At 65.5% G+C, this 109,757-nt stretch carries 116 protein-coding genes, 3 tRNA genes and 1 pseudogene (1 of these 120 running past the window's edge); 77 read left to right on the top strand and 43 right to left on the bottom strand.

Annotation, left to right across the window (positions count from 1 at the left end; translation table 11 throughout):
* Together ku and AC5RT4_RS13465 are read left to right on the top strand one after the other, a co-directional pair.
* A protein-coding gene (ku, locus tag AC5RT4_RS13470; protein WP_494106053.1) for a non-homologous end joining protein Ku crosses the window boundary here: on the top strand, positions 1-446 show its 3' portion. 730 nt of this gene lie to the left of the window's left edge; the window shows 446 of its 1,176 coding nt (coding positions 731-1,176); its start codon lies off the left edge, out of view; the stop codon is at positions 444-446.
* Positions 447-706: 260 nt separating this feature from the next.
* Positions 707-1,561 (top strand): class I SAM-dependent methyltransferase, encoded by an 855-nt coding sequence (locus AC5RT4_RS13465; protein WP_494040526.1) that lies wholly within the window; start codon positions 707-709, stop codon positions 1,559-1,561.
* 98 nt (positions 1,562-1,659) lie between these two features.
* Here the strand turns inward: AC5RT4_RS13465 and AC5RT4_RS13460 are convergent, their stop codons facing one another.
* From AC5RT4_RS13460 to AC5RT4_RS13445, 4 genes are all read right to left on the bottom strand, one after another.
* Positions 1,660-1,938 carry an HPr family phosphocarrier protein gene (locus AC5RT4_RS13460; protein WP_079598623.1) on the bottom strand — a complete coding sequence of 93 codons (279 nt, stop codon included), beginning with the start codon at positions 1,936-1,938 and terminating at the stop codon, positions 1,660-1,662.
* A gap of 62 nt (positions 1,939-2,000) precedes the next feature.
* Positions 2,001-4,118 (bottom strand): PTS fructose transporter subunit IIABC, encoded by a 2,118-nt coding sequence (locus tag AC5RT4_RS13455; RefSeq protein WP_494106052.1) that lies wholly within the window; start codon positions 4,116-4,118, stop codon positions 2,001-2,003.
* 2 nt (positions 4,119-4,120) lie between these two features.
* Positions 4,121-5,116 carry a 1-phosphofructokinase family hexose kinase gene (locus tag AC5RT4_RS13450; protein WP_494106051.1) on the bottom strand — a complete coding sequence of 332 codons (996 nt, stop codon included), beginning with the start codon at positions 5,114-5,116 and terminating at the stop codon, positions 4,121-4,123.
* Positions 5,113-5,919 (bottom strand): DeoR/GlpR family DNA-binding transcription regulator, encoded by an 807-nt coding sequence (locus AC5RT4_RS13445; protein WP_494106078.1) that lies wholly within the window; start codon positions 5,917-5,919, stop codon positions 5,113-5,115. Before AC5RT4_RS13445 ends, AC5RT4_RS13450 begins: the two co-directional genes overlap by 4 nt.
* A gap of 280 nt (positions 5,920-6,199) precedes the next feature.
* Here AC5RT4_RS13445 and AC5RT4_RS13440 point away from each other — a divergent pair, with 280 nt between their 5' ends.
* From AC5RT4_RS13440 to AC5RT4_RS13425, 4 genes are all read left to right on the top strand, one after another.
* Positions 6,200-7,240: an AAA family ATPase gene (locus AC5RT4_RS13440; RefSeq protein ID WP_494040529.1), complete on the top strand. Its 1,041-nt coding sequence runs from the start codon at positions 6,200-6,202 to the stop codon at positions 7,238-7,240.
* Positions 7,241-7,318: 78 nt separating this feature from the next.
* The gene (locus AC5RT4_RS13435; protein ID WP_494106050.1) at positions 7,319-7,957 is read left to right on the top strand and encodes an alpha/beta hydrolase; all 639 of its coding nucleotides are present in this window, start codon (positions 7,319-7,321) and stop codon (positions 7,955-7,957) included.
* A 399-nt stretch (positions 7,958-8,356) separates the two neighbouring features.
* Positions 8,357-9,106: an HAD family hydrolase gene (locus tag AC5RT4_RS13430; protein WP_494106049.1), complete on the top strand. Its 750-nt coding sequence runs from the start codon at positions 8,357-8,359 to the stop codon at positions 9,104-9,106.
* Between the two features lie 142 nt (positions 9,107-9,248).
* Entirely contained in the window at positions 9,249-11,591 is a 2,343-nt protein-coding gene (locus tag AC5RT4_RS13425) for a glycoside hydrolase family 65 protein (RefSeq protein WP_494106048.1), read from the top strand.
* Between the two features lie 36 nt (positions 11,592-11,627).
* Here the strand turns inward: AC5RT4_RS13425 and AC5RT4_RS13420 are convergent, their stop codons facing one another.
* Entirely contained in the window at positions 11,628-12,944 is a 1,317-nt protein-coding gene (locus AC5RT4_RS13420; protein WP_494106047.1) for an MFS transporter, read from the bottom strand.
* A 152-nt stretch (positions 12,945-13,096) separates the two neighbouring features.
* On the opposite strand from AC5RT4_RS13420, the gene AC5RT4_RS13415 reads away from it, so the two are divergent.
* Positions 13,097-13,897 (top strand): hypothetical protein, encoded by an 801-nt coding sequence (locus tag AC5RT4_RS13415; protein WP_494106046.1) that lies wholly within the window; start codon positions 13,097-13,099, stop codon positions 13,895-13,897.
* Positions 13,881-14,630 (top strand): LamB/YcsF family protein, encoded by a 750-nt coding sequence (locus AC5RT4_RS13410; protein WP_494040535.1) that lies wholly within the window; start codon positions 13,881-13,883, stop codon positions 14,628-14,630. The genes AC5RT4_RS13415 and AC5RT4_RS13410 overlap by 17 nt, the downstream gene beginning before the upstream one ends.
* A gap of 100 nt (positions 14,631-14,730) precedes the next feature.
* Here the strand turns inward: AC5RT4_RS13410 and AC5RT4_RS13405 are convergent, their stop codons facing one another.
* Positions 14,731-16,086: a DUF445 domain-containing protein gene (locus AC5RT4_RS13405; protein WP_494106045.1), complete on the bottom strand. Its 1,356-nt coding sequence runs from the start codon at positions 16,084-16,086 to the stop codon at positions 14,731-14,733.
* Between the two features lie 49 nt (positions 16,087-16,135).
* Between AC5RT4_RS13405 and AC5RT4_RS13400 the strand changes: the two genes are divergently transcribed.
* The 5 genes from AC5RT4_RS13400 (at position 16,136) to AC5RT4_RS13380 (ending at position 19,134) form a co-directional block, all read left to right on the top strand.
* Positions 16,136-17,035, top strand: coding sequence for a glycerophosphodiester phosphodiesterase (locus AC5RT4_RS13400; RefSeq protein WP_494106044.1), 900 nt, complete (start codon positions 16,136-16,138; stop codon positions 17,033-17,035).
* A 67-nt stretch (positions 17,036-17,102) separates the two neighbouring features.
* Positions 17,103-17,636, top strand: a complete 534-nt coding sequence (locus AC5RT4_RS13395; RefSeq protein ID WP_494106043.1) for a DoxX family protein — start codon at positions 17,103-17,105, stop codon at positions 17,634-17,636.
* A complete protein-coding gene (locus AC5RT4_RS13390; protein WP_494106077.1) occupies positions 17,633-18,460 on the top strand; it encodes an AzlC family ABC transporter permease in 828 nt (275 codons plus the stop codon). The genes AC5RT4_RS13395 and AC5RT4_RS13390 overlap by 4 nt, the downstream gene beginning before the upstream one ends.
* Positions 18,457-18,768: an AzlD domain-containing protein gene (locus tag AC5RT4_RS13385; RefSeq protein ID WP_494106042.1), complete on the top strand. Its 312-nt coding sequence runs from the start codon at positions 18,457-18,459 to the stop codon at positions 18,766-18,768. Before AC5RT4_RS13390 ends, AC5RT4_RS13385 begins: the two co-directional genes overlap by 4 nt.
* Before the next feature lie 105 nt (positions 18,769-18,873).
* Positions 18,874-19,134 (top strand): hypothetical protein, encoded by a 261-nt coding sequence (locus tag AC5RT4_RS13380; protein ID WP_494106041.1) that lies wholly within the window; start codon positions 18,874-18,876, stop codon positions 19,132-19,134.
* 117 nt (positions 19,135-19,251) lie between these two features.
* Here the strand turns inward: AC5RT4_RS13380 and AC5RT4_RS13375 are convergent, their stop codons facing one another.
* Both AC5RT4_RS13375 and AC5RT4_RS13370 read right to left on the bottom strand, forming a co-directional pair.
* Complete coding sequence (locus AC5RT4_RS13375; protein ID WP_494040539.1) at positions 19,252-19,476, bottom strand: hypothetical protein; 225 nt, start codon at positions 19,474-19,476, stop codon at positions 19,252-19,254.
* Between the two features lie 142 nt (positions 19,477-19,618).
* Positions 19,619-20,269 carry a TetR/AcrR family transcriptional regulator gene (locus AC5RT4_RS13370; protein WP_494040540.1) on the bottom strand — a complete coding sequence of 217 codons (651 nt, stop codon included), beginning with the start codon at positions 20,267-20,269 and terminating at the stop codon, positions 19,619-19,621.
* Positions 20,270-20,390: 121 nt separating this feature from the next.
* Here AC5RT4_RS13370 and AC5RT4_RS13365 point away from each other — a divergent pair, with 121 nt between their 5' ends.
* The 3 genes from AC5RT4_RS13365 to AC5RT4_RS13355 all read left to right on the top strand — a co-directional run bounded on the left by AC5RT4_RS13365 (position 20,391) and on the right by AC5RT4_RS13355 (position 22,049).
* A complete protein-coding gene (locus AC5RT4_RS13365; RefSeq protein WP_494106040.1) occupies positions 20,391-20,714 on the top strand; it encodes a thiamine-binding protein in 324 nt (107 codons plus the stop codon).
* A gap of 73 nt (positions 20,715-20,787) precedes the next feature.
* The gene (locus tag AC5RT4_RS13360; RefSeq protein WP_494040542.1) at positions 20,788-21,465 is read left to right on the top strand and encodes an O-methyltransferase; all 678 of its coding nucleotides are present in this window, start codon (positions 20,788-20,790) and stop codon (positions 21,463-21,465) included.
* Between the two features lie 110 nt (positions 21,466-21,575).
* A complete protein-coding gene (locus AC5RT4_RS13355) occupies positions 21,576-22,049 on the top strand; it encodes a Dps family protein (RefSeq protein ID WP_494106039.1) in 474 nt (157 codons plus the stop codon).
* 99 nt (positions 22,050-22,148) lie between these two features.
* Here AC5RT4_RS13355 and AC5RT4_RS13350 read toward each other — a convergent pair whose 3' ends face one another.
* From AC5RT4_RS13350 to AC5RT4_RS13325, 6 genes are all read right to left on the bottom strand, one after another.
* Complete coding sequence (locus AC5RT4_RS13350) at positions 22,149-22,325, bottom strand: CsbD family protein (RefSeq protein ID WP_494106038.1); 177 nt, start codon at positions 22,323-22,325, stop codon at positions 22,149-22,151.
* A gap of 99 nt (positions 22,326-22,424) precedes the next feature.
* The gene (locus AC5RT4_RS13345; protein WP_494106037.1) at positions 22,425-22,682 is read right to left on the bottom strand and encodes a hypothetical protein; all 258 of its coding nucleotides are present in this window, start codon (positions 22,680-22,682) and stop codon (positions 22,425-22,427) included.
* A 350-nt stretch (positions 22,683-23,032) separates the two neighbouring features.
* The gene (locus AC5RT4_RS13340) at positions 23,033-24,217 is read right to left on the bottom strand and encodes a YihY/virulence factor BrkB family protein (protein WP_494106036.1); all 1,185 of its coding nucleotides are present in this window, start codon (positions 24,215-24,217) and stop codon (positions 23,033-23,035) included.
* Positions 24,218-24,326: 109 nt separating this feature from the next.
* On the bottom strand, positions 24,327-25,067 hold the full coding sequence (locus tag AC5RT4_RS13335) for a DUF3618 domain-containing protein (RefSeq protein WP_494106035.1): 741 nt from the start codon (positions 25,065-25,067) through the stop codon (positions 24,327-24,329).
* Positions 25,064-25,495, bottom strand: coding sequence for a phage holin family protein (locus tag AC5RT4_RS13330; RefSeq protein WP_494041666.1), 432 nt, complete (start codon positions 25,493-25,495; stop codon positions 25,064-25,066). Before AC5RT4_RS13330 ends, AC5RT4_RS13335 begins: the two co-directional genes overlap by 4 nt.
* Positions 25,495-26,463, bottom strand: a complete 969-nt coding sequence (locus AC5RT4_RS13325) for a hypothetical protein (RefSeq protein ID WP_494106034.1) — start codon at positions 26,461-26,463, stop codon at positions 25,495-25,497. Before AC5RT4_RS13325 ends, AC5RT4_RS13330 begins: the two co-directional genes overlap by 1 nt.
* A 178-nt stretch (positions 26,464-26,641) precedes the next feature.
* Between AC5RT4_RS13325 and AC5RT4_RS13320 the strand changes: the two genes are divergently transcribed.
* On the top strand, positions 26,642-27,157 hold the full coding sequence (locus AC5RT4_RS13320) for a hypothetical protein (RefSeq protein WP_494106033.1): 516 nt from the start codon (positions 26,642-26,644) through the stop codon (positions 27,155-27,157).
* A gap of 37 nt (positions 27,158-27,194) precedes the next feature.
* Here the strand turns inward: AC5RT4_RS13320 and AC5RT4_RS13315 are convergent, their stop codons facing one another.
* Positions 27,195-28,253: an NAD-dependent epimerase/dehydratase family protein gene (locus tag AC5RT4_RS13315; protein WP_494106032.1), complete on the bottom strand. Its 1,059-nt coding sequence runs from the start codon at positions 28,251-28,253 to the stop codon at positions 27,195-27,197.
* Positions 28,254-28,399: 146 nt separating this feature from the next.
* Here AC5RT4_RS13315 and AC5RT4_RS13310 point away from each other — a divergent pair, with 146 nt between their 5' ends.
* From AC5RT4_RS13310 to AC5RT4_RS13260, 11 genes are all read left to right on the top strand, one after another.
* A complete protein-coding gene (locus AC5RT4_RS13310; RefSeq protein WP_494106031.1) occupies positions 28,400-29,326 on the top strand; it encodes a sigma-70 family RNA polymerase sigma factor in 927 nt (308 codons plus the stop codon).
* A 165-nt stretch (positions 29,327-29,491) separates the two neighbouring features.
* The gene (locus tag AC5RT4_RS13305) at positions 29,492-30,028 is read left to right on the top strand and encodes a D-glycero-alpha-D-manno-heptose-1,7-bisphosphate 7-phosphatase (protein ID WP_494040553.1); all 537 of its coding nucleotides are present in this window, start codon (positions 29,492-29,494) and stop codon (positions 30,026-30,028) included.
* Complete coding sequence (locus AC5RT4_RS13300; protein ID WP_494106030.1) at positions 30,028-31,116, top strand: glycosyltransferase family 9 protein; 1,089 nt, start codon at positions 30,028-30,030, stop codon at positions 31,114-31,116. Before AC5RT4_RS13305 ends, AC5RT4_RS13300 begins: the two co-directional genes overlap by 1 nt.
* Positions 31,113-32,147: a glycosyltransferase gene (locus AC5RT4_RS13295; protein WP_494106029.1), complete on the top strand. Its 1,035-nt coding sequence runs from the start codon at positions 31,113-31,115 to the stop codon at positions 32,145-32,147. Before AC5RT4_RS13300 ends, AC5RT4_RS13295 begins: the two co-directional genes overlap by 4 nt.
* Positions 32,144-33,397, top strand: coding sequence for a glycosyltransferase (locus tag AC5RT4_RS13290; protein WP_494106028.1), 1,254 nt, complete (start codon positions 32,144-32,146; stop codon positions 33,395-33,397). Before AC5RT4_RS13295 ends, AC5RT4_RS13290 begins: the two co-directional genes overlap by 4 nt.
* Entirely contained in the window at positions 33,394-34,122 is a 729-nt protein-coding gene (locus AC5RT4_RS13285; RefSeq protein WP_494106027.1) for a D-sedoheptulose-7-phosphate isomerase, read from the top strand. Before AC5RT4_RS13290 ends, AC5RT4_RS13285 begins: the two co-directional genes overlap by 4 nt.
* Positions 34,119-35,528 carry a PfkB family carbohydrate kinase gene (locus AC5RT4_RS13280; RefSeq protein WP_494106026.1) on the top strand — a complete coding sequence of 470 codons (1,410 nt, stop codon included), beginning with the start codon at positions 34,119-34,121 and terminating at the stop codon, positions 35,526-35,528. Before AC5RT4_RS13285 ends, AC5RT4_RS13280 begins: the two co-directional genes overlap by 4 nt.
* A 90-nt stretch (positions 35,529-35,618) precedes the next feature.
* The gene (locus tag AC5RT4_RS13275) at positions 35,619-36,320 is read left to right on the top strand and encodes an SDR family oxidoreductase (RefSeq protein ID WP_494040559.1); all 702 of its coding nucleotides are present in this window, start codon (positions 35,619-35,621) and stop codon (positions 36,318-36,320) included.
* A gap of 40 nt (positions 36,321-36,360) precedes the next feature.
* Entirely contained in the window at positions 36,361-37,833 is a 1,473-nt protein-coding gene (locus tag AC5RT4_RS13270; RefSeq protein WP_494106025.1) for an aldehyde dehydrogenase family protein, read from the top strand.
* A complete protein-coding gene (gene rfaE2, locus AC5RT4_RS13265; protein WP_494106024.1) occupies positions 37,830-39,425 on the top strand; it encodes a D-glycero-beta-D-manno-heptose 1-phosphate adenylyltransferase in 1,596 nt (531 codons plus the stop codon). Before AC5RT4_RS13270 ends, rfaE2 begins: the two co-directional genes overlap by 4 nt.
* Positions 39,426-39,490: 65 nt before the next feature.
* Entirely contained in the window at positions 39,491-40,399 is a 909-nt protein-coding gene (locus AC5RT4_RS13260; RefSeq protein WP_494106023.1) for a spermidine synthase, read from the top strand.
* A 1-nt stretch (position 40,400) separates the two neighbouring features.
* Here AC5RT4_RS13260 and AC5RT4_RS13255 read toward each other — a convergent pair whose 3' ends face one another.
* On the bottom strand, positions 40,401-41,306 hold the full coding sequence (locus AC5RT4_RS13255) for a LysR family transcriptional regulator (RefSeq protein WP_494040563.1): 906 nt from the start codon (positions 41,304-41,306) through the stop codon (positions 40,401-40,403).
* Between the two features lie 153 nt (positions 41,307-41,459).
* Here AC5RT4_RS13255 and AC5RT4_RS13250 point away from each other — a divergent pair, with 153 nt between their 5' ends.
* Positions 41,460-42,209, top strand: coding sequence for a 3-hydroxybutyrate dehydrogenase (locus AC5RT4_RS13250; protein ID WP_494106022.1), 750 nt, complete (start codon positions 41,460-41,462; stop codon positions 42,207-42,209).
* Positions 42,210-42,247: 38 nt separating this feature from the next.
* Here AC5RT4_RS13250 and AC5RT4_RS13245 read toward each other — a convergent pair whose 3' ends face one another.
* Both AC5RT4_RS13245 and AC5RT4_RS13240 read right to left on the bottom strand, forming a co-directional pair.
* A complete protein-coding gene (locus AC5RT4_RS13245) occupies positions 42,248-42,511 on the bottom strand; it encodes a hypothetical protein (protein WP_494040565.1) in 264 nt (87 codons plus the stop codon).
* Positions 42,512-42,750: 239 nt separating this feature from the next.
* Positions 42,751-42,870, bottom strand: coding sequence for a winged helix-turn-helix transcriptional regulator (locus AC5RT4_RS13240; RefSeq protein ID WP_494106076.1), 120 nt, complete (start codon positions 42,868-42,870; stop codon positions 42,751-42,753).
* Positions 42,871-42,960: 90 nt separating this feature from the next.
* Between AC5RT4_RS13240 and AC5RT4_RS13235 the strand changes: the two genes are divergently transcribed.
* The gene (locus tag AC5RT4_RS13235; protein ID WP_494106021.1) at positions 42,961-43,824 is read left to right on the top strand and encodes an SDR family oxidoreductase; all 864 of its coding nucleotides are present in this window, start codon (positions 42,961-42,963) and stop codon (positions 43,822-43,824) included.
* A gap of 96 nt (positions 43,825-43,920) precedes the next feature.
* Here AC5RT4_RS13235 and AC5RT4_RS13230 read toward each other — a convergent pair.
* Positions 43,921-44,556 (bottom strand): annotated as a pseudogene (locus AC5RT4_RS13230) (LysE family translocator).
* Between the two features lie 253 nt (positions 44,557-44,809).
* Between AC5RT4_RS13230 and AC5RT4_RS13225 the strand changes: the two are divergent.
* The 7 genes from AC5RT4_RS13225 to AC5RT4_RS13195 all read left to right on the top strand — a co-directional run bounded on the left by AC5RT4_RS13225 (position 44,810) and on the right by AC5RT4_RS13195 (position 51,726).
* A complete protein-coding gene (locus AC5RT4_RS13225) occupies positions 44,810-45,127 on the top strand; it encodes an alcohol dehydrogenase catalytic domain-containing protein (RefSeq protein WP_494106020.1) in 318 nt (105 codons plus the stop codon).
* Positions 45,106-45,669 carry an NAD(P)-dependent alcohol dehydrogenase gene (locus AC5RT4_RS13220; RefSeq protein WP_494106019.1) on the top strand — a complete coding sequence of 188 codons (564 nt, stop codon included), beginning with the start codon at positions 45,106-45,108 and terminating at the stop codon, positions 45,667-45,669. The genes AC5RT4_RS13225 and AC5RT4_RS13220 overlap by 22 nt, the downstream gene beginning before the upstream one ends.
* A 176-nt stretch (positions 45,670-45,845) precedes the next feature.
* Entirely contained in the window at positions 45,846-46,679 is an 834-nt protein-coding gene (locus AC5RT4_RS13215; protein ID WP_494106018.1) for an IclR family transcriptional regulator, read from the top strand.
* Positions 46,680-46,870: 191 nt separating this feature from the next.
* Positions 46,871-48,568, top strand: a complete 1,698-nt coding sequence (hutU, locus tag AC5RT4_RS13210; protein ID WP_494106017.1) for a urocanate hydratase — start codon at positions 46,871-46,873, stop codon at positions 48,566-48,568.
* 3 nt (positions 48,569-48,571) lie between these two features.
* Positions 48,572-50,164 carry a histidine ammonia-lyase gene (hutH, locus tag AC5RT4_RS13205; RefSeq protein WP_494106016.1) on the top strand — a complete coding sequence of 531 codons (1,593 nt, stop codon included), beginning with the start codon at positions 48,572-48,574 and terminating at the stop codon, positions 50,162-50,164.
* Between the two features lie 160 nt (positions 50,165-50,324).
* Positions 50,325-50,561: a hypothetical protein gene (locus tag AC5RT4_RS13200; RefSeq protein ID WP_494040572.1), complete on the top strand. Its 237-nt coding sequence runs from the start codon at positions 50,325-50,327 to the stop codon at positions 50,559-50,561.
* A 301-nt stretch (positions 50,562-50,862) separates the two neighbouring features.
* Positions 50,863-51,726, top strand: a complete 864-nt coding sequence (locus AC5RT4_RS13195) for a fumarylacetoacetate hydrolase family protein (RefSeq protein WP_494040573.1) — start codon at positions 50,863-50,865, stop codon at positions 51,724-51,726.
* Between the two features lie 11 nt (positions 51,727-51,737).
* Here the strand turns inward: AC5RT4_RS13195 and AC5RT4_RS13190 are convergent, their stop codons facing one another.
* From AC5RT4_RS13190 to AC5RT4_RS13175, 4 genes are all read right to left on the bottom strand, one after another.
* Entirely contained in the window at positions 51,738-52,130 is a 393-nt protein-coding gene (locus AC5RT4_RS13190) for a universal stress protein (protein WP_494040574.1), read from the bottom strand.
* Between the two features lie 74 nt (positions 52,131-52,204).
* Positions 52,205-53,758 carry a tripartite tricarboxylate transporter permease gene (locus AC5RT4_RS13185; protein WP_494106015.1) on the bottom strand — a complete coding sequence of 518 codons (1,554 nt, stop codon included), beginning with the start codon at positions 53,756-53,758 and terminating at the stop codon, positions 52,205-52,207.
* Positions 53,758-54,261 (bottom strand): tripartite tricarboxylate transporter TctB family protein, encoded by a 504-nt coding sequence (locus AC5RT4_RS13180; protein WP_494106014.1) that lies wholly within the window; start codon positions 54,259-54,261, stop codon positions 53,758-53,760. The genes AC5RT4_RS13185 and AC5RT4_RS13180 overlap by 1 nt, the downstream gene beginning before the upstream one ends.
* Positions 54,258-55,268, bottom strand: coding sequence for a Bug family tripartite tricarboxylate transporter substrate binding protein (locus AC5RT4_RS13175; RefSeq protein WP_494040577.1), 1,011 nt, complete (start codon positions 55,266-55,268; stop codon positions 54,258-54,260). Before AC5RT4_RS13175 ends, AC5RT4_RS13180 begins: the two co-directional genes overlap by 4 nt.
* 332 nt (positions 55,269-55,600) lie before the next feature.
* Between AC5RT4_RS13175 and AC5RT4_RS13170 the strand changes: the two genes are divergently transcribed.
* Positions 55,601-57,196 (top strand): sensor histidine kinase, encoded by a 1,596-nt coding sequence (locus tag AC5RT4_RS13170; RefSeq protein ID WP_494106075.1) that lies wholly within the window; start codon positions 55,601-55,603, stop codon positions 57,194-57,196.
* Positions 57,193-57,873, top strand: coding sequence for a response regulator (locus tag AC5RT4_RS13165; protein WP_494040578.1), 681 nt, complete (start codon positions 57,193-57,195; stop codon positions 57,871-57,873). The genes AC5RT4_RS13170 and AC5RT4_RS13165 overlap by 4 nt, the downstream gene beginning before the upstream one ends.
* A 36-nt stretch (positions 57,874-57,909) precedes the next feature.
* Here AC5RT4_RS13165 and hutG read toward each other — a convergent pair whose 3' ends face one another.
* Complete coding sequence (gene hutG / locus AC5RT4_RS13160; RefSeq protein WP_494040579.1) at positions 57,910-58,860, bottom strand: formimidoylglutamase; 951 nt, start codon at positions 58,858-58,860, stop codon at positions 57,910-57,912.
* A gap of 178 nt (positions 58,861-59,038) precedes the next feature.
* On the opposite strand from hutG, the gene AC5RT4_RS13155 reads away from it, so the two are divergent.
* On the top strand, positions 59,039-60,343 hold the full coding sequence (locus tag AC5RT4_RS13155) for a cation:proton antiporter (protein WP_494040580.1): 1,305 nt from the start codon (positions 59,039-59,041) through the stop codon (positions 60,341-60,343).
* A gap of 17 nt (positions 60,344-60,360) precedes the next feature.
* Here AC5RT4_RS13155 and AC5RT4_RS13150 read toward each other — a convergent pair whose 3' ends face one another.
* Entirely contained in the window at positions 60,361-61,803 is a 1,443-nt protein-coding gene (locus AC5RT4_RS13150; protein ID WP_494040581.1) for an NCS2 family permease, read from the bottom strand.
* A 113-nt stretch (positions 61,804-61,916) separates the two neighbouring features.
* On the opposite strand from AC5RT4_RS13150, the gene AC5RT4_RS13145 reads away from it, so the two are divergent.
* The gene (locus AC5RT4_RS13145) at positions 61,917-62,522 is read left to right on the top strand and encodes a copper resistance CopC family protein (RefSeq protein ID WP_494040582.1); all 606 of its coding nucleotides are present in this window, start codon (positions 61,917-61,919) and stop codon (positions 62,520-62,522) included.
* A 6-nt stretch (positions 62,523-62,528) separates the two neighbouring features.
* Here the strand turns inward: AC5RT4_RS13145 and AC5RT4_RS13140 are convergent, their stop codons facing one another.
* Entirely contained in the window at positions 62,529-63,155 is a 627-nt protein-coding gene (locus AC5RT4_RS13140; protein ID WP_494106074.1) for an NAD(P)-binding protein, read from the bottom strand.
* A 422-nt stretch (positions 63,156-63,577) separates the two neighbouring features.
* On the opposite strand from AC5RT4_RS13140, the gene AC5RT4_RS13135 reads away from it, so the two are divergent.
* From AC5RT4_RS13135 to AC5RT4_RS13115, 5 genes are all read left to right on the top strand, one after another.
* Entirely contained in the window at positions 63,578-64,615 is a 1,038-nt protein-coding gene (locus tag AC5RT4_RS13135; RefSeq protein ID WP_494040583.1) for a universal stress protein, read from the top strand.
* 129 nt (positions 64,616-64,744) lie between these two features.
* Positions 64,745-67,417 carry a PEP/pyruvate-binding domain-containing protein gene (locus AC5RT4_RS13130; protein WP_494106073.1) on the top strand — a complete coding sequence of 891 codons (2,673 nt, stop codon included), beginning with the start codon at positions 64,745-64,747 and terminating at the stop codon, positions 67,415-67,417.
* 58 nt (positions 67,418-67,475) lie between these two features.
* Positions 67,476-68,759 (top strand): LolA family protein, encoded by a 1,284-nt coding sequence (locus tag AC5RT4_RS13125; protein WP_494040584.1) that lies wholly within the window; start codon positions 67,476-67,478, stop codon positions 68,757-68,759.
* Complete coding sequence (locus tag AC5RT4_RS13120) at positions 68,756-69,802, top strand: ABC transporter ATP-binding protein (protein ID WP_494040585.1); 1,047 nt, start codon at positions 68,756-68,758, stop codon at positions 69,800-69,802. The genes AC5RT4_RS13125 and AC5RT4_RS13120 overlap by 4 nt, the downstream gene beginning before the upstream one ends.
* Positions 69,789-70,673, top strand: coding sequence for an ABC transporter permease (locus AC5RT4_RS13115; protein WP_494106013.1), 885 nt, complete (start codon positions 69,789-69,791; stop codon positions 70,671-70,673). Before AC5RT4_RS13120 ends, AC5RT4_RS13115 begins: the two co-directional genes overlap by 14 nt.
* A gap of 6 nt (positions 70,674-70,679) precedes the next feature.
* On the opposite strand, the gene AC5RT4_RS13110 is transcribed toward AC5RT4_RS13115, so the two are convergent.
* Genes AC5RT4_RS13110 through AC5RT4_RS13100 form a run of 3 tightly spaced genes read right to left on the bottom strand, consistent with a single transcriptional unit; the run spans position 70,680 to position 73,044 of the window.
* Positions 70,680-71,600, bottom strand: coding sequence for a cation diffusion facilitator family transporter (locus tag AC5RT4_RS13110; protein ID WP_494106012.1), 921 nt, complete (start codon positions 71,598-71,600; stop codon positions 70,680-70,682).
* 10 nt (positions 71,601-71,610) lie between these two features.
* Positions 71,611-72,057, bottom strand: coding sequence for a metallopeptidase family protein (locus tag AC5RT4_RS13105; RefSeq protein WP_494040588.1), 447 nt, complete (start codon positions 72,055-72,057; stop codon positions 71,611-71,613).
* A gap of 9 nt (positions 72,058-72,066) precedes the next feature.
* Entirely contained in the window at positions 72,067-73,044 is a 978-nt protein-coding gene (locus AC5RT4_RS13100; protein ID WP_494040589.1) for a DMT family transporter, read from the bottom strand.
* Positions 73,045-73,169: 125 nt separating this feature from the next.
* Here AC5RT4_RS13100 and AC5RT4_RS13095 point away from each other — a divergent pair, with 125 nt between their 5' ends.
* Positions 73,170-73,853, top strand: coding sequence for a DsbA family protein (locus tag AC5RT4_RS13095; protein WP_494040590.1), 684 nt, complete (start codon positions 73,170-73,172; stop codon positions 73,851-73,853).
* On the opposite strand, the gene AC5RT4_RS13090 is transcribed toward AC5RT4_RS13095, so the two are convergent.
* Positions 73,850-74,899 carry a PHP domain-containing protein gene (locus AC5RT4_RS13090; RefSeq protein WP_494040591.1) on the bottom strand — a complete coding sequence of 350 codons (1,050 nt, stop codon included), beginning with the start codon at positions 74,897-74,899 and terminating at the stop codon, positions 73,850-73,852. The two genes, AC5RT4_RS13095 and AC5RT4_RS13090, sit on opposite strands and share 4 nt — an antisense overlap.
* A 165-nt stretch (positions 74,900-75,064) precedes the next feature.
* Between AC5RT4_RS13090 and AC5RT4_RS13085 the strand changes: the two genes are divergently transcribed.
* The 8 genes from AC5RT4_RS13085 (at position 75,065) to AC5RT4_RS13050 (ending at position 77,834) form a co-directional block, all read left to right on the top strand.
* Positions 75,065-75,137, top strand: a tRNA-Glu gene (locus tag AC5RT4_RS13085).
* A 90-nt stretch (positions 75,138-75,227) separates the two neighbouring features.
* A tRNA-Asp gene (locus AC5RT4_RS13080) sits at positions 75,228-75,301 on the top strand.
* Between the two features lie 48 nt (positions 75,302-75,349).
* Positions 75,350-75,425 (top strand) — tRNA-Phe (locus AC5RT4_RS13075).
* Positions 75,426-75,603: 178 nt separating this feature from the next.
* Complete coding sequence (locus tag AC5RT4_RS13070) at positions 75,604-76,059, top strand: Asp23/Gls24 family envelope stress response protein (protein ID WP_494040592.1); 456 nt, start codon at positions 75,604-75,606, stop codon at positions 76,057-76,059.
* Positions 76,056-76,247 carry a hypothetical protein gene (locus tag AC5RT4_RS13065; protein WP_494040593.1) on the top strand — a complete coding sequence of 64 codons (192 nt, stop codon included), beginning with the start codon at positions 76,056-76,058 and terminating at the stop codon, positions 76,245-76,247. The genes AC5RT4_RS13070 and AC5RT4_RS13065 overlap by 4 nt, the downstream gene beginning before the upstream one ends.
* Entirely contained in the window at positions 76,244-76,624 is a 381-nt protein-coding gene (locus AC5RT4_RS13060) for a hypothetical protein (protein ID WP_494040594.1), read from the top strand. The genes AC5RT4_RS13065 and AC5RT4_RS13060 overlap by 4 nt, the downstream gene beginning before the upstream one ends.
* A complete protein-coding gene (locus tag AC5RT4_RS13055) occupies positions 76,621-77,226 on the top strand; it encodes a hypothetical protein (RefSeq protein WP_494040595.1) in 606 nt (201 codons plus the stop codon). The genes AC5RT4_RS13060 and AC5RT4_RS13055 overlap by 4 nt, the downstream gene beginning before the upstream one ends.
* On the top strand, positions 77,223-77,834 hold the full coding sequence (locus AC5RT4_RS13050) for a hypothetical protein (RefSeq protein ID WP_494040596.1): 612 nt from the start codon (positions 77,223-77,225) through the stop codon (positions 77,832-77,834). Before AC5RT4_RS13055 ends, AC5RT4_RS13050 begins: the two co-directional genes overlap by 4 nt.
* Positions 77,835-77,846: 12 nt before the next feature.
* On the opposite strand, the gene AC5RT4_RS13045 is transcribed toward AC5RT4_RS13050, so the two are convergent.
* Entirely contained in the window at positions 77,847-79,655 is a 1,809-nt protein-coding gene (locus tag AC5RT4_RS13045) for a glycoside hydrolase family 13 protein (protein ID WP_494040597.1), read from the bottom strand.
* Positions 79,656-79,794: 139 nt separating this feature from the next.
* On the opposite strand from AC5RT4_RS13045, the gene AC5RT4_RS13040 reads away from it, so the two are divergent.
* The 5 genes from AC5RT4_RS13040 (at position 79,795) to AC5RT4_RS13020 (ending at position 84,482) form a co-directional block, all read left to right on the top strand.
* On the top strand, positions 79,795-81,093 hold the full coding sequence (locus AC5RT4_RS13040; RefSeq protein WP_494040598.1) for an ABC transporter substrate-binding protein: 1,299 nt from the start codon (positions 79,795-79,797) through the stop codon (positions 81,091-81,093).
* Positions 81,094-81,099: 6 nt separating this feature from the next.
* Entirely contained in the window at positions 81,100-82,137 is a 1,038-nt protein-coding gene (locus AC5RT4_RS13035; RefSeq protein WP_494040599.1) for a carbohydrate ABC transporter permease, read from the top strand.
* Entirely contained in the window at positions 82,134-83,030 is an 897-nt protein-coding gene (locus AC5RT4_RS13030) for a carbohydrate ABC transporter permease (RefSeq protein ID WP_494040600.1), read from the top strand. Before AC5RT4_RS13035 ends, AC5RT4_RS13030 begins: the two co-directional genes overlap by 4 nt.
* Entirely contained in the window at positions 83,027-83,275 is a 249-nt protein-coding gene (locus AC5RT4_RS13025) for a hypothetical protein (RefSeq protein ID WP_494106011.1), read from the top strand. The genes AC5RT4_RS13030 and AC5RT4_RS13025 overlap by 4 nt, the downstream gene beginning before the upstream one ends.
* Before the next feature lie 154 nt (positions 83,276-83,429).
* Positions 83,430-84,482, top strand: coding sequence for a LacI family DNA-binding transcriptional regulator (locus tag AC5RT4_RS13020; protein WP_494040602.1), 1,053 nt, complete (start codon positions 83,430-83,432; stop codon positions 84,480-84,482).
* A gap of 29 nt (positions 84,483-84,511) precedes the next feature.
* Here AC5RT4_RS13020 and AC5RT4_RS13015 read toward each other — a convergent pair whose 3' ends face one another.
* Together AC5RT4_RS13015 and AC5RT4_RS13010 are read right to left on the bottom strand one after the other, a co-directional pair.
* Complete coding sequence (locus AC5RT4_RS13015; protein WP_494106010.1) at positions 84,512-85,396, bottom strand: DUF8083 family protein; 885 nt, start codon at positions 85,394-85,396, stop codon at positions 84,512-84,514.
* 34 nt (positions 85,397-85,430) lie between these two features.
* On the bottom strand, positions 85,431-86,237 hold the full coding sequence (locus AC5RT4_RS13010) for an exodeoxyribonuclease III (RefSeq protein WP_494040604.1): 807 nt from the start codon (positions 86,235-86,237) through the stop codon (positions 85,431-85,433).
* A 139-nt stretch (positions 86,238-86,376) separates the two neighbouring features.
* Between AC5RT4_RS13010 and AC5RT4_RS13005 the strand changes: the two genes are divergently transcribed.
* From AC5RT4_RS13005 to AC5RT4_RS12985, 5 genes are all read left to right on the top strand, one after another.
* Positions 86,377-87,876 carry a CoA-acylating methylmalonate-semialdehyde dehydrogenase gene (locus tag AC5RT4_RS13005; protein ID WP_494106009.1) on the top strand — a complete coding sequence of 500 codons (1,500 nt, stop codon included), beginning with the start codon at positions 86,377-86,379 and terminating at the stop codon, positions 87,874-87,876.
* Positions 87,876-88,949, top strand: a complete 1,074-nt coding sequence (locus AC5RT4_RS13000; protein WP_494106008.1) for an enoyl-CoA hydratase/isomerase family protein — start codon at positions 87,876-87,878, stop codon at positions 88,947-88,949. Before AC5RT4_RS13005 ends, AC5RT4_RS13000 begins: the two co-directional genes overlap by 1 nt.
* Complete coding sequence (mmsB, locus tag AC5RT4_RS12995) at positions 88,942-89,958, top strand: 3-hydroxyisobutyrate dehydrogenase (RefSeq protein ID WP_494106007.1); 1,017 nt, start codon at positions 88,942-88,944, stop codon at positions 89,956-89,958. Before AC5RT4_RS13000 ends, mmsB begins: the two co-directional genes overlap by 8 nt.
* The gene (locus tag AC5RT4_RS12990; RefSeq protein ID WP_494106006.1) at positions 89,955-90,731 is read left to right on the top strand and encodes an enoyl-CoA hydratase; all 777 of its coding nucleotides are present in this window, start codon (positions 89,955-89,957) and stop codon (positions 90,729-90,731) included. The genes mmsB and AC5RT4_RS12990 overlap by 4 nt, the downstream gene beginning before the upstream one ends.
* Before the next feature lie 123 nt (positions 90,732-90,854).
* Positions 90,855-91,508: a DedA family protein gene (locus tag AC5RT4_RS12985; protein WP_494040608.1), complete on the top strand. Its 654-nt coding sequence runs from the start codon at positions 90,855-90,857 to the stop codon at positions 91,506-91,508.
* A 51-nt stretch (positions 91,509-91,559) separates the two neighbouring features.
* On the opposite strand, the gene AC5RT4_RS12980 is transcribed toward AC5RT4_RS12985, so the two are convergent.
* A complete protein-coding gene (locus tag AC5RT4_RS12980; RefSeq protein ID WP_494106005.1) occupies positions 91,560-92,069 on the bottom strand; it encodes a MarR family winged helix-turn-helix transcriptional regulator in 510 nt (169 codons plus the stop codon).
* Between the two features lie 109 nt (positions 92,070-92,178).
* On the opposite strand from AC5RT4_RS12980, the gene AC5RT4_RS12975 reads away from it, so the two are divergent.
* Together AC5RT4_RS12975 and AC5RT4_RS12970 are read left to right on the top strand one after the other, a co-directional pair.
* Positions 92,179-93,366 carry an acyl-CoA dehydrogenase family protein gene (locus tag AC5RT4_RS12975; protein ID WP_494106004.1) on the top strand — a complete coding sequence of 396 codons (1,188 nt, stop codon included), beginning with the start codon at positions 92,179-92,181 and terminating at the stop codon, positions 93,364-93,366.
* A gap of 125 nt (positions 93,367-93,491) precedes the next feature.
* The gene (locus AC5RT4_RS12970; RefSeq protein WP_494106003.1) at positions 93,492-94,469 is read left to right on the top strand and encodes an SDR family oxidoreductase; all 978 of its coding nucleotides are present in this window, start codon (positions 93,492-93,494) and stop codon (positions 94,467-94,469) included.
* 59 nt (positions 94,470-94,528) lie between these two features.
* Here AC5RT4_RS12970 and AC5RT4_RS12965 read toward each other — a convergent pair whose 3' ends face one another.
* The 5 genes from AC5RT4_RS12965 to AC5RT4_RS12945 all read right to left on the bottom strand — a co-directional run bounded on the left by AC5RT4_RS12965 (position 94,529) and on the right by AC5RT4_RS12945 (position 98,143).
* Positions 94,529-95,302, bottom strand: coding sequence for a MerR family transcriptional regulator (locus tag AC5RT4_RS12965; RefSeq protein ID WP_494106002.1), 774 nt, complete (start codon positions 95,300-95,302; stop codon positions 94,529-94,531).
* 33 nt (positions 95,303-95,335) lie between these two features.
* Positions 95,336-95,719 carry a hypothetical protein gene (locus tag AC5RT4_RS12960; protein WP_494040612.1) on the bottom strand — a complete coding sequence of 128 codons (384 nt, stop codon included), beginning with the start codon at positions 95,717-95,719 and terminating at the stop codon, positions 95,336-95,338.
* 172 nt (positions 95,720-95,891) lie between these two features.
* Positions 95,892-96,095: a cold-shock protein gene (locus AC5RT4_RS12955; RefSeq protein ID WP_013599688.1), complete on the bottom strand. Its 204-nt coding sequence runs from the start codon at positions 96,093-96,095 to the stop codon at positions 95,892-95,894.
* Between the two features lie 132 nt (positions 96,096-96,227).
* Entirely contained in the window at positions 96,228-96,854 is a 627-nt protein-coding gene (locus tag AC5RT4_RS12950; RefSeq protein WP_494106001.1) for a response regulator, read from the bottom strand.
* Positions 96,851-98,143: a sensor histidine kinase gene (locus tag AC5RT4_RS12945; RefSeq protein ID WP_494106000.1), complete on the bottom strand. Its 1,293-nt coding sequence runs from the start codon at positions 98,141-98,143 to the stop codon at positions 96,851-96,853. Before AC5RT4_RS12945 ends, AC5RT4_RS12950 begins: the two co-directional genes overlap by 4 nt.
* Positions 98,144-98,348: 205 nt before the next feature.
* On the opposite strand from AC5RT4_RS12945, the gene AC5RT4_RS12940 reads away from it, so the two are divergent.
* Positions 98,349-98,912, top strand: a complete 564-nt coding sequence (locus tag AC5RT4_RS12940) for a GlcG/HbpS family heme-binding protein (RefSeq protein ID WP_494105999.1) — start codon at positions 98,349-98,351, stop codon at positions 98,910-98,912.
* A 9-nt stretch (positions 98,913-98,921) separates the two neighbouring features.
* Entirely contained in the window at positions 98,922-99,641 is a 720-nt protein-coding gene (locus AC5RT4_RS12935) for an ankyrin repeat domain-containing protein (protein WP_494105998.1), read from the top strand.
* A 108-nt stretch (positions 99,642-99,749) separates the two neighbouring features.
* On the opposite strand, the gene AC5RT4_RS12930 is transcribed toward AC5RT4_RS12935, so the two are convergent.
* A complete protein-coding gene (locus tag AC5RT4_RS12930; RefSeq protein WP_494105997.1) occupies positions 99,750-100,454 on the bottom strand; it encodes a 3-oxoacid CoA-transferase subunit B in 705 nt (234 codons plus the stop codon).
* 25 nt (positions 100,455-100,479) lie between these two features.
* Positions 100,480-101,208 (bottom strand): CoA transferase subunit A, encoded by a 729-nt coding sequence (locus AC5RT4_RS12925; RefSeq protein WP_494105996.1) that lies wholly within the window; start codon positions 101,206-101,208, stop codon positions 100,480-100,482.
* Between the two features lie 181 nt (positions 101,209-101,389).
* On the opposite strand from AC5RT4_RS12925, the gene AC5RT4_RS12920 reads away from it, so the two are divergent.
* Entirely contained in the window at positions 101,390-102,184 is a 795-nt protein-coding gene (locus tag AC5RT4_RS12920) for an IclR family transcriptional regulator (RefSeq protein WP_494105995.1), read from the top strand.
* Positions 102,185-102,298: 114 nt separating this feature from the next.
* On the opposite strand, the gene nadE is transcribed toward AC5RT4_RS12920, so the two are convergent.
* A complete protein-coding gene (gene nadE, locus AC5RT4_RS12915; protein ID WP_494040620.1) occupies positions 102,299-103,153 on the bottom strand; it encodes an NAD(+) synthase in 855 nt (284 codons plus the stop codon).
* A gap of 74 nt (positions 103,154-103,227) precedes the next feature.
* On the opposite strand from nadE, the gene pyrE reads away from it, so the two are divergent.
* From pyrE to AC5RT4_RS12895, 4 genes are all read left to right on the top strand, one after another.
* Positions 103,228-103,812 carry an orotate phosphoribosyltransferase gene (gene pyrE / locus AC5RT4_RS12910; RefSeq protein ID WP_494040621.1) on the top strand — a complete coding sequence of 195 codons (585 nt, stop codon included), beginning with the start codon at positions 103,228-103,230 and terminating at the stop codon, positions 103,810-103,812.
* A 133-nt stretch (positions 103,813-103,945) separates the two neighbouring features.
* Positions 103,946-104,713: a GAF and ANTAR domain-containing protein gene (locus AC5RT4_RS12905; protein ID WP_494040622.1), complete on the top strand. Its 768-nt coding sequence runs from the start codon at positions 103,946-103,948 to the stop codon at positions 104,711-104,713.
* Positions 104,714-104,797: 84 nt separating this feature from the next.
* Positions 104,798-105,439, top strand: a complete 642-nt coding sequence (locus AC5RT4_RS12900) for a hypothetical protein (RefSeq protein ID WP_494105994.1) — start codon at positions 104,798-104,800, stop codon at positions 105,437-105,439.
* Positions 105,440-105,508: 69 nt separating this feature from the next.
* Positions 105,509-106,549, top strand: coding sequence for an alpha/beta fold hydrolase (locus tag AC5RT4_RS12895; RefSeq protein ID WP_494105993.1), 1,041 nt, complete (start codon positions 105,509-105,511; stop codon positions 106,547-106,549).
* Between the two features lie 6 nt (positions 106,550-106,555).
* Here AC5RT4_RS12895 and AC5RT4_RS12890 read toward each other — a convergent pair whose 3' ends face one another.
* Positions 106,556-107,386 (bottom strand): HAD-IIA family hydrolase, encoded by an 831-nt coding sequence (locus tag AC5RT4_RS12890; protein ID WP_494105992.1) that lies wholly within the window; start codon positions 107,384-107,386, stop codon positions 106,556-106,558.
* Positions 107,387-107,457: 71 nt separating this feature from the next.
* Here AC5RT4_RS12890 and AC5RT4_RS12885 point away from each other — a divergent pair, with 71 nt between their 5' ends.
* From AC5RT4_RS12885 to AC5RT4_RS12875, 3 genes are all read left to right on the top strand, one after another.
* Positions 107,458-108,138, top strand: coding sequence for a TrmH family RNA methyltransferase (locus AC5RT4_RS12885; protein WP_494105991.1), 681 nt, complete (start codon positions 107,458-107,460; stop codon positions 108,136-108,138).
* A 129-nt stretch (positions 108,139-108,267) separates the two neighbouring features.
* The gene (fbaA, locus tag AC5RT4_RS12880; RefSeq protein ID WP_494105990.1) at positions 108,268-109,287 is read left to right on the top strand and encodes a class II fructose-bisphosphate aldolase; all 1,020 of its coding nucleotides are present in this window, start codon (positions 108,268-108,270) and stop codon (positions 109,285-109,287) included.
* A gap of 2 nt (positions 109,288-109,289) precedes the next feature.
* Positions 109,290-109,712: a DUF3151 domain-containing protein gene (locus AC5RT4_RS12875; RefSeq protein ID WP_494105989.1), complete on the top strand. Its 423-nt coding sequence runs from the start codon at positions 109,290-109,292 to the stop codon at positions 109,710-109,712.
* The last annotated feature ends 45 nt before the right edge of the window (positions 109,713-109,757 follow it).

Here is a 109,757-nt window from a genome sequence, read left to right as displayed (position 1 = left end):
GTGAGGTCATTGACCTGATGGAAGCACTGAAACGGAGCCTGGACCGGAAACGCGGGAGCGGGTCCGATGCTGCCGGCTCCGGCGCTGAGGACCCGGAGGCTGAGGACGCGGACGCTGAGGACCCGGAGGCTGAGGACGCGGACGCTGAGGCTGGAGGCGACGGCGGAGAAAGCGCCAAGCCGGCGCCCAAGAGGGCCCCGGCGGGCAAGTCCGCGGACACGAAAACCACTGCATCCAGGTCCACTGCCAGCAAGTCCACGGCCAGTAAGACCGCCGCGGCGAAGTCGACGGACGGTAAGTCCAGCACGGCGAAGACCGGTACGGAAAAGTCCACCGCCGCCAAATCCACTGCCACAAAGTCGACGGGCAGTAAGACCACTGCCAAACCTGCGGCCAAGAGCACCACCAGTAAGGCAACCGGCACCAGGGCGCGCAAGCCGGCCTGATGGTGCGCTTGCGGTGCCTGTTCCCTGGATTAGTGCCATGAGTATGAAACTACTAAGCCTGCTTGCTTTCCGGTAGTCGCCGCCTCGTAGCGGGGCTGCCGGCAGCAGGTCCGGCCGTCGTGGTGCTTCGAGCCGTTCCCTTTGAAGCCGTCTCTTTACAGCGGAGTTCGGCGAGTTCACAATGAGTCGCATCGCAGCCTCCGCTGTGCCCGCAGCGTGCTGCCACTCACTGACGAACCACCGTAGAGGAAGGCACAGTCATGACAGATCAAGCAGATGTCTCGGAGGCGGACCGGGCGCTCAAGCAGAAGCACCGCGCTATGTGGGCATCAGGAGACTATCCCGCGCTGGCCAGTGAGCTGCTCCCCGAACTGGGAGCCATCCTGGTGGAAGCATGCGGCATCAATTCACGGCATAGGGTCCTGGACGTCGCCGCCGGGGCAGGCAACGCTGCCATCCCAGCCGCGATGATGGGTGCGAAGGTGGTGGCGAGCGACCTCACGCCGGAACTGTTCGACGCCGGCCGCCACCAGGCAGCGGACCGCGGGGTGGAGCTGGAATGGATGGAGGGGGACGCGGAGGCGCTGCCCTTTGGCGATAACGGGTTCGACACCGTAATGTCCTGCCTCGGCGTGATGTTTGCACCCCACCACCAACCGGCAGCCGACGAGCTCCTGCGGGTGTGCAAACCGGGCGGCACCATCGGGCTCCTCAGCTGGACACCTGAAGGATTCATCGGCAGGATGTTCGCCGCCATGAAACCGTTCGCCCCGCCACCCCCGCCCGGTGCACAGCCGGCTCCGCTGTGGGGGAGCGAGGAACACGTGCGTGAACTCTTCGGTGACAGGATCACCGACATCCAGGCCCGCAAAAAAACGCTCGGGGTCAGCAGTTTCCACCAGCCGGAGGACTTCGTCCGCTACTTCAAGTCCCACTACGGCCCCACCATCTCGGTCTATAAATTCATCGCGGAGGACGGGGAGAAGGTCAAGGACCTGGACAAGGCACTGACAGAACTGGCCGAGTCGTTCGGCGACGCCCACGGCGATGTTCCGTTCCACATGGAGTGGGAGTACCTGCTGTTTACCGCCAGGAAGGCCAAGGGGGCCGGCTGAGCGCCCGTAACGCAGGCGGCCGCCGTCGGGCGTTCCCCTTGATAGGGAGCCCGACGGCGGCCGCCGTTGTCCTGCCTTAGCGGCAGTTGCCGGTGCTGCTACTCGGCGTCGTGGTCAGTTTCCAGGATCTGGACCAGCCGGTCCAGCGCAGTGTCAGCCCCGTCGCCTTCGGCGCGGAGCACCACAACGTCACCGTGTGAGGCGCCCAGGCTCATGAGGGACAGGATGCTCGCAGCGTCCATGGCCTCATCTGCCGGCTCACCTTCACGGGCAATGGTGATGTCCAGGTCGAACTCGCCGGCTGCCTCGGCGAAAATGGCGGCAGGGCGGGCGTGCAGGCCTACGCGGCTGGCGACGGTTGCGGTGCGTTCTGGCATTTTTGCTCCTTATGTCTATCGGAACTGGGCTTCAGTGCCGGACAGGTAGTAGGTGAGGCGGGTCAGACCGTTGCTGGGACGGTTTCCACCGTAGCAGTGGTCTTGGGGGCTGCCCAGCGCTTGAGTGCTACAACAGCAAGCGCGCTCACAATCGTTCCGGCGATGATCGAGACCGCGAACATCAACAGGTTGCCGATGGCGAAGAAGACGAAGAAACCGCCGTGCGGTGCCTGTGATGTGACGTTGAACGCCATGCACAGTGCACCCGTCAGGGCACCGCCCATCATGCTGGCAGGGATGACGCGCAGCGGATCGGCAGCGGCGAACGGGATGGCGCCCTCCGAAATGAAGGACGCACCCAGCAGCCAGGCGGCCTTGCCGTTTTCTCGCTCGGCCAGGCTGAAGAGCTTCTTATCCAGGACAGTAGCCAGAGCCATGGCCAGCGGGGGCACCATGCCGGCCGCCATCACGGTGGCCATGATCTGCCATGGCGCCTGATTGGAGGCACTGCCGGCACCGAGACCTGCCACGGCGAAGGCATAGGCCACCTTGTTCACGGGGCCGCCCAGGTCGAAGCACATCATGAGGCCCAGGATGATTCCCAGGATCACAGCGGACGCACCGGTCATGCTGGACAGCCAGCCGTTAAGGGCGGTGGTGAGGCCTGCGATGGGGCCGCCAAGGAACAGGAACATTGCGCCGGAGGCAACAATGGATGCAAGCAGGGGGATGATGACCACGGGCATCAGGCCCCGCAGCCAGCGGGCGACCTGCCAGGTGCCGATCAGGTGTGCGATGTAGCCGGCCAGCAGGCCGCCCACGATGCCGCCGAGGAAGCCGGCCCCCATGAATCCGGCTACGGCGCCTGCAACGAAGCCCGGGGCGATGCCGGGCCGGTCGGCAATGGCGTAGGCGATGTACCCGGCCAGCGCCGGGACCAGGAAGCCCATGGACAAGGCACCGATTTTGAAGAATACGGTGCCCAGATAGAGGGCCAGGTTCCCGTCAGGGAGGTTGAAAAGGGTGTTGTTGGCCAAAATGTCATTGGCCTTCGTGCCAAGGGCGATGTCGAAACCCGCCAGCAGGAAGCCCAGGGCGATGAGCAGGCCGCCGCCGGCAACGAAGGGAATCATGTAGCTGACGCCGGTCAGGAGCGCGCGCTTCAGTTTCTGGCCGATGTGCTCGCCCTTCTCGCTGGCTTCCCGTTCTGCCTGCTCCTCGGCACCGAAGTGGGGGACGCGGCGTGCGTGCGGGTCTGATGCCGCGGCGAGGGCTTCCTGGACCATTTTGGCGGGCTCGTCAATGCCGCGCTTCACCGGGGCGTTGATGACTGGCTTGCCGGCAAAGCGTTCCTTGCCGCGCACGTCCACGTCCACCGCGAAGATCACGGCGTCGGCGGCGGCGATAACCGCCGGGTCCAGCGGCTTGGCGCCGGAGGAACCCTGGGTTTCCACCTGCAGGTCAACGCCGGCTTCCTGGGCTGCGGCCACCAGGGAATCAGCGGCCATGTAGGTGTGGGCGATGCCGGTGGGGCACGCGGTCACTGCCACGAGCCGCTTGGGCCCCCCACCATTGGTTGAGCTTGCCGGTGCCGCGTCTGCAGGGCCGGCAGCCGCAACCGCGGACGCACCCGACTGGCCGCTGGCATTCAGCGTCCCGGTGGTCGAGCCTGCTGAAACCGCGCCTGCCGGCACTGCATCAGCGGGGGAAGCGGCTGCATGGGCGGGCTTGTCCGCTAGTGCGCCGTCCACCAGTTCCACGATTTCTTCCCGGGATGCGGCATTGCGCAGGGCTGCGGTGAAGTCCTTTTTGATCAGGGACCTCGCGAGCTTGGACAGCAGCTTCAAATGTTGCTGGTCCGCGCCGTCCGGGGCTGCGATGAAGAAAATCAGGTCGGCCGGGCCGTCCTTGGCACCGAAGTCCACCTTGGGGTTGAGGCGGGCCATGGCCAGGGTCGGTTCCGTGACTGCTGCGGAGCGGCAGTGGGGAATGGCGATGCCGCCGGGGATGCCCGTGGCGGTCTTCTGTTCGCGGGCAAAGGCATCCGCAAAGAGGCCTTCGACTTCCGAGGCGCGTCCGGTGGCGGCCACTTTGCTTGCCAGGTGCCGGATCACGGCCTCGGGGGTACTGCCCAGGTTCTGGTCGAGGTCGACCAGTTCCGTGGTGATGAGCTGGGTCACTGTCAATCCTTTCGAAGGGCCGTGATGGTTACGGCATCCGGTGTGGTTTGGTGGACTGCCGGGACAGTGGAACCCGGCAGGGAAGCGGCGGCGGCACCGTGGGCCACCGCCTGGCGAAGGCAGTCGGCCGGGGCGGCGCCCTGGCCGTGGGCGAGCAGGTAGCCGGCGAGGGCAGAGTCGCCCGCGCCGACAGTGCTGACCGCGGCGACCGGCGGGTGCGTGGCCAGCCACGCGCCGTCGGCCGTTACCAGGACAGCTCCCTTGGATCCGAGAGTTGCCAGCACAGCACCCACACCGGAACGTACGACGGCGGCGGCTGCTGCTGCGGCTGCAGCCGGGTCCGCTTCAAGTTCGTCAGCGGTGGCCGGGGAGGCGAAGCCGGCTGAGGCAGCCAGCTCCGCCAGTTCTTCGGCATTGGGTTTGAGGAGGTCCGGCTTTCCCGAACCATCGCCTGCCTCGCCGCTGGAAACAGCGGCGGCAAGAGGGGCGCCGGAGGAGTCCACAGCGATCCGCGGGGCATTTCCGTTAGCCTCGGAGCGGAGTCGGCGGGCCACGGTGGCGTAGTAGTCGGCGGGGAATCCCGGGGGAAGCGATCCGGCAAGGACCACCCAGCTGGCGCCGCGGGAGCTCTCGAGCAGCAGCTTCATCAGGGCTTCCTGCTGGTCCGCGTCGAGCAGCGGCCCGGGCTCATTGATCTTGGTGGTGACCCCGCCAGGCTCAGTGAGCGCAACGTTGGTGCGGAGCGGCTCGCTGATGGGGAGGGACACGAAGGGCACTTCGCTCTCGCGCAGGCCGGCCAGCACGGGATCGCTGTCCGCGCCGGGAAGGACCGCTACCGACTCCAGGCCGGAGGCCACCAGGGCGCGTGAGACGTTGACGCCCTTGCCACCGGATTCCTGGCTGACGGAGACGGCGCGCTGCACTTCGCCGCGTTCCAGCGGGCCGGGGAGCGCCACGGTCCGGTCCAGGCTCGGGTTGGCTGTGAAGGTGACAATCATGCGATCACCACATCTACGCCGGCTTCTTCGAGGGCGGCTGCAAGTTCCGGTCCGGGTTCGCTGTCTGTAATCAAAGTGTCCAGATCTTTCAGGGAGGCGAACTGGACCAGGGTTTCCGTGTCCAGTTTGGTGGAATCGGCCAACACCACAATGCGGCGGGCCGAACGGACGAAAGCTGCCTTGACGGCGGCTTCTTCAGGATCGGGAGTGCTCAGGCCAAAGGTTGCGTGGATGCCGTTGGTACCGATGAAGGCGATGTCCGGCCGAAACCTGCTGGCAGAGTCCACAGTTGCCTGGCCTACGGCAACCTGGGTAATTCCGCGGACCCGGCCGCCGAGGACCTCCAGGGCAATCCCGGGGATGCTGGAAAGCTTGCCCGCGATGGGCACAGCGTGGGTGATCGCGACCAGTTCCGCCCGTGGTTCAAAGAAATCGGAGGCCTCGACGGCGGTGCGCCGGGAGAGCAGGTCCGCCAGCACCTCGGTGGTGGTGCCGCCGTCGATCAGGACGCTGCCGCGTGATGTGCGGGGGATCAGGGCCAGGGCGGCCTCGGCGATCCGCATCTTCTGGTCCGGCCGCTGGATGGCCCGTTCGTTGATGCTTTCCTCGGTGGTGCTGAAGCGGTCTGCCGCCACGGCGCCGCCGTGCACGCGGCGGACCGTCCCGGCGTTTTCCAGGGTGGCAAGATCCCGGCGGACGGTTTCGGTGGTGATGCGGAAGCGCTCGGCCAGGAGGGTCACGCTGACCCGGCCGGTGCCGGCTACAAGCTCGGCAATCTTCTGCTGGCGCTCCTCGGCGAACACATACCCTCCGTTGCGTAAGGCTTGATGGTGCGGCTGCTGATACTGCTGTTTCATTCGTACAGCATTCCGCTGGTGCGTGACAGGCATCACACGATGTTGAGTTACTTGACTTTATCTTTGTTTCTGTTGGTTTGTCAACGGAAACCCACACGAAACAATATGGTCGTTCTTCCCCACCCAATGGAGACGGCCCTGCCGGGTGAGAGCGACCACCAAAAGCGGGTTGATACTGGTGAGGCCAACCCACCCCCGTTCCGGAAGGGGGTACTACAGTGGAGGCATGGCTGCCAGCCGTAATCCGCTCGAGGAGCTGCGCGAAACCATCGGCCATCTGGCCGATCAGCTCAAGCTGCCCGGTTCTGAGCGCGTCGACGAGCTGGTCGGCGATCTGGTGGGTGCGAGGCCAGGGCCCGCCCGGCCGCTGTCCGAGTTGCAGGCCGAGCTCGACGCCCTGGTGGGGCTGGAGACCGTGAAGGAGCAGGTGCGGGCCCTCGTCGCACTGCTGCAGGTTCAGGCCCGCCGCAAGGCGCACGGCCTGCCTGAGGTGGCCACATCGCAGCACCTGGTGTTCCTCGGCAACCCGGGCACAGGTAAGACCACCGTGGCGAGGCTCCTGGCCGAGATGTACCGGGCTGTCGGCCTGCTGCAGAAAGGCCACCTGGTGGAGGTTGACCGTTCGGGCCTGGTGGGGCAGTACGTCGGCGCCACCGCCATCAAGACGGACCGGGTCATCCGGCGTGCGCTGGACGGCGTCCTGTTCATCGACGAGGCCTACGCGCTTGCCCCTGAGGACGGCCGGACCGACTTCGGACCCGAGGCGATCGAGGTCCTGCTTAAGCGGATGGAGGACCACCGCCACCGCCTGGTCGTGATCGTGGCGGGGTACCCGCGGCTCATGGAGTCCTTTCTGCTCTCCAACCCCGGGCTGCGCTCCCGGTTTGCCCGCGAGATCACGTTCCCCGACTACTCCGTGGACGCACTCCAGACGATCTTCCACCAGATGCTGACCCAGCACGAGTACACGCTGGAGCCGGACGCGGACCAGATGCTGCGGCGCATTTTCACGGGGCTCCACGCGGGCGAGGACTCCGGCAACGCACGCTTCGCCCGCACTCTGTTCGAGCAGGCCCTCAACCGCCAGGCGCTGCGGCTGTCGCTCGACGAGGAGCATAGTCTCGACGCGCTCGACCGTGAGGCCGTCATGATGCTCACTGCGGACGACATCGTGGGGGCCGCGCTGGCCTTGGGCGAGGAACCGGAGCCGGAGCCGGAACAGGCGCCGGAACCGGAGCAGCGGCGCTGGTGGAGCTGGCTGGTCTGAGGGATCTCCGGCAACCCGGCACGCCTTGCCCGGCCCGGCTTCACGTTTCTTTTCAACCTGCCTCGTTAGGCTGAGGCGATGCAAACAGTTGTGTGGTCCAAGCCTGAGGGTGAGCGGGCAGGGACTCCGCTGCTGGTGATGATGCACGGTTACGGCACCGACGAATCACGGATGGTCCGGCTCTTCGAGTACCTGCCGGCGGAATTCACCTGTGCGGCCCTCAGGGCTCCCATGGCCATTGGTGACCTCTATGGCTGGTTCCTGCTGGATTACTTCCTGACCAATGACTTTGCAGATGTCATCAAGGCCTCGAGCGCTGTCCAGACCTGGATCAATACCGTCAAGGGACAGCACACCAGCGTGAGCCTGCTCGGTTACTCACAAGGCATGGCGATGGCCAGCACGCTGCTGCGCCTCCACCCGAAAGACTATGTGGCCGTGGTGGGGCTTTCCGGGTTTGTCCTGGAAAATGAGCTGCTGTCGCTCACCGAATCCTTCGACACCAAGCCGCCCTTCTTCTGGGGGCGGGACAAGGCCGACCTCGTCATCAATGAGGACGCTGTGGCGTACACCGAAGAGTGGCTTCAGAACAACACGCTCCTTACCGCCAGGACCTACCCGGGGATGGGGCATGCCATGTCCAAGACGGAGATGGTGGACGTGAGTGCTTTCCTGCGCCATTACGTGCTCAAAACAAACGGACCTGCACCAACGTGACCCCACCCTGGGCCGAAGGTGAAATTCGTCACACGAAGCGGCCCAGGAAAAAACAGTTGCCAGCAAAATTTGTAAGCGCTTACACTCGTTCTCGGCCGTCCTATCGGCCCTGAGCTGGGCGGATAAGGAGATCAGCGCGGTGCGGACGGTTTTCGGCGGCCGGATGAGGGCTGATGCCCTTGGCTTGGCCTCCCGTAACGAAGGTTCCGCTGGCTTGTCCTGTACGGGGCAGCACGTCCATGATAGTGGAGGACGATCAGCAAGCTTGCGGCCGCCGCGTTTCCCGTGGCGCCGGTTGCCTTCCGCAGTTGCATGTCGCCAGGGCATCGAGGCCTCACCTTTTTCAAGCATCCCCGCCTTCGAGGCTGCCCGCCGTCCTGAAAGGACACCGCACCGCTGATGACCGAAAATACGGCTACAGACAACGTCGCCCCCGGACTTGCCGCTTGGGCCGGCGCCTCTGCGATCCTCTTCGATCTTGACGGTGTGCTCACCCCCACAGCCACTGTGCACGAGCAGGCGTGGCAGGAACTGTTCGAAAGCTACCTCGCGCTGCACCCGCAGGCTGCCGGCTACACCGCAAGCGACTATTTCGACCACATCGACGGGAAGCCGCGCTTTGACGGCGTCAGGGACTTTCTCGCCTCCCGCGGAATAGTGCTTCCCGAGGGTCCCACTGACGACGACCCCGCCAACATCACCGTGCAGGGCCTGGGCAACCGGAAGAACAGGATCTTCAACGACATCGTGGGCGCCGGCGTCGAGCCTTTCGAGGGTTCCGTGCAGTTCCTTGGCGCCGTGCTGGACCGCGGACTCAAGGTCGCCGTCGTTTCTTCCTCCCGCAACGCACCGGCCGTCCTGAAGGCCGCCGGACTGAGCAGCCACTTTCCGGTGGTGGTGGACGGTGTGGTGGCAGCCAGGGAGAACCTGCCCGGCAAGCCCAGCCCCGCCACCTACGAATACGCCGCCGGGCTCCTGAACCTGCCCACTGAGCAATGCGTGGTGGTGGAGGACGCAGTCTCCGGTGTCCAGGCCGGAAGCGCCGGGTCGTTCCACTCCGTAGTCGGCGTTGACCGCGGTGCCGGACGCCAGACACTGCTCGACGCCGGAGCCACCGTGGTAGTCAACGAGCTCAACGAACTCCTGTAGGCAGTGCTGCCGGTACCGGCACCCCCATCCCGGTGACGGGACACCACGAATTTCTCAAGTAGCAGTAAGCAGCAACCCAGGCTGCCGCGCCAACAGCGGCCAGAGAAAGCTGCCCTCATACACGCACAAGGACCTCAACACCATGGCTCTGATCTCAGCGGACCGCGAAAGGTTCCCCAACACACCCTGGCAACTGGTGGAAACACGCCACGAACAGGCTACCCAGGGGACACTGGAAACCCTTTTTGCGCTGGGAAACGGCCACTTGGGCATCCGCGGCGCACACTGGGCGGCAGCTGACTCCGACCTGCCCGGCAGCTTCATCAACGGACTGCATGAAATCTGGGACATCAAGCACGCTGAAAACGCCTACGGGTTCGCCCGCACCGGCCAGCGCATCCTGTACATCCCCGACGCCAACAACTTCACCGTCAACATCGACGGGGAAACCCTCAGCCTCGCCGAATCCGAGGTGCTGGGGTACCGGCGCTCCGTTGATTTTTCCACCGGCGTTTACGAATGCCGGATCACCTGGCAGTGCCGCTCCGGCGCGACCGTCACCACCACCGAGCGGCGCGCCGTGGGCTTCGTTTCGCGGGGGGCCCTTGGCATCTCGCTGGAGGTAGCCACCGACCGGGATGTGTCGGTAGACGTCACTTCCTCCGTGATCAACCGCCAGGACCAGCCGGTGGAGGACCACTCCGTCCACGATCCCCGCCGCGCAGGCCGCCACGCCGGTCGCGTACTGCTGCCCCTGCGCCTCGACGGCGGGGACGGGTCCCTCCGGCTGGCGTGGGAGGCGGCAGAATCGAAGCAGCGCGTGGGCGTCGCGGTGGACCACTGGACCTCCGCAGGGCACCAGCCCTTCGATACCCTCGTGGACCAGGATGACAGCAGCGTCCGCTACGTCCTGGCGGTCAGCGCGGACGAGCCGTTCCGCCTGGAAAAGAGCGTCAGCTACGCGGCCGGCCCTGCGATCCAGGACCCCTCTGTTGACCCCGCCGCGGTGGCAGAAAAAAGCCTGCGTTCGGTCCAGGACATCTTCGCCGAAAGCGAAGAGCACTACCGCCGCTACTGGGCCACCTCGGACATCGTGGTGGCCGGCCAGCCTGAACTGCAGCAGGCCATCAGGTGGAACCTGTTCCAGCTGGCCCAGGCAACCGCGCGTGCGGACGTTGCCGGGATTCCCGCCAAGGGCGTCACCGGTTCCGGCTACGAGGGCCACTACTTCTGGGACCAGGAGGTGTACATCCTGCCGTACCTGACGTACACCAACCCGGATGGCGCCCGCCAGGTACTGGAGTTCCGCCACGGCATCCTTCCCGAAGCCCAGGTCCGGGCAAAGGAACTCAGCGTGGACGGTGCGTTGTTCCCCTGGCGCACCATCAACGGGCTCGAAGCCAGCGCCTACTATGCCGCAGGCACCGCCCAGTTCCACATTGCCGCCGCCATCGCCTTTGCCACCAACCGGTACGTCTGGGCTACGGGGGACGCAGCCTTCCGTGACGGGATGGGCGCCGAGCTGCTGATCGAAACCGCGCGCATGTGGTTCTCGCTGGGCTTCTTTGGCAAGGACGGGCTCTTCCACATCCACGGCGTGACCGGGCCGGACGAATACACCGCCGTTGTCAACGACAACCTCTACACAAACGTCATGGCGCGTTTCAACCTGCGGGCTGCCGCTGCGCTGGAGCACGCCGGCGTCAGCCAGGAGGAGCGGCAGCTGTGGGAGGCGGCGGCGAACCGCATGCAGCTGCCGTTCGACGAGCGCATGCAGGTCCACTCGCAGGACAACGACTTCATGCACCTCGAACCCTGGGACTGGACCACGCCCCGTTCGAAGTACCCGCTGCTGCTGCACTTCCACCCCCTGGTCATTTACCGGCACCAGGTCCTGAAGCAGGCGGACACCGTCCTGGCGATGTTCCTGCAGTGGCAGGACTTCAGCGCCGGGGAAAAACAGCGGGCCTTCGACTTCTACGACCCGCTGACGACGGGCGATTCAACACTCTCCGCCTGCGTCCAGGGCATCATGGCTGCCGAGGTAGGGTACTCCCGCGAAGCACTTGAGCACTTCACCAACGCGGTGTTCATCGACCTGGACGACACCCATGGCAACACCATCGACGGCGTCCACATCGCCTCCACCGGGGGAGTGTGGAGCTCCCTCGTCTGCGGGTTTGCGGGGCTAAGGGACCAGGGGCCGGTCCCGTACTTCGATCCGCGCCTGCCCGCCGGCTGGGAAAGCCTGGCGTTCCACCTCAAGATCCGTGGCCGTTTGCTGCTGGTCCAGCTCGACGCCGAAGCCATCACCCTGACAGTCCAGGACGGCAGTGCCCTTGAGGTGGACGTGCGCGGCGGCCTGCTCAGCGTGGGCGCCGAGCCCGTCCGGGTGGCACTTGAGCCGGTGCCGGAACCGGAACCCACGGTCTTCCCCAGTGGACATCCGACGGCGAGCATTCCGGTAGTGCGCGCCAACAGCTAGGTAACGCCCGGCCGGCGACCAGCGCCGCCGGGCGGCTTAGTCTCCGGCCGCCGTCGACCGTTCCTCAACAGGAGCCCTGTCCAGCGGGTGCGCCAGTTCGTCGTCGGCCATGTGTGCCACCGCCATGGCGATGACCGCCATGACGGGGCATACGAGGCCTGCCACAAGGAAGATCAGCCAGAGGGGCAGGACCTCGGCGGCCGGCCCTGCCAGGGCCATGGACACGGGCATCAATGCAAGCGACACAAAGAAGTCCAGGCTGGAGACCCTCCCCAGAAGATGGGGCGGGACGCGCCGCTGGAGGAGCGTGCCCCAGATGACCATGCCCACGCTGCCGGTCACGCCCCAGATGAACAGCGCGGCGGCGACTGCCCAGAAGCTGTTCATGATCCCGACGGCGGCCAGCGGCAGGCTGCCCGCACCCCAGGACACCATCATCACCGTGAGGTAGCGACGCGGAAGCCTCAAGGACGCTGTGACCAGCGATCCCAGGGCCGCGCCCAGGCCCATCACGGCGAGGAGGAAGCCGAACATGCGCGAATCGCCGTCCAGTTGGTCGCGCACCACAAACGGCAGCAGCACCTCGATGGGACCCATCAGGAACAGGACCGAGATGCATGCCCAGAGCAGGGTCCACAGCAGCCACGGTGTGCGCAGTGTGTAAATAACACCCTCACGCAGGTCCTGGAGGAACGATGGTTTGCCGCGCTCGGCCCCCGCTGCGAACGAACCGTCCTCGGCCCCGTTGACTGGCGCGTCCAGCGCGTGCTGGCCCAGGAAGTTGAGGATGATGAAGGCCGAGAGATGGCAGACGGCCACTGCCGTCACGGCGTGTGACGGCGAGAGGGCAGCCACAACGATGCCCGCCACGGCGGGACCGGCAGCCTGCTGGAGCACCGGCCGCATGGAACCCTCCACACCGTTCGCGGCGAGCAGGTCCTCGGCAGGAAGGATGCGCGGCAGGATGGCCGAGTAGGCGGGGAAGAAGAAAGCGGCTCCGACACCCAGCACAAAGGCGCCTACGGCCAGGTGCCAAAGTTGCAGCCACCCTGTCAGGGCAAGCCCGCTGACGGCGGCGATCACGGCAAGGTTTGTTCCTTCCACAGCAATGATCAGGCGGCGCTGCGGTATCCGGTCCGCCGCGATTCCGCCGGCCAGGAGAAAGGCCACCAGGCCAACACTGCCGGCGGCCGCCACCAGGGACAGCTCGAGCGGTCCGCCGCCCAGGTGGATCACCTGGTAGACCATGGCCACGGCCCACATGCCGGAGCCAAAAATGGAGATTGCCAGCGCCGAAATCAGGACCCGGTACTCGCGGTGGGCAAACGGCCGCAGGGCTTTGGGAGCGGGCATAGGGTTAAGTCTAGGCTTTGGGCGCAGACCCGGGACAGCGGGCCGCTGCCCCCCGTCACCACGTGGGGACGGTGCCGTGGCCTAGTGTTAAGCAACCTTAGTATTAGGAAAGGCCGCACCCGACGCGGCCGGCGAGACCAACAGAGGTGACTATGGCCAGGCGCAGCAATCCCGCAGTACGAATCGCACACGAAACCGCCCACAACGCCGTTTTTGACGCGGACGGCAAACCCAAGCCCGGCGTGCACAACACGCTCCTGAAGGCAGTGGAGATCCAGCGCCCGCTGGTCCTGGCCTACATCCGCAGGCTGCAGCGCAAGCACCCGCGTGCCACGGCCGCCCAGCTGGCGGACATCCTGGAGCGCGACTACCTCCGGGCCGTCACTGGCGGCGGGGCGGTAGTGGGCGCCACCGCGGTTGTCCCCGGTGTTGGCACCGTGGCCTCCCTGGGCCTCTCCGCGGCCGCGACCGTTGGATTCCTGGAAGCCACCGCACTTTACGCCACCTCACTTGCAGAACTGCACGGTATCCGCCTGACCAACCCGGAGAAGGCCAGCACCATGGTGATGGCCCTGATGCTTGGTGAGGAAGGCACCGCCTTGCTCGGAACGCTCAGCGGCCAGGCCGCGGGCAACGGCGTCAGTGCCTCCAGCGCGTGGGGCAACGTGCTCTCGAAATCGATGCCCGGCTTCGGTTCAGTCCGGAACCGGATCCAGAAAGCCTTCCTCAAGAACCTCCTCAAGCGCCAGGGCACTGCGCTGTTCGGCCGGGCGCTGCCGTTCGGCATCGGCGCAGTGGTGGGCGGAGCCGGTAACCTCATGATGGGGCGGGCAGTGGTGTCCAACGCGAAGGAAGCGTTCGGCCCGATGCCGGACACCATCCCCGGCGAACTCAATGCCGCCGCACCGGACAACCTGACGCTGGAAGGCAACAACCTTGGATCTCAACGCTGACCTCGGCGAATCATTCGGCTCCTGGAACATGGGGGACGACCCCGCCATGTTCCGGCTGGTCACCAGCGCCAACGTGGCCTGCGGTTTCCACGCGGGAGACCCCGTCACCATGCTGGACAGCTGCAGGGCCGCCTATGAGCTGGACGTCACCGTCGGCGCGCACGTTGGCTACCGGGACCTTGCCGGCTTCGGCCGCCGCTCGCTGGACATGTCCTTTGACGAATTGTTCGGCGACGTGCTGTACCAGCTCGGCGCGCTCGACGGCGTCGCGCACGCTGTGGGCGCCTCCGTTGACTACGTGAAGCCGCACGGTGCGTTGTACAACCGGTTGGTCCGCGACGCAGACCAGGCCTCGGCAGTGGTGGCGGCAGTGAACTCCTACGACCCCGGGCTGCCCATCCTCGGCCTGCCCGGTTCGGAGCTGCTGAAACAGGCCAAGGAAGCCGGCCACCCCACCTTCATCGAAGCCTTCGTGGACCGCGCCTACCTGGCTGACGGAACCCTGGTGCCGCGCTCGCAGGAGGGCGCTGTCCTGCACGACGTCGACGCTATTGTCGAGCGGGCGGTGCGCATGGCCACCAAAGGTGAGGTGCTGGCCGTGGACGGGACCCTGGTCGGGGTGCGGCCGGACTCCTTATGCATCCACGGCGATACCCCGGGCGCCGTCGGGATGGCTGCAGCAGTCAGGGCCGGCCTTGAATCCGCCGGCGTTGAACTGGAGTCCTTCGCCTAGATTCCCCGCAACGCGGAGATGCTCCGGCCCGGCCCTCAGCAGGCTGCGCCGGAGCATCTGTGCGTTGTGGGGGTTCTGTCCGCGCCAACGACCCGGGCAATTACCCAAAGATCAGGTGCGCCACCGTGAAGATCGTGAGCCCGGCGAGTGCACCCACCACGGTGCCGTTGATCCGGATGAACTGCAGGTCCTTGCCCACCTGGAGTTCAATCTTCTGCGAGGTTTCCTCTGCATCCCAGCGCGCCACGGTATCGGTGATGACCCCGGCAATGTCGGAGCGGTACGTCCGCACCAGGTAGCCCGCCGCGTCGCCGATCCAGGCGTTGACCTTTCCGGCGAGTTCCGGATCGTTGACCAGGCGCGAGCCAAAGTCGCGGACTGCTGCCTTGAACCTGATGGTCAGGTCGCTGTCCGGATCGTCGACGGCCCCGAGCAGCGCGTTCTTGACGGTGCCCCAGGTGCGGAAGGCGAGTTCCCGCACCTCCGGATCGCCGAGGACCTGTGCTTTGATGTCCTCGGCGCGGGCGATCATGGCCGGATCGTGCTGCAGGTCCTGAGCCAGGTCGTTCAGGTACTTGTCGATGGACTGCCGCACCTCGTGGTTCGGGTCAGCCTGCACTGCGCGGACGAACTTGAGGAGTTCCACGTACACCTTGTCGCCTACCATGCCGTCCAGGAACTGCGGAACCCAGGTGGGGGAGCGGTCCGAAACCAGGTGGGTGACGGTGTGGTGGTTGTCGTCCACCCAGTCCGCGGCCCTGTCCACCAGCAGGTCCACCAGTTTGTGGTGGTGCCCGTCGTGGAAGATCCGCTCCGCCATCCTGCCCACGGGAGGTCCCCACGGCGGAGTCAGCAGATGCTTACGGACCATGCCCTCAATGACCGCCTGGACGTCGTCGTCATTCAGGACCTTGAACACGCCCCGGATGGCGGCGGCACCCTCCTTCGCTACCCGCTCGGCCCCGGCCGGTGTGGCAAGCCACTGGCCGGCCCGGCGCGCGATGTTCACGCTGGCCAGCTTGTCCTGGACCACCTGCTCGGAGAGGAAGTTGGTTTCCACGAACTCGCCCAGCGAGGCCCCGATCTGGTCCTTCCGGCGCGGGATGATCGCGGTGTGCGGAATCTTGATGCCCATGGGGTATTTGAAGAGGGCGGTGACGGCGAACCAGTCAGCCAGTGCGCCCACCATGCCACCCTCAGCCGCAGCGCGCACATACTGGAGCCACGGGTACTCCTTCTGCAGTGCGAACGCGAACACAAAGATCACTGCCATGGCCACAAGCAGCCCCAACGCCAACAGCTTCATTTTCCGCAGCGCTGCCGCTTTTTCCGCGTCCCCCTCGCCAAGGTGGCGGCCGACGGCGGGACCGGCCGCCGGGCCCATCCCGCGGGGCGGGGCCAAAGGAGTAGGACTGTTGGGTGCTTCCCGGGTAGTTGACTCAGAGTTCACCTGCATGTGCCAAGCCTAGTCCCGCAGCGCCGGGCAGGTCGGCTACCGTGTCTCCATGACTACCGACGAGTCAGTGCCGCAGCGGCCGCTGGTCTTTGCCCACCGCGGCTCAAGCGCCGCCTTTGCCGAACATACCCGCGCGGCCTACCTGCAGGCGCTCGCCGACGGGGCGGACGGGGTGGAGTGCGATGTCCACCTCACGCGCGACCAGCACGTCATCCTCCTGCACGACGCCAACCTGGACCGCACCTCGGACGGCACCGGGCCGGTGGCCGAGCGGACCCTGCGGGAGCTGCGCCGCCTGGACTTTTCATCGTGGAAGGGTGCGCGCATCCCCGAGATTTACGGTGCCCAGTCCGAGCAGTTCCTGACCCTTTCCGAACTGCTTGAGATCCTCCGCGGCGCCGGACGTCCTGTGGGGCTGGCCATCGAGCTGAAGCACCCCAGCCCGTACCAGCTCAAGCTGGAGGACCGCGTGCTCGAAGTCCTCCGGAGCGAGGGGTGGGACGCCAAAAGCTCAACTCTGGACAACATTGCGGTGACGTTCATGAGCTTCAGCCCCGAATCTGTCCGCCGCCTGCTGCGGTCGGTACCGGCCGGGTACATCTGCCAGCTCGTGGATGATGTGGACGTGCGGGAGCTCCGTGAAGAGATGGGGTTGGGACTGATCACTGGCGGTGCGATCGCCAACGTGTTGAAGGCTGCGCAGCTTGAAGGTGAGCGCATCCTGGACCACGGCGAGGTTGGGCTGGCCGGTCCCGGAGTGGATTATGTCCGCCAGCACCCGGCCACCATCCGGCGGTGGCTGGAGCGGGGCCGCCGTTTCCGGGTGTGGACCGTGGACTCGGAGCAGGACGTGGCGCTCTGCCAAGGCCTGGGCATGCACGAGATCACCACCAACGTGCCGGCCCGCGTCCTCAGCCAGCTGCAGGTCGCTTCATCGCAGGCCGGGTAGGCCTGGCGGAGAATGCGGGAAGCCTGGCCGTTTCAGCGCCCCGCCACGCTTGTGGTTGAGTGGAGCCATGCCTTTTCCCCGGTCCGGCCGGGCCCGCCAGAGCCTTTCCGCTGCAGCCATGAGCGCCCTGCTGCTGGTGAGCGCCATGAAACACTTCCGCGATCCCGGCTTCTACCGCCAGGTAGTGCCCGACTACCTCTGCCTGATCGACCCGCAACAGCAAGGAACGGGGCACGTCGGCGCTGAGGCCGGCGCTGTTCCCGCCAGTGGAACTGCTGCCTTCGACGGCGGCCACAAGTCCAGCGCCGGTCGGCCCTTCGCCGTCATGACCAGGGACGAATGGATTGCGGTGAGCGGCCTGCTGGAACTGGCAGCCGCCGTGGTCATCCTCGTCCCGGTGACGCGCAAAGCGGCCGCAACCGCCCTCACCGCCATGTTCACCGGATTTCTGGCCGGTCATGCCGATGCCCTTCGCCGGGCCTACGGACCGCAGGGGACGCCGATGCAGCGCAAGGTGCACACCCTGCGCTTCCCGCTCCAGGCGCCGCTGATCCTCTGGGCGTGGAGCCTCCGCAGCCCGGGCTCGAGTCCGTGGCGGTGAAACTTCCGGCGTCCCCTGCCGTGCGTGTGGGACTCTCCATCAGCGTGGCCACCGGGCTGTACGGGATATCCTTCGGCGCACTCTCCGTCACCTCCGGGCTTGACTTCTGGCAGACCATGGCGCTGAGCCTGCTCCTGTTCAGCGGTGGCTCGCAATTCGCCTTCATCGGGGTAGTGGGCGGAGGCGGCTCAGGCATCGCAGCGATGAGCGCAGCCACCCTTTTGGGTATGCGCAACGGCATCTACGGCATGCAGCTCAACGCCCTCCTGCACCCCACCGGGTGGCGCAAGTACGTCGCCGCGCAGGTAACCATCGATGAGTCCGCCGCCACCAGCACCGGCCAGACCGATCCCGCGGAGCAGCGCCGGGGTTTTTGGGCAGCCGGCATCGGGATCTACGTGTTGTGGAACCTCTTCACGGCGGTGGGGGCGCTCGCCGGAAGCGGGCTGGGGGACCCCCGGCAATGGGGACTGGATGGGGCAGCAGTGGCGGCGTTCCTGGCCCTTCTCTGGCCCAGGCTTAAGGGCCGCGAACCGATTGCGATTGCGGTGGTGTGCGCTGGGGCAACAGTGCTGGCCGTGCCGCTCGTGCCGGCCGGCGTGCCGATTCTGGTGGCGGCGGTTGTGGCCGCCCTTCTCGGCTGGTTCAGCCGCGGCCGGAGCGACGAGGGCCTGGAACCGGACGTGGAGCCGTACCGGGAGCACCACCGCCACGGGGCTCACCACAAGGAGGCCTACGACGAGCCCCGCAGTAAGGAGCCCGGCGGGCATGGCAAGGGCCACTACCCCGGCGGAGGAAGCAGTACTCCGGGGGCGGAGTCATGAGTCTCTGGGCATGGCTGCTGATTGCCTGTGTTCTGGCCTACGCGTGGAAGCTGGTGGGCTACTTCGTTCCGGCGAGGTTGCTGCAGAACCCCCGGATGTCGCGGGTTGCAGGCACCATGACGATCGGTTTGCTGGCGTCCCTGACGGTGGTTAACGCGGTGGCTTCAGGGCAGTCGCTGGCGGCTGATGCGCGGCTGGGTGCACTGGCTGCAGCAGCGATTGCGCTGGTGCTCCGGGCCCCGTTTCTCCTGGTGGTGGTGGCCGGAGCGGGAACTGCGGCGCTGCTCCGGATGTTGGGCTGGAGCTGAACCCCCGCCAAGAACATCACGCGGGTCCCTTTTCTTGCCCGTGGCGTGTTTGTACTATGGGATCGGCTAAGCAGTTGGCCCCGACGACCCGCATGAATGGTAACGATGGAAAATCAACTGCACGCGTCCGGGGCAAGGGCCGGAAGAACCCAGCAGCATAAGAATTCCCGATGGCGCGCGGGACTGCCCGCCAAACGCTTCTTTGCACGTTTCTCGAGTATTTCCGACGTCCCTGCCGAGGACTTGGAGGCCCTCTCCGAAAGTCTCAGGTTGGCCATGGACGTCGATCCGGCGTCGCAGGTTCCGGCGCTGCACGCCCTTGTGGGCCGGGAGATCCGGGCCAGGAGAGCGGCGGACAGCGACTAGCCGAGGCAGGACAAAGCAGGGCAAGGCAAGACAAAGCAGGGCGAGGCAACGAGAACTCAGGGCCGGTGAATCAGGAGACGTCCCGGCACTGGTCCCGGCGTCGTTAAGGGAAAGTGGTCAGGCTACCCCGTGCGCGGCGCGGTCTGGTTCACCTGACCGGCGCGAGCTTTCTTCAACTGCCAGCTCGTACCAGGCCTGAGCCCCGAACTCGGGCTCGGGGGTATCGAGGTTCTGGAAGAGGGCATCCAACAGTTTTGCCAGTTCCTCCGCCGGCAGGGTGGGAAGAACCTCCTCGGGGCCGCGCGGATCGTTGATGTAGTGGAAAAGCCTGGAACTGTTCATCGCGCTGCGGCCGCGGGCCGGAGGTGCAGGAACTGTGGCATGGGTGGCTCCATCTTGAAGGAACAGAGGCTGGCTGCGTAACCCACTTGAAGTGTATTGCACCCGCAGGAGGCCCACAATGGGGGATACCGGCGTCCCGAAGTCAGGATTCCTGGGGCTGGATCGGCTGCTGGCCGCTCAGCGAAGGAGCTGGCAGCGGCACATGGATTGGCAGCGGGCGGCTGGGCCGGACAGACCGGATGGCGTCCTCCACCAAGGCCAGCGGACGGCGCCACGCATCGGATCCGGGTTCCATCGTGTCCACCACTCCTATGAGCATTGCGAGCAGCCGGAACATGTCCGTCATGGAGATATCACTGCGCAGGCTTCCTTGGCCCTGGCCGCGTACCAGCAGCACGCCCATCGAGTCCATCAGCGAACCCGTGATGCCGGTCAGGAGTTCCCGGCGGCCGGCAACGGCTCCCAGGAGGTTGGCGTCCTCGCTGGCAGCGGCCATCAGGGCTTCCAGCACCCGCAGTAGTCCGGCGGCGGCGTCGATATCTGCCAGGGCGCCGTCCACGACGGGATCCACGGTGAGCCGCAGTTGCCGGTTGAGGGCTGCAAGCACCAGCTCTTCCTTGTCCGAAAAATTACGGAAAAGGGTTGCTGGACCCACCCCGGCTGTTGCTGCAATGGTCTGCAGTGGTACTTCCGGGCCAAACTCGCGGAAGCATTGGCGCGCCGCTGTGATGATCTTGTCCACGTTCCGCGCTGCATCGGCGCGGAGCGGCTTGCGGGCAACTGCGAGGCTCATGCCAAAAGGTTAGCAACGGAGCCTCCGGCGTTCACCGTTACTGGAGGGTAGGGGGTTTTGTGACAATGCCGCCGGGCTTCCTGCGCTGCGGTGCAGCCGGTGCCATGGCACACTGGGCTTCATGCTGCTTGCGTTTTCTGTCGCCCCGTCCGGTACCCCCACCGAAGGTGCCCGGCCCGCCGACGCTTCCGTTCACGACGCCGTTGCCGCCGCCGTAAAGATCGTCAGGGAATCGGGGCTGCCCAACAAGACCGACTCCATGTTCACCACCATCGAAGGCGAATGGGATGAGGTGTTCGACGTCGTAAAGCGCGCCACTGAGGCGGTAGGACATTACGGCAGCCGCGTTTCGCTGGTCATCAAGGCGGACATCCGGCCCGGCTACTCGGGGGAGCTGGCCGCGAAGGTTGAACGCCTCGAAGAAGCGCTTACCGACGGTTCCTGAACGCGGACGTGCCGGCCGCCGTCGTCGGCTAATAACTCTGGACCCGCGCGTGGCCGCGTGCCAAACTGTGCCCATGTTTGAGCACAAGCCCCGGCCGGAGTGGATTGCAACGGAGCAGTTCCTGTCCGACGTCGTAGTCCACCCGGATCCCGCCGTGCTCCGCGCAGTGCAATCCGCCGCCGCTTCAGGCATGCCGGCCATCGAAGTGGCACCAAATGCCGGCAAACTCCTCAAGCTTCTGGTTCAGCTCTCGGGCGCCCGCCGGATCCTGGAAATAGGCACTTTGGCCGGTTTTAGCACCATCTGGATGGGGCAGGGCCTGCCCGACGACGGCACGTTGGTTACGTGCGAGTTCCTGCCGAAGCATGCCGAAGTGGCCTGGGCCAATATCGACTTTGCAGGCTTGGGGCAGAAAGTCGAGATCCGGCTCGGACCAGCCCTGGACACCCTGGCGGCGCTGGCGGAGGAGGACCGGGAACCTTTCGACTTCATCTTCATTGATGCGGACAAGGAGAACAACAGCCGCTACCTGGAGTGGGCCGTCCGCCTCGGCCGTCCGGGGGCGACAGTGGTTTTGGACAACACCATTTGGGAAGGCGCTGTGCTCGATCCCGGGATGGATCCGGTCAACGCGCAGGGAATTGTTGACGCCCTCAGGCTGCTGGGCGGGCATCCCAGGCTCGACGCCACAGTCATTCAGACAGTGGGCTCCAAGGGGTGGGACGGGTTCGCGCTGGCCCGTATCCGGTAGCTCCCGGAGCGGAACTGCCGGGCTGGCTGGGTGTCCGAATTGGTAAGTATGCTTAGATTTATTCGCCGGCTGGTCCGCAGCCGGGCCCGGAGCACCAGTGGAGGAAAATAATGAAAGCTTCGCCCAGCCTTGCCGGCAACCTGCAAATGGTGCTCACGGACCTCATTGAGCTGCACCTGCAGGGTAAGCAGGCCCACTGGAACCTCGTGGGCACCAATTTCCGCGATCTGCACCTTCAGTTGGACGAAATTATTCTGGCAGCCCGTCTCTTTGCCGACCAGACGGCAGAACGGATGAGGGCTCTGCAAGCCCTTCCGGACGGCCGGAGCAGCACGGTTTCGGCGGGCAGCCGGCTGGAGGAGTTTCCGCAAGGGCTGACCAGCACGAAGGACACCGTCGAACTCGTTACCGCACGGCTCGAACGCACGGTCCGGACGATGCGGGACGTCCATGATGAAGTGGACGAGGAAGACCCCACCAGCGCCGATCTGCTTCATGCCGCGATTGAACGCCTGGAGCAGCTGGCCTGGATGGTCAACGCCGAGACCATGGCCGCCACGGCCCCTGTCACGGAGCCTGCCTGATCCTTCCCCGGTGCCAGGAGAACGGGTACGGACACACGAAGAGGGGCTGCCGCGGTGTCCGCAGCAGCCCCTTGCCAGGCCCGGTTTTTGCCGGTCGGTTTATTCTTTCCTGAAAGCGTCCTTGATTTTTTCGCCGGCCTGTTTCAGGTCCGCTTTGGCCTGGTCCATCTGGCCTTCAGTGCGAAGGCCCTCGTCGTTGGTGGCCGCGCCGGTAGCTTCCTTGGCCTTGCCACTCAACTTTTCGGCGGCGTTGTCAATCTTGTCGTCCAAACCCATGGCGGTTCTCCCTTCGGCGGATGGCCGGCGGACGGTATACCGCCAGCCATGCCTTATGCTAACCAGCCGAAGGCAGCTCCGACAGGCCCGATCGGAACGTCAGACCAGGTCAGGCGCGCTGGCAACGATGTAGTCAGCAGCGGCTGGACCGGTCATGGACAAGTTGTTGCTGTCCGGGCTAATACCCTGTACCTGCAGCGCATCCCAGAGGGCTTCCGGAGCCTGAAGCGGGGCTTTTTGGAGCAGGCACCAGCTCGTGTAAAGCCCGTACAGCTCATCCCGTCCGAGGCCCAGTCCGGGTTCCCTGTCCGCGACGACTGCTTCGGCGATGAATTGTTCAAAATGTGTAGCAGGCATTGTTCGCTCATTCGGGGTCGACCGTGATGCCGCCGTATCTGCTTCAGCGGACCTGCAGGCTCCGGGAAGCCAAGCAGAGTAATCATGAAGGTATGGCAGCTGAGCTCACTTTGTCCAGTCGGGCAGTCGCGCCGCTGCATTCGAGGGGGCCGACGGCGACTGGGGGGACTGGCCTCGGTCTCAGAAGAGGCCATCTCACCGCCGACCCCGCCTTCGCCCCGGGCCACCTTGTTGACCCGGGAAACCTGAACAGGACCTCCAAGACAATTTTCCCCCATCTTGAAGGTCCTGCCTAGTCCCCGGAGACAACGGCGAACGCCTTCCTGCCGTTGTCTCCCTGGTCCCTCCGGTCAGTCGCGGCCCGTGCCGCGTTCGCGCAACTTGTCCCGCACCCGGTCGCGGTGAGGCTGAGCAGGCTGGTCGTCATTCCGGTCCTGGTCCCCGTTTTGGCCCGGTTCCGCATCCTTGCCGTTCTGCGCGCTGTACTTCTCACGCAGTTCCCGTCCGTGCTGGATGTCCTCTTCCTCCTGCTTCTGCATCTTCTCGCTCTTCTTGGTGTCGCGCGGCGGCAGCTGAATGGTCTCTTCAGCCTCGATGCCGGCCTGGAGCTGACGGCCCCGTTCCATCTCGGCGTCGAACTCAGCGCCGAAGAGCAAGGACATGTTCAGGATCCACAGCCACAGCAGCATTACGATCACGCCGCCCAGGGCGCCGTACGTCTTGTTGTAGTTGCCGAAGTTGCCCACGTAGAAGCCGAAGCCCAATGAAGCCAGCAGGAAGACGAACAGGGCAATTCCGGAGCCAAGGCTCATCCACTTGAACTTGGGCTGCTTGACGTTGGGTGTCGCGTAGTAAAGGACAGCGATGATCACGATGATGAGCCCCACCATGACCGGCCACTTGGCGATATCCCAGATGGCCAGGAAGACACCACTGAGGCCAATCAGGCCACCAACCGCTTCCGCCACGGGGCCGCTGAGCACCAGCATGCCGGCCAGGATCGCGATGATGACTACCGCCAGAAGGGTTACCACCAGCATGGTGCCGCGCAGCTTGACGAACGGCCGCCCCTCATCCACCTCGTAGACGCGGTTCATGGCACGGCCGAAAGCACCAACGTATCCGGACGCGGACCATAGAGCGGTGGCGAGGCCGAGGACCAGGGTCAATCCTGCCGCCGGTGCGTTTGCCAGGTCCGAAACGGTGCCGCTGACGGTGTTGACGGTCTCGGCAGGGGCGAAACCGCGCACGATCTGCAGCAGGGCATCGGTGGTTTTCTGCGGGTCGCCGAAGATTCCGATCAGCGAGACGAGTGCGAGTATGGCCGGGAACAGCGAGAGCACCGCGTAATACGTCAGTGCAGCAGCAAGGTCCGGACACTGATCCTTGCTGAACTCACGCAGCGTCTTCCTGGCAATGTATTTCCAGTTCGGCTTGTCCAGGTCCTTTGGGCTGTCCGGTTTCCGGGAATCATTTGGATCCGGCGCCTGGCGTGCTTTGGCCGTGCTGCTCTCGGATGCGTCATGAGTGGCCATGGGGTGTCCTCTCGATAAGGGTGCTTAATCCGAGAAGCCGGCTCCGCGCGGTGGCGGGGCCGGCCTCTCAGATGGTGCTCGTGCCTTTTTGTGCCGCGTTAGTGGCGGGTCAGGTGTTTTGGACGTTGGTTTTGGCGTCGGTGGCGCGGTCTTTGACGTCGGTGACGGCGCTTTGGCCTTCGTTTTTGACGTTTTGGGCGGCGTCAGCGGCGGTGGCCTTGACGCTTTGCATGGCTTCCTGGGCTGGTTCCTTCAGGTCCTGGACGACGTCTTTGGCGGCGTCGGTGACCTTTCCGGCCAGGGGTTCGGCAGCGGTTTTGAGCTGCTGGGCCGCTTCGCGTTCTTTTTGGCTGGCCGGGATCAGGGAGGAGATGAGCATCCCGGCGCCGAACGCGATCAGCCCGGCGGCCAGCGGGTTGCCCTGGGCCTGGGCTTTGACCTGTGCCGGGGCGTGGGAGATCGCGGTTCCGGCGTCGGAGAGTTTGGCGCTGACGTTGTCCTTGGCCCCGTGGAGGGTGTCACCGGTGCTGTGCAGGGCGTTCCCGGTGTGCCCGGTCCCGGAGGAGACCTTGTCCTGGACGGTGGAGGTGGCCGAGGTGACCTTGTCCTGGACGGTGGAGGTGGCCGAGGTGACCTTGTCCTGGACGGTGGAGGTGGCGGTGTCTGCTGCTCCCATGATTTTCTCCTTAACCCCGCTGACCGCGTCCTTTACTGTGCTTGTGACTTTGTCGGTCTGGCGCTGGACAACGTTGGCCGGGGTGACCTTGTCCGCGACCGCGTCCACGTTGGTGCCGAGGCGCGCACGGGTTTCTTCGATTTCCTGACGGATTGCATCCGGGTTATCGCTCATCGGTTTACCTCACCTGGTTTTAGGGTTGGGGGAATTTCAGAAAGTGTTTCGCCCGTCTGGGGCAGGCCCTGGATCTGTTTGAGTTCCTTGCGGCCGATCGAGGCCAGGACCGCGGCGATGATGCCCCAGATCACGGCGACGATCACAGCGGCCCAGCCCAGCGGCATCAGCGCGCCGAGGGCGAACATCAGGCCCAGGGACAGGAACACCAGGACGAAGTGCCCGGCCACGCCGGCGCCGGCGAGCATCCCGCCGCCCTTGCCTGCCTTCGTGGCGGACTGCTTCAGCTCGGCCTTGGCGAGGGCGACTTCCTGGCGCATCAGGGTGGACAGGTCCCGGGTGACATCACCGAGCAACTCACCCAGGGACGTGTTGTCCGCCTTCACATGCGCCTCACTCGGAGCAGGCTCCGGAATTTGGCTACTCATCAGAGTCCGCCTGCCTGCCCGCCGGCGCGGCGGTCGCGGGCGAGGGGGTCGTCATCCAGCGGATCAGCGGCAAGCCGGGGGTCACCCAAGGGGTCCTCGGCTGTCCGGGTTCCGGACCAAGGCTCCTCTTCCACCAGCTGGGGGCTGTCCAGCGGGCTGGCGGGACGCCCAGCCGCGGGATAGCTGCTGCCGGGCGCGCCGGCGTCGTAACCGGCTGTGGTGGCCGGACCGGGGAGCTGGACCGGGGGAGGAGGGACCGTTCCACCGGCAGGCGTGTAACCCTCGGTGTACTGGTCGCCGTAGGGGCTGGAGTACTGGCCGGCCAGTCCTGCCGTACCAGCAGTGCCGGTGGTGGATGACGTTTCGGTGGTGCCTGCGGTGAGGCCGCGGGTCAACCGGCCGGCCAGGACGCCGGCACCTGCGGCCAGCAGCAGGAACGTGCCGGGCTTGTTGCGGGCGAACCTCTGGACTTCACCGAGCAGGTCACCCGGCTGCTTGTTCTCAAGCCAGGACGCCACTGATTCGCTGCGCTGGGCCGCCTGGCGGATCAAGTCGCTGGCCAAGCCCTGCTGATCCGGTGCCTCGGCCATGCTCTGCAGCTGGCCCGAGATGGTCCGGATGCCTTCGGCGGCCTTCTGCTGCTGCGTTCCGGCCTGGCTGGAAAGCCCGGACTTCGCCTGGGACAGCAGGTCCTGGGCGGTGGACTTCGCTTCGGAGGCAACGTGGGCTGCTTCTTCCTTGGCGGTCTGGGCTACATTCTGCGCGGAGCCCTTCGCGGTGCGTGCAACATCAGCTGCTTCTTCCTTCGCTGCTTCCTTTCGGGACCCGGAGGCATCACCGGCGGGTGCATCTCCATATGGTGGAGTGGCGGCGGACGGGAAAGTGGTGGCGCTTCGCTCCCCTGGAATTCCTGTGGAGGCCGGCGGAGCCGTGTAGGCGGGATCCTCGGGCCATTGGTTCTCTGTCATCTTCGCTCTCTCTTTCCAAGAAGGCCGGTTGTTGATCAAGAACCAGCGATACTGGCCCTAAAATAATAAGCATGATTACTAATAAAAGGTAAGTACGCTTGCTAAGCGAGTTATAAACGGTTCCAAAATTGTCAGCCGGAATGGCTTTGCCGGCCCGGGTCACATCGAAGTGGAAGTGGTGGGTAATTTGGAAATAGCTCCGTGGGTTTGGGTATTGGTGGCCGTAGTTGTGGTGGTGCTGATTGTGCTGCTGCTGCTTGCAACAGGACGGCGCCGAAAGGCCATCCAGCAAAAGCGGGATGATGCGCATCGCCAAAAGGCGGCGGAGATCCGCCGTGAAGCCGAAGACAGGGAACTCGATGCCCGGGAGCGCGAAGCGAAAGCGACGCGGGCCAGGGCGGACGCCGAGCAGGCGCAGGTTGAAGCGGCCCGGTTGCGGCAACAGGCAGACCAGCAGGCAAATGAGGCCAAGGCCCTGCGCGACGATGTGAGCGAACGGACGCGGAAGGCGGACGAGCTCGACCCGGACGTCAGGGGCAGCCGTGACGGCGCGGGCAATAATACCCACCGGGGCGCCACTAATCCCGTGACCGCGGACCGTGAGGGTGCCCATGATGAATGGCGCAACGACGGCGCCAACCCCGGCCGGGGCGGCGCGCACGTGGATCGCGAGGACCCCCGTTCAGGCATCTGATCCGCCGGGGGCGCGCCGGCGGATGCACGCTGGAGCCTCACCTGGCTCCTGACAGTGTTGCCCGCCTCGGTTTCAGGGCGGGGGAGGGGCTGATTCCTTCCCCCGCCCCCAGGCCGTCCAGCACGTCCAGGACTGCCGCTACGGATGAAGTTTTCGCTTCCCAGCCCAGGATCCGGCGGGCCCGGCCGGTGTCCATCAAGGGGACTCCCGCTGCCATCTCCACCCAGCCGGAATCGGTGGGCAGCAGCCGGAGCCGCCAGGCAAGGCCCACTGCTTTGTGGAGCAGGCCCATTGGGATGGGGAGGATTCTTCGGGCCTGGACGATCCGCCCAAGTTCCTGGGGTGTCAGGACCGGCTCGGCGGCTATATTGAACGCTCCGGAAGCCCGTTGATCGATCACCCGCCAGTAGGCTTCCGCTACGTCGTCCGCGTGGACGGCCTGGAAAATCAGGTTATCCGGAGCGGGCAACAGTGGAAGCCACAGCCTCCTGGGCAGGAGCCGGGGGATCACCGGTCCCAAGAAGTACCTTCCGATCTCGCTTCCGGCGTCACGTTGGAAGATGAGCCCTGGCCGGAGCCGTGCGACGGCGATCCCCGGCTCCGCGGCCGCAAACCCGTCAAGGAGTTTCTCCTGCTCCGCCTTGTGGCGGCTGTAATGCGATCCCGCCATGCCCCCGGCAGGCCACGCCTCATCCATGCGCCGGTCCTTGGGGGCCTTGCTGTAGGCACCGACGGACGACGCGCAAACGATCTGCTTGACCCCGGCCTTCCGCGCCGCTTCCAGGACATTGGCTGTTCCTGTCACGTTGGTCCGGTACAGCTGGTCGAGGTCCCGGTTCGGCTGGATTTGCCAGGCCAGGTGGACAACGGCGTCCACTCCTGACAGGGCCGACTCCAACTTCGGGCGGTCGCGTTCCAAACCAACATCCAGCGTGTGCCATTCAACTCCCGCATAGGGTGCCCGTGAGGTGTCGGGCAGGCGCCTGCTGATCCCTGTCAATTGCAGGCTCCCAGGCTTCGCGGCAAGCTGGCCCTGGAGGTTCCGCAGCAGTGCTGTTCCGGCGTTTCCGCTGGCTCCGATAACGGCAATATGCATGGCAAAGGCTCCTTGGCGGGGGTGTGCGGATCGTCTTACATGCCGAGCCTAATACCGCCAAGGATTGTTTTATAAGCAACCTTATGATTTCCTACTGCTAAGTCTTGCCGCAGGCTTCGGAACCAGACTGAGGGAACCAAACGACAATGCCCGAACCACTGACCGCGCTTGCCGTGGACGTTACGCCGGTCCATGATCCATGCCCCGAAGCCCCTCAGGGCCGCTCCTCCGCCAAGGCGGGGCGGTTGCGGGAGACCTTCGAAAATGACCTCGTCCTGAGCTACCTGGACCTTGCCGAGGCCTTGGCCGCCCGCTTCGAAGCCCGGGGCCGGGAACGGGCAGACCTCAACCAGGTGGCCTATCTCGGCCTGGTCAAGGCCGCCCGCGGTTTCGACCAGAGCAAGGGTGAAAGCTTCCCCGCCTATGCAGCTCCAACCATCGCGGGGGAGTTGAAGCGATACTTGCGTGACCGCACGTGGGTGGTGCGGCCGCCCCGGCACATTCAGGACCTCCGCACCAGGATGTTCCGGGTTGAGCCGGAGTTGGTGCAGTCCCTGGGCCGGAATCCAAGCGTCGATGAACTCGCCATTGAGCTGGGAACGGACGCCGCTGACGTGCAGGAAGCCATCTCTGCGTCCAGCAGCATGCACCCGGACTCACTGGACGCGGCAAACCCCCACAGTGACGCGCCGTCCATCGGCGAGTTGCTGGCCTGCCCTGAGACACCTCTGGAGCGGCTGGAAGACCTTGCCTGCCTGCGGGAGGCAATGCAGGACCTGGATGCCGCGGACAGGGAACTTCTCTACCGCCGCTATTTCTGCGAGGAAACCCAGGTGCAGTTGGGAAAGCGGCTCGGGATGTCGCAGATGCAGGTTTCGCGGCGGCTGGCCCGGGTGCTCGTTGAACTCCAGCGCAGGCTGCGCAGCAGCACCCTGAGTGACGGCGAACGTGAGGATCAGGAGCGTGCAACGGGGTCCACGGCTTCTGTAGCGGCAATCCGCCGTACTGCCGGCACCGGAGTTTCCGGCAAGATTTCCACCCGCCAGAGCGCGTCCCGGGCCCGGAGCTGCTAGCTCTGCAACGCCTGTCATCCCGTCCCGGAAGCAGGTTCAGGGCCCGTCAGGGAAGCCTCAAATGCCCTATCTTGCCTGTTCAACCGCCTCCCCGTTCACCAGTCGAAAGGCGAGAAAACCAGCGGCCCCTGTTTAGGAGCAGCAGCAGTGGGGAACAGTGAGGGTATGGGAAGCTCCGTAACCTCCAAGCTCCGCGCTGTCCTGTTCGACCGGGACGGGACCCTGGTGGTCGATGTGCCCTACAACGGGGACCCCCGCCTGGTCACACCAATGCCCGGCGCCAAGGCAGTCCTTGATGCGCTCCGTGCAGACGGGATAGCAACCGGAGTCATCAGCAACCAGTCGGGAATTGCCCGCGGCCTGATCACTGCAGCCGACGTTGCAGACGTCAATGCCCGGGTGGAGGAACTGCTCGGCCCCTTTGACGTGTGGGAGGTGTGCCCGCATTCCGAGCAGGACGGCTGCGCCTGCCGCAAGCCCGAACCGGGGATGGTGCACAGCGCCTGCCGCAAACTTGGCATCCAGGAATCGGAGGCAGCGCTCATCGGTGATATCGGCGCTGACGTCCGTGCTGCCGAAGCGGCAGGAGCAAGGGGGGTCCTGGTGCCCACGCCGGTGACCCGATCCGAGGAAGTGGCCGAGGCACAACTGGTGGCCCGGGACCTGGCCGAGGCCGTTTCGCTCCTGTCGGAGCGGCCCTGATGGGCCGCGTGCTGGTGGCACGCCTGGACAGCATGGGCGACGTTCTCCTGGCCGGGCCCGCCGTACGGGCCGTGGCCAACGGCCGGTTCCCCGATGGCAGCCGGCCGAACCACGTGGTGATGATTTGCGGAAGGCAGGGCGAGGCAGCGGCAGGCATGCTGCCGGGCGCCGCGGAGGTCTACAGCTGGGACAGCCCGTGGATCATGAACCCCGCGCCCAAAATGACCGGACCCCATGCAGACAGGCTCATCGAATACGTCCGGAACTCCAGGATCACTGAAGCGGTCATCCTCACCTCTTTCCACCAGTCGCCCCTGCCGCTGGCGCTGCTGCTCCGGCTGGCCGGCGTCGAACGGATCACCGGAGCCTCCACCGATTACGCGGGCTCCCTGCTTGATGTGCGGCTCAAACCGGGCGAAGACTTTCCGGAGGACCAGCCTGAGGCGGAACGTGCCCTGGGCATCGCTGAGGCAGGAGGATTCCGCCTTCCACAGGGCGACGACGGAAAACTCCGCGTCACGTCCGTCCCCGATGTCCGCGGCCTCGTGGGTGAGGAACCCTACGTGGTTGTCCACCCCGGAGCCGCAGTCCCCGCCCGGGCCTGGCCACCGCTGCACCATGCCGCCGCCGTCGAACTCCTCCAGGGTGCCGGCCACCGCGTAGTAGTAACGGGCGGTCCGGCCGAGACGTCGTTGACCGCCACCGTCGCAGGGCCTTCCGCCCTGGATCTGGGCGGACGCACGGATCTCCACACCCTCGCTGGGGTCATGGCGGGCGCGGATGCCGTTGTCACCGGAAATACCGGGCCGGCACACCTCGCGGCGGCCGTGGGCACCCCTGTTGCATGCCTCTTTTCGCCCGTGGTCCCGGCTATCCGCTGGGCACCGTACGGGGTGTCACTGGAACTGCTCGGTGACCAGAACGCGGCCTGCCGGATGACCCGCGCCCGTGTCTGCCCCGTTCCCGGCCACCCCTGCCTTGACTCCGTATCACCTGAAGAAGTGGTGGCCGCCGTGGAACGCCTGATCGGCGGAGTCAGCTCTTTCAGCACGCACGTCAGCACCCGTAGAAAGGCCCGCAACAGATGAGAATCCTGCTCTGGCACGTCCACGGTTCCTGGACGGACGCGTTCGTCCGCGGCCGTCACGAGTACCTCCTTCCCGCCCTGCCCGAAGGCGGTGCCTGGGGTCTTGGCCGTGCCGACAGGAACTGGCCCTCGTCGGTACGCGAGGTGGATCTGGCAAGCCTGGACGCCGACGCCGTTGACGCCGTCGTCCTGCAACGCCCTGAGGAAATCGACGAAGTTGCCCGTCTGCTCGGCCGGAGGCCCGGAGTTGACCTGCCCGCCGTGTACCTGGAGCACAACACCCCCAAGGTCGATTTCCCGTTCGCCCGGCACCCGCTCGCGGACCAGGACCGTATTCCCGTGGTGCACGTGACCCACTTCAACAAGCTTGCCTGGGACAATGGCTCAGCCCGCAGCCTGGTCATCGAACACGGGATTCCGGACCCGGGCCTGCTCTACACGGGGGAACTGCCCGAACTGGGCGTCGTGGTGAACGAGCCCATCCGCCGCGGCCGCGTGACCGGTACAGATCTGTTGCCCGCTTTCGCCTCCGTGGCGCCGCTGCAGGTCTTCGGCATGAAGACTGACGGGCTGGCCGCCGCCGCAGGGATTGACGAGTCGCGGCTGACGGTACGCGGCGACCTGAAAACCCAGCAGCTGCACCGCGAACTGGCGCGGTGCCGCGTCTATGTCCACCCCATGCGGTGGACCTCCCTGGGATTGTCCCTGCTGGAGGCGATGCACTTGGGAATGCCGGTGGTAGCGCTGGCAACCACCGAAGCGCCGCGGGCGGTGCCGGCGGAGGCCGGGGCCGTTTCCGCCGATGTCGATGAGCTGCTGCGCTCCGCGCGGCGGCTGGTCGCCGATCCGGATGAGGCCCGACGGCGGGGCCTTGCCGCCCGTGAGGCTGCACTGGAACGCTACAGCCTGGGCAGGTTCCAGGACCGCTGGGATGAGCTTCTGGCGGACCTGGGCGGCCGGTCCCGGCACTCCGACAACGAACGCCTGGAGGAGAAGATCCTCGTTCCGGCGGGAGAGAGGAAGACCCCATGAGAATCTCCATGATTTCCGAGCACGCCAGTCCGCTGGCGGCACTGGGCGGGGTGGACGCCGGCGGTCAGAACGTGCACGTTGCCGCGCTGTCCGAAGCCCTGGCCAAGCGGGGCCACCACGTGACTGTCTACACGCGCAGGGATGCAACGGAGCTCCCGGCCAGGGTCCGCGTGGGAAGCCGCCTTGAGGTGGTCCATGTGGACGCGGGCCCCGCGCACCATGTCCCCAAGGACGAACTGCTGCCCTACATGGGAGAACTTGCCGACGGCGTTGCCGAGGACTGGAGCCAGCGGCCGCCGGATGTGGTGCACGGGCACTTCTGGATGTCCGGGCTTGCTGCACTGGACGCGGCCCGGCGGCCGAACCAGGGCTACCGGGTTCCCGTCATTCAGACTTTCCACGCGCTGGGCACCGTCAAGCGGCGGCACCAGGGGGCAGAGGACACCAGCCCCTTGGAGCGGCGCTGGCTGGAGCCCGGTGTGGGACGTTCCGCCGACAGGATCGTGGCCACCTGCTCCGACGAGGTCTTCGAGCTCAAAGCCATGGGAATCACTACGGGCAAGATCTCCATTGCCCCCTGCGGTGTGGACCTCGGATTCTTTTCCGCAGACGGGTCCGTCGCGCCGAGGAAGCGCACCCACCGCATCCTTTCCGTGGGCCGCCTCGTGCCGCGAAAGGGAGTGGACCTGGTAATCCGGGCGCTGCCGTACCTGCGGGCGGCAGGTTTCGACGACGTCGAACTCCTGATCGTGGGCGGCGGCGGAGACTCCGGGGTGCTCCACGCGGACCCTGAAGTACGGCGCCTCATGGATTTGGCAGCCGAACTCGGTGTGGCGGACCAGGTTAGCCTGCAGGGCCAGGTGTCCCGCAGCGAGATGCCCGGCATCTTCCGCAGCGCCGACGCCGTGGTGTGCGCCCCCTGGTATGAACCATTCGGCATCGTCCCGCTGGAGGCAATGGCCTGCGGCGTTCCGGTTGTTGCAGCCGCAGTGGGCGGCCTGCGTGACACTGTGGTTGACCACGGCACCGGACTGCACGTGCCGCCGCGGGACCCCGAAGCCATTGCATCGGCGCTCGCCCTGCTGCTGGAGAACCCTGCACTGCGCGCTGAGCTTGGCAGCGCAGGCAAGAAGCGCGCCCGCACCAGGTATTCGTGGGACCGGGTCGCGGCCGAAACCGAAAAGGCTTACCAGCTGGCGGTGGCCGGGGCTTCCGCCGGCGTCGTCCCAATGGAAGGAGCGGCACTATGACTGCGGAATCATCCGTGCGGGAAGCTGACCTGCACACTTTGCCAACAACTGACGCATTGCCTGCAGTTCTGCCCGGAGCGGCCTTTGTGGACCCCGACAGCGCGGAAGCGGTCCGCGTGCACCTGGACAACGTCGTACCCGCGCTCGAGTCGCTGCGGAGCCAGTCCGGCCGGCTTGCGGCCTGGGGCGTGGAGCTGGCCCAGCGCCTGCTCCGCGGCCAGCGCCTGCTCGCCGCCGGCAACGGCGGCTCGGCCGCCGAAGCCCAGCACCTCACCGCGGAGCTCGTGGGCAGGTTCGACGGCGAGCGGGTTCCGTTCTCCGCCATATCGCTGCACGCTGAGTCCTCGGCCGTGACCGCCATCGCCAATGATTACGGCTACGACGACGTCTTTGCCCGCCAGGTGCGGGCGCACGCCCGGTCCGGCGATGTGCTGCTTTTGCTGTCCACCAGCGGCAAGAGCCCCAACCTGCTGCGCGCAGCCGAGGTTGCCGCACGCCTGAACGTCACCACGTGGGCGCTGACGGGAGCCGGCCCCAATCCGCTGGCTGATGCCTGCGACCAGGCGGTGATGATTGACGCCCTCAACGCCAATGCCCAGGAAGGCCACCTCATCGCCCTGCACGCGATCTGCCGCGCTTTTGACCTGGAAGTTGCCCGGCACAGTTCCGCCGACGGCTGGAGCGTGCAGAACCAGGGCCTTCAGAACCGGGGTGCCCAGGCATGAGGATTGTCGTGGTTGGCGATGTCATGCTGGACGTGGACCTCTCCGGCGAAGCCACCCGGCTGAGCCCCGACGCCCCGGTACCGGTGGTTGACGTGTCCGGCGTCAAGCGCCGGGCCGGGGGAGCCGGGCTGGTGGCCCGGATGCTTGGCGAGGACAACTGGCCAGTCACGCTGGTGACGGTCCTGGGCGATGACGACGCCGGCCGGCAGCTTGAAGCGCACCTCGCCGGAGTGCGGCTCGTGACCGGCCCCAGCGGCCATCCATCACCGGTCAAGACCCGCGTGCGGGCCGGCTCGCACCCGGTGGTCCGGTTCGACCAGGGCTGTGAGAAGGCTCCCGTCCCCGAAGTGAGTCCTGCCATGCTGCGCGAGGTGGAGAAAGCAGGCGTCATCATTGTCGCGGACTATGGCCGGGGACTGGCGGCAAACCCGCAGTTGCGGGAGCTCCTTGCCCGGCTTGCCGGCCACGTGCCCATTGTGTGGGACCCGCATCCTGCCGGACCGGACCCGGTACCCGGCGTCGCCGTTGTCACCCCCAACTTCGCTGAGGCCCAAAAGGCTGTGCAGTCGCGGGGCCGGGACGCCGTTACGCGGCAGGATGGCGCGGACCGTGGGCAGACAGTTGCGGGAGATCCTGCAGCCGGGGTGGGCGCGGTCCTGCTCGAGGAATGGGGCAGCCAGGCTGTCCTGGTCACAAAGGGGGAAGAGGGCGCCGTCCTGTGCCGGAGCGACCAGAGCCCCCGGGCCGTTCCTGCGCCGCGGGTGGAAGCCGGTGATCCCTGTGGAGCCGGTGACAGGCTCGCCGCCAGCCTCGCCGTCCACCTGCTGGCCGGACGGGACCTGGCCGAAGCCGCGGAACTTGCGGTCCATGACGCTGCCGACTTCCTCGCCAACGGCGGGGTGTCCGCCCTTCCCGACACCAATGGACAAGCGCCGCAGCCAAAACCGCGCGTCAACGACCCCCTGCTGCTGGCCCGCGCTGTGCGCGAAAACGGCGGCAAGGTTGTGGCCACCGGTGGTTGCTTCGACCTGCTGCACGCCGGCCACGTCCGGTCCCTGACAGCGGCCCGTGAGCTCGGCGACTGCCTGATCGTCTGCCTCAACTCCGACGACTCCGTCCGGCGGCTGAAGGGCCCGGAGCGGCCCATCATCGGCCAGCACGACAGGGCAGAACTGCTCCTGGCCATGGAATGCGTGGACGCCGTGATGGTGTTCGACGAAGACACCCCGGAGGCAGCGCTTGAACGCCTCCGCCCCGACATCTGGGTCAAAGGCGGCGACTACAAAGGCGCCAGCCTGCCGGAGGCCGGTCTTGTGGAGAGCTGGGGCGGGCGCTGCGTCACCGTGCCGTACCACCCCGCCCGTTCCACCACCGGCCTGGCCGATGCATTGGCCAAAGTCAGCTAAACAGGTCCGGCCGCGGCCGCAAACCCGGGTCGCCCGGCAAACGAGCGGTAGCCAACACAAGTTTTGTACGTCCCATTCGAAAGGAACACCATGACTGCAGAGTTCAATTCACCCGGCCGTGTACTCGTGACCGGAGGGGCCTCCGGACTGGGGGCCGCCGTCGTCGACGCCGTCCTGAAGGCAGGCGGCACCCCGGTGGTGCTGGACCGTGACATCAGCAGCGTCTCGGCCGTAAAGGCTTTCGAAGTGGATGTGGCGGACAGGCTGGCCGTTGAGGCCGCTGTCAAGGAAGCCGCGGAGTCCCTGGGTGGGCTCGAAGCAGTTGTTACGGCCGCCGGAATCGACCGTTGCGGCAAGCTCGCGGACGTCGAGGCCACCGAGTGGGAAAAGGTCATCGGCGTGAACCTGATGGGCACTGTTTCTGTTGTCCGTGCAGCCCTGCCCTACCTCAAGGCCTCCCACGGCAGGGTGGTAACCATCGCCTCCACCCTGGGCAAGCGAGCCGTGGCTGATGCCACCGCCTACTGCGCCTCAAAGTTCGGCGTCGTTGGCTTCAGCCATGCGCTGGCCGCTGAGACCGGCGGCGAAATCGGCGTCACCACCATCATCCCGGGCGGTATGAAAACCCGCTTCTTTGATGACCGCACCGAGCAGTACAAGCCGCAGGACGACTCACGGCTCAACGACCCCGCCAACACGGCGCAGGCAATCCTGTTCGCGTTGAACCAGCCCACCGGCTGCGAGGTCCGCGAAATGCTGATCTGCCACGAGGAAGAGGGCTCCTGGCCCTAAACCCCGATATTCACCAGCCGGAACCGACGGGAGGAACTTCATGCCCACCATTGCCACAGAAACGACTGCTCGCCCGGAAACCGCTGACAGCAGCGGCATCACCATCCGGAATCCCCGAACCGGTGATGTCCTTTGGACTGTGCCGGAGGCCGAGCCCGAAGCGGTGTCCCGTGCAGTAGCGGCGGCCCGGAGCGCGGCGGGGGCCTGGGCTTCCACGGCGCCGGCCCAGCGGGGCGCGGCAGTGCGGGCCGCTGCTAAAGCGCTGGCTGCGGCCGCCCAGGAGTTGGCCGAACTGAACGCCAGCGAAACGGGGCGGCCGGTGGAGGAATCCCTCGCCGGCATTGGCGCGGGGGTTTCCACTCTTGAGCAGTACGCGGAGCTGGGGCCCGTCCACCGGGGCCACAGCCTGCGCGGCAACCCGCTCGCTTCCGATTACACCGTGGCTGAACCCCGCGGCGTCGCTGTGCTGCTCACCCCGTGGAATGATCCTGTCGCGGTGGCCTGCGGCCTGATCGGGGCCGCGCTGGCCACCGGAAATACCGTGGTGCACAAGCCGAGCGAGCGGTGCCCGAGGCTGGGCGAGGCGCTTGGCGAAGTGCTGGCCCCGGCCTTCCCACCCGGCGTGTTCCAGACCCTTTCGGGCGGCGCCGCCGTAGGTGCACTCCTGGCACAGTCCGAAGTTGACGTGATCGCACATGTTGGCTCCAGCGCGGCCGGCGCGCGGATCGCAAGGGCTGGAGCCTTGACTGGAGCCCACGTCATCCGGGAAAACGGCGGAAACGATCCGCTGCTGGTGGACCGTGACGTCGATCCGCTGTGGGCTGCCGAGCAGGCAGCGATCGGTGCCTTCAGCAACAGCGGCCAGATCTGCGTGGCGGTTGAACGGATCTACGTCCATGAGGACATCGCCGCCAAGTTCTGCAAGGCCCTTGAAGCCGAGGCGGCCCTCCGCAACAGCAACGGGACGGTGGCGCCGCTGGTTGATCTCCGGATGCGTGATGAGGTCCATGCGCAGGTCACCGATGCACTGAATCAGGGCGCACATGCCGTGGAAGGCGGCACCCTGCCGGACCGCCCGGGCTCCTTCTACCCCGCCACCGTGCTGCTCGGGTGCACGGACCGGATGCAGGTCATGACGGAGGAAACGTTTGGGCCGGTTGCCCCCGTGCAGGTGGTGAAATCGTTCGACGAGGGCCTGCGCCTCGCATGCAGCGGCAGGTATGGCCTGGCCGCCACCGTCCTGAGCGGCAACATCGCCCACATCCAGCAGGCCGTTGCCGCCCTCCCGGTGGGAACCGTGAAGATCAACGCAGTTTTTGGCGGGGCCCCCGGCGGCGCAGCGCAGCCGCGGGGGGAGAGCGGCGCGGGCTTTGGCTACGGCCCGGAACTGCTGGATGAGTTCAGCCGGGTGAAGGTGGTGCACATTTCCGCACCGCCCGCTGCAGCTCCCGGCGCGGCGGATGAAGACCCGGAAGTTGAAGAGCCTGATGTTGAACTGCGGGATGAGTCATGAGCCTGTCAGCTGAGAACCGGTCACGGGACGACATCCCCGCAGACCTTCCGGGCAACCCGCCGGAAGAGCCCGGTGACGTTGACCTCTCGAGCCAGCGGGCCCTGTCGGAGTGGCTGCCGGGGCGTTTGGCGGCTGAAGAGCCGGCCATCCTCGTGGTTGGCGACCTGATGCTGGACGGCTGGTGGAGCGGCAGCATTGAACGGCTCTGCCGTGAGGCCCCCGCCCCTGTGGTGGACGTGCAGACCCGCGAGTCAGTTCCGGGCGGGGCGGCCAACACTGCCATGAACCTGGCCGCCCTCGGGGCACGGGTCTCCGTGGCCGGCATCGTCGGAACAGACGATGCCGGGGCGGATCTTCGGAACCAGCTCGTGGCTGCGGGCATCGACGTCAGCCACCTGCACAGCCACCCGGACATGGTGACCACCACTAAGATCCGGATCAGCAGCGGCGGGCAGGTAATGCTCCGCATCGACGACTCTGCCACCGCGGTGCCCGCCGAGGCGCTTGCCGCACTGGCCGCTTCGGTGCGCACCGCCGTCGAACACCAGGACGCGGTGCTGGTGTGCGATTACGCCAATGGGGTGCTGGCGGACCCGGTCCGTGCAAGCCTGGTGGACTCCCTGGCCGGGCCTGCGTCCGGTGACGGGGACCGTCCGCTGCTGGTGGTTGACTCCCATGATCCCCGGCCCTGGGCCCCGCTCCGCCCGGACCTGGTGACCCCCAATGCGCAGGAAACGGCGCGGATGCTTGACCTGAAACTTCCCGACGGCCAGGACAGGGTGGAAGCGGTCAGCAGGCACGCCCCTGCCCTGCTGGAAGCCACGGGGGCACGGGCCGTGGTGGTCACCCTGGACCGTGACGGTACAGTGCTGCTCAGGCCCGACGGTGTGACGCACCGTACGTGGGCCCGCCCGGCCGCGGAAAAGCAGGCCTCCGGTGCCGGTGACACGTTCGTAGCGGCGCTGACTTTGGCGCGCTCCGTCGGCCTGCCGCTGACGGCGAGCCTGGACCTTGCCCAGTCGGCCGCCGATGTGGTGGTGCATCAGCCGGGCACCTCGGTCTGCAGTACGGGCCAGCTGAGCCGGTACCTCAAAGCCTTCGCTGACACGGCACTGGGCGCTGACGAACTGCAGCGGCAGCTGGAGCTGCACCGGTCCCAAGGCCAGCGGATCGTGTTGACGAACGGCTGCTTCGACGTGCTGCACAGTGGCCACACCCGCTACCTGAACCAGGCAAAACAACTGGGAGACGTCCTGGTGGTGGCGCTGAACAGCGACGACTCCGTGCGCAAGCTCAAGGGAGCAGGGCGGCCCATCAATGGGGTGGCGGACCGGGCGGCAGTAGTAGCGGCTTTGAGCTGCGTGGACTACGTGACCGTCTTCGACACCCCCACGGCTGCGCCGTTGATCACACAGCTGCGGCCCGAGGTCTATGCCAAGGGCGGGGACTATTCTCCGGAAATGCTTGCCGAGACGCCCGCCGTGGAGCAGTACGGCGGGCGGGTAGCCATCCTGGATTACGTAGCGGAACGGTCCACCACTGCCGTGGTCAAGCGGATCCGGGAAGGCGAAGGAGCTATGCCCACAACCTAGGGCGCGGAGCAACAGGGCTGCTGAAACAAATTAGGGTTGAAGCATGACTGAAGCGTGGCACGGTAATGGCAAAACGCGGTAGGTCTGCGGCCCGGAACGGCCTACGCCCTGTTGCAGGCGTGGTGGACATTCCGGCAGGAACACGCCCAAGGGGGCCGGTTGAAGGTGTTTACTACATCGATACAGGGGACTGCGAGCTGATTGCGGACCAGGACAACTCCACCGGCTGGCTTCTGAAGATCAACGGCGTGATGAGCTCGCACATCGACCTTGCGGATCCAGCTTTCCTGGACTTTGAGTACATGCGCTGGATGGCCGCGCTCATTGAGTCGCGCTGGCCGACGTCGGGCACTGCGGGAACGGGGCCCAGGCTCCGCGGCCTGCACCTCGGCGGGGGCGCATGCTCGCTGGCCCGCTACTTCCACAGCGTCTATCCTGACGCCCGGCAGGTAGTGGTGGAGCTGGACGGCAAACTGGCCGAGTACGTGCGCGGCTGGTTCGACCTGCCCAAGGCACCGCTGCTGCGCCTGCGGGTGGGGGAGGCCCGTGAGGTCACGGAAACCCTGACGCCGGAGACCCGCGACTTCATCATCCGGGACGTTTTCGCCGGTGCCCTGACTCCGCACCCGCTGACCACGGCGGAGTTCAACCAGCAAGTGAGGCGCGTGTTGGCGCCCGGTGGGCTGTACGTGGTGAACTCCGGTGACGCACCTGATTTGAAGAACGCCCGCGAGGACGCCGCCACCATCGCTGCAGCCTTCAAGCACACAGTGATCATCGCGGACCCTGCCATGCTCAAGGGCCGCCGCTACGGAAACATGGTGATGGCCGGCAGCGATACGCCCTTCGGCGAGGACCCGAAGCTGGCACGGCGGCTCCTTGGCGGAGCGGTCCCGGCGCACCTGTGGGACGATGCGCAAGTTAGGGCCTTCGCGGCAGGATCACCGGTGCGCCGCGACCTGGTGGTTAAGTAGCTCAAGCACTGAGGCCGCGGCCCAGCAGCCACTCCCGGTGCCCGGCCATCTGTTCCCGCAACCCCTGGACTACCGCCGCCACCGCCGGCCGCCGCAGCGAGTCCGGCCGCAGCACCATCCAGTACGGCAGCAGCTCGGCGATCTCGGCGGGCAGCAAGCGGACCAGGTCGGTGTGCAGGTCCCCCATAAAACACGGCAGGAAACCAATGCCGGCGCCGGCACGGGTTGCCTCCACATGGACAAAAACGTTGGTGGAGGTGAGGCCGTCGCGCATGGCGGGCACCAGCCTGCGCGGCGCATCCAGGTCATCCACCTGCAGCATTGAATCCACGAAATAAACCAACGGATGCTCGTTCAGTTCCGCCACAGTGGCAGGGGTCCCGTGCTCGTCCAGGTAGGCGCGCGAGGCGTACATTCCCAGCATGTAGTCACCAAGCCGCAACGCTTCGGCGCGGTGCACCTGCGGCTCGCCCACCACCACTTCAATATCCAGGCCCGAGCGCTGCTGCAGCGCCCGGCGGGTCATGGTGACCACCTCCACGCTCAGCCCGGGGTGGTCACGGCGCAGCCGCGCCACCGCAGGCGCCGCGATATAGGCGCTGAAGCCGTCGGTCGCCGTCATGCGGACGACGCCGGTAATCGGGTCTGGCGCCTGGCCAGCCGCTCCCAGCGTGCCCATCACAGCTTCCACCTGCTCGCCCACCCGCACAGCCTGCGCTCCGAGTTCCGTCAGCTCCCAGCCTCCGGTGGCGCGCGCCAGGACCCTTCCGCCGAGTGCCTTCTCGAGGGCGGCTATCCGGCGCGAAACGGTGGTGTGGTTCAGTCCCAAAGCCTGGGCCGCCGTCGTGAACTTCGCGGAGCGGGAAACTGCAAGGAGAACCAGCAGGTCATCCGGGTTGGCTTTCATGTCTGCAATTGTGCACACGTTTGGTGCTGGTTTGGTTATTGATAGTGCATGTCTGTGCAGCAATACTCGGTGGAGCCGCGAGTGCTGCAGGCAGGACGCCGGCTGGGCTGTTTGAGCGCTGGGCAGTACACCGGAAACACCAAAGGGGATGCTATGGAAAATTCTTTGAACGGACGCAAGGCCCTGGTAACCGGCGGCGCCAGCGGGATCGGCGCAGCCTGCGTCCGTGAGCTGGCTGCACACGGAGCGAAGGTGGTGGTGGCCGACGTCGACTCCGCCGGCGCCGCCGCGCTCGCCGACGAGGTGGGCGGAACCGCCTGGACCGTGGACCTGTTGGACGTGGACTCCCTGGCCACCCTGACCCTGGACTGCGACATCCTGGTCAATAACGCGGGAATCCAGCGCATCAGCCCCATCGAAGATTTTGATCCTGTGGAATTCCGCCGGATCCTCGCCCTCATGCTGGAGGCGCCGTTCCTGCTGATCCGGGCTGCCTTGCCCCATATGTACAACAACGGGTTCGGCCGCATCATCAATCTGTCCTCGGTGCACGGGATCCGGGCCTCGCCGTTCAAGAGCGCCTATGTCTCCGCTAAACACGGCTTGGAAGGGCTGAGCAAGGTCACGGCACTCGAAGGCGGTGACCACGGGGTCACATCCAACTGCATCAATCCGGGGTATGTGCGCACGCCCCTGGTGGAAAAGCAGCTCGCGGACCAGGCACAGGTGCACGGCATCCCCGAATCCGAGGTCCTGGCCAAGGTGATGCTGACGGAATCGGCGATCAAACGTCTCGTGGAGCCCGAGGAGGTTGCGTCGCTGGTCGGCTGGCTGGCCTCGGACCATGCCGGCATGGTGACCGGCGCCAGTTACACCATGGACGGTGGCTGGTCAGCCCGTTAGCCCAATAATAATCCGGGCTGGACTGGCCGCAGTGGCGGCTAGTCCAGCTTCCTGAGCTGCCGGTGGTCGTAGAAGAAGACCCCTTGGGCCGTGTCCACACCCGCCGATGTCCCCTGCAGGAATACCACCACTCCCTCGCGCCGGCCTTTAAAAGGATCGTCGCCCACCACGGCGTCGCCAATCCTGTAGGGGGACTGCGGGGTGAAGGTACTCCGTGCCCGGCTCCATACGCGAGCGGCCATCGAGCTCAGGCTCACGGGCCTGCCCATGCTGGAAAGGTCCTGGACAATAGCTTTCACCATGCGTACCAACTCCTTGCCCGCGGCGTTTAGCCGCTGCCTGGCGGTGCAGGTTAACCGGAACGCTCCCAGCGTGAGGGCGGCCCTCCAATCCCGGTTGGCACCTTACGCCTACGGTACGTAGTATTCCCAGCAGTCACACCAGTAACAGGTACTCATGTTTTGGGAGTGCCTATACTCGTTTATTCCCGGTACTTGGAAGGGCTGCTTGAACCAGCCTCGCGGTGCACTCCGGGTGCTGTTCACCGCTTGCCGGTGACGATGTCATTGGCGTTTTCGAACACCCACGCCACGAGCGGAACCAGGAGTGCCGCCAGTTCGTATCCGCGCTTCGTCAGGCTGTAGGCGACCCGCGGCGGAATATCTTAGTTGAAAGTGCGTACTTCCTTTTGGGAAGTAAGCGGGAATCGCCGCAGTTGTGCTTCCTGACAGACACCGACTGGAAGGAAATCATGAGCATCGTTATTACCGGAGCAACAGGCCAGCTGGGCCGCCATGTGGTTGAGGCCCTGCTGGAGCGCAACGTTCCCGCGCAGGACATTGTTGCCGCGGGCCGGTCCGTCGAAAAGATCGCAGACCTGGCGGCGCGCGGCGTCCAGGTTAAAAGCATGGACTACGCCGATGCAGCCTCCGTAGCCGAGGCCTTGAAGGGCGCCGCCAAGGTGCTCCTCATTTCGGGCAATGAAGTTGGCCAGCGGGTGCAGCAGCACCGTACCGTCATTGAGGCGGCAAAGGCGGCGGGTGTGGACTTGGTCGCCTATACAAGCATCGCCAACGCGGATACCACCGGGATGAAGCTGGCCGCCGAGCACCAGGCCACGGAGGCTATCCTCAGGGCCTCGGGCGTTCCTTTCGTCCTTCTCCGTAACGGCTGGTACCTCGAAAACTACACCGACCAGCTGCCCGGCACCCTCGCACAGGGTGCCATCGCCGGAAGTGCCGGGGAGGGGCGGGTCAGTGCAGCGTCCCGGGCGGATTATGCGCATGCAGCGGCGGCAGTGCTGGTGGCAGAACGCCAGGCAGGCAGGATTTATGAGCTGGGCGGCGATGAACCGTTCACCATGGCTGAGTTTGCGGCCGAGATCAGCGCCGCGGCCGGCAAGCACATCTCCTACCAGGACCTCCCGGCGCAGGAATACGCCGAAATGCTGGCGGACGTTGGCGTACCGGAGGCTTTCGCGGAAACCCTTGCGGACTCCGACCTCGGGATTGCCCGCGGCGACCTCCTGGTAAGCTCCGGCGACCTGCGCAAGCTGATCGGACGACCTGCCACTTCGCTGGCAGAAGCGGTCCGTTCAGCTGCTGCTGCTGTGTAGCAGTTGTTATCGGGCAGCGGTGTTTCGGGATAGTACCTGCGGCGCCGGACTACCATCCGAGTTCAAGCCTGGCTGCCCGGCACCTCCGCCGGGCAGCTAGGATCCCGTGCCGGTGAGCGCCACAGTACTGCCAAGGCCGATCATCAGCGCCCCGCCTGTTGCTTCCATGGCTGAAATCCGGCCCGGCGACCGTGCAAACCACTCGCGCGCTCAACCGGCAGCTATGGCCCAAATGCTGTCCAAAACCAGCGCGATCAGCAGGAAGACCGCACCCAACATCGCCAGTTGGAACGGAATGGCGCCTGAGGGGTGATCCACAAACTGCGGCAGGACGGCCACAAAGAACACCACTGACTTCGGATTGGTGACACCAACCATCAGGCCCTCTGCCATCAGGCGCAGCGGTGGGGAGGACGCCGGCCGAGGCTGGGGGAGCTGGTGGTTACGCCGCTGCCGGATGGTTTTGATGCCCAAGCAGATCAGGTAGGGGGCGCCGGCCAGCTTAACCGCCGTGAAGAGGACCACGGATTGGGCAACAACGGCGCCCGCCCCCAACGCCACCGCTGCCACCTGCAGCAGTTGCCCGGCCGCGTTGCCCAGGACGGAAAGGACGCCACCCTTCCAGCCGAGCGCCAGGGACCTGCCGACCACGAACGATACGCTTGGCCCCGGCACGGCTATGAGGATCACGGCCGCAAGGGAAAACGCCGCCAGGTTGGAGGTCGGGACCATGCCTGATCCTAACTCCGGCGGGGCCAGTTTCGTCCCCGGTCCTGATTCCCACGCGCTCCTTCCCTGCTTGCTGAAGCGGGCTGCGGTGGCCACCGGCAGCGGCGGCCTCTTTTCCGAAAGGCCAGCCCGCCGTCGTCCGCCGTCCTTGACTCGATGTCCGGTTGTTCCTTACGTTGAAGGGTCCTGATAGGCCGCCAGTGCCGTCGGGAAAACTGCTTGAGGACCACACGTACCAGCGGCCCAAGGAGATCGAATGAGAGCGATCGTGCAGGACGTCTATGGGCCGGCAAAGGTGCTCAAGCTGCGGGATACAGCGGTGCCGGCACCGCGCAAAAATGAGGTATTAATCCGCGTGCGGGCGGCAGGCGTCGACCAGGGGGTGTGGCACCTGATGACCGGCCTGCCGTACCTGCTCCGGCTGTTTGGTTTCGGACTGAAGAAGCCTAAAGTTTCTGTGCGGGGCCGGGAAGTTGCTGGCGTGGTGGAGTCCGTGGGTGGTGGAGTAACACGTTTTGCTGCCCTGTTTCCGCCGTCACTGCACTCCAGGCTGTGCGGGACGCGACCGGGATGACGGTGGGCCAGAAGGTGCTGATCATCGGAGCGGGCGGGGGAGTGGGTACCTTTGCCGTTCAATTGGCCAAGGCCTTTGGCGCGCAGGTCACGGGAGTCTGCAGTACCGGCAAGGTGGAACTGGTGCGTTCCCTCGGTGCGGATGCAGTCATCGACTACACCAGGTCCGATATTGCGGGCTCCGGAATGCGGTTTGACGTCATCCTGGACACCGCCGGCAACCGGCCGCTGTCCGCTTTTTGGCGCCTGCTCACACCAAAGGGCACCCTTGTTCTTATCGGCGGCGAAGGAGGCGGCAAACTGACCGGCGGGTTCGAACGGTCATTGGGCGCACCGTTTGCCTCGTTGTTCTCGGGGCAGAAATTTAAGGCGCTGGTCGCGAAGGAAACGCATTTGGACTTCGAGGCACTGGCGGTTCTGTTTGAAGCCGGCAGTCTTAGGCCCGCCCTGGACAGGGTCTTTTCCCTGGCTGAAGCACCGGCCGCCATCACATACCTCCGCGGCGGGCAGGCGCGCGGCAAGGTAGTAGTGGTCCGGATCTAAGGGACCGCAGGGCGGTGGCGGGCTCCGCCACGCTGGCCACGGGTCTCCACCGCGGGTGTCTGCAATGCCAGACACTGGAAGGACACCGGCTCGGAAAGTGCCACCGGTAAGGGTGCAAGCTTAAGTACGGTATCCCGGACTGGTCGGGCTTAAGAGTACGGAAAGAAGGAGGGCCGGTGTTAGCAACTGAGGCACAGGCGGGGGTCGGAAGCACACTAAGAAGCACCCCGAAGGTGGCGTCGAAGGTGCCCGCTGCCGAAAATACCCTGCGCATCCTCAAACTGCTGGCTTCCAGGCGGGGTCCGATGGCGGCGTCGCAAATTGCCTCCACGCTGGGCCTGCCCCGGTCCAGTGTCTACCACCTGCTGGGCGTGATGGAGGCCAACGGATTCGTTTTGCACCTCCACGAGGAGCAGCGGTACGGACTTGGCATCAGCGCCTTCGAGCTCAGTTCGGCGTACTCCCGGCAGGAGCCGCTCTCCCGGCTCGGCCGGCCGCTCCTTGCATCGCTCGTGGATGCGCTCGGGGAGAGCGCGCACCTCGCTGTGCTGCACGGGCGGGACGTGCTGTACATCGTGGAGGAGCGGGCCAAAAACCGCCCATCCCTGGTGACCGACGTCGGCGTCCGGCTCCCCAGCCACCTCACCGCGAGCGGGCGGGCAATCCTCGCGGCCCTGCCCAAGTCGCAGGTGCGCGCGCTCTACCCTAACGCCGCCGCCTTCACCGCCCGGCATGAGGTGGAAGGCGCCATCATGAAGTACTCTGCGCTGTCCTCCCACCTCGACCAGGTAAGGCAGCGCGGCTACGCCACAGAGCACGGCGAGGTCACCCCGGGCTTCGGCTCCATCGCCGCCGCCGTAACAGACCACACGGGATGGCCGACGGCGGCCGTCGCCGTTACGTTCCTCGAGGACAAGGTGCCCGCCCAGGATTGGCCGGTACTGGCCAGCCGCGTCCAGAAGGCAGCCGACGAGTTGTCCGTCCGGCTGCACGGACGCCCCGGAAACTAGCCACCCCCTTTGCCCTGACACTCAACTCTCCCAAAAGGGTTTCCAGGAACCCGGACTGCCGGCGGAACGAGTCGCCGCGAGCGTCTGAAATACCGGACAGCGCCCTCCTTAAACCTCTGCAAAGCCCATCCGCAAAGGGTTTTGATTGATACAGAACAAGCCCACACCTTGGAAAATGAAAAGGAGCCATTATGGCACCCGCCGATTTCACCACCGGTGCCCGCCCGGTCAAAGCAGCCCGCGGCACCGAGCTCACCGCGAAGTCCTGGCAGACGGAAGCCCCGCTGCGCATGCTCATGAACAACCTGGACCCGGAGGTCGCCGAGCGCTCGGATGACCTGGTGGTCTACGGCGGCACGGGCCGGGCCGTCCGCTCCTGGGCAGCATTTGACGCCATCACCCGCACCCTCGAAGCCATGGAAAAGGACGAAACCCTCCTGGTCCAGTCCGGAAAGCCGGTGGGTGTATTCCGCACCAACGAGTGGGCGCCGAGGGTCCTGCTGGCAAACTCCAACCTCGTAGGTGATTGGGCCACCTGGCCGGAATTCCGCCGGCTCGAAGCCGAAGGCCTGATGATGTACGGCCAGATGACGGCAGGGTCCTGGATTTACATCGGCACGCAGGGCATCCTGCAGGGCACCTTCGAAACCTTCGCTGCCATCGCCCGGAAGCTCACCGGCGACGACAACGGAACCCTCGCCGGCACCCTCACCCTCACCGGCGGCTGCGGTGGCATGGGCGGCGCCCAGCCGCTCGCAGTCACCCTGAACGACGGCGCATGCCTGATTGTCGACGTCGACGAAACCCGCCTGCGCCGCCGGGCCGGCAAGCGCTACCTCGACGAAGTTGAAACCGACCTCGACGCCGCCATCGCGAAGGTGCTCAAAGCCAAGGAAGAGCGCCGCGGCTGGTCCGTAGGCTACGTGGGCAACGCCGCCGAAGTGTTCGCGGAAATCCTGCGCCGCCACAAAGCCGGGGAGCTCACAGTGGACATCGTTACGGACCAGACTTCCGCCCATGATCCTCTTTCCTACCTGCCCGAGGGCATCACCGTGGACGAGTGGCACCGCGAGGCCGAAGTCGATCCTGAAGGTTTCACCAAGAGGGCCCAGGCCTCAATGGCCAAGCACGTCCAAGCCATGGTGGAATTCCAGGACGCCGGCGCCGAGGTCTTCGACTACGGCAACTCCATCCGCGACGAGGCCCGCAAGGGCGGTTACACCCGGGCCTTCGAATTCCCCGGCTTCGTCCCGGCCTACATCCGTCCCCTGTTCTGCGAGGGCCTGGGCCCGTTCCGCTGGGTGGCCCTCTCCGGTGACCCTGAGGACATCCGCGTCACCGACGAAGCCATCAAAGAACTCTTCCCGGAGAACAAGCACCTGCACCGCTGGATCGACGCCGCCCAGGAGCGGGTGGAGTTCGAGGGCCTGCCCGCGCGCATTTGCTGGCTCGGCTACGGCGAGCGCCACAAAGCCGGCCTGCTGTTCAACCAGCTCGTCAGGGACGGCAAGGTCAAGGCGCCCATCGTGATCGGCCGCGACCACCTCGACTCAGGCTCAGTAGCCTCCCCGTACCGCGAAACAGAAGCCATGGCGGATGGCTCGGATGCTATAGCGGACTGGCCACTGCTGAACGCCCTGCTCAACACCGCCTCCGGCGCCACCTGGGTATCGCTGCACCACGGCGGCGGCGTGGGTATCGGCCGGTCCATTCACGCCGGCCAGGTCGCCGTCGCGGACGGCACCGACCTCGCCGCCCAAAAGCTCGAGCGCCTCCTCACCAACGACCCCGGCATGGGCGTCATCCGCCACGCCGACGCCGGCTACGAGCGGGCCCTCGACGTCGCCAAGGAACGCGGCGTCAGCATCCCTATGAATGAGAGCAAGTAAGACATGACCACCATTACCCACGAACCGCTGACTGTCACCCTCGGCTCCAGCGGCGCCACCCCGGAGGACGTCGTCGCCGTCGCGCGCCACAACGCCAAGGTGGACATCTCCCCGGAAGCCCTTGAAACGGTAGCCAAGGTGCGTGCCCACATCGATGCCCTGGCCGCCAGCGACGTCCCGGCGTACGGGATTTCCACCGGCTTCGGCGCCCTGGCCAACCGCCACATTCCCAATGAACTGCGCACGCAGCTTCAGAAGAGCCTGATCCGCAGCCACGCCGCCGGCATGGGCCCCGCCGTGGAACGGGAAGTGGTGCGCGGCATCATGTTCCTTCGCGCCAAGACCCTCGCATCGGGCCGCACGGGAGTCCGGCCCGTGGTCCTGCAGACCATGGTGGACGTGCTCAACGCCGGTATCACGCCGCTGGTCCGCGAGTTCGGTTCGCTGGGCTGCTCGGGCGACCTCGCGCCGCTGTCCCACTGCGCCCTGGTCCTGATGGGCGAGGGTGAAGCGGAAGGGCCCGACGGCGAGCTGTACGGCACGGCCGGCCGCCCCGCCGTCGCGGAACTCCTGGCCCGGCACGGCATCGAGCCGGTCACCCTCGCCGAAAAGGAAGGCCTCGCCCTGGTCAATGGCACCGAGGGCATGCTCGGCATGCTCCTGATGGCCATCGCGGACCTTCGCCAGCTGCTGACGACGGCGGACATCACCGCTGCGATGAGCGTCGAGGCCCTGCTGGGCACCGACCAGGTTTTCCTGCCCGAGCTCCATGCTGCGCTGCGGCCACACCCGGGGCAAGCGGCAAGCGCCGACAACATGCTGCGGGTGCTGTCGGATTCGCCGATCGTGGCGTCCCACAAGGTGGGGGACTCGCGCGTGCAGGACGCGTACTCGCTCCGCTGCGCCCCCCAGGTGGCCGGTGCCGTCCGGGACACACTGGACCACGCGGAGCTGGTGGCTTCCCGCGAGCTCGCCTCAGCGATCGACAACCCCGTGGTCCTGCCTGACGGCCGGGTCAGCTCGAACGGCAACTTCCACGGCGCCCCCGTTGCGTATGTCCTGGACTTCCTGGCCATCGCGGTCGCGGACCTGAGTTCCATCGCCGAGCGGCGTACGGACAGAATGCTTGACCCGGCCCGTTCCCACGGCCTGCCCGCTTTCCTCGCAGCTGACCCGGGTGTTGACTCCGGGCTGATGATCGCCCAGTACACCCAGGCCGGGCTGGTGTCGGACAATAAGCGGCTGGCTGTTCCCGCCTCCGTGGACTCGATCCCGAGTTCGGCGATGCAGGAAGACCACGTCTCCATGGGCTGGCACGCGGCGCGGAAGCTGCGGAAAGCAGTGGAGAACCTGCGGCGGGTGCTGGCCATCGAACTGGTGACGTCGGCCCGCGCCCTGGACATCCGCACGCAGCTCTCCGGTGGGGTCCTGACTCCGGGACCGGCGGGTGCCGCCGTCGTGGCTGCGCTCCGCGACGTGGTGGCGGGGCCGGGAACGGACCGTTTCCTGTCCCCGGAGCTGGAAGCGGCCGACCAGCTGGTTAAGGAAGGTAAGGTGCGCCAAGCGGCCGAATCCGCCGTCGGCGCCCTTGCCTGAGCGAAGAATCTTCAGGAAAAGCGCATAAACCGTCCGCCTGGTGAAATTCTCAAGCACATGGTCATCAGGCGGACGGGGAGTGTAGTAGAACTGAAGGTGTAGTGAAAGTCACATCGAAGAGGCTGTGGCGCAGAACATATACAAAGGGGTAGAAGTTCAAATGAAAGCACGTGGGGCAGTCTTATCGAGGCGAAGTGCCCATTCCGCCGCGGTTTCGGACTGGAGGACTCTTCAGGCCGGGGAACGCGTCGAGATCATCAAGCAGGCGCATGTGGTGGCCACCGGGGAGGTGGAGGAAGTGTCCCAGAGCGGAAACGTCCTGTGGCTCGTGCCGGCTGGTCCTACCGAGAAAGAGCTCTTTTTGAAGTCTGACGGCGTGCAGGTGCGCCGCGGCTGACACCGCTTAGCAAACGCAAAGCAAAAGTCCCCGCCACTGCTTGATGCAGGGGCGGGGACTTCTGTTTGTGCGCGGAGAGGCATCCGTCGCAAGCGGTCAGGCGGCGATGGCCTCGTAGGTCTCGCCGGACGGCACTGACTCATCCAGGGCTACCGTGTAGCGTCCGGGCCAAAGCCGGGTCAAGGGAACCTGAACCAAGCGGCAGCACAGTCACAAACGGTCTGGTGGCGAAAACCTTGCCCACTCCGCCACGATGGTGGCAATCTATCAAAAATTTGGGCTTGCAAGAAGGAGATCCGTTATGAAGATCATGCGCCTGGGGGACAACGGCAAGGAACAGCCCGCCGTCCTGGGGCCGGCCGAAAACGGCGGCGAACAGTACTTCAGCCTGCTGCCCCTCACACGGGATGTGGACGGTGCCTTCCTGGCAGCGGGAGGGCTGGACAAAGTCCGGGAGGCACTCGAAGCAGGTACGCTGCCTGTCCTGGCGGAAGCAGCCTCCCTCCGCGTCGGTTCTCCGCTGGCCCGGCCGGGAGCAGTGGTGGGCATCGGCATGAATTACGCCGCCCACGCGGCGGAATCAGGTTCCGCTCCTCCCGAGATCCCCGTCGTGTTCCTCAAGCCGACAAACACCGTGGCAGGACCCTACGACCCGGCCCCGGTTCCGCCGTACTCCAGCAAGTATGACTGGGAGGTGGAATTGGGCATCGTGATCGGCAGGGAAGCCAGCTACCTCGGATCAGTTGAGGAGGCCGAGGAGTGCATCGCCGGCTACGTCACCGCGAATGACTTCTCGGAGCGGGACTACCAGATCCCGGGGGCGGCCGGCCAGTGGACCAAGGGCAAGTCCCTGCCGGGCTCGACCCCTTTGGGCCCGTGGCTTGTTCCTGCGGCGGACGTGGACGCCGTAAACCTGCCGCTCCGCAGCTGGGTCAATGGCGAGCCGCGCCAGGACTCAAAGACGTCCGGGCTTATCTTTGACGCGCCCACCCTGATCCACCACTGCAGCCAGTACATGCGGCTGGAGCCCGGTGATGTGATTCTCACCGGGACTCCAGAGGGTGTAGCGCTCAGCGGCCGCTTTCCGTACCTCCAACCAGGTGACGTGGTGGAAGTCGAAGTCGAAGGGCTGGGCCACCAGCGCCAGGAACTTTTCCGCGCCTGACGGCAATCCAGTTAGCCGGCCTTTACCGCCAGGACCGGGCAATCTGCCTCAAGCAGGATCCGCTGCGACACACTGCCCATGATGAGCTTTCCCACCGGCGTGCGGCGGCGCAGCCCGATCACGATCAGTTCGGCGTTGTGCTCTTCCGCGGCGTCCAGAACCTCCGCGGCGGCATCATGGCCACGGACCGGCTGCTTGATGACGTGCTGGATGCCCTGGGTGGCCAGCCGGTCCTCGATGCTTTGGATTTCCGGTTCCTGGGCGTAGCGGTTGTCCACCAGCGCGTCGCCCTTGGACGAGTTGATGACCAGGAGGGTGGTGTTGCTCTTCCTGGCCTCGGTGATGGCCTGGCTGAGGGCTGCTTCGCCCTCGGGGGTTGGGACGTATCCCACCACGATCGTCATGGTGTCTCCTTGTGGTCAGTGGGTCGGTGGTCGGTGCGTTATGGTCTTCTCCCACGGGGGCGGGGAGGATCGGGCTAGAACATCCCTGCGTCTGTCGGGTCGTTTCCGCGGGTGGCGTTTGCGGGGAGCAGGGGTTTGCGTTCCGGGCGGTTGCGGCGCACCAGCTTGAAGAGCAGCGGCCACAGCAGGATGAGCCCCACGATGACGTAAATCACGACGGCGATCGGCTCGGTGAAGAGTCCGGCCGGATCGCCGGCGCTGAGCTGCAGGGTCTTGCGGAGCTGGCCTTCGATGCGCGGACCCAGGATCACGCCAAGGATGAGCGGCAGCACAGGCAGCCCGAAGCGGCGCATCATGAAACCCAGCGCGCCCAGGACCAGCAGGATCACCAGATCGAACGCCTGCAGGTTCACCGAGTAGGCGCCCAGCGTGGCGAAAAAGAGGATGCCCGCGTACAGGTACGGCCGGGGCAGCTGCAGGAGCTTCGCCCACAGCGGAGCCAGCGGCAGGTTGATCAGCAGGAGCAGCAGGTTGCCGATGAACAAACTGGCGATCAGCGCCCACACCAGGGGTCCCTGGCTGGAAAACAGCTGGGGGCCCGGCTGGATGCCGTAGGAGGTGAAGGCAGCCAGCATGACGGCGGCCGTGGCGTTGGTGGGCAGGCCGAGTGCCAGCATGGGGGTCAGGGTGCCGGCGGCGGCAGCATTATTGGCAGCTTCCGGACCTGCCACACCTTCAATGGCGCCCTTGCCGAACTCCTCCGGGTGCTTGCTGAGGCGCTTCTCGGTGACATAGGAAAGGAACGTCGGGATTTCAGCGCCGCCGGCAGGCAGGGCGCCGAACGGGAAGCCGAAAGCCGTGCCGCGCAACCATGGCTTCCAGGAGCGGCTCCAGTCCTTCTTGCCCATCCACGGCCGGCCAACGGGAATAACGTGCAGCGGGGTACGGCGAAGGTGTGCGGCCACCCAGAGGGCTTCGCCCACTGCAAAGATGGCCACGGCCACCACCACGATGTCCAGGCCGTCCGCGAGCAGCGGCTGGCCGAAGGTCAGGCGACGCTGGCCCGTGACGGAGTCCATGCCTACCAGGCCGATACCCAGGCCGAGGCCCAGCGAGGCGAACCCGCGAAGCCGGGACGAGCCCAAAACAGCGGTGACGGCCAGCAGGGCCAGGACCATGATGGCGAAGTAGCTCGGAGCGCCAAGGCTGACGGCGAACTCCACCACGATGGGTGCGCAGACGGCGAGGAGGGCGGTGCCGATGGTGCCGGCAATAAACGAGCCGATGGCCGCCGTCGCAAGCGCCTGTGCAGCCCGCCCGGCCTTGGCCATCTTGTTGCCCTCGATGGCTGTCACCACAGACGACGATTCACCAGGAGTGTTCAGGAGGATGGAGGTGGTGGAGCCGCCGTACATGCCGCCGTAGTAGATGCCGGCGAACATGATGAAGGCGCTGGTGGGCTCCAGCGCGTAGGTGACCGGAAGGAGCAGGGCCACGGTCATGGCCGGGCCCAGGCCCGGAAGGACGCCGACGGCGGTGCCCAGAAGTACGCCGATCACGGCGTACAGGAAGTTCATGGGGGTGAGGGCGGTGGCGAAACCGTCCATCAGTGAGGACCAGACGTCCATTACAGGATTCCTTCCAGGAGTCCGGCAGGCAGGGCGATGCCGAGGCCGAGGTAGAAGCCGTAGAAGGTCAGCAGGGAAAGGGCGACGGAGATGAGCCCGTCCCGAACATAGCGGCGGCTGCCCAGTGCCAGGACGCTGCCCCAGAACAGGACCGTGCCGGAGATCACCCAGCCGGCCCAGTCAATCAGCAGGATGTTAAGGATGAACGCGCCTGCCAGGGGCAGGATGGTTTTCCAGTCAGCGGGATGCGTGAGGTCGATGTCCTCGCCGCCTTCCGCCTCGCCCTGGCCGCCCCGGATCACGTTGATGGCCAGAAGGACCGCGCAAACCACCAGCAGTCCGGCCACGATGTACGGAACCGTCTTGGGGCCCACCGGGTCCGATTGGGAGTACGGGGTAACCAGGCCGTTGGCGTCCATGAAGACCATGACGCCGGCCGCGCCGAGCAGGAGTGCAACCCCCAGCTCGGCGCGGCCCTTAAGGCCTGTGGTCAGGGAGCTCACGCCAACCCAAGCTTGGTGAGGACGTCCGCCACCCGCTTGTCCTGCTCGGTGAGGAACGTCTCGAACTCGTTGCCGGTGATGAAGGCGTCAGACCAGCTGTGGGTCTTCAGCGCTTCCTTCCAGCCTTCGCTTTCGTGCATCTTCTCAAGGGCGGCGATCATGGATGCCTTGTCCTCGTCGCTGATGCCCGGAGGGGCCACAATCCCGCGCCAGTTGGTGAACACCAGGTCGATATTGGATTCCTTCAGTGTGGGGGCGTCCACACCTTCAAGCCGCTTCTCACCGCTGGTGGCCAGGACCCGGACCTCGCCGGACTGGATCTGCTGCAGGAACTCGCCCGCACCGGAGGCTGCGAAGCCGATCTTGTTGCCGAGGATCGCAGGGAGGAGGTCGCCGCCGCCGTCGTACGAAACGAAGTTGACCTTGGTCGCGTCGATGCCGACTGCGCCCGCAAGCTGCATGGGCAGGAGGTGGTCGGGGCCGCCGGGGGATGAGCCGCCGCCCACGGAGATGGAAGCGGGGTCAGCCTTCCAGGCCTTCACCAGGTCATCGATGGTCTTGTAGGGGGAATCCTTCCCGACCATGATGGCGCCCGGCTCTTCGATCAGGCGGGCCAGCGGGGTGGTTTCGGTCAGCTTCGACTCGGACTTGTTGGTGTAGCTCGCACCCACGACGCCCAGGCCCATGAGCATGGCGAGGTCGCCGTTGCCCTTTTCGTTGACCACGCGGGCCAGGCCTACGGTGCCGCCGGCGCCGGCCAGGTTGAAGACCTCGGTGTTGCTGGTGATCTTCTCGTCCTCGAGGACCTTCGCGGCCGCACGGGCAGTGGTGTCGTAGCCGCCGCCCGGGGTGTTGGGGACCATGATCTGCAGTCCGGTGATGGGCCCGGCGGCAGCGCCGGAGGTTTCCGGACCGGTGGAGCTCTTGCCGGTGGCACCGCAGCCGGTGGCCATCAGGGCGATGCCGGCGGCGACGGCGGCGACTCGCAATGCGCGGATCTGGCGCATGGTGTTCCTCTTCTCAGTAATGCAATTCGGTACAGGATGATCAGGGAAAGCTGATCTTGTCCTTTGATGCTAGGTTCGGCCGTGATGCCGGTCACTCTTATGTACGCAGAGAAAGTTAAGTTCATTGCGTTCACGTTTCCGGGGTCCCACACTGCCTGTGAAAGCAAAGGCCCCGGGACCGGCTCGGCTGCGGTCTTGGCTGGTTCACTCATGCCCTGCGGTATAGTTCCGATACGCCGGGAGGGGACGGGTGGCGAGCTCCTGCGCACCATCGCCAGCGGGCACGCAGAACAACCGACAAAGGAACCCCAGCAGTGACTCGTCGAAGAGGAATGTCCCTTGCCGGGCAGTACCTTGTGCTGCAGTTGCTGATCGTCCTGGCCGTTTTGGTGGCCGTGGTGGCCATTTCCCTTGCCCAGTCTGCTGCCGCGTTCGAGCGCACAGAGGGACGCCGGGCCCTGTCTGCCGCAGAGGCCTTGGGAAACAACCCGGCCGTACGGGCTTTGCTGCCGGATGCAGAACCCAGGATTGGTGCTGCCCTTCCTGCAGTGGCCGAATCCGTCCGGACTGTTTCGGGATCGTCCCACGTGACGCTCGCAAAGACAGACCTCACCGTGGTTGCCGCCTCCGATCCGGGCCTGCTGGGAAAGCCCCTGGAACTGGGCGCCAGCAGGGTGATGGAAGGACGGGCCTGGACCGGCGTCGTGGGTGAAAGCGGCAATGCCGTCCTGTCCGCCCACGTGCCCGTACTCGATGACGCCGGAAAAATGATCGGCATCGCCTCTGTCAGCCGCGACTACCCCTCAACTTTGGAGCGGCTGGGGGATGCCGTTCCCAACCTCCTGACCTATCTGGGCGTCGCAAGCGTCCTGGGCGTGGCGGGATCCCTGCTGCTGTCCCGGCGCGTCAAACGGCAGACCCTCGGCATGGAGCCCAGCGAAATAACCGGGCTGGTGGAAAACCGTGAAGCCATGCTGCACGGGCTGAAGGAAGGCGTGGTGGCCCTTGATCCCCACGAACGCATCACGGTGGCCAATGACAGCGCCCGGACACTGCTGGGACTGCCGCCGGATTGCGTCGGGAGGAAGCTGGCCTCCCTCCCCCTGGACCCCGCACTGAAGGCGGTGCTGACCCGCGAGCAGCAGGACCCGGACCAGCTGGTGCTGGTGGGGGAGCGCCTGGTGGTGGCGAACCGCGTCCCCATCCGCTCGCGGGGCCGCGACATCGGCTCCGTCACCACACTGAGGGACCGGACCGAGCTGTCTTCCCTGGAACGCGAACTGGGCGCCACCCGGACCGCCACCGACACCCTGCGGGCGCAGGCCCATGAGTTCGCCAACCAGCTGCACGTCATCTCCGGCCTGATCCAGATCGGCGAATACGACTCCGTGGTGCAGTTCGTCAACGGCGCCACCGTGGACCGCACCAGGCTCAACGATGAAGTGACCAGCCGTATCCACGACCCTGCGCTCGCCGCACTGCTGATCGCCAAGTCCAGCCTAGCCACGGAACGGGGAGTGGCACTGCAGCTCGATCCCGAGTCCGCCCTGGGACCGGTCAGCGACGACCTGTCGCGGGACCTCACCACGGTGGTGGGTAACCTGGTGGATAACGCGTTCGACGCCGTCACCGGCCTTCCGGCCGCCGCTGTCCGGGTGCTCGTAGAGGACGCTGCCGGCATCGTTACCGTGACTGTCCGGGACAACGGCGCGGGCGTTCCCGCCGAGGCTTTGGACGATATCTTCCGGCAAGGGTTTACCACCAAGGAAGCGGCGCCAACCGACGGCCGCGGCTTCGGCCTCGCCCTCTCACGGGTGGTCTGCCGGCGCTCCGGCGGCGACCTGACGGTAGCCAACGACAATGGGGCAGTCTTCACCGCACGGTTCACACGAAGTACAGCCCAGCTCAAAAGAGGTAAAACACAGTGATCAAGGTGCTGATCGTCGACGACGACTTTATGGTGGCCAAGGTCCACGCCGGGTTTATCCAGCGCACTCCCGGGTTCGTGGTGGTGGGAGTGGCCCATACCGGCGCCCAGGCCGTGGTGGAGACCGGGCGGCTGCGGCCCGACCTGGTGTTGCTGGACATCCACCTGCCGGACATCAACGGGCTGGACCTCATGCACCGGCTGCGGGACGTTGCCCCGGAGCTGGACGTGCTGGTGATCAGCGCGGCCCGCGAAGTGGAAACCGTGCGCAAAGCCCTGCGCGGGGGTATTGTGCACTACCTCATTAAGCCGTTTTCGCAGTCCGACCTGCAGGAACGCCTGGAGCACTACCGAAGCGCGTACCAGGGCCTGGATTCCGCCAAAGACGTGGCCGAGCAGTCGGACGTGAACCGGGTGTTCGGCCTTGACGGTGCTGGTACGCAGGCCGAGCGGCCGCTTCCGAAAGGCTTCAGCATCGAGACCCTCAAGCTCGTGGAAGCAACCCTTAACGCGGCCGAAGGCGACCTGTCCGCGGCTGAAGTGGCGGAACAGCTGGGAACGTCCCGGGTCAGTGCCCGGCGGTACCTTGAATACCTGTATGACGAAGGGGCGCTGGAAGTCCGGCTCAAGTACGGAGTGGGCCGCCCGGAACGGCGCTACGTCCTCAAGGGCCAGTAGACCGCGCTGATAAACCAGTGAACCGCGGCAAAGCGATCAGTGCAGGAGCGTGTTGATCAGGCGGGCGGCGACCTTTGCGGTTCTGCCATCGATATCAAGCCCGGGGTTCAGCTCTGCCACGTCCAGGTGCAGCAGCTTCCCGGACCGCGCCACCTGGCGGCACACCGCGCTGATGACCTGCAGCGGGACGCCGTAGGCGGCAGGTGCGCTGACGCCGGGGGCAACGGCCGCCGGCAGCACGTCAAGGTCGATGGTCAGATACAGGACGTCAATGTCCCCGATGAAGGCATCCACAAAGTTCCGGACGCGTTCCGCAGAGCAGTCCTCGTCCAGCAGGTAGCGGACGCCCAGCTTCCCGGCAGTGTCGAAAAGGGCCCGTGTGTTGTTGAGTTCGGAAATGCCGACGACGGCGTACCTGAAGTCGCGGCCGGCGGCGGCTTCCGCGCGTGCCATCTGGAGGAACGGCGTGCCGGAGCTGGCTTCGGTTTCATCACGCAGGTCGAAGTGCGCGTCCAGGTTCAGGACTCCCAGCCGCTGGCCGCCTTGGACAGCGGCCGATCCGGCCACCCCCAGGTAGCTTGCGTAGGCGGTTTCGTGGCCGCCGCCCAACACTACGGGAAGGTGCCCGGCGTCGAGGATCGCCGTCACTGCATGGCCGGTGCGCTCCTGGCCCGCCTCAAGGCCGGTGCCGGCCACCACATCGCCGGCGTCCGAAACGGGTCGGTCCAGGTGGAACGCCAGCGGTGCGAGGGCGGCGCGCAGGGCTGCAGGCGCGGCGGCCGCACCCGGCCGGCCCTTGTTCCGCCGCACGCCCTCGTCACTGCAAAACCCGAGCAGGACGGCAGGATTCGCTCCTGCCGCTGTTGCATTGCCGTCGTCGTATGGGGTGACCGCCTGCCACCAGCGGCGGTGCTCGGCGCCGTCGCCATCGAACCTCCCCTTCCAGGGCTTCGGCGGGACGTCGACGGCAGGGAGGAAGGCAGGCATGCTCCAAGCTCACCGTATGCCGCCGACGAAAACCAGCAACTCCGCCGTCGCGCCGTCCGGAATCCAAGAATCCGGTTCCGCCGAATCCGAAGGGATATGGTGGAGCAATCCCTTCCGGGGACTGACATGCCATTGCCGCGCCAGCAGGGCGCACCGATCCAGGCCGGAGAACAGCAACGTGTTTGAAGCCCCCAATATCCTGTTTGCGGCCGCGGGCCTTGCGGTGTTTACCGCCGCGGTTCTCCCCAAGCTGCTGCGCGATATGCCCTTTTCCATGCCCATGGTCTTCCTCGGCGCAGGGATGGGGGCGTTCGCCCTGATCCCCACCCTCCCCGACCCGGACCCGATAGTGCACGGCGACTTCGTGCTGCACCTCGCGGAAGTCTGCGTGATCATCTCCCTGATGGGCGCGGGGCTGGCGCTTGACCGGCCGGTGGGGCGGAAACGCTGGTCCACCACCTGGCGGCTGCTGGGAATCGCCATGCCCCTGTGCATCATCGTGCTCACCCTGCTGGGGCTGTGGTTCCTCGGCCTTGGCCTGGCCGCCGCCCTGCTGGTGGCCTCAAGCCTCGCACCCACGGACCCTGTACTGGCGTCCGAGGTGCAGGTGGGCGAGCCGGCAGACCACGACGACGGCACCAACAAGGAGGACGAGGTGCGGTTTGGCCTCACCTCCGAAGCCGGCCTGAACGACGGACTGGCCTTCCCGTTCGTCTACCTCGCCATTGCCATCAGCGTCGTCGGGTCATCCCCGTCAGCCTGGTTTCCGGAATGGTTCGGGGTGGACGTGCTGTGGCGGCTCGCCATAGGGCTCATCCTGGGATTCCTTAGCGGCAAGGTGCTGGCCCGGATCTTCTTCTCTGCACGCGCCGAAAGCCTGCGGCTCTCCAACCACTCCGAAGGCTTTGTTGCGCTCGCGGCCACGTTCCTCACCTACGGCCTGACCGAGATGATCGAGGGCTACGGGTTTATCGCTGTGTTTGTCTGCGCTGTCACCATCCGCGGCGCTGAACGTACCCACGGCTACCACCGGGTGCTGCACTCCTACGTGGAGCAGTTGGAACGGCTCCTGACGGTGGTGATCCTGGTCCTGCTGGGCGGTGCGATTGCCCGTGGGCTGCTCGAAGGCATCGGCTGGGCGGAGGTGCTTGTTGCCTTGGCATTCCTGCTGGTGGTCCGGCCGCTGGCAGGCTGGCTGGGGCTGGCGGGCGGCAAAACCGGGCCCCGTGAGCGGATTGCCCTCTCGTTCTTCGGGATCCGCGGGATCGGCTCGCTCTACTACCTCTCCTACGCACTGGGCAAGGGCAACTTCGCGGACCAGGCGGAATGGCTGTGGGCTTTTGTAGGCCTGGTGGTGGCGCTGTCCATTGTGATCCATGGCGCCACCACCTCTCCGCTGATGAACCGGCTGGACAAGCTCCGCGAGAAGAAGGCCCGTGCGGTATCCGGTGATGAAGGGTTGGCTCCCAACACTCCGGTGTAGCAGGAGCTTGTTCCCTGCTACATGCCGATGGCGGCCTCAATGGGGCCAATGGCGAAGAACAGCAGGAACGCCCCGGCCACTGCCCACATCAGCGGGTGGATTTCCCGGATCCGGCCCTGGACGGTGCGGATCAGGACGAATGCGATGAAGCCGGCCCCGAGGCCGTTGGCGATGGAGTAGGTGAACGGCATCAGCGTGAAGGTCAGGAAGGCCGGAATCGCGATGCCCCAGTCCTGCCAGTCGATCTTGCCCACCTGGGAGACCATCATGAAGCCCACCACCACCAGGGCTGGGGCCACAGCCTCGAAGGGAACCAGGTTGATCAGCGGGGTGAAGAACATGGCCACCAGGAACAGCAGACCGGTGACGATCGAGGCGACGCCGGTGCGGGCGCCCTCACCGATGCCGGCACCGGCCTCCACGTAAATCTGGTTGGAGGACACGGAAGCCCCTCCGCCGGCGATCGCGCCGAGCGCATCCACCTGCAGGACCCTGTCGACGTCAGGAATATTGCCGTGCTCGTCCACCGTGCCGGCCTCATTCGCCAGGCCCACCATGGTGCCCATGGCGTCGAAGAAGATGCTCAGCAGGATGACGAAGGCCAGCAGCGTGGCGGCCACAAAGCCCAGGTGTTCGAAGGCGCCGAACGGGTTGGCCTTGCCGATCAGGGACAGATCGGGGGCAGCCCATTCGGAGAACGTCGGAGCCACCAGGGACCAGCCCTGAGGGTTGAAGGGTTTGCCCGGCTGGACACTGGGGCCGATGTGCAGTGTCATTTCCAGGATCACGGCAATAACGGTGGACGTAATGATGCCGATCAGGATGGCACCCTTGACCTTGCGCACCACCAGGGCGATGGTCAGGACCAGGCCAAGAACAAATACCGCGGTGGGCCAGCCCAGCAGCTTGCCCTCAAAGCCAAGCCCAACCGGCACTGTGGTGCCTGCCACGTCCGGGATGCGGCGGACAAAGCCCGCATTGACCAGGCCAATCAAGGCGATGAACAGCCCGATGCCCACCACGATAGCCGTCTTAAGCCCCTCAGGTACGGCCTTGAACACCGCTGTCCGGAAGCCTGTGAGCACCAGGATCAGCATCGTGACGCCGGACAGGACCACCAGGCCCATCATGTCCGGCCAGGTGAGGCCCGGGCTGGTGGCTACGGTGACCGCCACGAATGCGTTGACGCCCAGCCCGGTGGCCAGCGCGAACGGATGCCTGGCCCAGGCTCCCATCAGGATGGTGAGGATGCCGGCAACAAAGGCCGTGACCGCGGCGACTGCCGGGAACCCGAGGGTGTTGCCGCTGGAGTCCGGAACGGAAAGGATCAGGGGGTTCAGCACCACGATGTAGCTCATGGCGAAGAAGGTGGCGAAGCCGCCGCGGATCTCGCGGGAAAGGTTGGAGCCGCGCTCGGTGATCATAAAATACCGGTCCAGGGCAGAGCCTTGCTTAAGCATTAGTCCTCCGGGGGAGTCTTTGGGGATACCTGAATCCTATGGGGGCTCCGGCAGGGTCCCCGACAATTTCGCCTAGTCTGTTAGGAAGCCAACACAGAGGGAGCAGTCCAAGCATGCGTTCCATCCGCCGCCAGTTACTGAGCTTTGTCCTCGGGTCCTTCGTTTTTGCTTCCGCTGTCCTCGGCGTGGCCGGGCCCGCCGCGGCACATGACGCCGCTGAATCCAGCACCCCCGCCGACGGCGCTTCGGTAGCGGTGCCGCCGGAACAGGTGTCGGTGGCCTTCAACAACAACCCGTTGGGCATCGGCTCATCCTTTTCCGTCAAGGATGCCTCCGGCGCGGAGTGGGCGGACGGGCCGGTGGACATTGTGGACAATGTGGCCAGCCAGAAGCTGAAGGCGGGCGGCCCGGCCGGGCAGTACACCGTCACGTGGCGGGTGGTCAGCTCCGACTCGCACCCCATCGAAGGGACGTTCACTTTCACGGCTTCGGCAGCAGCGGAAGGTGCTGCAGCGTCAGAGGGTTCGACGGCGGGAGCGGCCGTTCCGGGGATGGGAACGGCCCAGCCGGGAGTGACAGCCGCGCCGGAGACTGCCGGCCAAGGGGAGCCGTTCCAGTGGAGCATCGTTATTTTCGCCGCAGCAGCAGCAGGTTTGCTTGCCGCCCTGGCCATCCTTGCCCGCCGACGGCTTGCCGCGGGCGCCGACCACGAGAGCTGACGGGCGCTAGCAGGGCAGGATCGCCAGGCTTCCGGTGTGCGGGGGAGCGTCGGCCGCAGGGTTGACCTTTGCGGAAATGGCCAGGCCCACGGTCTTCGCCTGGCGCAGGGCCTCTTTAGGAGACGGTGTGATCAGTTCTCCCACACCCACCAGGTAGATGCCGATGGCCCGCATGGCAGAGACGAGGTTGCGGCCCACTGAGATGCCGAAGTCGTTGATCATGCGCCGCAGCTGGCTGTGGGCGCAGCGTGTGAGCACAATGTGGTCTGCCACCAGAATGCCGGTGGGCGTATGCACCTCCCACTGCGGGACAGTCGCGCCACCGCACTTGCCGTCCACCATGGTCAGTTGTACGGCGCGTGTGCTGTTGCGGACATCCACGTCGTGGCTGGCGGCGTAGTTGCGCAGGTGACGGAGGATCTCGTTCCGCTCCCGAAGGGTTGCCGAATCAGCCGCGTCGCAGCGCTGCAGCGAAGCTGTGTTGGCCGGCTGGGCGGCCCCCAGGATGTCCAGTCCGTCCACCACTATGGAATCAACCCCGCGGCGGCACAGCTCGGCAGCCACTGCCAGGCCGGACAGGCCGGTGCCAATAATCACAGTGGTGGTCTGCTCGGTCCCGGCATTCCCAGGCATGCTTGACACTACAGTTTCCTCCTTCGAAGCTTCGGCGGGTGCGGGCGTCCTCGCCCGCGCGCGTTCCGTTACCCCCAAAGTCCGGCCGCAGTGCATTGCCGGGCAGCTCTGACAGGAAGAGGCAGTAGGCGTCCCGGACCAACAATGTCCTGAAGACTACAGAAGATTTGCAGCGCTGGATAGCCCAATCCGAAAAGATTCCACTGCAGGTGAACACGCTTTCCTGAGCCCTGCAACGAGCCTGTGGATAAGTTCCGGTTGCGGGTCTGAACAGGCTTGCTAAGCAACGGCGGACAGAGAATAGTGAGAAATGGAAGCAGGTCCTCCCGGGCAGCTGCGGCTGCAAAACGGGTGCACAGGGAACGGCCCCGCTTCTGGCAGAATAGCCGCAACATCAGGCAGTATCGCAAGGAGGCGGCCCCATGGGCGCACAGGAGTTGCATCCGGACCCGGCGCGGGACAACGGCGGATCGCATGCCGCTCCCGACGGGATCGTTGTTGGCGTTGACGGGTCGGACCACGGCCAGTGCGCCTTGGTCTGGGCTGCCAGGGAAGCCCAGCGCCGCCGTCGTCCATTGCACATCGTTACCGCCTACTCGGTACCGATCTTCGCGGCGTCCGGCCTGGACGGCGGATACGCCACTGTAGATGACTCAGTGATCCGCGAGGGCGCCGAAGCTGTGGTCAGGCAGGCACTGGACAAGGTCGCCGGCTACGACATTGAGGTCAGCGCTTCGGTGGAAAACGGCGACGCGTCCGGCGTGCTCCTGGAAATGTCCCAGACAGCGGAACTTCTGGTGTTCGGTACACGCGGCCGTGGCGGCTTCGTGGGAAGACTCCTTGGTTCAGTTAGCAGCGCCCTGCCGGCACACGCGAAATGCCCTACAGTCACCGTGCCCCTGGTCTGCGCGGACCGGCTGGGCGAAACCACCGAGGACCGTCGGGTCAGGGCCGAGCAGGCCAAAGCCGGGCACCAGCGCGTGGAAAACGTGGTGGTGGTGGGTGTTGACGGCTCCGAACAGGCGCGGGTTGCTGTGCTCGAAGCCGCGGACCAGGCTCTACGGCTGGGTGCATTGCTCCGGGTGGTCTGCGCGGTTCCGCAGTACAGCGGCTCACTGGCCTGGGTTCCCGCCCCGATGGACCGCAAGGCACTGTTCGCCGATATTCAGCTGACCCTGGAGGCAGGCATGGCCTGGTTGCGGAGCCACTATCCCAACCTGTCGGCGGAATCCGAACTGCTGGACGGCTCGCCGGTGGACGTGCTGGTGGAAGCAAGCCGGCACGTGGAACTGGTGGTCGTGGGAACCCGCGGCCGCGGCGGCTTCACCGGCATGCTCCTGGGGTCTACTTCCGACGGGGTCCTCCATCACGCCAAGGGCCCCGTCATGGTGGTCCCTGACCGCGAGGACCCGCGCCTTGCGGACCGCGCCCGGTTCGGGCCCATCCTCGGCGCAGCCTGATCACAACATCTCGGAGGGAGCGTCACCGTGGCCGCCTACCCACCAGGAGAAGCAGGGGAAGCTCCGCGCCAAGCGGACCGGAACACCCCTGCTGCCTTGATCCTGCGCCTCAGCCATGTTGGCGGCAGCATGCTGCCGCTGGTGGGAGGCAAGGCTGCCAACCTCGGTGAACTGATATCAGCAGGATTACCCGTGCCGGATGGTTTCTGCCTGACCACGGAGGCGTACCGGGAGGCGGTGAAGCCCGTCCAGGACGGGGTGCTTGCAGAGCTTGGCAGAATCCAGGCTGAACTGCCGCCCGGCCTGCCCAGCCGGGCCGATGAGCTGGCCGCAGCGGCGGGGATGGCGAGGGACGCTATCCGCGCCATACCGGTTCCGCCCAGGATTGCTGCCGCAGTGGAACAAGCCTATGCAGCGCTGGGTGAATCTACCCCGGTGGCGGTGAGGTCCTCGGCTACGGCCGAGGACCTGCCGTTTGCGAGCTTCGCCGGCCAGCAGGATACCTACCTGAATGTGGTGGGCATCGACGCCGTCCTTGAGGCTGTGCGCAACTGCTGGGCCTCCCTCTGGACGGACCGGGCAGTGGCTTACCGTGCCGCACTTGGCATCACACCGCACGAAGTAGCCCTCGCCGTCGTCATTCAGCGCATGGTCGATGCGGCATCGGCAGGGGTAATGTTCACGGCCAACCCCGTCACCGGCAGGCGCCGCGAAGCCGTCATCGATGCCGCGCCGGGACTTGGCGAAGCAGTGGTTTCCGGGGCCGTCAATCCGGACCATTTTGTGGTGGACGCCGAAACAGGCCGGGTTGTGGAGCGGAAGCTGGGCGATAAGCGCTTGATGGTGCGCCCCCTTTCAGGTGGGGGAACGGAGACACAGGACCTTCGGGGCCGGGCGGAGGATCCCAGCCTTACCGATGAACAGGCCGTTGAACTTGCGGTCCTCGGTGCCCAGGCGGAGCGGCACTTCGGATCCCCGCAGGACACCGAATGGGCCATTGACTCCGGCGGAACGCCCTGGTTGACCCAGTCCCGGCCCATCACCACCCTGTTCCCGGTCCCGGAGAGCCGCTACCCCGGCGCGGGAAGCAGGGTCTACCTTTGCTTCAGCCTGGCCCAGGGACTCACCCGGCCGCTCACGCCCATGGGGCTGGCATCGATGCGGCTTCTTGCCTCCTCTGTGGCCAAGGCCGCCGGTTTCGCCGTTCCCGAGCCCCGGCGGGGCCCTTCACCGTATGCCGAGGCTGCCCAGCGCTTGTACTTCGACCTCACCACCCCGGCCAGGAGCAACGTGGGCCGCCGGATTTTTCCACGGATCTTCGACGTGATGGAAGCCAGGTCCGCAGTGGTGTTGCGGCGGATTTTCAGCGACCCCCGTTTCTCGGTGACCCGCCGGACTCCGATCGGAGTGGTGCGGCATGTCCTGCCGGCAGCGGTGCGGGCCCGCGCCCCGGAATCGGTGCTCCGGGCACTGTTCAGGCCCAAGGCGGCCCTGCTCAGGCTGGACCGCTTCACCCGGGAATTCGCCGACGACTTGGAGCTGGGCCCGGGAGCAGGGCCAATTGAACGGTTGAACCACGCCGAGCGGCTCCTGGGAGACCGGCTCTTTGCCATTGTCCCGGCCATCTTGCCCCTGCCTGCCTTGGGATTCGCGATGCTGTGGCTGGCGGGAAAGCTGTTGGGAGGCAAGGACCGCTGGGAGGACCTGCAGAAAGTGCTCCGGGGCCTGCCGCAGAACGTGACCACCGAGATGGACCTTGACCTGTGGCGGCTTGCATCAGCGGTGCGGGATGACCGTGAATCACGCACGGCGCTGGAGGAGCGGCAGCCGTCCGAACTGGCAGCAGAGTTCGAAGCCGGGCGCCTGCCCCCTGTCCTGCACGCAGGCCTGGTCCGGTTCCTTGACCGCTACGGTCACCGGGCGGTGGCCGAAATCGACGTGGGCATGCCCCGGTGGTCCGACGACCCGACGCACATCCTGGGTGTCCTGGCCAACTATCTCCGCCTCACTGACCCCGCCATGGCTCCGGACGTGCAGTTCAGCCGGGCAAATGCGGAGGCAGAAGCACAAGTGGAACGGCTCGTAGCCAAGGCGCGCAGCCGCGGCAGGCTGCGTGGGTTGCTCGTTGGTGCCGCTTTGCGCCGCACCAGGACTTTCGCCGGGCTGCGGGAGCTGCCCAAGTACCAGCTGGTCCTGGGCCTCGCTGAAGTGCGGACTCAACTGGCGTGTGTGGGAGCGGCGTTGGCAGCTGACGGCCAGCTGGAGGGCGCCGACGACATCTTCTTCCTCGACTTTGAAGAGGCCAGGCAGGCTCTTGCCGGCCGGGGCCCCAACGGAGGCGCCGAGCAGGGCACGCTGCGCGAACTCGTCCTGGAACGGCGCGCCGCTTACGCCGCCGAACTCGGCAGGCGCCACGTTCCCAGGGTCCTGCTCTCGGACGGCACCGAGCCCGAGGTGCTCTACGCCGCGGGTGCCGGCCTCGCTGACGGAGCACTCTCCGGCAGCCCGGCATCGGCGGGTTCGGCCACCGCTCCTGCCCGCGTAATCCTGGACCCTGTGGGCGCCCACCTTGAACCAGGGGAAATCCTGGTGGCACCGTCCACCGATCCCGGCTGGACGCCCTTGTTCCTGACCGCCGGCGGCCTGGTGATGGAGATGGGCGGGCCCAACTCGCACGGTGCCGTAGTGGCGCGGGAGTACGGCATACCCGCCGTGGTAGGGGTGCCGGATGCCACTTCCCGGCTGACCACCGGGCAAAAGATAACGGTCGACGGCGGCGCTGGAACCGTAGTGCCCGCGTAACCGGGTGGAAGTCTCCGGGGCAGGTGTAGGGAGCATTCCCGAGGCGTACCCTTGGACTATGGGCTCCAGTGACGGAGACGGCCCGACTGCGGACCGCCGGAGGATGAACCGCCTGACCACGGGCAGGCTTGCCGGAACAGGCGGCAATCGGACTTGGTTGAGGTGGGTTCCTGCAGCGGCTGTGCCTGCCGTGATCGCCGCCGGGGTACTGGTGGGATCCATGCCGGCGCGGGCAGGCGACCCGCTGCCCGCAAAAACCCCTGCCGAGGTGATCGCCTTGCTGGCCGGCCACAGGACACACACGTTTTCGGGAACCATTGAGCAGTCCTCCGAGCTGGGGCTGCCGGAACTGCCGGCAACGGGTCCGACGTCCGGCCCTGCCTCGCCCGGAGGCGCAGCCTCAGCCATGGAGTTCCTCACCGGTGAGCATACGGCGAGGGTCTTCATGGACGGAAAAACCAAGGCGCGGATCCAGGTGGTGGACCGGCTCGCCGAACGTGACGTGATCCGCCGCGGCAACGACGTCTGGCTTTACTCCTCAAAGGACAACTCCGCCGCGCACCTGACCCTGCCCGGCTACGCCGCCGATTTGCCGCTTACCCAGCCGCCGCTGGCGGACCCAGGGAACACCGGGACGCCGCCTCTGAATACCCCGCAGGCTGTGGTGCCCGTCCCGCCCACGCCCCAGGACCTCTCCGAAAAGTTCCTGGCCGCGGTGGACAGTTCAACTGCCGTGTCAGTGGGCCCGGATGTGACAGCGGCCGGGCGCCCTGCCTACAACCTCCTGCTCGAGCCGCGTACCGGGGACACGCTGGTGGGCAAGGTGGCAATCGCCGTCGACGCAGCCAACGGCATGCCGCTCTCTGTGGAGGTGACGGCCCGCGGTGCAGCCCAACCCGCCTTCAGCGCCGGATTCACCAGCCTGTCCCTCGATGCTCCGGACGACGCGCTTTTCAACTTCGTCCCGCCGCCCGGCAGCACCGTTGAGGAACTGCAGGTTCGCCATTCCCACCACTGGCCGCTCAGCTCCGGGTTCCCCGGCAACCCCGGCATCCACGTCACGCCGGATAATGCTGCCCGGAGCATCAAGGACGAAGTCCGGCCCTACCTGACCGGGGCCGGGTGGGAAACGGTAGTGGAAATCCCGGCTGAGGCAGGGACGACTTCCACCATGGATGCCCTCCTTTCCAGGAATCCGCTGTTGTCCCAAGCCGTCGTCGCAGTTCCCGGCGGGCGGCTGTTCTCCACCACGCTGTTCACCGTCCTGTTCACTGACGACGGCCGGATCTTCGCGGGCATGGTCCCGCCGGAGAGGCTGCAAGCCGCATCCACGGCTCCGTGACCGGGCCCGCAGGAGGCCCCGGCTCCCGGACCTACGGCCTGACCATTGAGACCCAGGGGCTGACGAAGCGCTTCGGGCAGCAGTTGGCCGTGGATGGCCTCGACCTCGCAGTGCCTCCCGGCGCGGTCTTCGGCTTCCTCGGACCCAACGGCTCCGGAAAGACCACCACCATCAGGATGCTGCTGGGCCTCGCCGCCGCCTCCGCGGGGTCCGTTCGACTGCTGGGCAGGGACATGCCCGGCGAATTCCAGGACGTCCTCCCGCACGTGGGGGCACTGGTGGAGGGCCCGGCCTTCTACCCCTTTCTCTCCGGGACCGCGAACCTCCACCGCCTCGACGCCGCCACCCGGCATGCCCCACCCGCCTCACGGGGATCCCGGGTGAACCAGGCGCTGGAACGGGTGGGATTAAGCCACGCCGCAGGCAAGCGCGTGCACGCCTATTCGCTGGGCATGAAGCAACGGCTCGGTATTGCCAACGCGCTGTTGTCTCCCCGCGAACTGCTGGTGCTGGATGAACCCACCAACGGGCTGGACCCCCAGGGCACCCGGGAAGTCCGGAACCTCGTCCGGTCCCTCGCAGCAGACGGGACTACCGTCTTTGTCTCGAGCCACCTGCTGGCCGAGGTGGAGCAGATGTGCACCCATGCGGCCATCATGAGCGCGGGCCGGCTCGTGGCCCAGGGCCCGCTCTCCGAGCTGCGCCGGTCCGGAACCGCCTCCATCCGTCTGGTGACGCCGGACGCCGGGACCGCGATGTCGGTCCTGGCGCGCCTTGGGCTGTTGCCGGAACCTGCAGCTGCGCAACCGGACGGCGAGGTGGTAACGGCCGCTCTGGCCCGGCCGGGGGTACTTGGAAGTCCAGGCGTTGGGGCAGGAAGGCCAGTGCCGGGCACCCCTGCCTCCCCGTACACCGCCCCGGAAGAGATCGTGGCACGCCTGGTGAATGCCGGAGTCAGGGTCCGCGGTTTCGCAGTGGAACGGGAAAGCCTTGAGGACCGCTTTGTTGCCCTGACGGGTGAGGGTTTCGATGTTGCCCAGTAACGCCCGGCAGGTAACCGCAAAGGCAGCAGGAGCAGAACCCGCAGCGGCGCCCCGCGGGTCCGGTGCCTCCCTTTTGTGGTCGGAACTCCGGCTGCTGTTTGCGCGGCGCCGTACCTGGGCACTGCTGCTGGCGCTGGCGGCGATACCGGTGCTGATCGCCGTGGCCGTCAGGATCTCATCCGGAGTTCCCGCGGGCCGGGGCCCTGCCTTCCTGGACCGCATCACCCAGAACGGACTTTTCGTTGCGTTTACCGCCATGCTGGTGTCGGTTCCACTGTTTCTGCCCCTGGCCGTGGGCGTGGTGGCAGGGGACACCATCGCGGGCGAGGCAAACCTGGGCACATTGAGGTACCTGCTGGTTGCTCCTACAGGCAGGGTGCGGCTGCTTCTGGTGAAGTACGCGGGGGCGCTGGCGTTCTGCCTTGCTGCGCCCATCACTGTGGCGCTGGCCGGTGCCGGCATTGGGGCGGCGCTTTTCCCCGTGGGCCCGGTGACGTTGTTGTCAGGGGACGTGATCGAGCCGGCGGAGGCCGGGGTACGCCTCCTCCTGATTGCTGCCTACCTGGCCGTTTCCCTGGCCGGGCTCTCCGCCATAGGACTCTTTGTGTCCACGCTCACTGTGGTCCCGGTGGGTGCCATGGCGGCCACAGTGGTGGTCTCAGTAGTGTCCCAGGTCCTTGACCAGCTGCCTCAGCTCGAGTGGCTGCACCCGTGGCTGTTCAGCCATTACTGGCTGGGCTTTGGAGACCTGCTCCGCCAGCCGGTGCTGTGGGACTCGTTCGCCAGCAACGCCTTGCTGCAGGCGGGGTACATTGCCCTGTTCGGTGCCCTCGCCTACGGGCGGTTCATCACCAAGGACGTGCTGAGCTGACCAAGCCTAGGCGTGCTGGTGCGCCTCGTGTTCGGAATGCGTGGCCGGCTCCAACTGGAACGTGCAGTGGTCGGTATCGAAGTGCGAACCCAGGCAGGTCACCAGTTTGTCCAGCAACTGGTCCGCTCCGCGGGCGGTCAGCACGCCGTCCTCCACCACGACGTGTGCTGAGAAAACCGGCACGCCTGAAGTGATGGTCCAGATGTGGATGTCGTGCACATCAGATACGCCCTCCACAGACATGATGTGTTCACGAATCATCTGGACTTCAACCCCCTTGGGGCTGGCTTCGAGCAGCACGTCAACCACATCGCGCAGCAGCGTCCATGCCCGGGGCAGGATCAGCAGGGCAATCACCACTGAGGCGATGGTGTCGGCAGCGTGGAAGCCGGTGACCATGATTGTCACCGCGGCGGCTATCACGGCGACCGAACCCAGAAGGTCGCCCAGGACTTCGAGATAAGCACCGCGGACGTTGAGGCTTTCCTGGTGTGCTCCGCGCAAAATCAGGAGCGACACGAGGTTGGCCGCAGCACCCAGGATGGCGGCAAACAGCATGATGTCCGTCTGCACCTCAGGGGCGGAACCGATCCGCCGGATTGCTTCACTGAAGATGACCACGGAGATCACGATCAGGATCAAGGCATTGGCCAATGCCGCGAGGACTTCGGCCCGCTGGTACCCGTAGGTCCTCTGGTCACTCGCCGGTTGGCCTGCAATCCAGGCGGCAAGCAACGCGATGGTTACCCCGGCGGCATCGGAAAGCATATGGCCGGCATCGGCAAGCAGCGAGAGCGAACCGGAAAGTACTGAACCCACCACCTGCACCAGGACCACAACGAGGGTGATGACAAGAACCGCCACAAGCCGCTTGCGGTGCCGGCCCGTTGCGGTAATACCGTGCGTGTGGCTGTGATCGTGTCCCATGCCTACAAGGCTAGCCCCAGCCGAGCTCGTGCAGCCGGTGGTCATCGATCCCGAAGTGGTGGGCGATTTCATGGACCACCGTGACAGCCACCTCATGGATAACGTCATCACGTGAGGAGCAGATTTCAAGGATGGGTTCGCGGAAGATGGTGATGCGGTCCGGCAGGGAACCGGCATCCCACCACGAGTCCCGCTCTGTCAGCGGCACGCCCTCATAGAGCCCCAGCAGTACGGTGTCCGGGTCCTCGCCCGGCCGGGGCACGTAGTCGTCCTCGATGAACACCGCTACGTTATCCATCGCGCCCGCCAGCTGGTCCGGGATACTGGCCAGGGCGTCCTGGACTGCGGCCTCGAACTCGTCCGGCGGCATGGTGAAGCCGGGTGGCCCGATCGCACGAAGGGGCTCGCTGGGGCCCTCGGGAACAACAGGCAAACCCGGCGGCAAACTGGCTGGCATACTCCAACTCTAGTGACGAACCTTTGGCCTGGCTTCCCGTCCCGGCCTGGTGCGTCGCCGGGTCAGACCCACACCGACCAGGCAGACCAACCCGCCCACCAGGCCCAGTGCAGTGGGAATTTCGCCCAGGAGCAGCCACGAGATAAGGATGGTGGTGCCGGGCACCAGGTAGGTGGTGGCTGCAAGCTTGCCCGCCTCAATCAGTGAAAGCGCGTACGCCCACGTGGTGAAGGCAATGGCCGTGGGGAAGATGCCGAGATAAACCAGGCCCCATGTTGCCCCAGCCGGCGCCGCCTGCACTTCGGTGGCCAGCTGTCCTGCAAAAGGCAGGCAGCACACTGCCCCCACCAGGATCCCGAACCAGGTGGCTTGTGCAGCGGGAAACTTGCGCAGCACCGGCTTTTGGATGATGACGCTGACTGCGGCGAGCACAGCGGCAAGCAGGCACAGCAGCACCCCCGCCACATCCGTCGTCGGACTTTCCCCCGGTACGGAGGGCTGGCCTGAACCCACGGCAATCAGCGCCACCCCCGCGAAGGCAACCAGGCTCCCGATGATCAGCCAGCGCGGGAATCCCTCCTTGAGGAAAACGCCGGCCATGATGGCCACGAGGATGGGATTGACGTTGATGAGCAGGGCGCTGGTGCCGGCATCCAGCACGTGCTCCGCCGCGTTCAGCGCCACGTTGTACCCGCCGAACCACATCACCCCGTAGGCAAGGATAGGCCACCACTCCCGGCCCCGGGGCAGGAGCCGGCTCTTCAGCAGTTGGGGGAGGACCAGCAGGGCCAGCACGACGGCGGCAACCGCCAGCCTGCCGAGCGTCAGGGAGCCGGGGGAGAAGTGTGGGCCGATGGCCCGGATGCCCACAAATGCCGAAGCCCAGAGGACCACGGTAACGGCCATGGCCGCAATGCCAAGTGCTTTGATCCGGGATGCGGGACCGGTTGGGGGCGCGGGTGCGCTGACGGGGGTGCTTGATGCCATGGTGCCAATCTAGCCGGGCGTCCAGCTCCCGGTCTGGCGGAAATCGGCCACGTCTAACCAAGTTCCTGCCAAAGATTCGATAAAGAGCCCAAAAGGGTATCGGTTTGGCGGCTAGGATGCGGGTTATGGTCTCAAACCTCGCGCCTCCCCGGGATACAGCACGCCTGATCCGGAAAATCATCTGGCTGGTCCTCGCCGCAGTGGTAGTGGCCGGGGCGGCCTGGTACGCCGTGCTGACCTTGGGGAAGTCCCAACAGTCCGCGCCTGCGGCCCCCGGTGCCGAACAGCTTGTCCGTGCGGACAGCCACCGCTTGACCAGCCCGGCGGTCGAGAAGGCACAACTTGTGGAATTCCTGGACTTCGAATGCCCGTCCTGCGGCTCCATCCATCCCATCGTCGAGGAATTCAAAGCCGAGTTCGGAGACAGGATCACATTCGTTCACCGGCACTTCCCGTTGTCAGCCCACCCGAACTCGGGACAGGCGGCGCTGGCAGCGGAGGCGGCCGGGCGGCAGGGCCAGTACCAGCACATGGCCAACAAGTTGTTCGAAACCCAGTCCGAGTGGGCGGGAAACCAGCAGTCCCAGGCCCCGCGGTTCCGGAATTACGCCGAGCAGTTGGGGCTGGACCTTGCGCAGTATGATGCCGTCGTCGCTGATCCCAGGACGGAAGAGCGCATCCTGGCCGACGTAGCGGACGGTAATGCGCTGGGCGTGACCGGCACCCCCACCTTCTTCCTCAACGGGGAGAAGCTCACCCTGACCACCAAGGCCGAGTTCCGGCAGAAACTCGCGGACGCCGCGGGCTAACGCTGGTTCGCCCCGGACCACTCCAGCAGCCGCTCGACGGGCCAGGTGGTGACAATACGGTCGGCCGGAACACCGTTCCGGTCCGCACGCTCCGCGCCGTACTGAAGGAAGTCCAGCTGCCCTGGTGCGTGCGCGTCACTGTCGATTGAGAAAAGGCAGCCTGCGTCCAAAGCGAGCTGGATCAGTGCATCCGGCGGGTCCTGGCGCTCCGGCCGCGAATTGATCTCCACCGCCACGTTGTGTTCCGCGCATGCGGCGAACACCTCCTTGGCGTCGAATTCCGACGGCGGACGCGTCCCCCTTGACCCCTCCACCAGGCGTCCCGTGCAGTGCCCCAGCACGTTGGTCTGCGGATCCGCTATGCCCTTGAGCATGCGTCGTGTCATGGTGTTCCGGTCCGCCCGCAGCTTGGAATGGACGCTTGCCACCACGATGTCCAGGCGGTCCAGCAGTTCCGGATCCTGGTCCAGTTCGCCGGACTCCAGAATGTCCACTTCGATGCCGGTCAGCAGCCGCACCCGGTTGTCCTGCTTCCCGTCAGAGCCGGCGTGGGTGCCGTTGTTGATGTCCGCCACTACGTCCAGTTGCTGCATCAGCCGTTCCGCCGAGAGCCCGTTGGCGATGGTGAGGTTGGGGGAGTGGTCCGTCAGCGCGAGGTAATCCCTGCCCAGCACCCCGGCTGCTGCCACCATCAGCTCAATGGGGGACCCGCCGTCGGACCATTCGCTGTGGCTGTGCAGGTCACCCCGAAGCGCCTCCCGGATGACGGTGCCACCGGAAGCCAAAGGCTGGGCGCCCTTCTCGCGAAGGTCGGCGAGGTACTCCGGGACCTGGCCCTCGACTGCATCCCGGATGACCTGGTAAGTCCGGTCGCCAATGCCTTTCATGGATTTCAGGCGGCCGTTTTTCACCCTGGTTGCCACTTCTTCCGGCGGCAGCGGAGCGATCACCCCGGCAGCTTTGCGGAAGGCCTGGACCTTGAAGGTGGCAGCGCGTCCGCGCTCCAGCCAAAAGGCGATCTCGTTGAGTGCTGCAACGGCGTCCATCAGTCCATCTTCACCTGTTCGTGCCGCTCTGGGCGCGTGTTTTCGCGGATTTTGGAATATTCCCCAGTAGGCCCTATAGTTTTAGAGTCCAGTTCGGAGAAACGCAAAGAGCAAAGACGGAAAGCATCGCTTGACGCCTTTTATTTTTGTTCCGAACGGGTTCTGGCCCCCATCGTCTAGCGGCCTAGGACACCGCCCTTTCACGGCGGCGGCACGGGTTCGAATCCCGTTGGGGGTACGCAAGGAACTGGTCAAACAGACTTAAAATGTCTGGTAGGCTGGAAGCCTTGAAAAAAGCGGTAGAGATACTGCGAAGCAAGAAACGCAAGGCCCTGTAGCGCAGTTGGTTAGCGCGCCGCCCTGTCACGGCGGAGGTCGCGGGTTCAAGTCCCGTCAGGGTCGCTCTGATTGTTGGAAGCAATTCCGGCTCTCATGGTGACTAGTCACCTAGGCTCTGTAGCTCAGTTGGTAGAGCGTTCGACTGAAAATCGAAAGGTCACCGGATCGACGCCGGTCGGAGCCACCACTGGGAAGCATCAGTTCTTCGGAACTGGTGCTTTTCTTCTTTAACGCCTTACTCCTGGAATGGATGCCAGGTTCCGCCGCTCTCCACGCCAGGACACTTCTCTGCAGCCGGTCGGCCCTGTCTGCCCTTAAGTCACCGCCAGGGATAGGGTTGGGATCAACAGAAGGGGGAGTGCCTGATGGAATACCAGAACCCGCAACCCGGCCAGGGCATCCAGAGCCGTCCCGTCCCGGTTCCTGTGCCGGCGCCTGGTCTTGGCCGTACGGTTATTTCTGAAACGGCAGTAGCCAAAGTGGCAGGACTTGCCGCCCGGGCCGTACCGGGGGTGTACTCCCTGGGCTCCGGACCCCGTGCGCTTGGCGCCATCCGCGACGCCGTTGGCAGTTCGGATCATGCCGCCGGCGTACGCGCTGAGGTGGGCGAAACGCAGGTTGCAGTGGATATCAGCCTCGTCGCCAGCTACGGCACACCGCTGCACTCACTGGCCAACGAGGTACGCGCGGCAGTTTACCGGGCGGTGGAGGAACTCGTGGGTCTGCAGGTGATCGAGGTCAACGTGGAAGTCACCGACGTCTACGTTATGCCACCGGTTAAGCCCACCACCGGTTCCACGGAAAGGGAGGGGCTGCTGTGAACCTCACCGTCGCCGGTACCGCGATGGGCGCCTTCGTCGCCTTTATGTCCCTGCAGTTCGGCCTGTGGGGGTTTCTGATATCGCTGCTCTTTATGGCCATCGGGGCAGTCCTGGGCCGGGCCGCTGAAGGGAAACTGGACCTTCGCGGCGTCCTGGACGCCATCATCGGCCGGCGCTCGTCCTCATGAGCTCCACCGCTCCGGCTGTCCGGGGCCAGGAGCTGACCGGCCATAACCGCATCAGCACGCAGGCCCTGACCAGCCTTGCCAAGGCCGCAGCCGCCCACTACCTGGGCGTGGACGCCGAGGATGTCCGGGCTGACTGGACGGACGACGACGGCATGCTGGCGCTGTCCCTTGTCACGCCCATCAGCATCCCGCCACTGAACGCCGTGGTTCTGGACCCCTCCCGGGTGAAAGGCGGTGGAGGCTCCATCTGGGAGCGCACGGTAACGGCAAAAGCCCGCATCCTCGCCACAGTCGCGGATTTGAGCGGTGCACAGTTGAGCCGGGTGGACATCAGGATCAGCGGAGTGAGGATCAGCGAAGGAGGACGCGTCCGATGAGCCGGCGCGTGGAAAACCAGGGTCCTGATATGGGCCGCATACTGCATCGGGAAACGCACTCCTCACGCGCGGTAGTGGCCACTGCCGCCGCGGTCCTGGTCATCGCGCTTGCTGCCTACGGGCTCCTCGAAGCTGCCGTTCAAGCCTTCGGGCAGCCGGCCTGGCTCATCGAGCCGCAGGTGGCGGCCGAGCGCATGGTGGCCCTCCCCGCAGATATTTCACCGCTGCTGCTGGGCGCCCTTGGCGCGGTCCTGGCCATGTTTGGCCTGGTCTTTTTCCTCAACGGGGTCCTGCCCGGGCGCCGTGCCCGGCACCTTGCAGGTGGCGGTGAAAACGCCGGACGTGCCGTAGTGGTGGACGATGAAGTCATCGCTTCCGCGCTGGCACGCCGCGCCCGGCTTGCCGCAAATGTCGCACCCGAACAGGTCATGGTGGTGGTTTCGCAGCGGCAGGTGGTGGTGAATGTCCGGCCCACCTCGGGAGTTCCCGTGGACCACGACGCCGTGCTTGCTGCGGTCCAAAGCGAACTCCACGCCATGGCTCTGCACCCTTCACCCGAGGCACAGGTCAACGTGGCGCCGTCAGGAGTGATCGGCGCATGAACAGTACCCCTACCCTTCTTAACCGGATCCTCGTTGCGGTCCTCGGTTTGATGCTTCTTGCTGTTGGCGTCCTGCTGATGCTGCTGGCGGCTGTTCCGGCCGTTGCTTCCTGGTGGCACTCCTGGTCTGCCGGTGTCTGGAACCAGGTCAATCAGGTCTTCGCTGCCACGAGGTTTCCCGGGCGCACTGAAAGCTGGCTGTGGATCCTGGTGGCGCTGGCCCTGCTTCTGCTGATTGGACTGATGGTGGCCTGGGTTGCGCAGCAGGGCAAGGGCCGGGCCAACCTGCTTGCCTATGAATACGATCCCGGGGCGGTTCCGGGCGATGTCCGGATCAGTGGAGGAGTGGCGGAGCAGGCGCTTAAACATGCCCTCGCAGATCGTCCCGACCTGGCCGGTGCGACTGTGACCACCTATGACGTCAAAGGCAGCCCGGCCCTGAAAGTGCGCCTCCTGCCGCGCCAGGGCGTGGCCCCTCACCTGCTGGCAGGCGAGGTATACGCCCTGGTCGCGGCACTGGAGACGGTGGTTGGAAGAAAAATTCCGGTGCTGATCCACGTTGCAGCCGGCGCCCGGACGCGCTTCAGCAGGGCTGAGCGCGTGCGTTGACCGCTGGTACTTTCAGTCCCTGACCAAATAAACGGTGCAGTCTACGGGTACTTCGCGCCTATCCGCCCACTCGGCTGCAAGTTCAGGACCGCTGGAGAGAACAACCGAATAACCATCAGGAACGGGGGCGGAAGCAAACCCAAGGTTGCCTAACACCAGGACGTCGCTGTTATGGAAGGCCAGCACCCCGCTGTCCGGCGCGTGGACCTCAGCCCAACCAAAGGAGCCTGCACCCAGCCGATGTGCGGACCTGAAGGCAAGGGCAGCCCGGTAAAGCTCCAGGGTAGAGCCTTCCACTCCTTCCTGTTGGTCCGCTGCCAATGGGCCGAAACTCTCCGGCTGCGGGAGCCAGGGCTGGGATGCCCCGCCGTCCAGGGCCACGGAAAAGCCGTGGCCGGGCCGTTCCGCAGCCCAGGGCAGGGGGACCCGGCAGCCGTCACGGCCAATCTCTGCGCCACGCGTCCGGAAAAACGTCGGGTCCTGCCGCGCATCGGCCGGGAGGGTGGTGTGCTCGGGAAGTCCCAGCTCCTCTCCCTGGTACAGGTAAGCCGAACCCGGAAGAGCCAGCGAAATCAAGGTCGCAGCCCTCGCGCGGGCAAGCCCCAGGGGAGCATTGGGCTGCTCATCGTCCGCTCCCAGTCCCTTGGGGAACATCGTGGGGTCCTTTAGGCCGAACCGGGTGGTGTGCCGGACGGTGTCGTGGTTGCTCAGGACCCACGTGCAGGGAGCGCCGACGGAAGCGGCAGCTGCCAGGGAGGCTTCAATGGACTCGGCCATGCGCTCCGCATCCCAGCCTGCAAGCAGGAAATCAAAATTGAAGGCCTGCTGCATTTCGTCCGGGCGGGTGTAGCGGGCCAGCCGTTCCGCTGGCTCCACCCAGGCTTCGGCCACCATCATGCGGTCGCCTTCGTACTCGGCCAGCACCTGGTGCCAGTCCCGGTAAACGTCGTGCACGCCGTCCTGGTCAAAGAACGGTGAGGGAGGATAAAGCGGGGATACCGCCCTGTGTGGCTCCTCGGCGTCCGTATGGGCTCCGGGAGCATCACCAGGGCGGTGCGCTGCTTCCCGGGGCACTTCCACGGTGCCTTCAACCATGGCGGCGGCGCCTTCCCAGTCGGGCAGGCCGGGCTCCTTGACCAGGCCGTGGGCCACGTCAACGCGGAAGCCGTCCACACCCCGGTCCAGCCAGAAACGAAGCACAGAGCGCATCTCCTCGTGCACCTCGGCGTTTTCCCAGTTGAGGTCCGGCTGCTTGCTGTCAAAAAGGTGCAGGTACCACTCGCCCGGAGATCCGTCAGCCTCAGTGATCCGGCTCCAGGCCGGCCCGCCGAAGATCGATTTCCAGTTGTTCGGGGGGAGCTTGCCGTCACCGGAACCGGGAATGTCGTCCTTTCCAGACCGGAACATGTAGCGGCTCCTCTCCGGAGAACCCGGCGCGGAAGCGAGCGCTTCCTGGAACCACACATGTTCGTCGGAAGTATGGTTGGGTACCAGGTCAACAATGACCTTGAGCCCGCGCTGGTGAGCTTCCTGCAACATGGCGTCGAAGTCACCCAAGGAGCCGAAAAGGGGATCCACCTGGCGGTAATCTGCCACGTCATACCCTGCGTCCGCCTGGGGGGATTTGTAGAACGGGGACAGCCAGATGGCGTCTACTCCGAGTTGCTGCAGGTAGGGAAGACGGTTCGTGACACCAGGAAGATCTCCCATCCCGTCTCCGTTGCCGTCTGCGAAGGACCGGGGATAGATCTGGTAGACGACGGCGTCCGCCCACCATTCCGGCCGGGTTGGATGGTCAGTAGGAACGTCCGGATTGGACATTTGGTTCCTCTCAGATAACTTTTTGATGTAAACGCTTGCATAACCCGCAGCAACATTACTAGTGTGAGCGTCACCACATCAACCTCACCAGCAAGCGCACTGTAGACCTACTTGTCACTCAGCGAGGAGCTTCAAGCTAATGAAAACCCCTAGATTCCTACTTCCGGCCGCCACTGCCGGTGTTCTGGCCCTCACTCTGACCGCATGCGGCGGGGGAGGCGGTGGGACCACGGGCGGCGGTGGAGGTGGTGGCGGCGGTGACGCCGAAGCCAACCTCGACAGCCGGGGTCCCATCACCTATGTACAGGGCAAGGACAACAGCAACGTAGTCCGCCCGCTGATTGAAAAGTGGAACGCCGCTCATCCCGATGAGAAGGTCACCTTCAAGGAACAGACTGACCAGGCTGACCAGCAGCACGATGACCTCGTCCAGAACTTCCAGGCCAAAAACGCCGATTACGACGTAGCGAGCGTTGACGTCGTCTGGACCGCCGAGTTCGCCGCCAAGGGCTGGCTCCAGCCGCTCAAGGACAAGATGGCCGTCGACACCACGGGCATGCTTGAACCCACCGTCGAGGCCGGCTCCTACAAGGACACCCTGTACGCGGCTCCGGTCTCCTCCGATGGCGGCATCCTCTACTACCGCAAGGACCTGGTCCCCGAGGCACCCAAGACCTGGGACGAGATGATGGAGATGTGCTCCATTGCAAAGGAGAACAACATTGGCTGCTACTCCGGCCAGTTCAAGCAGTATGAAGGACTGACCGTCAATGCTTCCGAGGCCATCAACTCCGCCGGTGGTTCCGTCCTTAACGACGAGGGTAAGCCGAACCTGAACACCGCGGAGGCCGAGGAAGGCCTGAACAACCTGGTCGAAGCTTTCAAGAACGGCAACATTCCTGCTGAGGCAATCACGTACCAGGAAGAGGAAAGCCGCCGCGCGTTCCAGGAAGGCAAACTGCTGTTCCTCCGCAACTGGCCTTACGTCTACAACCTGGCCACCACCGAAGGTTCCTCCCAGGTCAAGGACGTGCTGGGCATGGCGGCCCTGCCGGGCAAGGACGGCCCTGGTGCTTCCTCCCTTGGTGGCCACAGCGCAGCCATCAGCGTCTATTCCGACCACAAGGCGACTGCCCTGGACTTCGTAAAGTTCCTCATCGAAGAGGAGCAGCAGAAGTTCTTCGCAACGCAGGGTTCCCTGGCACCGGTATTCGGCGCTCTCTATGAGGACCAGGAACTGGTTGCCAAGCTGCCGTACCTGCCCGTCCTGAAGACCTCGATCGAGAACGCTGTTCCCCGTCCGGTAACCCCGTTCTACCCGGCTGTCACCCAGGCCATCCAGGAGAACGCCTACGCTGCGCTGAAGGGCGATAAGCCGGCCAAGGACGCGCTGTCCGACATGCAGAAGTCCATCGAGACCGCCGGCGCAGGATCGTAAGAAGCCATGGCTACTGAACTGGGCCCGACGCCGGTCAAAGGGCCGGCGTCGGGCACTACCCCGGTCCACCACGGACCCAAGGGCGTAGGCGAAGACAACAAGATCCTGAGCCAGGGCAAGTGGGCATCATGGCTTCTTGCCCCGACCATCATCGCGCTGGGCATTGTGATCGTTTACCCGATCATCAGCGCGATCATCATGTCCTTCCAGAAGGACGCCGGACTCGATCCTGTCACCGGGCTCTTCACCGAGGGCGGCCCGGCAGGTATCCAGAACTATGTGAACTGGCTGGGGCAGCAGTGTGCAGCCCAGGGCGGCGGCACGGTCGCCTGCCCGCCGGGCACCCTCGGAGGCCAGTTCTGGACGGCTACGGGCACTACTTTCCTCTTCACAGTCATCACTGTTGCCTTCGAAACCGTCCTCGGTTTCTGGATGGCCATGATCATGGCCCGCACGTTCAAGGGCCGCGGCCTGGTCCGCGCAGCGGTACTCGTTCCGTGGGCCATCCCCACGGCAGTAACCGCCCAGCTCTGGCTGTTCATGTTCGATTTCAACGGCATCATCAACAAGCTGTTTAACGTGTCCATCCTCTGGACGGGCAGCGAATGGCCGGCTAAATGGGCTGTGATCATTGCCGACACCTGGAAGACGACGCCCTTTATGGCGCTGCTCATCCTCGCCGGCCTGCAGATGATCCCTGCCGAGGTTTACGAAGCCGCAAAGGTGGACGGCGCTACCGCATGGCAGCGCTTCCGGATGATCACCCTGCCTTTGGTCAAGCCGGCCCTTATGGTCGCCATCCTGTTCCGTACCCTGGATGCCCTGCGTATGTTCGACCTGCCGTACATCCTGACCGGTGGTGCCAACAACACCACTACGCTGTCCATCCTGGTGATTAACCAGATCAGGCAAGGCTTCAACTCAGCTGCCGCCCTGTCCACCATTACGTTCTTCATCATCTTCCTGGTGGCGTTCATTTTCGTCCGCTTCCTGGGCGCGAACGTTGTGGAGCAAAGCGGAGCCACCGGCAAGGGGAAGAAATGACAACCACCACTGCTTCGACGTCCCTGCGGGCGCAGCAGGACAAGGGACGCAAGTCTGCGCAGAACCGGGAAAAGTGGGCAAGCGTCCGGACCTACATCAGCGCTGCCGTCATCCTGATCTGGTGCCTCGCACCTGCTTACTGGATGGTGGTAACGGCTTTCCGCGACGTGGGCTTCACCTACGACACCACACCCTGGCCCACCCACGTAACCATGGACAACTTCGTCACCGCCTTCGATACCTCGTTCGGCAACAGGTTCGGCCAGGCCCTGCTGAACAGTATTTTCATCGGCGTCACGGTCACAGTGATTTCGCTCGTGATCGGCGTGTTCGCGGCGTACGCCCTGGCACGTCTGAACTTCCGGTTCAAGTACCTGGTGCTGGGCTTCATCCTGGGGGCATCCATGTTCCCGGGCGTTGCCCTTATCACCCCGCTGTTCCAGCTCTTCACCAACATTGGCTGGATGGGCACGTACCAGGCGCTGATCATTCCGAACATCTCGTTCGTGTTGCCCCTCACCGTGTACACGCTGACCTCCTTCTTCCGGGAAATGCCCTGGGAGCTGGAGGAATCTGCACGGGTTGATGGCTGCACGCAGGGACAGGCGTTCCGGAAGGTCATCATGCCCCTGGCGGCACCGGCGATCTTCACCACGGCCATCCTGGCATTCATCTCCTCGTGGAATGAATTCCTGATCGCCAGCCAGCTGTCCAACGAGGCAACGAAACCGGTGACGGTGGCCATCGCCAGCTTCGCGGGCGCCCAGCCAAACCAGATCCCGTACACGGCCATCATGGCCGCGGGCACCATCGTCACCATTCCTTTGGTGATCCTGGTACTCGTCTTCCAGCGCAAGATCGTTGCCGGCCTGACGGCTGGTGCGGTCAAGTGACGGGCCACGCTTCCCGCCCCCGGTCCGCCGGGGCGGGAAGCAACCGCCGCCGCATGAGGTCCGGTGAGGATTTTGACATCATCATCGGGTTCCTAGGATTCTGGACGCTGGTACTGCTCGTCGTCACCGTCTGGATGGAGCTGACGGCGCAGCCGGCACTCGGTTGGGCACTGGGGCTTCTGGCCACGCTGCTCGCACTCTATGGAATGGTGCGCCTGCGCCGGCGCCTTCCGGACCGGAGGTAGCGCACCCCGGCTGCCCGGCGTCATCGGGTAGCCGGCGCGACGGGTACAACGGCGCCAGGTAGCACTGCGGTGCGGACCGGTGCTCAAAATATTATTGCCCGGGGTATCGCACCAAGCAGGGCGGATGCCTGCAGGGATCAAATGAGGGGACACCGTGGCACGCACAAGTGAAAGGTCTCAACGGGGCGGCCACAGCGGGGTCAGCATCGAAGACGTCGCCGCCGCCGCCGGGGTATCCACCGCCACGGTGTCGCGGGCAGTCCGCGGGCTGCCCCGGGTGTCACCGGCAACCCGGCAGAAAATCCTCGAGGTTGCCGGGAATCTGGGGTATGTGGCGTCCAGTTCAGCCTCGGGACTGGCAACAGGCAGAACCAAAACCATCGGGGTTCTTGCCCCATTCGTCAGCCGTTGGTTCTTCTCCAAAGCCATCGAGGGAGCTGACCGGGAACTCCACGCCCGCAACTACAATCTGTCGCTGTTCAACCTGGGCGGCCATGGCAGCAACCGTGAGCGGCTCTTCAGCAAGACCATGGTCTACAAGCAGATTGATGCCCTGCTGGTCCTGTGCATGGCGTTGTCCCACGACGAGCTGGACCATCTGCAGAAGATTGACATCCCGCTGGTGGTGGTGGGCGGCCATGTCGAGGAGTGCGCCTATATCGGCATCGACGATTATGCTGCGGCCTCCACTGCCGTCCGGCACCTGATCGACCTGGGCCACCGGGACATCGCGCTGCTGCACGGTGACGACGAGACAGACCTGAACTTTGATGTTCCCCGGGTCCGAATTCTTGCCTTTAAGGACGTCATGACCGCGGCCGGCCTCCCCACCCGCGCCGAATGGGACGAGTGGGGGGACTTTACTGTCCGCAGCGGGCAGGAAGCCTTCCGCCGCCTTTGGGCAAAGCCAGGAGACAAGCCAACAGCTATTTTTTGCGCATCGGACGAGATGGCCATGGGGGTGATCTTCGAAGCCGCCCGGGTCGGCGTGCTCGTGCCGGAGGAACTTTCGGTGGTGGGCATCGACAACCATGATTTTGCTGACGCCATAGGCTTGACCACTGTGGGACAACGGCCCGACGAGCAGGCGGAACTTGCCACCAAGATGCTCCTCGATGAACTGGACGGCGAGGCAGGGGCGGTACGGTCCGCCGTCGCGCCGCATGAGCTGATTGTCAGAAGGACGACGGCGCCGCCCCAGTCTTAGCGCCAGCTTCGGGAGGCGCGGGGCCAGCTTCAGGAGGCGCGGGCCAGCTGCCGGATGGGAATCCAGCGCGATGCCAGGCGGCGGTACGCCGCGGCAGCGCCGGTCATGTCACCCTCCGCCAGGCATTCGATTCCCAGCCTGATGTCCATGGGCGAATCGTCCGGATACACTTTGTCCGCGACAGCCCCGTAGTCCAGCTCCACCATGGAGTTCACGTGGAATAGCTCCAGCCACTCCGTGAGCTGTGCGAGATCGTCCAGCATGTCAAGATCCGGTGCCGCCAATGCCAGGTTGGCCACGGCGTACCGCGCCCGCTCCAGGGCTTCTGTGATGGGTGCCCACACCCGGACAGTGACGATCCTGTCGGCTGCCTCCACCACGTCTTTATGGTCCGTATCCATGAACAGGGAAAACCAGCTGAAGGGGATACCCCAGGTGGACGCCCGGGTGTGCACACGGACGGACCCGTCGCGGGCCTTGACCTGGTCGATCCGCTCCTGGTGCTTGTCCCGCTGCTCCTCCGGGATCAGCAGCTCAGCCAGCGGACCATGAATGCCCTCCATCAGCGCGTTGGCCGCCAAGCCGGCCCGCAACACCAGTTGGCTGGGACAGTACAGCAGCTCAGGCTCGGCGTCAGCGCCGTCGTCGGACGTTCCCTTGCCGGGAGCGGGCGCCGTGGTGACGCGCACCAGGTCGGTCCGCCCGGTAGGGAAGGGGTCGCCGCCGGAACGGGTGATCCGTCCCAGTGAGGCCAGCAGTTCAGCGTTCTCGACGGCGGCACGGGAGGCGGCCTGCGCCCCGGCAGCGGCAATGGCTTTCCGCTGCTCTTCGGGGAAGGCGTCGAGGGGTTCATAGACGCGCAGGGTTGAGGAGAATGGCAGGCCTGCCTGGCCCCGGTAGAGGTTTCCCGTCACTACGGCCTCCTAGGTTGGGTCCAGGATGATGTCATCAGTCTGCCAGTTCCACCAGCACGGGCGCATGGTCCGACGCGCCCTTGCCCTTGCGCTCCTCGCGGTCAATTGAAGCGCCTGTCACGCGGGCAGCAAGGGCGGGGGAGCCCAGCACGAAGTCGATCCGCATGCCTTCCTTCTTCGGAAAACGCAGCTGGGTGTAGTCCCAGTAGGTGTAAACGCCCGGGCCCGGCGTGTAGGGACGAACGACATCGGTAAAGCCGGCAGATTCAAATGCGTGGAACGCGGCGCGCTCCGGAGGGCTGACGTGGGTGTACCTGTTATTGACGAAGAGGTCGATGTCCCAGACATCCTCGTCGAACGGTGCGATGTTCCAGTCGCCCATCAGCGCCACCTGGGCCTCGGGGTTCTGCGTGACAAGTTCCTGGGCATGCGTCTTGAGGCTTTCCAGCCACTTGAGCTTGTACGGCATGTGCTCATCGTCCAGTGACCGGCCGTTGGGGACATAAAGGCTCCAGATCCGGATGCCGGCGCAGGTGGCCGCCATGGCCCGGGCTTCCTGCACGGGGTCCTTGCCCGCCTTCCCAAAAGAGGGCTGGTCCAGGAAGGTCCGCTCAACGTCTTCCAGCCCCACCCGGGACGCGATGGCAACGCCGTTCCACTGGTTCACTCCGAAGTGGGCGACCTCGTAGCCCATCCGCTCAAAGAGTTCCCAAGGGAAGTTATCGTCCTTGCACTTGGTTTCCTGGATAGCCAGGACGTCGCAGTCACTGCGCTGCAGCCAGGCTTCCACACGGTCGGCGCGGGCACGGAGCGAATTCACATTCCAGGTAGCAATCTTCACAGCTCCTAACTTACCGTGGCTGCACGGATTGCGGAGCAGGCCTGTCCGGGGTCCTGCCCGCCCGGTGGAGTTCAGTAGGAAGTCCGAGTATATTCGCAACCAGGAATGACCTGGGTCACACGCGAAGGAGCTTCCGGCCATGGTGCGCGAGCTTTCCCACTACGTCGGCGGCCACCATAAGGCGGGCAGTTCAGGCCGCTTCGGCGATGTCTTCGACCCCTGCACCGGCGCTGTCCAGGCCCGCGTGCCGTTGGCCGGGCGGGACGAGGTGGCCAGCGCGGTTGCTGCTGCCGTGAAAGCCCAGGAGGAATGGGCGGCCACGAACGCACAGCGCCGCGGCCGGATCCTGCTCCGGTTCGTGGACCTGGTCAACCGGAACATCGACGAACTGGCGCGTCTGCTGTCCTCCGAACACGGAAAAACCCTTGCCGACGCCAAAGGAGACATCACGCGCGGGCTGGAGGTGGTGGAGTTCGCCGCGGGCGCGCCGCACTTGCTCAAGGGCGAGTTCTCCACCGAGGCCGGACCCGGGATGGACATCCATTCGCTGCGCCAGCCGCTCGGCGTCGTGGCCGGCATTACGCCGTTCAACTTTCCAGCCATGATCCCGCTCTGGAAGTCCGGGCCCGCCCTGGCCGCAGGCAACGCGTTCATCCTCAAGCCCTCCGAACGGGACCCCTCCGTGCCACTGCGCCTGGCGGAGCTTTACTCCGAAGCGGGCATCCCGGAGGGTGTGTTCAATGTAATCAACGGTGACAAGGAAGCAGTGGACGCCCTCCTTGAAGATCCCCGCATCAAGGCCATCGGTTTCGTGGGATCCACCCCGACCGCCCAGTACATCTACGCCACGGCCGCAGCCCACGGCAAGCGGGCGCAGTGCTTCGGCGGGGCCAAAAACCACCTGGTGGTGATGCCGGACGCCGACCTGGACCAGGCGGCGGACGCACTCATCGGTGCAGGGTACGGGTCCGCGGGGGAGCGCTGCATGGCCGTTTCGGTAGCCGTCCCGGTGGGGCAGGAAACGGCTGACCGCCTGGTGGCCAAGCTTCTGGACCGGGTAAAGGGCCTGAAAGTGGGCCACAGCCTGGACCAGGACTCGGATTTCGGTCCCGTGGTGGCGGGCTCCGCCAAGGACCGGATCGAGGGACTCATCCAGGCGGGAGTGGACGAGGGAGCCACCCTGCTGGCGGATGGACGGGGCATCACGGTGGAAGGCTATGCGGGCGGTTTTTGGGTAGGACCAACTCTCTTTGACGGCGTGAAGCCGGACATGGCCATCTATCGGCAGGAGATTTTTGGTCCGGTCCTGAGCGTTGTCCGGGCGGCGGATTACGACGACGCCCTCCAGCTGTGCAGCACGAATGAGTTCGGTAACGGCGTGGCCATCTTCACCCGGGACGGCGATGCAGCCCGCGATTTCGCCAGCCGTGTCAACGCAGGCATGGTGGGGATCAACGTCCCCATCCCTGTGCCCATCGCCTACTACACGTTCGGCGGTTGGAAGGCGTCCGGGTTCGGCGACCTGAACCAGCACGGGGCGGACGCCTTCCGTTTTTACACCAAGACCAAAACCGTCACCACGCGGTGGCCCTCAGGAATACGGCACGGAACCAGTTTTGTGATGCCGGAAGGAAGTTGATGACAAACCTGAATACTGATGCGATCAACGGGGAGGTCCTGTTTGAGCGCCGCGGCCGGCTGGGGCTCATCACCCTCAACCGGCCCCGGGCCGTCAATGCGTTGACCGCCGGAATGGTCGGCGCGCTTCTGGAGCAACTCACCGCGTGGGCGGACGACGACGGCGTTGCCACGGTTCTGGCGCGTGGCGCAGGTGAACGGGGGCTCTGCGCCGGCGGGGACATCGTGGCCATCTACGAGGACATGCTCACAGGCGGAGGGGCAACGGCGGACTTCTGGCAGACGGAGTACCGGGTTAATTCCCTGATTGCCCGCTACCCTAAGCCCTACGCCGCGTTCATGGACGGGCTGGTCCTGGGCGGTGGCGTGGGGATTTCCGCGCACGGTTCGGTCCGGGTGGCCACTGAGCGGACCCGGATGGGTATGCCCGAGACCACCATCGGGTTTGCGCCGGACGTCGGCGGGACCCTCCTGTTGTCCCGGGTGCCGGGCGAGGCGGGAACCCATGCAGCTCTAACAGGGACACACCTGAGCGGGGCGGACGCAGTGTACCTGGGCCTGGCTGACCACTACATTCCCTCGGACAGGCTGGACGACCTGCTGGTGGCGCTGGAAAGCGAAATCCCGGAAGCCGCCGTCGTAAGCGTCGCGCAAAATGCCCCGCCATCTGCCCTCGAGCAGCAGCGGGAGTGGATAGACAGTTGCTACGCCTCCAACGACGCCGAGGAGATTGTCCGCCGGCTCCGGAAAATTGGTGGGGACGCTGCCCGGGCTGCTGACACCATCGAGTCGAAGTCCCCTACGGCCGTGAAAGTCACGCTGGCTTCCCTCCGCCGGGTGAAAGGCCGCAGCCTGGACGATGCCCTGGCGCAGGAGTACCGCGTGGGGTTGCGGTTCCTGGAAGCACCCGATTTCCGGGAGGGAATCCGGGCGCAGGTGGTGGACAAGGACCGCCAGCCCCACTGGAATCCGCCCACCCTGGCTGGGGTGTTGCCGGAGCAGGTGGAGCGCTTCTTTGAACCGCTGGGCAGCAGGGAACTGGATTTGGAGCTGAAGGAGCCGGACCATGCGTGAGAACCACACCGTTGCCTTCCTGGGCCTTGGCCATATGGGCGGGCCCATGGCAGGAAACCTCGTGAAGGCGGGGTATGCGGTAGCCGGCTTCGACGTGGTGCCGGCAGCACTGGAGGCTGCCCGGGCCCGCGGCATTCCAGTCGCTGCAAGCGCTGTTGAAGCCGTGTCCGGGGCAGACGTTGTCCTCACCATGTTCCCCGGCGGCCGGCACGTTCTGGATGCCTACCGGGGCACGGACGGCAGGGCGGGACTACTGGCAGCGGCAGCCCCTGGAACCATATTCCTGGATTGTTCCACCATCAACGTCGATGAAGCGCGGGAAGCAGCCAGGCTGGCCACCGAAGCAGGGCACCGCTCCCTGGACGCCCCGGTTTCCGGCGGCGTGGTGGGCGCCGAAGCCGGAACGCTCACGTTTATGGTGGGTGGGGACGAACCCGACTTCGATGCCGTCCGGCCGCTGCTGGAGGTCATGGGCAAGCGTGTGGTCCACTGCGGCGGGCACGGCGCCGGCCAGTCCGCCAAAATCTGCAACAACCTGATCCTGGGGGCATCCATGATCGCCGTCAGTGAGGCTTTTGTGCTCGGGGAAAAGCTGGGCCTGAGCCACCAGGCGCTGTTCGATGTGGCATCGGCTGCGTCCGGGCAATGCTGGGCACTCACCACCAACTGCCCCGTGCCCGGTCCCGTTCCCGCCAGCCCGGCCAACCGCGGTTACCAGCCCGGCTTCGCGGGAGCGCTGATGGCCAAGGACCTCAAACTCGCAGTCAATGCACTGAACAGCACAGGAGTGGCTGCCAGGGTAGGACCGCTGGCCGCGGAAATTTACGATACGTTTGCCGCGGAGGGCGGGGCCGGCAGGGACTTCTCCGCGATCATCACGGATATCCGCGACAAGTCCGGCAAAGATCAACCTGTGAATGCGGCGGGTAGCCGGGCGGCCGCCCTTCCGCACGAGGCGGCACAGCATGCACCACATCAGGCAGCGCAGGACGACGGGAGCCCGGAATGACGGAATACACGAACATCCTCGTGGAGCAGCGGGGCCGGGTGGGCCTGGTGACATTGAACCGGCCGCAGGCGCTGAATGCCCTCAATAAGGCAACCATGGAGGAGCTCGTGTCCGCCGCCCGGGCCATGGATGTTGATCCGGGTGTGGGGGCGGTGGTCATCACGGGGTCAAAAAGGGCCTTTGCTGCCGGGGCTGATATCAAGGAAATGGCTGCCCAGGGTTACATGGACATGTACGCAGCAGACTGGTTCCGCGGGTGGGAGGACTTCACCCGGCTGCGCATACCCACAATTGCCGCGGTGTCCGGTTTCGCACTGGGCGGGGGCTGTGAACTGGCCATGATGTGTGACCTCATCATCGCCGGGGACAACGCGAAGTTCGGTCAGCCGGAGATCAACCTCGGCGTGCTGCCGGGGATGGGCGGATCGCAGCGGTTGACGCGAGCCGTGGGCAAAGCCAAAGCGATGGACCTGATCCTCACGGGCAGGTTCATCGGGGCTGAGGAAGCGGACCGCTGCGGCCTGGTGTCCCGCGTTGTACCCGCCGAGAATGTTGTGGACGAGGCGATAAAAGCCGCAGAAGTGATCGCATCCAAGTCCAAGCCTGTGGCCATGGTGGCAAAAGAAGCCGTCAACGCCGCTTTCGAAACCGGACTGGCCCAGGGGGTCCTCTTCGAACGCAGACTCTTCCACTCGCTGTTCGCAACGGAGGACCAGAAGGAAGGTATGGCGGCATTCGCGGAAAAACGACAGCCCCAGTTCCGGCACCACTGAGGGACGGCAGCCCCCTTCAGGGTGCCCACATTTGAGGTTGTTACCCCCTGGTCCCAGCCTCTTCACAGGTGCGTAAGGTAGACAGGGCACACCAATCTTTCGGGACGCGGGCGGGGGAGTTGTATGTGGGGAACGGCGGCGGATGCAGGCGGCTCAACCGATAATCTCACCGGACTGGTGGGGATAGCTGCCCGGGGCATCGAGCAGTTGGGTGAATGGGGAGTGGGGCTCTTCACCCTTGCCGAGACCGTTGTGCCGCCCATCCCCAGCGAAGTGATCCTGCCGCTTGCCGGTTATCTGGCCCGGCAGGGGACTCTGAACCTGATTCTGGTTTTTATGACCAGCACACTGGGAGCCTACCTGGGGGCCGTCTTACTGTATTGGCTCGGAGCCAGGCTGGGGTTTGAGCGTTCCATCCGCGCCTTGTCCAGGCTGCCTTTGGTTGACCGGGAGGACTTTGAGCACGCTGCGGGCTGGTTCCGCCGGCACGGACGGTCGTCCATCTTCTTCGGAAGATTGCTTCCGGGTGTGCGGAGCCTGATATCCCTTCCCGCCGGCGCGGCCGGCATGCCATTTGGGATGTTCAGCCTTTACACCCTGGCGGGCAGCGGACTATGGAACGGGGCGCTCCTGGGACTCGGCTACCTGCTGGGCACCCAGTACCGGGTTATCGAGGAGTACTCGCGGTTCCTGAATTACGCCGTGTATGCAGCCCTCGGCGTCACAGTGGCGCTGCTGGTGGTCAGGCGCCTCAAGCGCATTAGGGCCACGCCCTGATCCTGCGATGAGGACGTTGCCCAGGGGAAACAATGCAAACCAGGACCTCTGTCAGGAATCCAGGAAATCGCCCGCATTCCGCCGGAAGTCCTGGAGGATCCGGATCAGCTGATCCACATCCTCGGGCTCGAATCCCGGACGGCTGAATACCGCGGCGTTCAGGGCCGCCGTCGATCGTTGCGCAAGGGTATGCCCTTCACCCGTGAGCTCAACCAGTGTGGTGCGGCCGTCGGAGGGATGGGGCGAGCGGCGCACCAGCCCCGCCTCCTGGAGCCGGTCCACCGCGTTGGTGATGGAGGTTGGGTGAACCTGGAGCAAGGTACTCGCCTTCTTCATGGGAAGGGACCCGCTCGTGGCGAAGCTCAGCAGCATGAGCAGCTCATAGCGGGCGAACGTCAGGCCAAAGGGTTTGAGGATGAGTTCGATCCTGGACAGGAGGATTTGCTGGGTACGCATTATCGCCGTGATGGCGGCCACGGGCGCAGCGGCCTCCGCCCAGCCGTGCTGCTCCCAGTTCCGGCGGGCATCTGCAATAGGATCACGGGACAGCGGAGTACCCACAGCCAGCCTTTCTGCAGGTGATGCAGCTCACTCGTGTGATGACCTGTGCAATATATTAGGACATCCAAGGGTTTAGCAGAGCGGTTTGGCAGCGAGGGGGTAAACGCCGATGCAGCCTCCATCACCTGGCGCCGGAGCCCTGCCTTTTCCGGACGCTGACCTGATGTACATCGTGGACCTTCTGCCGGCGGCCGAGCGGGACAGGTACTTCAGCATCCGCCGGTTCCTCCAATCCTCGGTCCGGCAAACCTCCATCGAGTACTGGAACCGCGAGGACTTCCCCTTTGGCCTCGTAGCGGACATGGGAAAGTACGGCCTCGGCGCCCTTCAGCTGGACGGCAGTTCCACGCTCTTTAAAGGCCTTATGTACGTAGAACTGGCACGGGCGGATGTGTCCCTGTCGGCGCTGGCAGGGATCCATAATGAGCTGATTCTTGGGATGATCAGCCAACTGGGGTCGGAGGAGCAAAAGTCCCGGTGGCTGCCGGGATTGAGAACCTTCAGCCACCTGGGAGCGTTCGCCCTGACGGAGCCGCAGCATGGCTCGGACATCGCCGGCGGCCTGGAGACTTCAGCCAGGCTGGAAGGAGGTGAGTGGGTCCTCAACGGGACCAAGCGCTGGATCGGGGCCGGGACCATCGCCGATTTCGCGCTCGTGTGGGCCAGGGACGAGGCTGACGGTGAAATCAAGGGCTTCATCGTGGAGACCGACCGTCCCGGCTACACCGCCTCAAAGATCTCCAACAAGATCGGCCTGCGGATCATGCAGAACGCGGACATTGTGCTGGCAGGCGTACGTATTCCCGCAGGCAACCTGTTGCCGGGGGCCACCAGCTTTTCCCGGACCAATGAGCTGCTGCGGGACTCCCGCGCCTGGGTGGGCTGGCAAGGTGCGGGCATCCAGCTCGCCGCCTTCGACATCGCCCGGGCATACACCCTGGACCGGCGGCAGTTCGGCAAGGAGTTGGCCCGGTTCCAGCTTGTGCAGCAGCAGCTCGCTGACATCCTGGGCAACGCTTCGGCCTCCCTGGCCCTGATGGCACAACTGGCCCACATCCAGGAGGGAGGAAAGCTGGAGATGGCGCAGGCTGCCATGGCCAAAGCCACCATCACCCGTTTGGCGCGGGCCTCAGTGGCCATGGGGCGTTCACTGCTGGGCGGCAATGGCATCAGCAGCGACTACGAGATGGGCAAGCTGTTCGGTGACGCCGAGATCCTGTATACCTACGAGGGAACCTACGAGATCAACTCGCTAATCGTGGGCAGGGCGGTCACCGGGAAGTCCGCTTTCCTTTGACCTTCGCACTTCTTCAACCGGGCCTGGCGCCGCGCCGTTGTTCCCGGGCGCCGGCGTGGGTAGCATCGAACACTAAGCCTGCTTAGTGTTTCTCCTGTGGCGTGTTCGTGTGAAGGGGTACCGGAATGACTGTCAAAAATTCAGTAGTGGTAATCACTGGAGCGTCCAGCGGGATCGGGAGGGCAACTGCCCTGCGCTTCGCCGGCAAGGAAGCACGCCTGGTCCTGGCTGCCCGCGGAGCGGAATCCCTCGAAGCCGTGGCTGTGGCATGCAGGAAGCGCGGCGCGCAAGCCATCGCGGTCCCCACGGACGTAAGCGACCCGGACAAAGTGGATGAACTGGCCTCCCGCGCTGTCAGGGAGTTCGGGCGCCTGGACGTATGGGTTAACAACGCGGCGGTGGGTGTATTCGGCCTGCTGACCGAGATCCCGCCGGAGGACTACCAGCGGGTATTGGACGTCAACATCTCGGGTTACGTCAATGGCGCACGGGCGGCCCTGATCCGGCAGACAGCCCAGGGCTCAGGAACCTTAATCAATGTTGCCTCGATTGTGGCGGAAACTCCGCTGCCCTATTCCTCCGCTTATTCCATCTCCAAAGCCGCTGTGCGCGCACTCAGCGTCAGCCTGCGCTCGGAACTCGCCCGCGAAGGTTTCACTGGTGTACATGTCTGCACCGTCCTCCCGGCCACCATAGACACCCCCTTCTACCAGAACGGGGCCAACTACAGCGGCCGCCGCCCCATGGCCTTGCCTCCGGTCTATACGCCGGAGCGGGTGGCGAAAGCGGTGGTGAAGCTGGTGGCCCATCCGCGCCGGGAAAGCGTGGCGGGCGGGCTGGCGGGCCGTTTGCTGCTCCTGCAGCATAAGGTGACACCCGGTGCCGTGGAAGCTGCGACCGCCCGTCAGGTGGACAGGCGGCAGCTTGCCCGTCGGCAGTCCGCCCCCGTGACTCCCGGAAACCTTCACCAGCCGTCCCAGTCCGTCCGGAGGACGTCTGTCACCGGGGGGTGGCACGGCCGGCGGCGGACTGCCCAGCGCACCTTGATGGGTGCCACGGCCCTGGCCGGCGCGGTGGCGGTCCTGCGTAAGCGGCTCGGCTGATTGCCGGCTACGGCGCCGGTTCCCGCCAAACACGGACCCGGCGTCGTGCTTCGGCCGCCTTAGAGGTCCCTTTCGGCGTACAGGCGCAGCGCGTCCCGCACAAAACCGGCTCCTGCTTCCCCGCCGTAGTTGGCGGCGAACCGGGGATCGGCCACGTACATCTCGGCCAGCCCCGCCACATAAGCCCTGACGTCACCGCCGCGCTCCGAAGCTGGAGTGCCGGGGATGGAGGCCAACCATTCCACGTGGCGCCGGGCCAGGTCCTGCGCTTCGGGGCTTTCCGCGCCGATTCCTGATGCGGAAGCGGCTATCCAGTCGCCGCCCAGCTTTTCGGCGCGGGCCCTCCACGCTTGTTTCTGCCCGCTTCCCATGCCGCGCCACCAGGCGTCGCTTTTGGCGTAGGCTTCCTTTCCCCAGCGTTCCTCCACCTCGTCCTTGTACTGGGTGTGGTCGAAGCCGTCGAACATTTTCTCGGCCATGAGTTCACCGCCTCCTTTAGCTGTTGCGATTGTTTCCTGAACGGACAGAATCTGCCGGGCCAACCGGTCCTGTTCCTGCCGCAGCCAGTCCAGGTGGCGGCTCAGTGCCTTGACAGCGTCCGTCTCGTGGTGGAAGACCTCGGCGATGGCCGGCAGCCCCAGCCCAAGTCCCCGGAGAAGGAGGATCCGCTGCAGCTGCAGCAGGGCTGCGGCGTTGTAGTAGCGGTATCCGTTGCTCCCAACGCGGCTGGGCTTCAGCAGCCCGACGTCGTCGTAGTGGCGCAGGGTCCGGCTTGTTGTGCCTGCCATCCTGGCAACATCCTGGATGGACCAGTCCGGTTCGGGTGCTTCCATGCTCCGAGCGTAGGGTTTGACGCAGCGTCAAGGTCAAGCAGGTTTTTCCGGGTAACGGTTACGCAAGCGCGGGTTGCGGGGAGAGCGGGTACGGGCCTGGGCGACGAGGCGGGTGAAGGCGAAGATGAAGACCGCTTCGATAAGGATCATCAGTGCCACTAGCAGCCACTGTTCCTCGGCCACAAAAACAACGCATCCTGCCAGCGCCAGCACGGTCCCAAGTACCAGAGTGTAAACGGCAAACCCCACGGCCACCCGCGCGCTGCGGACGCCGGTCCGGAAACCGAAACCATAGGGTTCACCACCGGGCTGCCCGGGAACGCGGTCCGGCACGGGAGGCGGAAGCGTGTCAAACTCCTCCCACGGATCCTTTTCTCCATCGTTGCCGGGGACGTTGTCCGGGCGTTGTCCGGTCATAACGCAATTATCCCAGCATCGGCCGGGAAAGGGAGGCCAAAAGCGTGCACGGGGAGCGAGCCCCGGCGGGGAGGGACGAACTGAATACAAAACAGCGGCCCCTCCAACATCTGTTGGTGGGGCCGCTGTCGTGGCGGGTCCCTCCTGCGGAAGCGGGAGGAAAGCCGAAGCCTTAGAGCGGGCGGATGTTTTCCGCCTGCGGGCCCTTGGGACCCTGGGTCACATCGAATTCAACCTTCTGGTTCTCATCGAGTGAGCGGTATCCGCTGCTGGCGATTGCGGAGTAGTGGGCGAAAACGTCAGCGGACCCGTCATCGGGGGCAATGAAGCCAAAACCCTTTTCGGCGTTGAACCATTTAACTGTGCCTGTTGCCATGGCTGCATTCCTTCGTGTGACTCTGATTCTCTCCCCGGGCCATCGGCCCGAGGTGCGCGGAGAACGTCCCCCGCAGTCCCCAACGTACGGGGCGTACGCCATCCGTGCAAGGGTAGCGGCAATAAAGTGTTCTCAGCGCATGCCCTCGCGGCGGATCGCTGTGGCAATGGCAGCGGCCCTGGTATCCACTCCGAGCTTGGCGTAGATGTGGGCCAGGTGCGTCTTGACCGTGGCCTCGGAGATGAACAGCCGTTGCCCAAGTTCCCGGTTGCTGAGTCCTTGCGTGAGGAGGCTGAGCAGTTCCGCTTCACGCGGAGTGAGAATCTCGTCAGGGTTCCGCAGCTGCTGGAAAAGCCGGGACGCGACCGGAGCACTCATCACGCTTTTGCCTTGAACTGCCCCGCGAATGGCCGCGAAGATCTCATCAGGTGCGGCGTCCTTCAGGAGATATCCCATGGCGCCGGCGTCCACGGCCCGCACAATGTCCGCATCAGAGTCGTACGTGGTGAAAACCAGGATGGCCTGGCTTCGGTTGCGCTCGCGGATAACCCGGATTGCCTCGATCCCGTCCATCCCCGGGCCCATGGCCAGGTCCATAACCACTACCGCGACGGCGTCCTGTTCCAGCCGTTGCAGGGCTTCCTCTCCGGAGGCCGCTTCGGCGACGACGGCGATGTCAGGTTGCGTGGCCAACAGTGCCCGCAGTCCGCTTCGCACCACCAGGTGGTCGTCCACCAGCAGCACCGTTATGGCGCTCATGCAGGTTCTTCCGGCGCAGCGGGGTCGAAAGGCACATCCGGCGCCGGGAGCTGGGCTGCCACGACGGTCCCTTCGCCAGGGGCGCTTTCCACTGAAAATATGCCGCCCAACTGCTCCACCCGCTGCCGCATGGCCCGGAGTCCGTACCCTCCGGCGTCCGACGGCGGTGCTGCCGCCTCCGGATTGAAGCCACCGCCGTCGTCGTAAACATCAAGGGTGACAGCGTCCGGAAGGTAGCCAAGGGTCACTGTGCCGGTAACTGCGCCTGCATGGAGCTTGATGTTGGACGCCGCGCTTTGGACTACCCGCAGCAGCGCGTGGCGGACTTCCGGCGGCACCGGGCGCTGCTCACCGGTGACCAGGAGCCTGGCGTCCGGAACATACTGCCTGGCCGCGAACAGCAAGGCCTCAGGCAAGGGGGACGTGTCCAGTCCAGGGGAGGCAAGTTCATGGACCAGGCTGCGGGTTTCGGACAGGCTGCCGCGCAGCAGGACGGTGGCCTGCCCGAGCTCCGCTTGGGCCAAAGGACTTGGCCACGCCCTGCCGGCCGCTTCCAGCAGGAGCAGGCTGCTGGCCAGGCCCTGGGTCACGGTGTCGTGGATTTCCCGGCTCACACGCTCCCGTTCGGCAATGGTGCCGGCCCGGCGCTCACTGGCTGCGAGCTGTCCCTGGGCGAGCGAGATGTCCGCATGCAGGCGCCGCTGTTCCTCGGCGTCGTGCTGGATCCTGTCGTAGATCAAGGTCAGCATCAGGCCGACGGCGAGCGGGCCGAGGAGCATTGCCAGGTCAGTGCCGCTGCTCAAGCGGAACAGCCCTGCAGCGGTAGCTGCGGCGGTAACTCCAGCCGCTGCATAGGCGGCCGCGCCGCTCAGCGCACTGCGGCAGAGGAAGAAGAGCGCGAACGAGCACCAGGCAAAGCTCGGGGCTGCGATGACCAGGACCGCCCACACTGCCGCCAACGCGAACACCAAGGGCGCTCCCGGCCTGCCGCGGGATGCAAGGATGGCGACGACGAAGTACAGCAGGCAGGCGGCTGCAGCAAGGCCAAGAATCAGGACATTGTCCGCGGGGCTGTGCCGCATCAGATAGCGGACCAGAGAGGCCACCAGCAGTACAGCAAAGCCAAGGTGCACTGCTGCGTCGATCGTGCCGAAGCGGGCGCCGGTACTGTTCAGGGCCGCGGCCGTCTTATTGTCGCCCGGCCCCTGCAGCTGGTGCGGCCTGTCCGGGGCGGTACCGCCGGCAGCTGTCGGGTCACCGGCTGGGGCGGCGTTGGCTTGGGCAGGCATGGAGATCCGGTTCCGGTGGGGGGAGTGCTACCTGTCAATGTTATGGCCCCCTCCCGGCTCCGTCCCTCAGCCTTTTGGCTGATACAGCTGGCTTTTCGTAGCACACCGCCTGCACCAAAGGCCCGATGGCAGGAACGCCGAGTCCCGGAAGGATTGGACCGTAGCCGCTCCAAACGCCGTTTAGGGCTCCGAACAAAGGAAATCCATGAAGAAGTCCACGAAAGTCCTCGCCGCCGCAGCAGCCGGCGCGCTTACCCTCACTGCCGGTGCAACGGCTGCCGCAAATGCCGGTTCGGCTCCAACCGCCGTCCCTGCGGCCGATATCCAGCCCGTGCCGGAGAATGTGGTGCAGCAGAACCGCATCTCGGTCGGCGCCTCGGCCAAGGCAGTGCAGGCAGCGCTGGCCAAGTGCCAGGCGGACAAACTGCCGTTCGTCACGGTGGCGCTGGTGGACCGTTTCGGGACAGTGCAGGCGCTCCTGCGTGGTGACAATGCAGCCGAGCACACCATTGAAGCCGCCCGGCAGAAGGCCTACACCGCCGCCGCCTTTGGCACTCCAACCAGCGAACTGGCCAAGCGGATCAACGGAACAGGCCCCAGCATTGCAGACCTCCCGGGCACTCTCTTCCTGGCCGGTGGCGTTCCGCTGAAGGTGAACGGGGTGTCGGTGGCGGGCATCGGCGTCGGCGGGGCGCCGGACGGTGCACTTGATGAGGTCTGTGCTGCAGCCGGGGCGGATGCCATCACAGGTGCCGGTGCCCCTCAGTAGGCTAAGCGCATGAAATGGTTCGGGGCTCTGCTTCTGGTCCTCTCCTTGGCGGTGCCAATGACAGCCTGCCAGGCGCCTCCGGAGGGCCAGAGGGAGCGCCAGGCGGCGTCTCCTCCAGCGTCGTTCGAGGCCAGCCCGGACGCCCAGGTATCGGCCACAGGCCCGGTATCACCGGCGTCTTCCCCCGCGCAGCCGGTACCGGAAACCACGGCGCCCGCGCTCTCCGCCGAGGCGCAGGCACAACTCGACCAGGAGCTGATAGCCGCGGCCAAGGCCAACAACGCTCCGTTGGTCAAAGAACTGATCGCCCGTGGGGGCAACGTGAACGCCAAGGACGTCATCGAGGATTCTGCGTTCCTCTACGCGGGCGCTGAAGGATTCAACGAGGTCCTTCGGCTGACCCTGGCCGCGGGAGCAGACGTCTCCAGCACCAACCGGTACGGCGGAACGGCCCTGATCCCGGCCAGCGAACACGGCCACGTGGAGACGGTGCAGATTCTGATCGACGCCGGCGTGCCCGTCAACCACGTCAACAACCTGGGTTGGACGGCCATGCAGGAAGCCATCCTGCTGAACAACGGCGGGCCCAGGCAGCAGGAAGTGGTGCGCCTGCTTTTGGCGGCAGGCGCCGATCCCAACATCGCGGATCCGGAAGGGCGGACGGCTTTGCAGAATGCCGAACGTTTGGGCTTCACGGAGATCGCGGCCGTGCTTCGCGGCGGGGGCTGACCCCGCGCAGCGGCCGCTATACAGCCAGGGTTTCCTCCGCCAGCTTCCCGAACCGGCTGTGTCCCCAACCGGTCAGCAGGACATCCTTCCCGAACCGCTCCTGCAGGCTCATGCCGGTGCCCCTTCCAGGGCAGACGCTGCCGGTTCCTGCCCTTCAAGGGCAACAGCGAACTCGGCCTCCGTCTTCGCCCGGACCTCCTCCACGGTGACCCCTGGGGCGAGGCGGGTAAGGGTAAGTTGGCGCCCGCCGCCTGCTTCCCTTCCACTTTTGACCAGGTCGAAGACGGCGAGGTCGCTGATGATACGGTCCACCACCGCAAGGCCGGTAAGGGGAAGGGTGCATTCCCGCACGATCTTGGCGCTGCCGTCCTTGGCATTGTGCTCGGTGAGGACCACCACGCGCGGGGTTCCGGCCACGAGGTCCATGGCGCCGCCCATGCCCTTGACCATCTTGCCGGGGATGGTCCAGTTGGCGAGGTCGCCGCTGCCGGAGACCTGCATGGCTCCCAGGATTGCCGCTTTGACGTGCCCGCCGCGGATCATGCCGAAAGAGGTTGCGGAGTCGAAGATGCTTCCGCCGGGCAGCACCGTGACCGTCTGCTTGCCGGCATTGATGAGGTCGGCGTCCTCCTCGCCCTCGAAGGGGAACGGCCCCATGCCCAGAAGGCCGTTCTCGCTTTGCAGGACAACCCGCACGCCGGCGGGCAGGTTGTTGGCCACCAGGGTGGGGATTCCAATTCCCAGGTTTACGTAGTCTCCGTCATTCAATTCTTCGGCCGCGATCGCAGCCATCTCATCCCTGGTCCAGGCCATGGAGTGCTCCTCGGGTTTGTGGTGGTTAGGCCGGTACGGTTTCGGCTTCGCGGGAGGCGGCGGGCCGGACGGTCCGCTGCTCAATGTCCTTGATCCGGTCCTTTGCCTGAACCAGGCGTTGGACAAAAACTCCCGGTGTGACGATGTGGTTCGGATCCAGTTGGCCCGGCTCCATGATCAACTCCGCTTCGGCGATGGTCAGCCGGCCAGCCGTTGCAACTACCGGGTTGAAGTTCCGGGCGGTGAAGCGGTAGATCAGGTTGCCGTCGGTGTCAGCGGTGTGCGCGTGGACCAGTGCGACGTCGGCCCGGATGGCGCGCTCGCGGACGTATGTTTCGCCGTCGAACACCTCGTGCGGCTTGCCTTCGGCAACCAGGGTTCCCACACCGGTTTTGGTGTAGAAGGCCGGTATGCCGGCGCCTCCGGCGCGGAGCCGCTCAGCAAGCGTGCCCTGCGGGGTGAACTCCACCTCCAGCTTGCCGGCAAGGTACTGCTCGGCGAAAAGCTTGTTCTCTCCGACGTAGCTGGCAATTACCTTGCGCACTTGGCCTGCTTCGATCAGGATGCCCAGGCCTTTGCCGTCGACGCCCATGTTGTTCGAGACCACTGTGAGGTCCTGCACCCCGGAGTCACGGACGGCTTCAATCAGGTCCGCTGGAATGCCGCTGAGGCCGAATCCGCCCACGGCCAGCGTGATTCCGTCCTGCAACGCTCCTTCCAGTGCTGCCGTGGCAGATGGCTGAAGTTTGGGCATGGAGCCTCCTCGTTGAGAATCCCGCAGTGTCGATCCACCTTGTGGACGCGGGGTTTGGAACTGGACAATACGGGCGACGGAGAAGGGCTGTCAAGCCCTGCCAGGGACCGTATTTACCGCCGTTTTACACTGTGGACGGTAGGATCAGTCAAGTTCATAATGTGGACAACCGAGGAGCGCAATGCCTAATCCTCCCGTGCAGGGTGCCCAGGTGGTCAGCAGGATCGCCGGACTGCTGCGGCTCGTGGGACGCAGTGCCGAAGGGCTGCCGCTGTCCGCCCTGGTAGTGGAATCCGGGCTTACCCGGCCCACCGTGCACCGGCTGCTCTCGTCCCTGGCCTCGGAGGGATTGCTGGACCACGACGCCGGCAGCGGCAACTGGGTCCTGGGCCCGGAAATGCTTTTAATGGGGTCGGTGGCCGCTGCGCGCTTTCCGCTAGAGGACATTGCCCGGCCGAGCCTGCGGAGGCTTGCCGAGGCCACCGGTGAAAGTGCGTTCTTCTCCATCCGCCGGGGTTCCGAGTCGGTCTGCCTGCTGCGGGAGGAGGGAAGCTTTCCGGTCCGGTCCTTTGTCCTGCACGAGGGCGTCCGCTTCCCGCTGGGCGTTGCCTCAGCAGGGACTGCGATCATGGCTTTCCTGCCCGAGGCCGAGCAGGAAGAGCTGCTGCGCGGCTGGGCGGAGCACGCGGGTGCTTTCGCCGGGGCGCACACCGAAGAGCTGGTCCGGGCCAACCTCGCCAGGACCAGGCAGGTTGGCTACTCGGTAAATCCCGGGCTGGTGCTGGAGGGCAGTTGGGGGATGGGCGCCGCGGTGTTCGACGGATCGGGCAAGCCCGGCTGGGCGCTCTCACTGACCGGCATCGAGCCTCGCTTCAGGCCTCAGCGGCAGGAAGAGCTGGGCAACCTCCTGATGGCAGAGGCGCACCGGATCACCCAACAGCTGGGTGGGGACCGCAAAGGCGGGGGCCGCCGCTGAGCCTCCCCGGGCTCTGCCAGGAAACGGCGACGACGGCGCGCCGCCCTTTTCGGTGCGGCGCGCCGTCGTGCTTTCCCGCGTTGGGTAGGAGCTGGGTGACCTTGCCCGGCCGGCTTACAGTCCGGCGCGGGGCTCCTCCGGGCCCTGGTGCTTCCACCAGGTATCAAAAATGGTGACGGGGACGGTGCGCTTGTGCCGGGTCCGCAGGTACTTCTCTTCGATCAGCTCAGCCACGGATCCGGGAACGTCACGGCCCTCCAGGTAATCGTCGATCTGGTCGTAGGTGAGGCCCAGCTCATCCTCGTCCGTGCGGCCCGGTTTGTCGTCCAGCAGGTCCGCCGTCGGCACCTTCTCCCAGACCCGGGCCGGTGCGCCGAGCTCGGCCAGCAGGGCGCGGTTCTGCCGTTTATTCAGTCCAAACAGCGGGAGGATGTCCGCACCGCCGTCGCCGTATTTGGTGAAGAAGCCGGTGACGGACTCGGCGCCGTGGTCCGTGCCCAGGACCAGGTAATTGTGCTCTCCGGCCAGGGCGTACTGGGCGATCATGCGGGTTCGGGCCTTGGTGTTGCCCTTGTGGAAGTCGGAGATTTCCGAGCCCACCGTCTTCTCGAACTCGTCCTCGAAGCCGTCCACCGCGGCTGAGATATTGAAGGTCCACTCGGTCTTGGGCCGGATGAAGTCCAGGGCAGCCTGGGCGTCCTCCTCGTCGTGCTGGATGCCGTAAGGCAGCCGCACGGCCACGAAGTTTGCCTCCACGCCTTCGGCAACAAGTTCCTCTACGGCCAGTTGGGCCAGCTTTCCTGCGAGGGACGAATCCAGGCCGCCGGAGATCCCCAGGACAAAGCCCTTGGTGTGGGTGGCTTTCAGGTAGTCCTTAAGGAATGTGACGCGCTTGCGCACCTCCCCGGCGGGGTCGATCCGGGGCTGGACGCCCATTTCTTCAATGATCCTGGCCTGGAGTTCGCGCATGTGGTCCACCCTAGCCAGCGGGGTCGCCAAGCCTCAAGCACCCACACCGGCCCGCCGCCACTAAACTGGGGTTCATGACTTCCCCCAGTGACACTGCAGTGGATACTGCAGCCGCCCGCGCCCGCCTGCTGGAACTGATCAAGGAACTCGCCGTGGTCCGCGGCAAGGTCACCCTGTCCAGCGGAGCGGAGGCCGACTACTACATCGATCTCCGCCGCATCACCCTGCACCACGAGGCTTCCAGGCTTGTGGGGCAGGTGATGCTGGCTCTGGCGGACGACGCCGGGATCGACTTTGAGTGCGCAGGCGGACTCACCATGGGAGCCGACCCCGTGGGAACGGCAGTGATGCATGCTGCGGTGGACGCCGGCCGCACCGTTGACGCATTCGTCGTCCGCAAGGCCCAAAAGTCCTACGGCATGGGCCGCCAGGTGGAAGGCCCGTCCGTGGAGGGCCGGAAGGTCCTGGTGCTCGAGGACACCTCCACTACCGGCGGTTCCGCGCTGACCGCGGTGGAGGGAATCCGGAAGGCCGGCGGCAATGTGGTGGCCGTGGCCGTCATCGTTGACCGGAACACCGGGGCCAAAGAGAAGATCGAAGCTGAGACAGGCGTTCCCTACCTGTTCGCGTTCGGCAAGGACGAGCTCGGGCTTTCCTAGCCGTAGCGGCAAAAATCAGCCGGGGCGGAAGCGCCCCGGCTGCTAATCATGTTCTGGGCCTTGTTGGTCCGGCGTACATGGTTGCCCTATGATGTGGTATCCCCTCAAGTACCCCGTACGGAGAACGTGCACGATGCTGCCCCCTGAAGAACCCTTGAGCACCACTGACAGAATCCAGAATCTCATTCTGGAAAGTGCTGACTTCGAGGACTTCCTGAACGAACTGGCGCGGTTTTCCGCACATCAGATGGCCGGCCACGGCGATGATGCGCTCTGCGGCATCACCCTGCTGCGGGACCGGAAAGCGGCCACGATCGGCTGGAGCAGCGACTCGGCCCGCGAGATTGACCAGATCCAGTACTCCCTTTCGCAGGGCCCTTGCCTGACCGCAGCGAAAGAGGACCGCGAAGTCCACGTTCCGGACCTGTTTGCGGAAGAGCGCTGGGGACCGGACTACGCCTCCGCGGTGGCGTCGCACGGTCTGCGGTCAGTCCTCTCGCTGCCTTTCAACCTGCAGGGTGACGCCAAGGCGGCACTGAACCTCTACTCCGATGTCCCGAACAAGTTCGATGAACGTGCCACCGCAAAGGCCAGGGACTACACAAGGGAGATTTCGCAGGCGCTCCGGCTGGCGGTACGGTTCTCGCTTCATGCGGACAGCGCCACGAACCTCCGGGCCACCCTGGAATCCAGAACCATCATCGACATCGCCGTTGGCATTGTGATGGCACAGAACAGGTGCAGCCAGGAGGCCGCGGTAAGCATCCTCACCGAGGCCTCCAGCAACAGCAACACCAAGCTCCGGGACATCGCCAAGTCACTGGTGGACTCCGTCGGAGGAGTCGGTACGCGGACGCATTACCAGGAACCCGGGGAGCGCCAGGCGGACCAGACCGCGTAACGAACGGCTTGTGCCTGCCGGTGCTGAAGGTTACGCTTACCGAGGTTGAGCCGTCGGCCATAGACACCCTCTTTTGGAGTACCTATGGACCGCGCACTGGATCCCCTCGTTAACCTTGATGTCCCCGGTGACATCGTCCGCATTGATGTCCGGGGGAGCTTGAACCAGGACTCCCGCCCCGGCCTTGTCCACATGATCCGCCGGATCAGGAGGATGGGGATCCGTTCCCACATCCGCGTTGAACTGTCCCGTGCCGCCATGGTGGAGTCATCTGCCCTCGCAGGCCTTCGCCTTGACCTCAACGCCATCGACGCCAGCAGCCTGCCGGGCCTCTACGGAGCCGGGGTGTCGCTTAACTTCTCGCCCGCAGGTGGGGAGTTGCCTGCCGCTGCAGGGCAACCACTGACCGTCCTTGACGGTTTCTCTGCCGGAGGGGCCGGAGATCCTGACGTCCCTGGCCAGCCGGCTGCTTTCCACGGTGATGCAGAGATCCAGCTGTTGGAACTTCCCGGGCTGGAGGTGCTGGGCGGCCTGGCGCTGCAGGACTATTCGGATGAGGAACTGCTGCTGGCCAGCGACACCCTCTTCACCCTCCTGGACAACCCGGCCGTGTTCCCCGGTGCGGACCTGCTGGGCCGGTACGACGACATTGGCCAGGAGATGCTGCGCCGCCAGCAGGAAGCCGCGGCGCCGTTCCCGGCCGCGGAAGGACAGGCTGCCAGCTGATCCGGCGTCACTGAAAGGTTACCGGCGGCTCCTTGCGGCGGTGTCTTCCGTTGTGCCTACGGTAGGGGTGTGCCATATGAGGGGGAAGTACATCCGCAGGACCGGCGCGCGGCGACCGAAGCCCGGCTGCTGCACGAAGCCGCTGCCCTCAAACAGTTTTCACGCCGGGGCTTCCTGACGGGAGCGGGCGTGTCAGGCCTGCTGGCCGCGGACATGCTGCTCACCCGCCAGGTGCAGTCCGCCCGCCAGGTGAACCGGGTCCTTCCTGTTGCTGATGACTTCGCGGATGTTTACTACCCGGACGCCAGCTGGTTCCTGTTTCCGGGCTATAAAACAAGCTGGGAGGAGGCGCAGTGGATCCTGAACACGCTGCGGGGCACGCTGAACAAGCGTGCCCGGCTCGCGGCCATCGGCTACTCCAACCTGGGCCTGGATATCGACGAGGTGGTCATCGCGTTGATCGAGCACGTCCGGGCCGAAAAGCTCACCAGGCTGTTCTTTTACGGGCACAGTTTTGGTGGAATGGTCGCCACCCAGGTGGCTGCCCGGCTGCTGGAACTCCACGGCGTCGAAGTGGAATTCATCGTGCTGGACTCAAGCCCGTACAGCAAGCACGACGTCCTGGACCAAAGCTGGTTCGACGGCGTGGTCTTCCTCTACGAGCGGGGTTTCCGGTTCCCGTCCGCCCTCCGGGGAGGGTACGAACTGGGGGAGCGGGTGATCCACAAGGACGAACGGACCTGGCGGCAGATCCTTGACCAGACGCTCGAGCAGCTCTCCCCGATCGCGCCGTCAAGCCTGCTGGTCCAGTCCGAATCCGCCTACATCTACCACTTTGACGGCACACGGTTTGCCGGCAGGATCGGCAGCGCCAAAATGGCCTATATCGGCAACCCGCGGGACCGCACCGTCCGTTACCAGACAGCGGTGGAGGCGTGGGCGGTGGCCTTCAAGGCGAACATGGTGTCCAGCGGACTTCAGACCGAGGGCGCATCCCCGGCCCACGCCAGTCCGGGCTGGAACCCCAACATCTACCGGCCCCTCCTGGACGGGCTCCTGGACGAGAACTTCCCGCTGCCGCGCGGCGGGTCCCGGGTGTCTGTCTTCTAGCCGGGGCTAGATCTGGTTCTTCAGGTCCGCTACGGAGTTCAGTACCTGGTTGGGCCGGAAGGGATAAGAACCGATTTCGTCCCGCTGGGTGATGCCGCTCAGGACCAGGACGGTGTGCAGACCGGCTTCCATGCCGGCAACGATGTCCGTGTCCATCCGGTCGCCGATCATTGCGGTGGTTTCCGAGTGGGCGTCGATCTGGTTCATGGCCGAGCGGAACATCATGGGGTTGGGCTTGCCCACAATGTACGGTTCCCGGTCCGTGGCCTTGGTGATCAGCGCTGCGATGGCGCCGGTGGCCGGCAGCGGTCCGTCCTTGGACGGCCCGGTGGCGTCAGGGTTCGTCGCGATGAAGCGGGCCCCGGCCAGGATGAGGCGGATGGCAGTGGTGATGGCCTCAAAGGAATACGTGCGCGTCTCGCCGAGCACCACGAAGTCCGGGTCCTGGTCGGTGAGGATGAAGCCTGCCTCGTGCAGTGCCGTCGTCAGTCCTGCTTCACCGATGGTGTACGCGCGGTTGCCCGAGCCCGAACCCTCCACCTGGTTCTTCAAAAACTGGGCCGTGGCCAGGGCTGAGGTCCAGATGTTCTCCTCGGGAACCTCCAGGCCGGAGGCGCGCAGCCGGGCCGCGAGGTCACGTGGCGTGAAGATGGAGTTGTTCGTCAGCACCAGGAAGCGCTTGGACGTGTCCACCCAGCGCTGGATAAGCTCGGCCGCGCCGGGCACTGCCTGGTTTTCGTGCACCAGGACACCGTCCATGTCCGTCAGCCAGCATTCAATGTCCTGGCTGCTGCGGCGAACCGCCGGGTTTCCTTTGACCTTGTCCGCCTCTGCCATGCCCTACCTCCGCCGGTGATGAAAGCCCGAAAGGTCCAGTCTAGTGTTGAGGGGTGAATCAGAAGCCCGGCATGACGTCCATACCCCAGCCTGAGCCGGAGCAGCCCAAGGAGGGCACCGCCGGCGAAGTTCCGGGCGAAAGGCCGGAAGTCGGCGTCGGGCCCTGGGAAGGCAAGTTGCCGGAAGGCGACCACTGGGATCCCGACCTCCTGGCTGACGGTGACCGGCGCAACGTGCTGGACAAGTACCGCTACTGGAAACACGAGGCAATCGTGGCGGAGCTGGACTCCCGGCGCCACAACTTCCACGTGGCCATCGAAAACTGGCAGCACGACCTTAACATTGGCACTGTGGTGCGCACCGCGAATGCTTTCCTTGCCAAGGAAGTGCACATCATTGGCCGACGGCGGTGGAACCGCCGCGGCGCGATGGTCACCGACCGCTACCAGCACGTCCGCCACCACGCCACCGTGGAGGACTTCGTGGCATGGGCGCAAGGGGAGGGGCTCGCCATCATAGGGATCGACATCTTCCCGGACTCGGTGCCGCTGGAAACCTACGAACTGCCGAAGGACTGCGTGCTGGTATTCGGCCAGGAAGGCCCGGGGCTGACCCCCGAAGTCCACGAGGCCGCGCTGGCCACGCTGTCCATTGAACAGTTCGGGTCCACCAGGTCCATCAACGCGGCGTCGGCAGCGGCCATTGCCATGCACGCCTGGATCCGGCGGCACGTCTTCAACCAGCACGTTTGAGGCAGGCGGGGTGCGGGAGCGGAACGTAACCCACAGCACTCCCGGCGCGGTAATGGCTAGGATGGTGCTAGCCGTAAGCGGTACTCCAGGGTTACCAGCCCACAGACGAACCTCAGCATAGGAGTCAGCATGCCCATTGCAACCCCAGAGATCTACTCCGAGATGATCGACCGCGCGAAGGCGGGCGGATTCGCATTTCCGGCCGTGAACGTCACGTCCTCCCAGACGCTGAACGCAGCCCTGCGCGGCTTCGCCGAGGCTGAGTCCGACGGCATCGTCCAGGTCTCCACCGGCGGTGCGGCCTACTGGTCCGGCGCCTCCACCAAGGACATGGTTGCAGGCTCCCTGGGCTTCGCCGCCTTCGCCCGCGAAGTAGCGAAGAACTACAACGTCAACATCGCCCTGCACACGGACCACTGCCCCAAGGACAAGCTGGACGGTTTTGTGCTGCCCCTGCTCGCAGCGTCCGAGGCTGAGGTCAAGGCCGGCCGCAACCCGCTGTTCAACTCCCACATGTGGGACGGCTCTGCCGAGACCCTGCAGGAAAACCTCCGCATTGCCCGCGAACTGCTCGAGCGCACCGCTGCCGCCAGGATGATCCTTGAGGTCGAGATCGGCACCGTGGGCGGTGAAGAGGACGGCGTCGAAAACGAGATCAACGAGAAGCTCTACACCACCGTCGAGGACGCCCTCGCCACCGTAGAAGCACTGGGCTCCGGCGAGAACGGCCGCTACATCACCGCCCTGACCTTCGGCAACGTCCACGGCGTCTACAAGCCCGGCGGCGTCAAGCTCCGGCCGGAGATCCTCAAGGACATCCAGGCCCAGGTGGGCGCCAAGATCGGCAAGGACAGCCCGTTCGACCTCGTGTTCCACGGCGGCTCCGGCTCTTCCGACCAGGAAATCGCCGACGCCGTCTCCTACGGCACCATCAAGATGAACATCGACACCGACACCCAGTACGCCTACACCCGTCCGGTGGCCGACCACATGTTCCGCAACTACGACGGCGTCCTGAAGGTCGACGGCGAAGTGGGCAACAAGAAGACCTACGATCCCCGCGTCTGGGGCGCAGCAGCAGAAGCCGGACTGGCGGCCCGCGTTGTCGAGGCCACCAAGCAGCTCGGTTCGGCCGGAAAGACCTTCTAGGAATGTCCGACGAGTTCCGCAAAAACCTGATGGGCCCGGAGCCCACCTTCCTGCCTGCCGAGACCGAGGTCTACCAGCAGCTCGAAGCGGGCCACGAAGCCCTGGACCTCGTAGCCAGGCACCCCACCTCCTCGCTGCTGTGGGCGGTGCTGGCTGAAGAAGCCTGGGCTGAGGGGCGGACCATCGATTCCTACGCCTACTCGCGGGTGGGCTACCACCGGGGACTGGACTCGTTGCGCCGCAACGGCTGGCGCGGGGTGGGGCCCATTCCCTGGGAGCATGAACCCAACCGCGGTTTCCTGCGGGCCCTGTACTCCCTCGGCCGCGCCTCTGCCGCGATCGGCGAAGCGGAAGAGCCGGAACGGATCGAAAAGTTCCTCAACGACTCGGACCCGACGGCGAAGGCAGCCATCGAGGGCAGGTAGCAAAACGACGACGGCGGCCGGTCACCTTTCGAAAAGGTGACCGGC

The organism is Arthrobacter sp. sptzw42 (genome assembly GCF_059089685.1).
Note: the sequence above shows the minus strand (reverse complement) of the source record. Positions and strands in the feature narration are given on the sequence as shown.

Coding starts and splice junctions, on each gene's coding strand:
- AC5RT4_RS13465 (WP_494040526.1), top strand. CDS start 707: ATGACAGATCAAGCAGATGTCTCGGAGGCGGACCGGGCGCTCAAGCAG.
- AC5RT4_RS13460 (WP_079598623.1), bottom strand. CDS start 1,938: ATGCCAGAACGCACCGCAACCGTCGCCAGCCGCGTAGGCCTGCACGCC.
- AC5RT4_RS13450 (WP_494106051.1), bottom strand. CDS start 5,116: ATGATTGTCACCTTCACAGCCAACCCGAGCCTGGACCGGACCGTGGCG.
- AC5RT4_RS13440 (WP_494040529.1), top strand. CDS start 6,200: ATGGCTGCCAGCCGTAATCCGCTCGAGGAGCTGCGCGAAACCATCGGC.
- AC5RT4_RS13435 (WP_494106050.1), top strand. CDS start 7,319: ATGCAAACAGTTGTGTGGTCCAAGCCTGAGGGTGAGCGGGCAGGGACT.
- AC5RT4_RS13430 (WP_494106049.1), top strand. CDS start 8,357: ATGACCGAAAATACGGCTACAGACAACGTCGCCCCCGGACTTGCCGCT.
- AC5RT4_RS13425 (WP_494106048.1), top strand. CDS start 9,249: ATGGCTCTGATCTCAGCGGACCGCGAAAGGTTCCCCAACACACCCTGG.
- AC5RT4_RS13420 (WP_494106047.1), bottom strand. CDS start 12,944: ATGCCCGCTCCCAAAGCCCTGCGGCCGTTTGCCCACCGCGAGTACCGG.
- AC5RT4_RS13415 (WP_494106046.1), top strand. CDS start 13,097: ATGGCCAGGCGCAGCAATCCCGCAGTACGAATCGCACACGAAACCGCC.
- AC5RT4_RS13405 (WP_494106045.1), bottom strand. CDS start 16,086: ATGCAGGTGAACTCTGAGTCAACTACCCGGGAAGCACCCAACAGTCCT.
- AC5RT4_RS13400 (WP_494106044.1), top strand. CDS start 16,136: ATGACTACCGACGAGTCAGTGCCGCAGCGGCCGCTGGTCTTTGCCCAC.
- AC5RT4_RS13395 (WP_494106043.1), top strand. CDS start 17,103: ATGCCTTTTCCCCGGTCCGGCCGGGCCCGCCAGAGCCTTTCCGCTGCA.
- AC5RT4_RS13385 (WP_494106042.1), top strand. CDS start 18,457: ATGAGTCTCTGGGCATGGCTGCTGATTGCCTGTGTTCTGGCCTACGCG.
- AC5RT4_RS13380 (WP_494106041.1), top strand. CDS start 18,874: ATGGAAAATCAACTGCACGCGTCCGGGGCAAGGGCCGGAAGAACCCAG.
- AC5RT4_RS13375 (WP_494040539.1), bottom strand. CDS start 19,476: ATGAACAGTTCCAGGCTTTTCCACTACATCAACGATCCGCGCGGCCCC.
- AC5RT4_RS13370 (WP_494040540.1), bottom strand. CDS start 20,269: ATGAGCCTCGCAGTTGCCCGCAAGCCGCTCCGCGCCGATGCAGCGCGG.
- AC5RT4_RS13365 (WP_494106040.1), top strand. CDS start 20,391: ATGCTGCTTGCGTTTTCTGTCGCCCCGTCCGGTACCCCCACCGAAGGT.
- AC5RT4_RS13360 (WP_494040542.1), top strand. CDS start 20,788: ATGTTTGAGCACAAGCCCCGGCCGGAGTGGATTGCAACGGAGCAGTTC.
- AC5RT4_RS13355 (WP_494106039.1), top strand. CDS start 21,576: ATGAAAGCTTCGCCCAGCCTTGCCGGCAACCTGCAAATGGTGCTCACG.
- AC5RT4_RS13350 (WP_494106038.1), bottom strand. CDS start 22,325: ATGGGTTTGGACGACAAGATTGACAACGCCGCCGAAAAGTTGAGTGGC.
- AC5RT4_RS13345 (WP_494106037.1), bottom strand. CDS start 22,682: ATGCCTGCTACACATTTTGAACAATTCATCGCCGAAGCAGTCGTCGCG.
- AC5RT4_RS13340 (WP_494106036.1), bottom strand. CDS start 24,217: ATGGCCACTCATGACGCATCCGAGAGCAGCACGGCCAAAGCACGCCAG.
- AC5RT4_RS13335 (WP_494106035.1), bottom strand. CDS start 25,067: ATGAGCGATAACCCGGATGCAATCCGTCAGGAAATCGAAGAAACCCGT.
- AC5RT4_RS13330 (WP_494041666.1), bottom strand. CDS start 25,495: ATGAGTAGCCAAATTCCGGAGCCTGCTCCGAGTGAGGCGCATGTGAAG.
- AC5RT4_RS13325 (WP_494106034.1), bottom strand. CDS start 26,463: ATGACAGAGAACCAATGGCCCGAGGATCCCGCCTACACGGCTCCGCCG.
- AC5RT4_RS13315 (WP_494106032.1), bottom strand. CDS start 28,253: ATGCATATTGCCGTTATCGGAGCCAGCGGAAACGCCGGAACAGCACTG.
- AC5RT4_RS13310 (WP_494106031.1), top strand. CDS start 28,400: ATGCCCGAACCACTGACCGCGCTTGCCGTGGACGTTACGCCGGTCCAT.
- AC5RT4_RS13305 (WP_494040553.1), top strand. CDS start 29,492: ATGGGAAGCTCCGTAACCTCCAAGCTCCGCGCTGTCCTGTTCGACCGG.
- AC5RT4_RS13300 (WP_494106030.1), top strand. CDS start 30,028: ATGGGCCGCGTGCTGGTGGCACGCCTGGACAGCATGGGCGACGTTCTC.
- AC5RT4_RS13295 (WP_494106029.1), top strand. CDS start 31,113: ATGAGAATCCTGCTCTGGCACGTCCACGGTTCCTGGACGGACGCGTTC.
- AC5RT4_RS13290 (WP_494106028.1), top strand. CDS start 32,144: ATGAGAATCTCCATGATTTCCGAGCACGCCAGTCCGCTGGCGGCACTG.
- AC5RT4_RS13285 (WP_494106027.1), top strand. CDS start 33,394: ATGACTGCGGAATCATCCGTGCGGGAAGCTGACCTGCACACTTTGCCA.
- AC5RT4_RS13280 (WP_494106026.1), top strand. CDS start 34,119: ATGAGGATTGTCGTGGTTGGCGATGTCATGCTGGACGTGGACCTCTCC.
- AC5RT4_RS13275 (WP_494040559.1), top strand. CDS start 35,619: ATGACTGCAGAGTTCAATTCACCCGGCCGTGTACTCGTGACCGGAGGG.
- AC5RT4_RS13270 (WP_494106025.1), top strand. CDS start 36,361: ATGCCCACCATTGCCACAGAAACGACTGCTCGCCCGGAAACCGCTGAC.
- rfaE2 (WP_494106024.1), top strand. CDS start 37,830: ATGAGCCTGTCAGCTGAGAACCGGTCACGGGACGACATCCCCGCAGAC.
- AC5RT4_RS13260 (WP_494106023.1), top strand. CDS start 39,491: ATGGCAAAACGCGGTAGGTCTGCGGCCCGGAACGGCCTACGCCCTGTT.
- AC5RT4_RS13255 (WP_494040563.1), bottom strand. CDS start 41,306: ATGAAAGCCAACCCGGATGACCTGCTGGTTCTCCTTGCAGTTTCCCGC.
- AC5RT4_RS13250 (WP_494106022.1), top strand. CDS start 41,460: ATGGAAAATTCTTTGAACGGACGCAAGGCCCTGGTAACCGGCGGCGCC.
- AC5RT4_RS13245 (WP_494040565.1), bottom strand. CDS start 42,511: ATGGTGAAAGCTATTGTCCAGGACCTTTCCAGCATGGGCAGGCCCGTG.
- AC5RT4_RS13235 (WP_494106021.1), top strand. CDS start 42,961: ATGAGCATCGTTATTACCGGAGCAACAGGCCAGCTGGGCCGCCATGTG.
- AC5RT4_RS13225 (WP_494106020.1), top strand. CDS start 44,810: ATGAGAGCGATCGTGCAGGACGTCTATGGGCCGGCAAAGGTGCTCAAG.
- hutU (WP_494106017.1), top strand. CDS start 46,871: ATGGCACCCGCCGATTTCACCACCGGTGCCCGCCCGGTCAAAGCAGCC.
- hutH (WP_494106016.1), top strand. CDS start 48,572: ATGACCACCATTACCCACGAACCGCTGACTGTCACCCTCGGCTCCAGC.
- AC5RT4_RS13200 (WP_494040572.1), top strand. CDS start 50,325: ATGAAAGCACGTGGGGCAGTCTTATCGAGGCGAAGTGCCCATTCCGCC.
- AC5RT4_RS13195 (WP_494040573.1), top strand. CDS start 50,863: ATGAAGATCATGCGCCTGGGGGACAACGGCAAGGAACAGCCCGCCGTC.
- AC5RT4_RS13190 (WP_494040574.1), bottom strand. CDS start 52,130: ATGACGATCGTGGTGGGATACGTCCCAACCCCCGAGGGCGAAGCAGCC.
- AC5RT4_RS13185 (WP_494106015.1), bottom strand. CDS start 53,758: ATGGACGTCTGGTCCTCACTGATGGACGGTTTCGCCACCGCCCTCACC.
- AC5RT4_RS13175 (WP_494040577.1), bottom strand. CDS start 55,268: ATGCGCCAGATCCGCGCATTGCGAGTCGCCGCCGTCGCCGCCGGCATC.
- AC5RT4_RS13170 (WP_494106075.1), top strand. CDS start 55,601: ATGTCCCTTGCCGGGCAGTACCTTGTGCTGCAGTTGCTGATCGTCCTG.
- hutG (WP_494040579.1), bottom strand. CDS start 58,860: ATGCCTGCCTTCCTCCCTGCCGTCGACGTCCCGCCGAAGCCCTGGAAG.
- AC5RT4_RS13150 (WP_494040581.1), bottom strand. CDS start 61,803: ATGCTTAAGCAAGGCTCTGCCCTGGACCGGTATTTTATGATCACCGAG.
- AC5RT4_RS13145 (WP_494040582.1), top strand. CDS start 61,917: ATGCGTTCCATCCGCCGCCAGTTACTGAGCTTTGTCCTCGGGTCCTTC.
- AC5RT4_RS13140 (WP_494106074.1), bottom strand. CDS start 63,155: ATGCCTGGGAATGCCGGGACCGAGCAGACCACCACTGTGATTATTGGC.
- AC5RT4_RS13135 (WP_494040583.1), top strand. CDS start 63,578: ATGGGCGCACAGGAGTTGCATCCGGACCCGGCGCGGGACAACGGCGGA.
- AC5RT4_RS13130 (WP_494106073.1), top strand. CDS start 64,745: ATGCTGCCGCTGGTGGGAGGCAAGGCTGCCAACCTCGGTGAACTGATA.
- AC5RT4_RS13125 (WP_494040584.1), top strand. CDS start 67,476: ATGGGCTCCAGTGACGGAGACGGCCCGACTGCGGACCGCCGGAGGATG.
- AC5RT4_RS13115 (WP_494106013.1), top strand. CDS start 69,789: ATGTTGCCCAGTAACGCCCGGCAGGTAACCGCAAAGGCAGCAGGAGCA.
- AC5RT4_RS13110 (WP_494106012.1), bottom strand. CDS start 71,600: ATGGGACACGATCACAGCCACACGCACGGTATTACCGCAACGGGCCGG.
- AC5RT4_RS13105 (WP_494040588.1), bottom strand. CDS start 72,057: ATGCCAGCCAGTTTGCCGCCGGGTTTGCCTGTTGTTCCCGAGGGCCCC.
- AC5RT4_RS13100 (WP_494040589.1), bottom strand. CDS start 73,044: ATGGCATCAAGCACCCCCGTCAGCGCACCCGCGCCCCCAACCGGTCCC.
- AC5RT4_RS13095 (WP_494040590.1), top strand. CDS start 73,170: ATGGTCTCAAACCTCGCGCCTCCCCGGGATACAGCACGCCTGATCCGG.
- AC5RT4_RS13090 (WP_494040591.1), bottom strand. CDS start 74,899: ATGGACGCCGTTGCAGCACTCAACGAGATCGCCTTTTGGCTGGAGCGC.
- AC5RT4_RS13070 (WP_494040592.1), top strand. CDS start 75,604: ATGGAATACCAGAACCCGCAACCCGGCCAGGGCATCCAGAGCCGTCCC.
- AC5RT4_RS13060 (WP_494040594.1), top strand. CDS start 76,244: ATGAGCTCCACCGCTCCGGCTGTCCGGGGCCAGGAGCTGACCGGCCAT.
- AC5RT4_RS13055 (WP_494040595.1), top strand. CDS start 76,621: ATGAGCCGGCGCGTGGAAAACCAGGGTCCTGATATGGGCCGCATACTG.
- AC5RT4_RS13050 (WP_494040596.1), top strand. CDS start 77,223: ATGAACAGTACCCCTACCCTTCTTAACCGGATCCTCGTTGCGGTCCTC.
- AC5RT4_RS13045 (WP_494040597.1), bottom strand. CDS start 79,655: ATGTCCAATCCGGACGTTCCTACTGACCATCCAACCCGGCCGGAATGG.
- AC5RT4_RS13040 (WP_494040598.1), top strand. CDS start 79,795: ATGAAAACCCCTAGATTCCTACTTCCGGCCGCCACTGCCGGTGTTCTG.
- AC5RT4_RS13035 (WP_494040599.1), top strand. CDS start 81,100: ATGGCTACTGAACTGGGCCCGACGCCGGTCAAAGGGCCGGCGTCGGGC.
- AC5RT4_RS13030 (WP_494040600.1), top strand. CDS start 82,134: ATGACAACCACCACTGCTTCGACGTCCCTGCGGGCGCAGCAGGACAAG.
- AC5RT4_RS13005 (WP_494106009.1), top strand. CDS start 86,377: ATGGTGCGCGAGCTTTCCCACTACGTCGGCGGCCACCATAAGGCGGGC.
- AC5RT4_RS13000 (WP_494106008.1), top strand. CDS start 87,876: ATGACAAACCTGAATACTGATGCGATCAACGGGGAGGTCCTGTTTGAG.
- mmsB (WP_494106007.1), top strand. CDS start 88,942: ATGCGTGAGAACCACACCGTTGCCTTCCTGGGCCTTGGCCATATGGGC.
- AC5RT4_RS12990 (WP_494106006.1), top strand. CDS start 89,955: ATGACGGAATACACGAACATCCTCGTGGAGCAGCGGGGCCGGGTGGGC.
- AC5RT4_RS12985 (WP_494040608.1), top strand. CDS start 90,855: ATGTGGGGAACGGCGGCGGATGCAGGCGGCTCAACCGATAATCTCACC.
- AC5RT4_RS12975 (WP_494106004.1), top strand. CDS start 92,179: ATGCAGCCTCCATCACCTGGCGCCGGAGCCCTGCCTTTTCCGGACGCT.
- AC5RT4_RS12970 (WP_494106003.1), top strand. CDS start 93,492: ATGACTGTCAAAAATTCAGTAGTGGTAATCACTGGAGCGTCCAGCGGG.
- AC5RT4_RS12965 (WP_494106002.1), bottom strand. CDS start 95,302: ATGGAAGCACCCGAACCGGACTGGTCCATCCAGGATGTTGCCAGGATG.
- AC5RT4_RS12960 (WP_494040612.1), bottom strand. CDS start 95,719: ATGACCGGACAACGCCCGGACAACGTCCCCGGCAACGATGGAGAAAAG.
- AC5RT4_RS12955 (WP_013599688.1), bottom strand. CDS start 96,095: ATGGCAACAGGCACAGTTAAATGGTTCAACGCCGAAAAGGGTTTTGGC.
- AC5RT4_RS12950 (WP_494106001.1), bottom strand. CDS start 96,854: ATGAGCGCCATAACGGTGCTGCTGGTGGACGACCACCTGGTGGTGCGA.
- AC5RT4_RS12945 (WP_494106000.1), bottom strand. CDS start 98,143: ATGCCTGCCCAAGCCAACGCCGCCCCAGCCGGTGACCCGACAGCTGCC.
- AC5RT4_RS12940 (WP_494105999.1), top strand. CDS start 98,349: ATGAAGAAGTCCACGAAAGTCCTCGCCGCCGCAGCAGCCGGCGCGCTT.
- AC5RT4_RS12935 (WP_494105998.1), top strand. CDS start 98,922: ATGAAATGGTTCGGGGCTCTGCTTCTGGTCCTCTCCTTGGCGGTGCCA.
- AC5RT4_RS12930 (WP_494105997.1), bottom strand. CDS start 100,454: ATGGCCTGGACCAGGGATGAGATGGCTGCGATCGCGGCCGAAGAATTG.
- AC5RT4_RS12925 (WP_494105996.1), bottom strand. CDS start 101,208: ATGCCCAAACTTCAGCCATCTGCCACGGCAGCACTGGAAGGAGCGTTG.
- AC5RT4_RS12920 (WP_494105995.1), top strand. CDS start 101,390: ATGCCTAATCCTCCCGTGCAGGGTGCCCAGGTGGTCAGCAGGATCGCC.
- nadE (WP_494040620.1), bottom strand. CDS start 103,153: ATGCGCGAACTCCAGGCCAGGATCATTGAAGAAATGGGCGTCCAGCCC.
- pyrE (WP_494040621.1), top strand. CDS start 103,228: ATGACTTCCCCCAGTGACACTGCAGTGGATACTGCAGCCGCCCGCGCC.
- AC5RT4_RS12905 (WP_494040622.1), top strand. CDS start 103,946: ATGCTGCCCCCTGAAGAACCCTTGAGCACCACTGACAGAATCCAGAAT.
- AC5RT4_RS12900 (WP_494105994.1), top strand. CDS start 104,798: ATGGACCGCGCACTGGATCCCCTCGTTAACCTTGATGTCCCCGGTGAC.
- AC5RT4_RS12890 (WP_494105992.1), bottom strand. CDS start 107,386: ATGGCAGAGGCGGACAAGGTCAAAGGAAACCCGGCGGTTCGCCGCAGC.
- AC5RT4_RS12885 (WP_494105991.1), top strand. CDS start 107,458: ATGACGTCCATACCCCAGCCTGAGCCGGAGCAGCCCAAGGAGGGCACC.
- fbaA (WP_494105990.1), top strand. CDS start 108,268: ATGCCCATTGCAACCCCAGAGATCTACTCCGAGATGATCGACCGCGCG.
- AC5RT4_RS12875 (WP_494105989.1), top strand. CDS start 109,290: ATGTCCGACGAGTTCCGCAAAAACCTGATGGGCCCGGAGCCCACCTTC.